We start from the raw sequence: 113,606 nt of genomic DNA, 5'->3' as shown, positions 1-113,606 counted from the left end.
GGCGCTTCGAGCGCCGTCTGCGTCTCGACAACGACTTCGCCCGTGCCGTCGGATCCCGTGCGGGCGGCACTGATCTCGTTGGTTGTTGCGGAGGTGAAGAACTGGCTCATGTCGAAGGTCGACACTCCCTTCACCGAGGTGAATGGGTACGAGTAAGCCTTGAGGTTCGGGTTGGTGTCCGGGGCCGGAAGGAGCAGGTCGGGCGAGTAGTTCTGTTTGGCGTCCTCGCCGTTGTTCAGGTCGCGCCCCGCGGCGCCGATGCCCATGAGGTTTCCGACGGTGTTGCTCGGCGCGCCCCACTGGCACTGCTGTTGCGTCGGGCCGTCGGCAGCGTCGCCCCAGCACTGCATGATCTGCAGGTAGTCGGTCGCGTACTCCCCGGGAGACGTCGTCTTTGCCCCGGTCCAGGAGACGGTGACACCCTGGTTCACGAGGTTCTTGGTCTGGCTGACCGACACCGTGAGGTCTTTGAAGGCGTCATAGTTCGGGTCGGTGGTGTCGGTGTGGGTTGCCGCCCACGCGACGGAGACGCTTGAGCTCGTGTCATCCGCCGCCTCAACCGGAGTGGTCACGAGGAGCGTTGCCGACACGGTGGTCACGACCAGTCCGAAGACCGCCGCGACGTTACCGAGTCGGATAAGGGAACGGTGGTTCATCCGCGCCTCCTACGGCGTGAGGTGAGCTGGGCGATGAGGGGCGGCACGACGACGAGTCCGATCAGCAGAACGACGGCGCCGGTCATGAGGGACTGGGGAACGCCCCAGCTGCTGGTGGCAGCAACCTCAACGGGAAGGGCCACGACATTGGCGCAGACTCCCGTGTCGGCCTCACAGGACACGGGGCCGGCGGTGAGGCCCGTCGTCGTTCCACCGGTGGCCGTGCCGACAGTTCCGGTGGAGGTACCGCCGGTGGCCGCATCGGGGGTGCCGGGGTTGACCGCAGAAGACCCGTCACTGGCCGTGGCTCCGCCCGTCGTGGTCGTGCCGCCGGTCGTCGTTCCTCCTGTGGTGGTGCCGCCGGTCGAGGTGCCGGGGGTGACGGCGGGGGTGGTGACCGGGGTGTCCGTCTTGCTGCCGCCCGTGCCATCCGTGCACTGCGTTGCGCCCTTTTTGTCACACTCGGACGGCTGCGGTGCCTTCGCAGCGAGGGTGTTCGTTCCGTCCTTGGAGAAGGTGGGGTTGTTGCACTTGGCAATGTTCACCGTCGACGTGCCGACACCGGGGATCTTGGCGATCTGCTCAAGACCCGCCTTGACCAGGTTGATGGGGAGCGGTGAGTATCCGAGCACCTCTGCCTGCTGCTGACCCTCGCACAGGAAATATGAGGCGAAGGCGCCGAGGGTCTTGCCCTTGTCTTCGGTGAAGTTGTTCTGCGTCGACGTCGGGATGATCATGTAGGAGTAGGACGACAGCGGGTAGGTGCGCTTATCTGGGTTGGCGTAGACGCCGTCCAGGATTTGCGTGAGGTAGCTGCTGGAGGTTGCCGTGGTGTTGATCTTCGCGCCCAGGAGTCCGACGGCGACGTTCGACGCGGTCGGCTCGACGTAGTAGCCGGCCGAGTTGAGAACCTTGGCGACCGGGTAGCCGGTCTTCAGCGCGTAGGAGTACTCGACGTAGGTGATGGTTCCGATGTTTGCCTTCTGGGCCACGTAGCCGGAGACGCCCTGCGAGTTGGGCTGGGCGATGAAGCCCGTGCCGGGAATTGTCGGATAGTTCGAGGTCACGCCGCAGGGGGCGGAGCGACCGGCGCGAACGCAGTACGCGTCCCAGTCCGCCTGGTACTGCTTGCTCATCCACGTGGTGAACTGTGCCGTCGAGCCGGAGCCGTCGGAGCGCACGATCGGGACGATCTTGCGCTTCGGGAGGGCAAGTCCGGGGTTGTCGGCGGCGATCGCCGGGTCATCCCAGCTCGTGATCTTCGCGGTGAAGATCTTGGTGATGACCGAACCCGACAGGCGGAGGTTGGTGATCTGCTTTCCGCCTGCCTGCAGGTTGTACATGAAGGCAGTACCACCGGCGACGATCGGGATGTACGAGTACGCGCGGCTCGGCGGGGTATCAACGACACCGCCGTCCTTGATGCCGTACGGGATCTCCGACACGGCGAAGTCGACGGTTCCGGCCTTGTACTGGTTGCGTCCGTCCGATGAGCCGGTGTTCGCGTAGTTGATCCGCATGCCGTACTGCTGCACGTTGCGACGCCACTGATCGATGGCGTTGGAGCTCCAGGATGACCCGGCTCCGCTGATGGGGACGTAGTCGACAGCTGCGGCCGACGTTGTCGGCACAATCACCAGAGCGGTGATGGCGAGCGCAAGTATCGCCGGAAGGAGGCGGCGGCGTGCACGGGTCATACTGTGTCGTCCTTGTTCGTCGGGGTGGAGTCGGATTTGCGGGCGGCATGCGCCGAGCCGGACCGGGTGGTCAGGCGGCGCGCAAGCCGGGCGGTGCGGGCGGGAAGAGTGGCGAGTCCGTGGGCGCGGGCGCGAAGGTCCGCCGCGAGTTCAATGCGCTGCTGGCGGGCGCGTTCCTTCTTTGCGATCGTCTGGCCGCCGATGAGGCGCGCGATCACGAAGAGGAGGAGCACAACGAGCATCAGCACCGCGGCGGTGCCGAACCCGCGCGCGATCATGGTCGGCTCTGGCGACTTCACGAACTGGAAGATGGCCAGCGGCAGCGAGACCATCGGTCCGTGCAGGGGGTCGACGTTGAGGGATGCGGTGAAGCCCGAGGTCAGGAGCACGGGCGATGTCTCGCCGATGCCACGCGCCGTTGCGAGGATGATCGCGGTGACGAGACCGGAACGCGAGGTCGGCAACACGACCCGCCACACGGTCGCCCACTGGCCGGCACCGAGGCCGGTCGAGGCTTCCTTGAGGGTGCTCGGCACGAGACGCAGCACCACGTCTGCCGACCGGATCATGATGGGCAGCATCATGACGCTGATGGCGAGAGAGGCGGCGAATCCCGACTTCTCAAAGCCGAGGAGCAGGATCAGGGACGCGTAGATGAACAGTCCGGCCACGATCGACGGCAACGCGGTCATCGCCTCGACGATGGTGCGCACGAACCTGGCGAATGGTCCGGGCACCTCGTTGAGGAAGACCGCGGTCGTCAGCCCCAGGGGAATCGTGATCGCGAGGGCGATCGCGATCTGGATGAGCGTTCCCACGATCGCGTGCAGCACTCCACCGTCAGACAGCGGGTCAAGGGGCCCCGCGAGCGACATGTCCTGCGTATAGAAGTTGAGGTGCGGCAGTGCCTGGGCGCCCCGGATCAGGCTGAACAGCACGACGAAGACAAGCGTGATGAAGATGGTGAACGCCAGCGAGTGCACGATGACCAGCACGATGCGGTCCCGAACGACGGGTCCCGTCTCGTCCGCGGCGACGAGGATGCTGTAGAACACCACGAACAGGATGTAGGCGATGACGCCGAACGCCACCGGTCCCTGAATGGGTGCCAGCTGGGTCACGAGGAAGGTGGTGGCCGCGAGGGAGGCGATGGCGGCGCCGATCGCCGAGAGCAGGTCACTGATGCGCAGGGCGGATGTCCGTCGCGGCTGCTGCTCCGTCACCAACTCGGGCGGCAATTCGGACAGCACGTTGCGCGGCAGCGTGGTGCCCGCCGGAACAGCCTGGACGATGGATGTCTCACCCGTCGCGGCATCCAGACGCTCATGAATCGCGCGTACATCGATGGTCGAACTCATCAGCTGCTAGCTCCCGACCGCGAGCGGGCGACAATGGCCGACGCTGCGAAGTTGATGATCAGCGTCATGATGAACAGCGCGAGTCCCGCCGCCATCAGAGCCGAGGTTCCGAATTCGGTGGCCTCGCCGTACTTGAGGGCGATGAGCGACGACACCGAGCTGGCCCCCGCCTGCAGGATGTGCGGCTGAATGACGAACACGGGCGAGATGATCATGTACACGGCGATGGTCTCGCCGAGCGCGCGGCCGAGACCGAGCATGGTGCCACCGATCATGCCACCGAGGCCGAACGGGATGACCACCGAGCGGATCATCCCCCATTTGGTCGATCCCAGGGCAAGCGCGCCCTCGCGCTCCCCCACCGGTGCCTGCGAAAACACTTCGCGCATGATGGAGGTGATGATGGGGGCGATCATCAACGCGACAACGATGCCGGCGATGAACGTGGACGAGGTATAGACGGTGGAGCTGGCGAGCGGGTCGTTGGGATCCGCTCCGTCCACCGCGAAGATCGGGATCCAGCCGAACGTGTGGGAGATCCACCGCGAAATGTCAGTGATGTTGCCCTGCAGGAAGAAGAAGCCCCAGAGGCCATACACGACACTGGGGATGGCCGCCATGAGGTCGACGAGACCGATCAGCGTCTGCTTGATGCGACGCGGTGCGTAGTCCGTGATGTAGAGGGCAGTGCCGGTGGCGAGCGGCACCGCGATGACGATGGCGACAAGCGCAATGAGGATGGTGCCCACAAGCACAGCCGCGATGCCGAATTTGCCAGCGTCGGGCTCCCACGACTGTTCGGTGAAGAAGCTCCAGCCGGCCACCTGCAGTGCCTGTGTGGCGCGGTAGGCGAGGAACAGTCCCACCAGCGACATGATGGCGAGAACCGTGATGCCGGCGGTGCGGGCGACCCCCCGAAAAAGAAGGTCGACGGGGTCGCGGAGCAGGGAAAGCTTGCGCGGGGTGTCGAGCGTCACGGCGTCCTTTTCGGCAGGGCGGATCTGGGGAACGGCTTAGAGTGACAGCGCGCGGAGTCCAGCCGGCGTCCGAAAGGTGTCTTGCAGGTGTCCAGTAGGTAGCTCAACGGAAATGCTGGCGAGCGCTCTCGCGGGTACGCAAAAACCCCCGGATGCAGGGCGCATCCGGGGGTGTCTGTGTCTCTGCTGCGGCTAGGAGGCCAGAATGTCCCTGACCATCGGGATCACCTTCGTGCCGTACAACTCGATGCTGTGCATCGACTTCTCGTGGGCGAGGGGTCCTGCGCTGTACTTGAGATCGAAGCGGTCGAGCCCGAGGGTCTTCGCGGTAGCGGCGATCTTGCGCGCGACCGTCTCGGGCGATCCGACGTACAGAGATCCGAAGTCGGCTTCCTGATCGAACTCACCACGCTGCATGGGGCTCCAGCCACGCTCCGCGCCAATACGGTCACGGTTCGCCTTGAAGTGGGGCCAGAGTTCTTCGCGAGCCTGCTCGTCCGTGTCGGCGATGTAACCGGGCGAGTGGACACCGATCGGCCGCGTCGGCATCTCGAACTGAGCGAGCGCACGGTGGTAGAGGTCGACGTACGGCGCAAATCGCGACGGGTCTCCCCCGATGATGGCGAGCATCATCGGCAGTCCGTAGCGCGCGGCACGCACCACAGACTCGGGGCTTCCACCCACGCCGATCCAGGCCTTGAGCGCGCCGGACTCCGTCTTGGGGTACACCTGCTGGTTCGTCAGGGCGGCACGGGTGGTCCCGGCCCACGTGATGGGCCCCTCCTTCAGCACCTCGGAAAAGAGATCGAGCTTCTCTTCGAAGAGTTCCTCGTACTGGGCGAGGTCGAACCCAAAGAGAGGGAACGATTCGGTGAAGGAGCCACGGCCGAGGATGACCTCGGCGCGCCCGTTCGACACCGCATCGACTGTCGCGAAGCGCTGGAACACGCGAATCGGGTCGTCGGAGCTCAACACGGTGACCGCGGAGCCAAGGCGAATCCGCGACGTGCGCGCGGCAATGGCGGCGAGAACAACCTCGGGCGCCGACACGGCAAAGTCGTCGCGATGATGCTCACCGACGCCGATGAAGTCGACTCCGACCTCGTCCGCCAGCACCGCTTCGTCGACCAGGTTACGGATTACCTGGGCGTAGGGCAGGCTCACGCCGTCGGCACCCGCTGTCACGTCGCCAAATGTGTCGAGACCCAGCTCGAGTTCCTGTGTCATGTCGTGCTCCTAATCTCCATGCAAATGCATCGTTCTCTGCAACAACGCATCCGCCACCAGCATTCCACGCTGTCAACGGGGTTTCCCCGGATTTGCGCGCGGGCGTATCCTCTGGCGCACGGGGACCGGAACACCCGGAACCGCCCAGTCCGTATTCCGTGGGGTGCCCCGAGGATCACACCGTCGTGATCCGCGAAGGGACACGACAATGCTCCTCTCCGCAGCGCTGATAACCGCCGGTGGTCTCCCGCGGGCGGATGACCCGATCGAACCCGCCAGCAGCGAGGCGCAACTTATCATTGCGGCGGTCATCGGCGTGGCCGTCATCATCGCTCTGATCACCTGGCTCAAGGTGCATCCATTCCTCGCCCTCGCCGTCGGCGGTATCGGCGTGGGTATCGGCGCCGGTCTCGCACCCGGGGCATCGGTGCTGAGCTTCGGCGCAGGCTTCGGCGCCACGATGACGAGCGTCGGAATCCTCGTGGGATTCGGGGCAATGTTCGGCAAACTGCTGGCAGATTCGGGCGGCGCCGACCGCATCGTGGACACCCTCGTCTCCCGGTCGAGCGCCCGCACACTGCCATGGACCATGGCCTTGATCGGGGCTCTCATCGGATTGCCCATGTTCTTCGAGGTGGGCTTGGTTCTGCTCATCCCGGTGATCATCCTCGTGGCGCGACGGTCGAAGGTGCCGCTGCTGGCGATCGCCATTCCCGCGCTCGCCGGCCTTTCCGTTATGCACGGACTCGTGCCGCCTCACCCCGGCCCCCTAGTGGCGGTTGCCGCCCTGAACGCGAACCTGGGTCTCACCCTCGGACTCGGGGTGATCGTGGCCATCCCGACGGTCATCATTGCCGGGCCGGTGTTCGGCCGCATCGCCGCGCGGTGGGTGGACCTGCCCGTCCCCAATATGTTCCTCACGTCAGAGGACGAGGGAGACAGCCCCAGCGATCGCAAGCGTCCCAGCTTTGTCGCCTCGATCATCGGCATCCTGCTCCCCGTTGTCCTCATGCTTGCCCGCACCGTCGCAGAGGCAACGGCCCCGGGATCGACGGCGCCACTGAACGCGCTGCTGGTCTTCCTCGGTACTCCCATGGTGGCGCTGGGCATCGCCGTGATTTACGCGATGATCGTCTTCGGCCGCGGCGGCGGGATGACCCGCAATGACGTGTCGACCTCCCTGACCAATGCGCTCCCCCCGATCGCGGGCATCCTGCTCATCGTTGGCGCCGGGGGTGGATTCAAGCAGGTGCTCATCGACACGGGGATCGGCACCGTCATCGCAAACGCGGTCAACGGCAGCAACCTGTCCGTGCTGTTTCTCGCGTGGTTCGTCGCCGCGCTCATCCGGGTCGCGACCGGTTCGGCGACGGTCGCGACGGTGACTGCCTCCGGAATCCTCGCACCGGTGGCGGCCGACCTCTCGATGCCGCACGTGTCGCTCATGGTGCTGGCCATCGGGGCCGGCTCCCTCTTCCTCTCCCATGTGAACGACGCTGGGTTCTGGCTGGTAAAGGAGTATCTGGGTGCATCGGTGGGGCAAAACCTCAAGACGTGGACCATCATGGAATGCATCATCTCCGTCGTCGGCCTCGGCGGCGTCCTCGCACTCAGTTTGGTGATTTAGATGTTCCCCACAAGTCAGCCCGTCCTCGTGATCATGGGCGTTTCAGGCTCCGGCAAGTCCACCGTCGCCGGCATTCTCGCCGGGCAGCTCGGCTGGGACCTGGAGGAAGGGGACGATCTGCACCCCGATGAGAACGTGGCCAAGATGGCGGACGGAATCCCTCTGGGCGACGAGGACCGGCAGCCGTGGCTCGAGACAATCTCGTCGTGGATCGTCGAGCACACGATGGCCGATGTGCCGGGCATCATCACGTGTTCAGCCCTCAAGCGCCGCTACCGCAACACGCTCCGCGAGCAAAACGTCGTCTTCGTCTTCCTCAGTGGGTCGAAGGAACTCATTGGCCGGCGGCTGACCCAACGTCTTGATCACTTTATGCCTGCATCGCTCCTCGACTCTCAGCTCGACGCGCTGGAGCCACCGGAAGAGGATGAACGGGCCATCACCATCGCCGCCGGGCGCACACCGGCCGAGCAGGCGTCGGAGATCGTCACCCGCCTCGGGCTCAGTCCGCGCCCCGGCTCGTCCAGCCTCGGTGCCGTCAATCCGGGTAAGTCGAGTGTTCCCACCGATCGGTAATAGCCGCCCGCTGCCCGCCTGGGGCTAGGCGGGAAGAAGGCTCGGCAGCGCCTGCACCAGGGGAGCAAGTTCGGGAAGTTCCCGCGCATCGGCGAGTGCCCGTTCCAGCGTTGCGTCGTGCACCGGCCGCGCCCGCGTGAGCAGTTCCTGCCCGGCCGCGGTCAACTCCGTGTAGATGCCCCTGCGATCGTCGAGACACAGAATGCGGGTCAGCAGGGCGCGATCCTCCAGCCGGTTCACCAGCCGGGTCGTCGCGCTGGGCGAAAGCGCGGTGGCGCGCCCGAGTTGCTGCATCCGCATGTGCCAGCCGTCCTGACGGCTGAGGACGTCGAGCACTGTGTACTCGACCACGGACAGACGATGCTCGGACTGCAGAGACTTCTCCAGCTCGGACTCGATCAATCCGTGCAGCGCGGCCAACGTGCGCCACCCCTGGGCGCGCACTTCGACGGCGTCATCTTCGATGCTCATCGCTCTTCTCCTCGTTTCCCAAAAGTAGTTGCTTGCGCGGGATAGTTGCGTGTGCAATCATTTATCCCGCGCTTGCAAGTAATAGTTTACGTGGCTTGTGCGCGCGTTCATGGATTTTTTGAGGAGACACAGCCAATGCCCATCGGATTACTCGCCCTCGCCCTTGGTGGCTTCGGCATCGGCCTCACCGAGTTCGTCATTGTCGGGTTGTTGCCCGAGGTTGCTGCCGACTTCTCGGTGGACGAGGCGGCTGCGGGATGGCTCGTGACGGGGTACGCACTGAGCGTCGCCGTGGGTGCACTGCTCATCACCGCCGCTGTCACACGACTCCCGCGCAAGCGCGTCCTCCTCGGGCTCCTCGTGCTGTTCATCATCGGCAACGTGTTGTCCGCGTTCTCCACGGAGTACTCCGTCATGCTTCTCGGCCGGATCATCGCCGCCCTGTGCCACGGCGCCTTCTTCGGCATCGGCTCCGTGCTCGCCGCGAGCATGGTCGCACCCGACAAGAAAGCGGGTGCCATCGCGATCATGTTTACGGGACTCACCCTTGCCAATGTTCTGGGCGTGCCCTTCGGAACCCTGATCGGACAGAGCCTCGGCTGGCGCGCAACCTTCTGGGCCATCAGCATCATCGGCGTTCTCGCGTTTCTCGGCATCGTGCTTCTCGTTCCGGCCGTCGCCTCGACTACCGCGGCCGGCGCACTGCGCAACGAGTTGCGGGCATTCAGATCCGGTCAGGTCTGGCTCTCACTTGTCGTGACGATTCTCGGCTTCGGCGGCATGTTCGGGGCCTTCACCTACATGGCCTACACGCTCACCGAGGTCGGCGGTTTCGCCAGCAGTGCCGTGCCGTGGCTCCTCATCCTGTTCGGCGCTGGCCTCTTCGTCGGAAACATCGTCGGCGGCAAGGCAGCCGACAAGTCGCTCGATGCAACGCTCATCACCCTGTTGCTCGCCCTCGCCGTGGTGCTGGTGATCTTCGCGCTCACCGCACAAAACCAGATCGCGACGATGATCCTGCTGGTACTCATGGGCGGCTTCGGGTTCGCCACGGTTCCCGGACTGCAGATGCGGGTGCTTCTGTACGCGGGCGACAACTCAACGCTGGTCTCGGGTGCGAACATCGGGGCGTTCAACGTGGGAAACGCTCTGGGAGCATGGATCGGCGGCCTGACCATTTCGGCGGGGCTCGGGTACACCTCTCCCCTGTGGGCGGGTGCCGCCATCACCGTCGCTGCGCTCGCTGTCATGGTCGCCGCGGCGACCACAGCCCACCGTCGCCCCCGCTCCGCCCCGCCCGTGCGCCCGGGTGCCGCGGAGCCCGTCGCCGCCCAGGTCAACTAACGCCCGGGCACCCGCCCATATCACCGGTTCTCACTCGCGGAAAGCCCCCGGCCCCGACCAACGCCGTAACTTATCGTGGCGCGTAGTGATAAACCACCAACTCCGACCGATACCGCTGTCGCCCCAGGCAGCGGTATTCGGCGTGTCCGGGGAGCAGAACGCCACGACACTGCCCACCCCCGGAGATATTGGCGCTGCGCTTCGTCTTGCAGCCTCGCTTGGTGCCACTCTCCCCACCCCGGGCAGCGGCAACACCGCACTGCTCTGGGAGACCCTTGCATCCATCGCCGCGGTGGACCTCGGCATCGTGCGGGCCGTCGAGCCCCATCTGGACGCCATCGCCATTCTTGGTCAGTGGCGGGACAGCGACTCCTCTTCGCAAAATCTCGGGATCGGGGCATCCGCAAGCTGGGGCGTTTTTGCCGCCGAGGGAAGCGCTCCGCTGACGGCCATCCCGCCGACGGACGCGTCGGAGACCGGATGGACCCTCACCGGCACGAAACCGTGGTGCTCCCTCGCCGGAGTTCTGGACGCAGCGCTGGTGTCCGCCACCCTTCCAGACGGCAGTCGCCGGCTGTTCGCCGTCAATCTCGCACTCCCGGGCGTGCGAGTGGCGGAGAGCGGATGGCTCGCGCGCGGCCTCACCGAAATTCCGAGCGGTCCCGTGACCTTTGATAACGTGCCCGCCGTCGCCATCGGCGATGCCGGGTGGTATCTCGACCGTCCCGGCTTCTCGTGGGGCGCGATCGGCGTCGCGGCCTGCTGGTTCGGGGGCGCCGTTGGCATCGGACGCACCCTGTTCGAGGCCGCACGCGCCAAACCCGGCGACCCCTTCCTCCTCATGCACCTCGGCGCGGTCGACGAACTCCTGCAGTCGTCGCGCCGTGCACTGCGCGAAGCCGCGGAACTCGTGGACGCGGGCGAGGCGACGGGACCGGCGGGCAAGCTGCTGTCCCGCCGGGTGCGCGCCACCGTCGTGCGGGCAAGCGAGGAAATCCTCGATCGCGCCGCCCACGCGCTTGGCCCCGCCCCACTGGCGATGGACGCGGCCCACGCCAAGCGCGTCGCCGACCTGCAGCTGTACCTACGCCAGGACCACGCCGAAAAGGATCTCGCAGCCCTGGGCGGAAAGCTTCTCGATGCGGGGGTCGTCCCGTGGTGAGTTTCGATGCCCGCGAGCCGGGTACGCCCGCGCAGCTGTGGTCGGCCGACCCCCGCATGACCACGCTGCCCTCCCTCGGGCTCGACGGGGTGGGCGAACTCCTGGTCATCGCGGCGCACCCCGATGACGAGACCCTCGGAGCCGGTGGCCTCATCGCCGAGGCCGCGGCCCGGGACATCCGCGTCCATATCGTCATCGTCACCGATGGCGCGGCCTCGCACCCCGGATCCTCCGGGGTAGAAGGCGAGAGCATGGCGCTGCGTCGCCGCATCGAGGCGCAGGTCGCAGCGCGGGAGCTCGCGCCGGGCAGCCGGGTCACGTTCCTCAACCTCCCCGACGGTCAGGTGCGCGAGCACCGGGAGCACCTGACGGACCTGCTGACCCCGATCATCACGGCAACCGGGCCGTCGGCGCTTATCGCGGCTCCGTGGCGGGGCGATGGACATCGTGATCACCGGGTGGTGGGAGAGGTCTGTGCGGATGTCTCGGACCGCAGCCACCGCACCCTCATCGAGTACCCCATCTGGATGTGGCACTGGGCCTCCCCCGACGACGCGACAACACCGTGGCCACGGTTACTCGCGTTGCCCCTCCAGACGGAATCCCTCGACGCCAAGCGTCGCGCGATGCTCGAGTACCAGTCCCAGGTCGCACCCCTGTCACAAGCACCCGGCGACGAAGCCCTGCTGCACCCGCTCTTTTTGCTCAACTTCCTTCGAGACATCGAGGTGTTTGTCATGCCGACCGCCGACAATTCGGTGCCCGCCGAACGCATCGCCGAGAACTACTTCGACGCGACGTACGAGCGACACGATGACCCGTGGGGCTTCCAGACCCGCTGGTACGAGGCACGCAAGCGCGCGCTGACCATGGCAGCGCTCCCGGCAGAACGCTATGGAGCGGCGCTGGAGGTCGGATGCTCCATCGGCGTACTCACCCGTGAGCTGGCCGCACGCACCGACCGGCTGCTCGCGGTCGACATCTCCCAGGCGGCCGTCGACCGGGCGACCGCGCGCAACGCGGACCTGCCCCAGGTGACGGTGCGCAAGACCGACGTCGTCGATCACTTTCCCGCGGGGGAATTCGATCTCGTGGTGCTCAGCGAGGTCGGGTACTACTTCGACCTCCCGTCGCTGACGGTCGTGCTCGGCCAGATCGAGCGGTCGCTCGGCGCGACGGGCACTCTCGTGGCATGCCACTGGCGCCATCCCGTCGAGGACTACCTGCTCACCGGTGATGCAGTCCACGCCGCCATCGCGGAGTTCACGGGCCTCACCCGCCTGTCGACCGTGTCGGAGAAGGATTTCATTCTCGAGGTCTTCTCTGCCGATCCACGCTCCGTCGCCGAACGAACGGGGCTCGCGTGACTCCCCCGGAGGTCGCCAAGGCCAAGCGCGCTGCCCGGCCGGTGAGAACCGTCTCCCCCACCGCCATCCGGGCCATTGCCGTCGTGATCCCCGCCCGGGACGAAGAGGAACTGATCGGCCAGTGCCTGCGCTCCGTGCAGGTTGCCGTGCAGTACCTCCAGACGGCACGCGGCACGCTGGCGCCACCGGTCACGATCATTGTGGTGGCAGACGGATGCCTCGACCGCACGGCATCCGTCGCGCGGGCGTTCCCGGGCGTGCGTGTCGTCGAGCTCGAGTCTGCCAACGTGGGCGCCGCCCGTGCCTCCGGTGTCGACGCCGCACTCGCGACGCGCCACGTGCCGGAGAAACGCCTGTGGATCGCCAACACCGACGCGGACTCCGTCGTTCCCCGCCACTGGCTCTCGCACCAGCTCGAGCTGGCCGATGCCGGTCACGACGTGATGATCGGCACCGTTCGCCCCGACTTCAAGGACCTCACCGCGGCGCAGATTCGCGCGTGGCGGGCAACCCACAAGCCCGGCGCGGCAAACGGGCACGTGCACGGCGCCAACCTCGGGGTGCGGGCGTCGGCCTATACGCGGGCCGGCGGATACCTCTCCCGCGCCGAGCACGAGGACAACGATCTCGTCGACCGGCTGAGGGAAACAGCGGCCGATCTCCTCGCCACCGACCGCTGCGAGGTCGTCACCTCCGGCCGCCAGGTCGGACGCACCCCCGGCGGCTACGCCGGTTACCTGCGATCCCAACTGCTGGAACTTGCCTCCCACACGGCCGCCCAGCAGGTGACCGACGCACAATAGTTTCTGGACTCGTACACCGAGGCTTCAGAATCCGAAAGATCCATCATCACCACACAAGGAAAGGCAATTCTGATGACAACAACTGTCGAACGCGATGTTCACGTCCCCGCCGATGGTGGGGCAAAGCCCACGAGGCGTCAGAACGCCGAGCGCGGTTTCAAGGCATCGAAGCAGCTCACGGACAACCTGCAGAAGGTACTCGTCGACCTGGTCGAGCTCCACATCCAGGGCAAGCAGGCGCACTGGAACGTCGTCGGAAAGAACTTCCGCGACCTGCACCTGCAGCTCGACGAGATCATCGACTTCGCCCGCGAGTCCAGCGATGAGGTAGCCGAGCGCCTGCGCGCCCTGCACGCCGTGCCGGACGGACGCAGCGACACCGTCGCCGCCACCACGACCCTTCCGGAGTACCCGAACGGCGAGATCGACACCGCCGTCACGGTCGACCTCATCACGACACGTCTGGAAGCCGCCGTCGGAACCATGCGCGACGTGCACGACGATGTCGACGACGAGGACCCGACCAGCGCGGACATCCTGCACGCGATCATCTCGCAGCTCGAGCAGTACGCCTGGATGGTCTCCGCGGAGAACCGCACCGCCGCCAAGCGTTCCTAGTCAGTCTGGCTACTCCTCCGGGCGCGAACCCTCGCGCTCGGAGGCCCAGGCGGTCATCCACCGCGGAACCGGAACCGTGTGCTCCGAGGCGCGAGCAACGACGTCGACCGACACGAGCCGCTTCGCCGCTTCTGCTTCCGTCGTCAGGAACCACGACCCCACCATCTTCTCCCCCGTGTAGGGAGCGAGCACGCAGATACCCGTGATGGTGAACGTGCCGTAGGGTTCCTGCACAAACGTCGCCTCCACGACATCGCCGTGTGCGAGAGAGGCCACCGTGCTCGCCACGTGGGCGAGGTGCAGCGGCTCCGCGTCATCCGCTTCCGTGTCCCGCGGTTCGAGCGTCATCAGTTCGCGCACCGGCTTACCGTTGTTGCCGACTTCGATTCCGCCGAGGTGCATGGACGATCCGATCGCGACGCGACCGACGACCGAGTAGGCGCCGTACGGCTCCGAGTTGAACCGTGCCTCCACCAGCTCTCCCTGCGGCAGCGCCGCGAGCATCGCGCCGAGTTCCGCGGCCTTGCGGCGGGGCGGAATCTGAAGAGCTTGCAATCGATCCACGCGGGTCCCCCTTGGTGTGTGGCAGGGGCCCAGTTTAGTCGCGCCGGGCGGGGGCCTTTCTGGACGCCTGCGTCAGCGGGACTGGATCAGGCGACGGGATGCCTCGACCGCGGCAGCCCTGTGCGCGGCGATCACGGCCGGCGCTTCGGCCGATCCCGTGGTGCCGGGCGCCTGCGTCCACGCGAGGCCGATCCCGAAGAGCAGCGGGATGAGCTCGTCCGGTTTCCACGACGCATCGACGAGTCCTGCCGCCTGCGCTTCACGGATCGAGTCGGACTTCGCCCGCTCGCTCTCCATGACGGCGGAGTGGAGATCGAAGTTGAAGCCCTCCAGCCGCGCCCAGGTCATCATCCGCAGGTGCTCGGGATGGCTGAGCGAGTGATCGAACACCCGGCCCACGAAGTCGGGGATATCGGCGGGGCTCAGAGAAACCGCCTCGAAGAACTCCATGCCGTTGAGGTTGAGCACCGCCTGGAACAGGGCGACCTTGTCGGCAAAGTGGGCGTACAGGCGCTCCTTACTCGAGTTCGCGCCCTTGGCGATGCGATCGACGCGTGCCCCGGCGAGACCATGTTCGGCAAACTCGGCGCGAGCGGACAGCAGTATCCGATGCTCGACGTTCATCTCCTGGTTAGCCATGACTCCACTATAGTAATACTAACCGGTTGGTTAGGTCACGGAATCCGTCGTGACCAACAGGCCGGCACCACTCTCACCTGGAGCTTCTCATTTCTTTGCCTGATGTACGTCGTGACGCCCGCGCGTCCGCCGCTGAACACCCCAACCGTCGCTGGATCATCCTCGGCGTCGCCGCACTTTCCCAGCTCATGGTCGTCCTCGACGGCACGATCGTGAACATTGCCCTTCCCGATGCCCAGCTCGAACTCGGCATGTCCGACGGCACGCGTGGATGGGTGGTCACTCTCTACGCGCTCGCGTTCGGCTCCCTGCTCCTCCTCGGCGGACGCATCGCCGACTTCTGGGGCCGCAAGCGCTCCTTCATCGTCGGTATGGCCGGCTTCGCCATCGCCTCCGGCATCGGTGGCCTGGCCACGAGCGGCGGAATGCTGCTGCTCGCCCGCGGCTTCCAGGGTGTGTTCGCCGCGCTGCTCGCCCCCGCGGCACTGGCGGTCCTCACGGTGACCTTCCCCTCCGGACCGGACCGCACCCGCGCGTTTGCCATCTTCGGCACCATCGCCGGAGCGGGAGCCGCCATTGGGCTGCTTCTCGGAGGCGTACTCACTGAATACCTCACGTGGAACTGGTGCCTCCTGGTCAACGTGCCAATCGCCGTCATTGCGATCATCGCCGCACTGTTCATCCTGAAGGAGAGTCGGGCCGACGGAGATACCCGGTACGACGTTCCCGGCACCCTGATGATCACGCTCGGCCTCGGCTCGATCGTCTACGGCTTCTCCCGCGCCGAGCTTGGTTGGGGACGTGCGGACACCATCGGATTCCTCGCACTGGGCGCCGTCGGCGTCGCGCTCTTCCTCTGGTGGCAGACACGTGCGGCCAACCCGCTCCTGCCGCTCCGCATCATCGCCGACAAGGTCCGCGGCGGCACGTTCCTCATCGCGATCCTGCAGGGTGCCGCGATGCTCGGAGCGCTGCTCTACCTGACGCTGCACTTCCAGATCGTCATGGGCATGTCACCGCTGGCATCCGGCGTTGCATCGCTGCCCTTCGCGGGGAGCATCATCGTGACGGCCGCGATTCTGTCGAACGTTATCGGCAAGGTCGGCCCGCGCATCCTCATCACCATCGGCCCCGTTCTGTCCGCGGCAGGGCTGTTGCTGCTCAGCCGAGTGACGCCCGACGGAACCTACCTCGCGCAGATCCTCCCTGGACAGATCCTGTTCGGTATCGGAGCGGCGTTCGTGTTCGTTCCCATGCAGAACCTCGCGCTGGCGGGCATTCAGCCGCGTGACTCCGGCGTAGCCGGTGCCGCGCTCACGGCCGCCCAGCAGGTGGGTGGGTCGATCGGTATCGCCGTCTTCACCGCGCTGTACACCTCGGCCGTGGCATCCTCCACCTCCGCCAGCACGGCGAACCCGTTTGGAGGCCTGGTGGACGGCTATTCCATCGTCTTCATCGCCGCGGCGATCGCGATGATCGTCGCCATTCCCATCGGTTGGTTCATGGTGCGGGTCTCCAAGGAGGACTTCACCGCCGGAGAAGGCGCCGTCCACCTCGGATAACGCCCACTCCGCCAGCACCAATGACACTGGGCCAGTTCCTCACCGGAAGCTGGCCCAGTGTCGTTGTGTCGTTAGGGCACCCGCACTGGCCCCGAGGAAACGGCTACTGACTGCGTGGGAATCGCCGAAGTGGGGCTGTCGTTGCCCTCTACCGCGAATTCGCTGTGGTTGTTGCGGTGACGGAACACGATCCACGCTATGGCCAGCCCGACGAATGTCACCGCGGACAGCAGCGTGTACAGCACGGTAGGACCCACGGCGATGAGACCTGGCGTGAGTGCCGCGAGAATTGCCGCGGCCACCCGGGCAACGGCGATGATCGAGCCCTGAGCCGTTGAGCGGATGAGAGTGGGGAATGACTCCTGCGCCCAGACCTTCATGATCGTTTCAAAGGCGAATGAGCTGCCGAGTGCAAACAGGACGCCCATCACGAGATAGCTCGTCACACTGAAACCAAAGACCGCCGGCACCAGCAGACCGACGACCCAGACGATGCCGCCGGCGGTGAAGTACGAGAAACGGTAGGGCCCGTCGGCGATGCGCATGAACCAGAGGTAGCCGGCAATGAGCACCGGGATGGACACCAGGCCGAGGAGCGCCGCGGTGGAGACATCGACCTTTGCCACATTGACCAGCAAATACGTGCCGAACTGTCCGTTGGTGTTCGCAGCAAGATTGACGAGCGTATAGAAACCGATCAGGGCGAGCACCGGCACCAGGTAAGGCCGACGCAGGAGCCGCGTGGGAGCCGCTCGCTGTGCCCGGATCGTCGGGACGCCCGCGTGACGGTCGGCCCGGGCTGCGAGCCACGTCGCCGACTCGGGAATGCGCAGTCGGGCGACGAGCACGATTGCGGCGACCAGCCCGATGTGGGCGAAGAGAATCTGTCCGCCGATTCTGCCGGCGTTGCCCACGAGGGCCGCGCCGATGCTTGCGGCGATGATGCCGGCGACCCAGAGAAGGTTCGAGAATCCCAGAAATTTACCGCGGTTGCTGTCATCTGCGGCTTCGGCGATTGTCGCCAGCGACACGGGCAGATCGGCGCCCGTTCCCACCCCGATCAGAATGGCACCCACCAGCAACATCGGGAAGGCTGTGGCGAGAACTGCCGACACGGCGCCAAGAGCGATGAGGATCATCGTGACGGTGAAGACCGGGCGACGCCCATAACGGTCGCCAAGTCTCCCTCCCACCACAGCACCGATGGCAATCGAGAATGTCAGCACTCCCGAGGCGATCCCCACCTGCGCTGGCGTGAGCCCGAGCGCCGTCTGGTAGATGACGACGGCCGTGCCGAAGCTTATTATCGAGGCCGAATCGATGTACGACGCCATGCCAGAAACGGTTGCGATGTACCAGGATCCTGGCTCACGGGATGCGGAAATTGTACTCACAAACTTCTCCTTTGAAGTGGGATTTCCCCCACGGCAACGTGCGGTCGGTGTCATCCATTGAAAGGATTCAACCGTGCCGCCACGCTAGCGGGCGGCCGTGTGCGTCGCAAGCAATGGGCAGAAAATATATTGTCTTGAGGACATTGCATTTATTCTGATAGACAGTACTTCGACGGAGAGATTTCCCGTGCGCCACCCCGTTCAAAGGAGAACATCGCATGACGCTTGACGACATCGCCCGCAACATCGCGACACCGGCAATCGAGTTTCGACCGGAATTGCGCTGGTGGCTCGCCGAGGGACTCCACACCGACGAGACCCTCCGGTACGAGGTCGAGACCGCCCACCGGCTCGGTTTTGGCGGGATGGAATTTCTCGCGATGGACGAGGGCGAAATCGACCACGCCCGCTACGGGTGGGGTTCGGAGGAGTGGGTTCACGACTCGCAGATCGTCGTGGAAGAAACGACGAGCCGCAACATGTCGGTGAGCTTCACATCAGGCACCAATTGGTCCAACGCGAACCTGCCGACCATCGATGCCGATCATCCCGCGGCGGCCAAGGAGCTGGATGTGGTGAGCGAGGAATTGGCTGCGGGCACCTCCCGCAGCGGACCGCTCCCCCGCATCGACCTGTCAGTGGCGTCATCCGAAAATACCGTTCCGGGAGAACGCGGCGAAATCCGCACTCAGCAGTTCGTCGCCGTGGTTGCCATCCGGGCAGTACCGGGAGAGGACAGCGCTACGGTGCTCGACGCGGAGTCGGTGATCTACCTGACCGGCGACGTCACAGACGGAAGCCTGGACTGGACCGCGCCTGGCACGGGAACCTGGCGCCTCTTCGTCTACTGGATGCATGGCACAGGGCAGACAGCGTCACCGTCGGCGACCATCAACTGGACTGTCAATTACCTCGAACGGGCAGGAGTCGACGCCGTCATCGAATACTGGGACACCGTGGTTCTCACTCCGGCGCTGCGGGAGCAGATTGCCCGCAACCCGCGCGCACAGATGTACATGGACTCTCTGGAGCTGGCAACCTACGGCGCAGGCGGATTGTTCTGGGGCGAACACATCGCGGAGGAGTTTCGCACCCGCCGGGGATACGACATCACGACCTGGCTACCCTTTCTCAGTCGTAACGCCCCGTTCATGGCCTCAAGCACCGTGTACCACCACGACCCGCTGACGAACCAGCGGGTAACGGTGGAGAAAGTTCGCTTCGACTACGTGCGAACGCTCACCGATCTCTACATCGAGAACATGCTTCGTCCGTTCGCGGAATTCCTCCACGCCAACGGAATGACCTTGCGTTCAGAGATTAGCTATGGGCTGCCATTCGAACTCACCCGACCAGGGCCCGAGGTTGACGGAATCGAAACAGAGTCCCTGGAGTTCGGATCCCAGATTGACGGCTACCGCCTTCTGGCTGGACCGGCACACCTGTTCGGCAAGCAGTACTCGTCAGAGACCGGCGCCACCACGCGGAACCACATTCTCGATCATCGGTTCTACGACCAGATCATCGCAACGCAACTTGCGGCGGGGGTGACAAAGACTGTTCTGCACGGCTGGGCAAGCATGGCGGGGGCAGAAGGCGTAACCGAATGGCCGGGCCACGAGGGTATGTGGAGCATGTTCTCGGAGCGATTCGACACCAGGCAGCCTGCGTCGGAGTTCTATCCGCTGTGGAATGCAGCGATCGGTCGTTACCAGTTCCTGTTACGTCAGGGACTCCCCAGAATCGACGTTGGAATCCTGCACACCGATCACTTCACCGACAACGTGTCCGGAATCGCGCTCGTCGACGAGGCGGGGCGCCGTGTGCCCGATGAGGATGCGTACGGCTCCTCTTGGATGCGCGATCGCGAGAACCACTGGTGGCAGGACCTCGGCATGCAGGACGCAGGATGGAGCTACGAGTTCTTCGACGGAACGCTCCTGCTCCGCGACGATGTCACGATTGGCGACGGTCTCATCCAGCCCGGCGGACCGGGGTACCAAGCGCTCATCGTTTTCCAAAACGCCCTCGATCCCGACGCCGCGGCCAAGTTGCTCGACTGGGCGCGCGAGGGCACGAAAGTACTGCTCGTCCACGGAACGCGCGAGCTGAAATCGCTCGTCAACCGCACCTACACCTCCCACGAGCGCGCAGCAGAACTGACACCAGGTCTGGACGGGCGCGACGCAGAACTGGCCGCAACGATCGCTGAGCTGCTCGCCCTCCCGACAGTGTCAGAGATCGACGACGCTGCGCACACGGTCGTGGCGCTGCGTGCTCTCGGAGTCATGGGGCGCGCCGAGTTCGTCGGGGACAACCCGAACGTGTTGTCTCACCTCCGCGAGGACGGTGAACTGTTGCACTTGTACCTCTACCACTTTCTCTACGAGACGGGCGAGGAAACAACCGTCGACGTGACGCTGCCAGGTAATGGCGCCGTCTACCGCATCAACGGCTGGTCGGGCGAGGTGCGGCCGCAGCAGGGAGTGCGGCACCGTGACGGGCGCACCATTGTCACCGTCACCCTTGCGCCGGGCGAGACCGCGCTGCTGACCCTCGACCGGTCGGCGGATGGTAAGGATTCGGCTGCCGAAACGCATGGGACCGTCGCCGACATTGCCGAGTGGCAAATCGCTGTGGACAGCTGGGACGCGGGAGAGAATCAGCTCATCACCGAGGACCGGGGACGGGGATATGAATCCCGCGAGGTGCGCCCCCTCACGGCCGTGACACGGCTGGATGCCGGCACCGGCGCATTGCGCCCGTGGAAGGACATTGCCGGGATAGGTCCGGAGGTGTCGGGCGTTGGCAGCTACCGTTCAACATTCACGCTGAATGGGGATCCGGTCGACGGTGCACGCTACACGGTGGACCTCGGCTCCACCGGCGGGGGTCTTGGGTCCGTGCGGATCAACGGTGGCGACGAGGTGGGTTTCGACACGTCCTCCCCCGTCGTGGACGTGACCGGGTTGGTGCACGCGGGCGAAAACACCATCGAGGTCCGGGTCGCGAGTTCGCTCAATAACCGGTTGCTCGCGCGGGGTTACTACGCCAAGTTGCCCGACGTCGTCGCGGAGATGTTGTTGGGTGAGCCGAGGATGCAGCAGACCGAGGTGCACGATCACGGCCTGCTCGGCCCGGTTCGGGTCATCCGCTCTAGCCAATCGAATTGATCACGGGCTGCCCGGAGCGGGCAATAGACTCCCTCCGGGCAGTCCCCAGGGAAGGATCATCGTGGCGAGACCGCACAAGGACCAGTTGGCCACCAGCACCTCCGTGGACCTCACTCCCGTGATCGAACGGGACCTCCTTGACATCCGCGTCTCCCTGTCGACCCTCGTGCACTGGGCAGACAGCCAGGAAGTGCGCCGCGAGGTGATGGCCGCCATCGATTTTCCCGTGGATGAGCTCTCGATGTTTCTCGTCGTCAATCAGCTGACGTTGCGCGGTGCGATGCGTCCACGAGACCTCGCAACCGTGCTCGGCACGGGGCAGGCGAACATGACCAAGATCGCTCACAGGCTCCAGGATCACAACCTGATCGTGCGGGTGCCATCGCCCAGTGACGACCGGGGAATTCTGTTGGCGCTCACCGCGGAAGGCAGGGCGATGGGCGAGCGAATCGTGGCGTTCTCCTCGTCGAAACTCGAAGCGACGCTCGCCCACTGGAGCGCGAAGGACAGGGATGCCCTCAACCTCACACTCGCCCGCCTCGCGCGCGACATGGCAGCGCCAGGCTTTCACTAGCGCAACCAGCGTGGTGGGCTACCGGGCGAGCGAGCCGTATCGGTTGGCCGCCGCCGCAATGTCGTTCACGTACTTCTCCAGGTGGTTGTAGGAGAAGACGGCGGCCCGCCAGGTCTTCGGTGCCGACAGGTCGCCCGAGGCGCACAGGTAATTGGCCGCGGCCAACGCCGCGTCATCGATCTGGTTCGGATCGGCGAGCCCATCACCGTTGCCGTCGGCACCCCAGGCCGACCAGGTCTGCGGGATGAACTGCAGCGGCCCTACCGCGTGGTCCCACTCCGTATCGCCATCCCATGCGCCACGATCACTGTCGTGCACCTGGGCGAAGTCTCCTCCGTCCAGGCGCGGGCCGAGGATGCGGGTCTTGGTGAATCCGCTGGCCAGCAGCGTTGTTCCCCCGTGGGTGCCGTGGCCGGACTCGATGAAGCCGAGGGCCGCAAGGGTCGTCCATCCCAGGTGACATTCGGGTTGCGACTCTGCAAGCACCACCGACGCCCCACCGTAGGCCTCCAGCGCACGTCGGGGAATCCCCGTTTCTTTCGCGACCCGGGTCACCCAGGTGGCCGCGACCCTCGACGAGATTCCCACGGGAACGGATGCCGCGGGCGCGGCGTCCGTGATGGCGACGGGGGCCGACGCGGGCGCCTGTCCCGTGGCATCCGCCAGCGGAGCGACCATGTCTGCATCGACGCCGGATGCGCGGCTTTCCGGAGCGAAGGCGGCGGAGGAATTCCAGAGCGCCCAGCCACACAGGCCGAGGACGGCGATGATCGCCAGGATGGACACCCACTCGAACCGGCCGCGCACGTGACGAGACGCAGACTTCTTTGTGCGTTTCTTGGCGGCGGGCGTCACTGTCTCAACCCTAGGCGCTCGGGGACTCGCCACCGGCTACCCCGAGGTTATCGCCGTCGTCGTTTACGCATTATTCATCGCGCAAGGGGCTCGACGCCGACGCACCGGCGTGGAATAGTCGTGCTCGAAATCCTCATGGTGCCTTTGACACGGGCAAACGACAAGCGAATTGGGTGGGAAATCTCGTGGTAGCTAATGCTCGGTTGTTCTGGATCCTGAGTGGATTCTTTCTCCTCGCCGATATTGCATACACCGTGTGGAACGTGATCTACGACGCACAGGGGCTTGCCACCCAGTCCGTGAGCGGTGCATACGCTCTCCCCATCGAATGGGTCGGCACCATCGGGCTCTTCCTCACCGCGGTTCTGGCGGCCCTCATCGCCTTCTACCTGCGCCGCACCCACCGCGCGCAGGGAGCAGAACTCCCCGAAGACATCGTGAGCGCCAACATCGATGACGGCGATGCCGAGCAGGGTTTCTTCAGCCCGTGGAGCTGGTGGCCCGTGGTGCTCGCCGGATGTGCGGCGCTGATGTTCCTGGGTCTCGCGGTGGGCGTCTGGATCGCCATCATCGGCGGCACCATCGGCGCCGTCGCGCTGGTGGGGTGGACGTTCGAGTACCACCGCAGGTACTTCGGGCACTGAACCACCCACGTCGTCACCGTGATTTAACGCGCTCGTAACAGATAACTGGACAAATGCCCAGTTATCGCACCTAGTCTGGGGGAATGTCCCCCGACGCCTGCATCACCAGGAACCCGGCCAGTGCCGCGCGAAGCCCGCGCCGCAGCGCCGAGTAGTCCTCGGGGTCCGGGTGAGCGAGACGATGCAGGGCAAAGCCGTCGATCATGGCGATGACTGCTGCGCTCGCGCCCACCGCGTCGCGCACTCCGTACCGTCGCAGTGCCGCCTCCGCCGTGCGCCTGGTCGCGGCAATGATCTCCACGGTGCGGGCCTGCAGGGCGGGCTTGCGGGACGCGAACAGGTACACCTCGAACTGAGCCGTGTAGTCGGCGTCGGATGCCCCGGCCACGAGATCAACGAACGCGTCGATGGTTTGCTCGGGCGTGAGGTCATCCGCTTCCACCTGCTGTTGCAGCTCGTCCAGGCGCTGAATCTCCCGGAGCATCACTCCGGAGAGCGCCTCACCGATCAGGTCGTCGATCGTGTCGAAGAAGTAGGTCGTCGACGACGCCGGAACTCCCGCGTGCGCGGCAATCGCGCGGTGCGTTGCCCCGGACACCCCGCGCTCATAAATGACCTGGATCGCGGCATCCAGCAACTGTTGGCGACGCAACTCCCCGCGCGCGCGCCGGGGACGTTCGCTGATCACCATGCAACGCCACCTCATTCACTTGTGTGGTTACCCGCGCCATTACGGGCAGCCGCTTCCATCTTGGCATCTAAACGCGTACTACCTACCCCGAGCAGGAGAGCTTCATGACCCTTTTGAGCCTGGACACCCCCGAGATCCGCGGCGATGGCGACATCATCGACGTCGTCGTCGTCGGAGCGGGACTCGCGGGGCTGTCTGCCGCCCGCAATCTGGTTGCCCTCGGACGCTCCGTCGTCGTGTTCGAGGCGGCAGATCGCGTGGGCGGTCGCACCAAGGCCGCATCCGTCGCCGGCGTGCACGTCGATCTCGGCGGCACCTTCGTCGGTCCGACCCAGGACCGCATCATCGCGCTGGCCGAGGAGGTCGGCGTCGGCAGGTTCGACACCTGGGAGCACGGGTCGAACGTTGTCAGCTGGCGTGGCGCGGTCAAGCACTACCGCGGAACCATTCCCCCGATCGGCGCGATCGGGCTCCTCGACATCGCCCGGGTTCAGGCGAGCATCGACCGCATCGGCAAGAGCATCGACACCGCGCGCCCGTGGCTCTCGCCCAACGCCGCCAAGTGGGACTCCCACTCCCTGAAGACGTGGCTGCAGTCGATCCACGCCCTGCAGAGCTCGCACGACCTGATGAGCATCGTGACGGGCACGACCTGGGGCTGCGAACCCAGCGAAATCTCGTTCCTGCAGGTACTTCGCTACATCAAGATGGCCGGCGGCATCTCGATGATGCTCGACACCCGCGGAGGCGCCCAGGAGGAGCACTTCACCGAGGGCTCGTGGCAGATCTCCGCCCGGGTCGCGGAGGCGCTCGGAGACCGCGTGCACCTCGACTCCCCCGTGACCAGCATCGAATGGGATGACACGGGCGCCACCGTTACCGCGGGAGAACACACTGTTCGCGCGCGCCGCGTCATCGTCGCCGTCCCCCCGGCGCTGCGCACGCGCATCACGTTCTCTCCGGCCCTCCCCTACAACTACGCCGCGCTCTCCCAGCGATGGCCGCAGGGGGTGCTTTCCAAGGCGTACGCCGTCTACGAAACTCCGTTCTGGCGGGAGGCCGGGCTGAGCGGCCAGGCGTTGTCCGACCGCGGGCCAGTCTTCATCACGTTTGACGCGAGCCCGCAGGACGCCAGCGCCGGCGTGCTGCTCGGTTTCATCGGAGGCGACATGGCGCGCGGCTGGGACAACCTGCCCGAGGAGGAGCGCCGTGTTCGCGCGCTGTCCTCGTTCGCCGAGATGTTCGGACCGCGGGCGCTCGAACCCACCGGATTCGTCGACCAGCGGTGGGCGACCGAGCAGTGGACGGGCGGAGGACCCACCGCCGCTCCCGGGGTGGGGACTGTCGCGGCATCCGCCCCCTATCTGACCGCCCCTGTCGGCCCGATCAACTGGGCAGGCACCGAGACCGCCGAACGCTGGTCCGGCTTCATGGATGGCGCCGTCCGCTCGGGCGAACGCGCGGCCCGTGACGCCTCGGCCGCGCTCTCTGCAGCATCCGTTTCCACAACAGCAAAGGCACTGTAATGACCTGGACCGCCCAGCACACCCAACTGACCACGGCAACCGCAGACGGCGTCTGGCGCCGCTGGATCACGCCCGAATTCTGGGGACCGGATGACCCGGACACCGCGTGGGCTACCTTCGACGCGCCCGCAGCGCCCGGCGTTCGCGGACGCGTGAAGGCTCTCGGTTCCCCGGTGCAGCGCTTCACGTTCACCAGTGTGGAGCCGGGCCACGGCATGAACTTCGTGATTTCGCTGCCGCTGGCGAAGCTGTCATTTCCCCACAGCATGCGGGAGACGCCGGCCGGACTGGAGGTCACGCACGGCGTGCGCCTCGATGGGCCGCTCGCGGGTCTCTACGCGATCATCATCGGGCGTTCACTCGCCCGGGGACTGCCCGAGGTCGTCCGACTCGTGACGGCGGCCGCGCTGTAGTCGACGGCACTGTGCTCCCGCCCGACGTGGCGGGAGATAAAAGCGGATGGCGGGAGTTATAACTCCCGCCATCCGCTTTTTTCTCCGTCCGCCGCCTGCGTTATCCCCCGCCAACGGCGGGAGGGCGGCCCGGGTCAGTCGAGCGAGCGCACCCGCAGGATGGCCAGGCCACCAGCGACAAGCGCAAGGGCGCTCAACACGAACAGCCAGACGAATCCACCCGTCAGCGCCACGATGATGGCCCCGAGCAGTGGTCCGACGTTCTGCGGCACCGCGACGGCGATGTTCATCACGCCCAGGTACTTGCCGCGCGATTCGGCGTCGGGGAGCACCTGGGTGGACACGGCCTGGTCCACGGACAGGAACGCGCCCCACCCGAACCCCAGCAGCGCCGCGGCGACGAGCGCCATCGGCGGCGACGGCACGAACGCGAGCAACGCCGCCGCAAGACCCTGGGCAACTCCACCGACCAGAACGAACGCCTTGCGCTTGCCCAGGCGGTCCGAGAGGTTGCCCCCGAAGACGGCGACGAGCAGCGTCACCGCGACATAGATCAGGATCGTGTTCACGAGGAAGTCCTCGGCATCGGCGATCTTCAGCGCGAACCCGAAGTAGTAGAGCAGCAGTGCGGTCCCGAGGGCATTGCCGAGGTACACGAGAATCCGCGACGCGAGTGCCCAGGTGTAGTCCGGGTGGGCCCGCAGGTTGACACCGATGCGCGCGCCGTCGGTGACGGATTCGGATGCCACGAGCCGCGCCTGACCCGCAGTGAGCGGCTCATCCCTCATCCGCACCAGGAACGGCGTCGTACAGACGACGAGCAGCACGGCGATGACGAGATAGCCCAGTTCCTGCTGCGTGATGATCAGACCGACGAGCGCGACCCCCAGCACCGTGCCGATGGCGTTGGCGCCGGCGACACCGGACGAGATGACTCCCCGCTGCGATACCGGCACCTGATCGCTGACCACCGCGGTGAGGGCGGCGGATGCGACACAGAACCCGACGACAGCCAATGCCCAGGTGATGGCCATCCCCACGAGTGTCGTCTGGATGCCGGTCAGCGCGAGCCCCACGGCAAACAGCAGCACGCCGCCGGCGATCCAGGGGCGTCGGCGCCCAAAGCGGGACACCGTACGATCCGACAGCGCACCCGCGACCGGGTACACCACTATCGCGAGCACGCCACCGACGCCGGCGACGATGCCGAACGCCATAACCGTGCGGATCCACTCGCTGTCGGCGGCAATGATTCCTACCTGGTTGGGAAGCAAAATCTGCAGCGGTGCGATTTGCGCCATCCACAGGCCGAGCCAGACCACCGAGAACCCGGTCATCCACCGTCCTCGCACCCGCACGACGGGTTCGGCGAAGGCGCCCGTGGGCGATGGCGGGACTGTGATGGCGGGATGAGGTGTCGTCATGTCTCGACGCTAGCCTTCGTAATTGCACAAATGTCCCGTTAAGTGTTTCGGGCATGTAAAACCCCGGCGTCACGGGCGAGACCGGCAATCCTGAGCCAAATTTCACCCCCCGTTAACGTCACACTCCTAACGTCGTGTCGGTCAGGGCGCTGTGTCGCATCCGCGGCACGTCGAAAACCCCTTGGCGAAGGGACGAGCGAATATGGACGTCTTTGCCACCGTTGTTCTGGTCATCGGGATAGCCCTCGTGTTCGATTTCACGAACGGTTTCCACGACACCGCCAACGCAATGGCCACCTCCGTGGTCACTGGGGCTCTGAAACCCCGGGTCGCCGTCACCATCTCGGCCGTGCTCAATCTCGCCGGGGCGTTCCTGTCCACCGAGGTTGCCAGCACGATCTCCAACGGAATCATCCGGGAGGGCGACGGGGTTTCCGTCACCCCCGTAATGATCTTCGCCGGGCTTGTCGGTGCGGTCCTGTGGAACCTCACCACCTGGTACCTCGGCCTCCCGTCGAGTTCCTCCCACGCGCTGTTCGGCGGGCTCATCGGCGCGGCGGTCATCGGAGCCGGATTCGGCTCCGTCGATTTCTCCGTCCTCCTGGCTAAAGTGGTGCTGCCGGCACTCGTGTCCCCGTTCGTCGCCTGCGTCGTGGCCCTCGTCGCCACGTACGCGGCCTATCGCATCACCAGGAACGCCACGGCCCGGGGATCGGTGGCGGGCTTCCGGCACGGGCAAACCATCTCGGCCTCACTCGTCTCCCTCGCGCACGGCACCAATGACGCGCAAAAGACGATGGGTGTCATCACCCTCACCCTCGTCGCCGCCGGTTACCAGAACTCGGGCACTGCCCCACAGATTTGGGTCACCATCGCCTGCGGGCTGGCGATCGCCCTTGGCACCTACGTGGGCGGCTGGCGCATCATCCGCACGGTAGGCAAACGCATCACCGACGTGCAATCCCCCCAGGGGTTTGCGGCCGAAACAAGCTCCGCAGCAACGATCCTCATTTCCTCCCACCTCGGCTTCGCGCTCTCTACCACGCAGGTGACCTCCGGATCCATCGTCGGTGCCGGGCTCGGCAAGCGTCTGGCGACAGTGCACTGGGGCGTCGTCGGCAAGATCGCGACCGCCTGGGTCGTAACACTGCCGGCGGCCGCGCTCGTGGGCGGCCTCGCTGCCTGGCTGGCAAGTTCTGGGTCCATCGGCCTCATCATCGTCGCCGTCCTGGCGGTTGTTGGCGGAGGAACGCTCTACGTCCTCGCCCGCCGCCACCCCGTCAACCACGAAAACGTCAATGACTCGGACGAGGCTCCCGCGAGCGAGTCCGCCGACAAGGAAGGAAGCGTTGCACGATGATGGCCACTCTCACGCCGACCGTCTCCGCGGCGGCAAGCGGTCAGTTCCTCGGCGTTGACTGGGGCAACTTCGTAGTTGTTTTCATCGTCGCCCTGCTGGCGACTGTCGTCGCCGTGGTGTTCTACGCGGCGGGACTGCGGTTGCTCTCCCATGGTGAACTCGAGCCCTCTCCCGACGCCGCAGGATCACCCCCTGCGGGCCCCCGCACACCCCGCCCGGCGCTCGTGACGACCGGTGCATTCGCCTGCTTTGCAGTCGCGGCGGCCGCCATTCTGTATGGGCTGTACCTGGCTATCCCGCAGTTCCACTAACTCTCTGCCCGGCCCGGATGGTGCGCCGATCCTCGCATCGTCCGGCGCTGGAGAGGAGAATGGATGTCCCGACGAAGCGAGCATCCCGTGAGCACAGGCACCCCTCCCGACGCATCTCCCGCGGACGCCGCCGCGTTCACCGCCCGTGATTTTCGGCCGGGCGCCATCCGGCACATCGTGCTCTTTCGCTTCCGGGACGGCACATCCGACACCCAGATGGACGACGTCGAGCGACGCTTTCGGGCGCTGGCCTACACTCCGCGTGACGACGGCCTTCCGTACATCCTCAGCATCGACGCGGGCCCGCAGATGAGCCTCGAGGGCGCCGGGAGCGGCTTCGATCGCGGCTTCATCGTCACGTTTGCATCGGTGGGAGATCGCAACTTCTACGTCGGCACTCCCGTCGTGAGCGATCCCCGCCACGTCGACGCGGAGCACGACGCGTTCAAGCGCTGGGTGGCGCCGTTGCTTGCTCCGGACGGCGTTGTGGTCTTCGATCTTACCGTGTGAGCCGTAAGGCAACTATTGCTCACCTCGTGCAATCTGTTTACCAAATCGAAACACAAGACCCTTTCCCACCCGAATGGGGGGTAGTTACGATAATCGCCATCGGGACGGTACCTAGCCGTCCCGAAATGGTTCCGATGACGCGACCAGATAACGAATCGTCGCCTTCGAACCGATTTTCGTAGGCGGTTACATCCCTTTTTCGCACGCGATTTTCCTGATCGCGTGCGATCCCGTGAAAGGCATGTCGTGATCGAAAATACTGCTGTGCGCCCACCCGCCGAACCCCAGGCGACAATCGAAGAGCAACCCAAGCATCTTCCTTCTCCCCCATCGGACGCCGAGGTCTACACCTACCTCGGATCCCAGAACCGACTCGTTCAACTCGCGATGACGGGGGCCTTCGTCCTCGCCGCTGTGAGCCTCACGCGGTTCAGTCTCATGTCGCCGTGGCTGTATCCACTCCTCGCGATTCTGGCGGTGAGCGTCATCGGTTCCGTCCTGTCGATGATCTCCGGACTCAACAAGCGGCGGGTGTCCAAGAAGAGCCACCAGGAGCTCATCACCCACTGGGCGGCCACACATCCACCCCAGGAATTCCCCACCGTCGACGTCTATCTGCCGTGCTGCGGTGAAGACCTCGACATCCTGAGGAACACCTACACCCACGTCAGCAAGATGGAGTGGGGCGGCGAACTGAACGTCTGGGTTCTCGACGACGGTGACATGCCTGCCGTGGCCGAGCTCGCCCGTGAGTTTGGATTCCACTACATCGTCCGGGCCAACCGCGGTGTGCTCAAAAAGGCTGGCAACCTGCGCAACGCATATGACACCACGTGGGGTGAGTTCATCGTCATCTTTGACGCCGATTTCAGTCCCCGCCACGATTTCCTGCTGCACTCCATGCCGTACATGGACGATCGTCGCATCGGCATCGTGCAGACCCCGCAGTACTTCGACTCGAAGCCCGCCATGTCCTGGCTGGAGCGAACGGCCGGGGCAACGCAGGAGCTGTTCTATCGCTGGGTTCAGCCGTCGCGGGACCGCGCCGGTGCACCCATCTGCGTCGGCACCTGCGCCGTGTACCGCCGCAAGGCGCTCGAGCGTGCCGGCGGATTCGCCCAGATCGAGCACAGCGAAGACGTGCACACCGGCATCGCCCTCATCCGGGCCGGATTCGTGACCCGGTACGTGCCCGTGGTGGTCTCGCGCGGCCTGTGCCCGTCGGACCTCCGCGGGTTCCTCAACCAGCAGTACCGCTGGTGCAACGGGTCCATCACTCTCATGCGCAGCGGCGAGGCCCAGCAACGCCCACTCACGCTCTGGCAGCGCATCTGCTTCTGGGCGGGGTTCATGTACTACGTCAGCACGGCCCTCAACGTTTTTGCTGTGCACATCCCCGGTCTCGTCATGGCCGTGTTCTTCGCCTCGGAGATCCGCGCAGTCCACTATGTTCCGTTCCTCGCCGGCGCCTGGGTGTACTTCGTACTGTTGCCGGTGGTATCGAGATCGACCTGGCGATTCGAAGTGCTGCGCGTGCAAATGGCCTACAGTTTCTGCCACGCAGTTGCGCTTGCCCACAAGCTCACCGGGCGCACCGCGGGATGGGTCCCCACCGGCGCAGTCGGCAAGAAGAACAACCTCGCACGCACCATCGCGATAGTCGGATCCGTCACGCTGACGCTGCTCATCGGAGCCTCGTGGACGGCCTTCGTTGTGGACGTCCGACAGTTCGGGTGGCAGAACTTCTGGCCGATGGCCGTGTTCCTCGCCGGCTACACCTACCTGGCCGCTCCGCTCGTCTGGGGTTTCATCCAGGTGATGTTCCCGTCGTACTTCGCGTCGACCCGCCTGCGCCTGTCGTCCCGTGCCATCATGAGCGCGGTCGAGACCTCCGGTTTGGCTCCCCAGCGCGAACTGCGGGGATCCGGCGCATGAAAGACGACAAGATCCGTCCGTCGTCCGCCCGGCCCGATGATGTCGGCGGACCCATCACCGCCCTCCAGGCGGTGTCCTACACCGCGCTGCTTGGCCTCATCGCCGCAGTCGCTTCCGGTTGGTTCGACGCGATGATTCCCTGGGGGACCCCATGACCGCAACCCTGCTTCCCACCCATCGACGATCCCGCACGATCGCCGCGCCCAATCCCCCGCGTTTCCAGACCGATGTCGAGGGCCTGCGCGCGGTGGCGGTCTTCGTTGTCGTCGCGTTCCACGCCTCCGTGCCGGGATTCACCGGCGGATTCGTAGGAGTCGACGTCTTCTTCGTCATCTCCGGCTACCTCATCACCCGGCTCCTTATCCGTGAAGCGCTGAGCACCGGTCGCATCAGCTTCCAGGGGTTCTACGCCCGGCGCGCGAGAAGGATCCTGCCCGCGGCATCCGTCGTCCTCGTCGCCACCGCGATCGGGTCCTGGCTGATCCTCCCGTCGCTGGCGGCGTACCGTACAGCGAGCGATCTGGTGTCGGCCGCGCTGTACTTCGCCAACTGGCACTTCATCGGGCTCGGAACGAACTACCTGGCGCAATCCACGGAGCACAGCGTGGTTCTGCACTTCTGGTCCCTCGCCGTCGAAGAACAGTTCTACATCGTCTGGCCGCTGCTCGTGCTCGTGGCTGTCGGGTTGTCCCGACGGTTCCCGCTCGCTGGCACCCGCGTGTTGTGCCTTGTGCTCGGGTCCGTGACGGTCATCTCGTTCGTGGCGTCGTACGTTCTGACGACGACCGATCCGGGGCTTGCCTACATGGCGACCACCACCCGCGCCTGGCAGTTTGGCGCCGGCGGTCTGCTCGCGGTCATCAGCCACTGGTTGCTCGCCCAGCGCACCGATCGACCGGGCCTCGCCCGCGTCGGCTGGTTCGTCGGCTGGGCCGGGCTCGCTGCGATCATTGCCGGGGTCGTGGGATTCGACGAGAGCACTCCGTTCCCGGGAACGGCGGCGCTGCTGCCGACCCTGGGGACCGTCGCGGTGATTGCAGGTGGCCTGCTCTGGGGCACGACGGCCGGAGCCGCCGGAGGACTGCTCTCTCTGGCTCCGATTCGCTTCATCGGCAAGGTGTCGTTCTCCTGGTACCTGTGGCACTGGCCGGTGTTGATCCTCACGGAGTCCATCACCGGAACGCTGTCGTGGCAGATCCGTTCGCTGCTCATGCTCGGGGCGCTCGGCCTCGCCATCCTCACCTACTACGGCGTGGAGAAGGCGGCGGCCAACTGGCCCACCGTCAAGAAGCGGGTGAGCTCGGCGCTCGCACTGGGAGTGCTGTGCATGGTCGTGTCGACGTCGGTGGCGCTCGGCACGGGCTCGGCCGCCGTGGCCAAGCTCGTCGGCACCGAGGGCGGAACGGTGACCGCGGCGAGCTACGCCAGTGTCTTCGGTTCGGACTCGGGAGCGAATTCCGGCCCCGTGGTGCCCAGCGCGCTCAAGGCGGCAAAGGACATCCCCCAGCCCGACGTCTGCCTTCTCGACCACAGCATCGCTCAGCCGAAACAGTGTGTGGTGGGAGACCCCAACGGTGCCGATGTCGTGCTCTTCGGCGACAGTCACGCGCACCAGTGGGTGCCCGCGCTCACGAAGATCGCGATCGAACGCCATTGGCGCATGACGATCATGGCGAAGTCCGGATGTCCCGTGCCCGCCATCGCACCCCGCGCGGACGGCAGCCGGATGTCCGAGCCCGAGTGTGCACAGTGGCGACAGCAGTCCATCAACACGATCCTCGGCAGCATGAAGCCGACCATGGTGATCGTGTCGTCACTGAGTACCTACATCCCGGACTCCGGTGAAACTCTCACCGCCTGGAACGCGACGCTCGACCAGCTCCGCAAGGTCGGTGCCCCGATCGTCTACATCCGCGACACCCCGGTACCCACACAGGACATCCCGACCTGCATCTCGGGTGCCCTGGATGACTGGTCGAAGTGTGCGTTCAACCTGAAAGACAAGCCGCGCGTTGAACCTGTCGTACTCGAAGCGGTGAAGGGCACGGAGGACGCCGTCCATGTCGTCGACCTCACGGGCTTCTTCTGTGACACGAGCGGTGAATGTCCGGCGGTACGCAACGGCACGCTCCTCTACCGCGACGACTCGCACATCACCGCGACGGCCGCGAGCCTCCTGGCCCCGGCGATGGACGCGGCACTGGTGGACGCGGGGGTGGTGAAGAAGATCCCCAAGTAGGCACGTCTCTGCCGCATCACACACACCACGAGCCCCAGCCGAAGGATCGGCTGGGGCTCGTGGTGTGTCGCGCTGCGGGTGTTGTTAGCCCACTGCCTTGTCGATCAACGGCACGAGGGTGTCGATGGCGTACTTGGTCGCGAGGGTCGTTCCGAGGGAGTAGGCGGATGACACGTCGCCGGAGATCACCACGGAGTGTCCGGCGGCAACCGCGGGGATGGCCTTCCAGAGTGCATCGCCCGTGATCTCCGTCTCGTCGATGAAGATCGGGAATGCCACGACGAGGTCAGCGTCGAGCAGGTCGAGCTTCTCCGACGAGATGTCCACGGAGAATCCGCTCGCATTGGGCTTCAGGGCCGCGATCGTCGGGCTCTGCACGAAGCCGAGCTTCTCGAGGAAGGTCACTCGATCGCTGCCCTCGATGTAGGCACCCCAGCCCTCGCTGGTCTTGGTCGCGGCGGCGACGGTCTTGCCGGCCCACTCGGGGTGAGCCGCCTTCGCGTCGGCGTATTCCTTCTCGACGGCAGCGAGGAGAGTCTCGCCCTCCGCCTTCTTACCGAGTGCGGTGGAGATCATGGTCATCTGCTCGGTCGGCGTGGTCAGGTAGCTGTCGCCATCTTTGGGAACGCCGATGGTCGGTGCGATCGACGAGAGACGATCGTAGCGTGCCTGGTCGCCCGAGCTCTTGGTGTCGAGGATGAGGTCGGGCTTGAGAGCCGCGATTGCCTCGTAGGAGGGCTCGAGGGTCTCGATGATCTTCGGGGCCGTGGTGTACAGACCCTTTGCCCACGGGCCGACGCCCTCTCCGCCGAAACCGAGCCAGTCGGAGGCGCCAACCGGCTGCGCGCCGAGCGCGAGGGCCGTCTCAGCATCGCCCCAGCCGAGGGCGACGATGCGCTCGGGCGCCTTGTCGATCGTGACATCGCCGAACTTCGTCGAGACGGTCGCCGGGAACGCCGCGCTGGCGCTAGCCGAGGCGGACGCATCGGTCGCCGGCGTCGCCGAGGGGCTGGAACATGCCGTGAGGGCCAGTGCGGCGATTGCTACCGCGGCAAGCCCGAGACGGGAAAGCTTCATGGGGGATGGATCCTTTTGTCGTTGCCTCACACCGAGGCGATTCGCGTGCTGTGCCGACTGTCGGCCAGTTCCGGGGAACATGATCAGTAAGGCTAGCCTAAGCTAAGGCCTGTGACGAGCCGGATAACAGATCGTGCCCCCGAGGCGTCCCGGGCCGGTGTGGCTCAGAAACGGACCACGCGAACCCTTGGCTGGGTGCTCGCGCTCGGGCTTCTCGGACTCTCCGTGATCGCGAGCCTTGCCATCGGATCACGCACGATCGACCCGTCCGTTGTGCTCGGAGCGCTGCTCGGGACATCCACTCATTCCACCGACGCCATCGTCGTGATTGACTCGCGCCTGCCGCGCACCATCGTCGGCCTGGCGGCGGGGCTGTCACTGGGCCTCGCCGGCGGCCTCATCCAGGCGGTCACCCGCAATCCGCTCGCGGACCCGGGAATTCTCGGTGTGACCTCGGGTGCCGCGTTTGCCGTGGCGATCGCCGTCGGGGTGCTGGGCATCACGTCGGCGCAGAATTACGTGTGGTTCGCCTTCGGCGGGGCGCTTGTTGCGACGGTCTTTGTCTACATCGTCGGATCCGCGGGGCGCAGCGGTGGGAGTCCCGTGCGGCTCACGCTGACGGGTGTCGCCCTTGGTGCTGTGCTGGCCGGCATCACGTCGGGCATGCTGCTTGCCGATCCCCGGGGGTTCGCCGCCATGCAGGCCTGGCAGTCCGGCTCGCTGCAGGATCGGGGGTGGGAAAGCCTCGCACCCGTCGCCCCGTTCCTCGTCGTGGGAGTCGTGCTCGCCTTCGTGATCGCCCGTCCGCTCAACGCCGTGGCACTCGGTGACGACCTCGCCGCCTCGCTCGGAGCCAATGTCGCGGTGGTGCGGGTCGTCGCGGTGATCGCGGTGACCCTGCTCGCCGGCGGCAGCACTGCCATCGCCGGTCCGATCGCGTTTGTCGGGCTCGCCGTTCCGCACATCGCGCGCTGGATCGTCGGCCCGGACCAACGCTGGATACTTGCCTACACTCTCGTGCTTGCGCCAGTTTTGCTGCTGCTCGCCGATATCGTCGGACGGGTGATCATGCCACCGGGTGAAGTGCAGGCTGGCATCATCACCGCGGCTCTGGGGGCGCCGGTGCTGATCTACCTGGTCCGCCGGTCGAAAGCGATCAGCCTGTGACCGCCCCGGCGACGGTGCCCCCGACGATATCGGAGGCCCGCCGGCTTCATCGTGCATCCACCATCCGGATACCGGTGCTCGGGATGCGCGTGCGCCGCAGGGTCGTCCTTGTGAGCGCAGCTCTCGCCGTGGCATCCATCGTCCTCGCCCTCGTCGCGCTGGGTACCGGCGACTTCCCGCTCAGCATCCCCGAGGTCGTGCGCGCAATGTTCGCAACCGACGGCGGATTCGCCACCACCGTCGTGCTCGAATGGCGACTGCCGCGGGTGTTGGTCGCCCTGCTCTTTGGAGCGGCGCTCTCGGTTTCGGGCGCGATCTTCCAATCGCTCACCCGTAACCCGCTCGGCTCCCCCGACATCATCGGCTTCGCCACCGGCTCGTACACCGGGGCACTGATCGCCATCACGGTCGTCGGCAGCGCCTACCTATCCACCGCCGTCGGTGCACTCGTCGGCGGGCTGCTGACGGCACTGGTGGTCTACTTTCTCGCCTACAAGGGCGGGATGCAGGGCTTCCGGCTCATCATCGTCGGCATTGGCGTCACGGCCATCCTTCACTCGGTCAACACGTTCCTGCTACTGCGAGCACAGACCGAGGTTGCCATGGCGGCGTCCATCTGGGGTGCGGGGTCTATCTCTCTGGTGGGCTGGAACCAGCTTGCCCCCGCCACCATCGCCCTTGTCGTTCTGGGGATCATCATCGCGCTGCTGGCGCGCTCTCTCGGACAGCTGGAGATCGGTGACGATGCCGCCCGGTCCCACGGGCTTCGCCTGGAACCGACGCGCCTCGCCCTGCTCGTCACGGGCGTCGCGCTGACCGCGGTGGTCACTGCCAGTGCCGGCCCCATCGCCTTCGTCGCCCTCGCGACCCCGCAGATTGCGCGGCGACTTACCGGGACGGCCGGCATTTCCCTGGTGCCCGCCGCGCTGACCGGTGCCTTTCTCCTGCTGGGAGCCGACTTCGTGGCCCAGCACCTCCTGCCCGGATCACTTCCGGTCGGCATCGTGACGGTGGTGGCGGGCGGCGCCTACCTCATCGTTCTTCTCATCAGCGAGGCGCGCAAACGACTATGACAACTCCCGACACCGACACCGACTCCGCCGCCCGGCTCGCGGCACGGAACGCCACCCTCGCCTACGACAAGCGCGTGATCTCCGAGAAGCTGTCGGTGGAGATCCCCGACGGTTCATTTACGGCGATCGTCGGCCCCAACGCCTGCGGTAAGTCGACCCTGCTGCGCGCGCTGTCGCGCCTGCTGACGCCGGACAGTGGCGACGTCGTGCTCGACGGCACTGCCCTGTCGAAGTACCGCCCCAAAGAAGTTGCCCGCACCATTGGCCTCCTCCCCCAGTCGTCGATCGCTCCGGAGGGCATCTCCGTCGCCGACCTGGTGGGCCGTGGACGGTATCCCCACCAGAAGATGATCCGGCAGTGGACGGAAACCGATGAGGAAGCGGTGTGGACGGCCATGCAGGCGACGGATGTCGCGTCCATCGCAGATCGCCCCGTTTCCGAGCTTTCCGGCGGTCAGCGCCAGCGTGTCTGGGCCGCCATGGTGTTGGCCCAGCAGACGCCGATCATGCTGCTGGACGAGCCGACCACCTTCCTTGACATCGCCCACCAGATCGAGCTCCTCGACCTGTTCGCGGGACTCCACCGCGAGGGCAACACGATCGTCGCGGTGCTGCACGACCTCAACCATGCTGCCCGGTACGCGACCCACCTAATCGTGATGAAGGCTGGGTCCATCGTCGCGACAGGGGTACCCTCGGAGATCCTCACCGCGGAGCTTGTCGAGGACGTGTTCGGGCTGCCCTGCATGGTGATCGAGGACCCCGTGTCGGGAACGCCGCTGATCGTGCCCAAGGGCGGCCGCTTTAAGGACTGACCAACGAAAAAGTCCCGGCCAGCCGAAGCTGAGCGGGACTTTTCGTATGTGTCCTGATTGAGGACTCGGGTGGATCCAAGGGGATTCGAACCCCTGACCCCCTGCATGCCATGCAGGTGCGCTACCGGGCTGCGCCATGGACCCTCGTTTTGTTACCCGCGAAGGCAACTAGAAAAGGTTACTACAGAGTTGGACCTTGTCTGACACACCAGCCGCAACTTTCGGCGCCGATCCGGGAATCCGTGCGGGAGTAGTCAGAAAAATTGGTGGGAGCTGTCGGAAAAAACGATGCTGCCCCCGTGAGTCCGGCGCGAGGCATCCGGAACCCACAGGGGCAGCGATGTGACGAGGTCAGTCCCTACGAGACGGGAATGACGAGGCCACCCCAGGTCTTCTCGATGAAGGCCTTCGTTTTGGGGTCGAGCAGCAGCTTCTTGAGCTCCACGATGCGCGGGTCGCTCTCGAGCTTCGCGGTGGTCGCCAGCACGTTGTAGTACGGGGCGTCCTTGTCCTCGATGAGGATCGAGTCCTTGGCCGTCAGTCCCGCGGGAAGAGCAAACGAGATGGTGACGAAGGCGGCATCGACGTCGGGCAGCGACTGCGCGAGCGTGGCGTTCTCAATCTCGACAAAGTCGAAGTTGTGAGTGTTCGCGGTGATGTCCTTGAGCGTCGTCGGGTTCTCCGTCGTCGTGATCAGGTCCTGTGCCGCGAGGATCTTCAGCGCACGGCCCTCGTTGGTCGGGTCATTCGGGATGGCGATCTTCGCGCCGTCCTTGAGGTCGTCGAGGCTCTTCACCTTGGTGCTGTAGAACGCAGCGGACGGCAGGTAAATCTCGCCGGCGCTGACGAGCGTGTCGTTGGACGCCTCGTTGTACGTCTTCAGGAACGTGCTGTTCTGGAAGAGGTTGGCGTCGATCGAGCCGTCGCTGAGGGCAAGGTTCGGGGTGTTGTAGTCAGTGAAGTCTGTGACCTGGATGTCCAGTCCGGCATCCTTCGCCAGGTTGTCCTGGACGAACTTCAGGATGTCACCGGCCGGGGTCGCGAGAGCCCCCACCTTGATGGTGCCGAGGCTCGCGCTACCCGAATCGGACGACGTGGTCGAGGAGCAAGCGCTGAGGCCGAGGGCAAGGATCGCTGCAACGGCGGCACCAGCAAGGCGCGCGCTGCGAGGGGTGAATCGCATTATGGTGACTCTTCTCTTGGGTTGGGTGATGTGTTGCGGCCGTGATGCTGACTTCGGCCGCGGGGTGGAAAGCTGTGGGGCGAAGCGGGAGCTAGATGCCGCCGGTGAGCGTGTCGGCGGCGAGGCGGCGAGATGCCCTGCCGCCTTTCTCGTCGAACGAGTTCCGAGCGAATCGCTTCGCGAAGTACGTCAGGACTGCCTGCAGGATCATGACGATCACAAAGATGACGATGACAACAACGACGATGTGGATGGTACTGAACCGCTGGTATCCGTAGCGGAACGCGACATCCCCCAGCCCACCTCCGGCGACCGTGCCGACCATTGCGGAGAAGTTGATGATGGAGGTGATCGTCGTGGCCAGGCCGAGGAACATGCTCGGCAGCGCCTCGGGAACCAGGATCTTGGTGACGATCTGCCAGCGGGTGGCCCCCAGGGAATGGGCGGCCTCGGTCAGGCCCGGGTCGACCTCCTTGATGCCGATCTCGACCATGCGGGCAAAGAACGGGATCGCGACGAGCGCCAGCGGCACGATCGCTGCGGTTGATCCGATGAAGGTGCCCACGACGAAGCGGGTGAAGGGAATCACGGCGATCATCAGAATGATGAACGGCACCGAACGCCCCAGGTTGACGACAAATTCAAGGACGGTGTGGATGACCCGGCCGACGCGCGTGGAACCGAAGAGTCGCTCGAACAGCCCCCCGCGCTCCGTACCCACCAGCAGGATGCCAAGCGGCAGCCCGATGATGATGGTGAAGAGCAGGGCGAAGCCGACCATGTAGAGGGTCTGACCGAGGCCGACGAGGACGACCTGAATGAGCTCGGGCCAGAACGTTGGGCTGTTGACGTCGATCATGCTGCTTCTCCTCCGACGACCTCGACCAGAAGCCCCTGGGCACGCAGGTCGGAAATGATGGCCGAGTGTGCCTGAGCGGTGCCGGGCAGCTCGAGACGGGTGCGGCCCGCCTGGTTGCCGGCGATCGTCTCGATGGCGGCACCGAGGATGCTGATGTCCAGCGAGTGATCCCGCGCGAGCTGGGCGATGACCGGACGATCGGCGTTACCGCCGCTGAAAGTAATGTCGATGACCGTTGTGCCGGGACGGACCGTCACGGCACCGAGCGGGAACAGGTCGCGCGCCAGGCGCGACCCCGGTGTGGAGATGAGCTCGACAAGCTTGCCATGTTCGAGGATGCGCCCGCCCTCGAGCAGGGCTGCAGAGTCGCACACCGTCTTGACGACGTCCATTTCGTGGGTGATAAGCAGCACCGTCAGGCCAAGCTCGGTGTTGATGGTGCGCAGCAGCTCGAGGATCGACCGGGTGGTCTCGGGGTCGAGCGCGCTAGTCGCCTCATCGGACAGCAACACCGAAGGGTTGGCCGCCAGCGCGCGGGCGATGCCCACGCGCTGCTTCTGTCCGCCGGAGAGCTGCGCGGGATAGGAACCGGCCTTGGCCGTGAGGCCGACGAGATCCAGAATTTCCGCGGCGCGACGCTTGCGCTCACGCGGGTCGCGTCCGATCACCTCGAGGGCGAGCTCGACGTTGCCCTGGACCGTACGGCTCGACAGCAGGTTGAAGTGCTGGAAGATCATGCCGATGCCCTGGCGGGCGATACGCAGCTCCTGGGCCCGCAGCGCCGTCAGGTTCACACCATCGACGGTAATTGTGCCGCTGTCGGGCCGCTCAAGCAGGTTCACCGTGCGAATGAGGGTGCTTTTACCTGCACCGCTCTGCCCGACGACACCAAACATTTCGCCCCGCGCCACCTCGAGACTGACATTGTCGAGTGCAACGGTGCGGCGTTCGCCCGCTCCGAAGGACTTGCTGACGGAACTGATGGAAATCATGGGCTACCCGTGCGTCGGAGTGAGGGATCGAAGAAAGACTCTCGTGTGGCAGACGCGGACGTCGGACACACGAGTTTCGCGGCGCGACGGTGAGCGGCTAGACCACTAATACTGGCGGGCAGTGGGGATCCCGGCAAAATCCGTTACCCCGTGTGACGGAAACACGCCGTGCTTTCGACGCGCCGCCGTCCGCGGGCGGATTACTCGGCGGTCGTGGAGACCGGGACGCCCAGGTCAAGCGGGATCGCCGGGCAGTCCTTCCACAGGCGCTCGAGGGCGTAGTAGAGGCGGTCTTCCTCGTGGAAGACGTGGACGATGACGTCGCCGAAGTCGAGCAGGATCCAGCGACCCTCCTGGCGGCCTTCGCGACGGAGGAGCTTGGCTCCAGATTCGAGGAGCTTGTCTTCGATTTCACCGGCGATGGCGACGACGTTGCGCTCGTTACGCCCGGTGGCGATCAGAAAGATGTCCGTGAGCGGCAGCGGGCCGGACACGTCCAACGCGACGAGATCCTCGGCTTGCTTCGAGTCGGCGGCGATGGCCGCGATCTTGACGAGGTCAATGGCGTGGGATGTAGCGGTCACGAGGTCCTTACAGAGAATGGGGAGTGAAACATGGAGTTAGAAAATCTTCAGCGCGAAGCCGGCGATGAGAAGGCCAACGACGCCGACGGCCATGCTGGACGCCGAGATCACCATGACGGTGAGCATGCGGTTGCCCTGCGGCTTGCGGTTCGAGATGATGCCCTGGCTTGATGTGTGGGTGCTGACGGCCCGGATGGCACGAACCGGTGCCGAGTTGGTCGACGGTGCTTCGCGGTCCAGCGGGTCAAGCTCAAAGTCGGAGTTGTCGAGACGATCGGGGTGAACACCCGTGGAGCCGAGGCTGCGGGGCAGATCGATCGATCCGGTGATCATGATTTCACCGGTCGCCAGGTACGGCATGGTCATGTCCGACGACTGGGGAATCGACGGCAAAACCAGTGCGCTGGTGGTGACGGTTCCACTGCTGGAACCGACTGTACGCGTGAAGGTGCTTTCGAGTGCTTCGAGCGCCTCGGCTTCGTCGTCCTTGTCGATGTCGACGGACCAGTGACCCGGCTCACGCGCGGAGGCGGGAGCGGCCTGGGGCTCGATGAATACGGGCTGAACGGGCGCCGCGGAGTCGGCTGCGGGCTCCGCCTCGATCAGGGCGGGAAGCTCTTCGTTCTCCACCACGCTGACCGCGGATCGGGGAGCAGTGTCGGGGCCGGCCTCGATCACGATCTCGGCGTCGTCGTCATCGTCATCGACACCGGACGTGGTGTCGTCGGCGTCGATGGCGCTGTCGACAGGCGTTTCGGGGACAGCCTCCACGAATACGACGGGTTCCGGCTTCGCGGGCTCGCTCGCGACGGGGATCGGGTGCGGTTCGGGCTGCTCGGCCTCGGCGACCTGCTGTGCCTCGTCGTCGTCCGTGTCGTCGGCGGCGTCGGCCACATCGGCAGCCGCGGCTTCCTGGGCTGCTTCGGCGGCGGCGGCGCGGTCAGCACGGCTCTTGCGGCGGCCCCATCCCCATCCGGACGACTCTTTGGCGGGAGCAGCCTCGGCGGCAATTTCTTCCGCCTCGACGGCGGAGGTGGCCTCGGCGATGATGGCGTCGACTGACGCCGCACCATCAACCGGGGCGCTGGATTCGGCGACGGGCTCCACAGGCGCGACGGGCGGCGCGATGATGCTCTGCTCGCGGGTCAGTGCCTCGTACTCGGCGCGGGCCGCGGCTTCACGCTCGTCGGTGCTGACGATGTCAATCGTCGACGTGCCGTCGCGCTCGGCGGCGGCCTTTTCGGCGGCGTTGCGCAATTCGCGCAATTCACGGCGCGTCATGGTGAACCCGGTCGCGGGCGACTGGTCGTCGACGTAGGCGGGGGGCGCATCCACGACGACTACAGGCTCAACGGGCGTACTGGCCGGAGCAAAGTCAGGGATGCTCGACACCGGAGCGACGGTGTCCGTCTCCTCCTGTGCCTTCTTGGACGAAGGAATGCTGGACGTGAGGGATGCCTCGACGTCGCCTCCCGCGGCGAGGGTCGCGCGCCGGCCCTGGGGGCTGAAGTCGCGCGGCCGGGATGCGGCGGACGGGGCATCCGCCTGCGAATCGGCCGACGGGGCCTCGACCGCGGTCTCGCCCGTCGCGGGAGCAACGATGTCGCGGAACGCGGGAGTGGCGTAGGTGGGGATCTGCGGACGATTGAGCGTCACGTAGGTCGAGGGTTCCGGGGCGACCTCGTCGGCCGGCGACGCGGTCGTAGAGTCGACAACGGCAGCGTCATCGGCGGTCGTCGACTCGTCGCTCGTGGACTCGGCGGGCACGCCGGATGTCTCGCCATCGGCGGGAACAACTTCTTCGCGCCACTCGGTCGACGACGCCAATTGGGCGCGACGACCCGTGGGAGCAGCCGTCGGTGTGGCCGACGAATCTCCCTCAGTGCGCTCGCTGTTGCGAAGCGCACGCCGACTATGCGGTGGCGGATCCTGGAAAGTGGTCATGCATTACTCCGATACAAGTGGTGTTTGGAGATGTACTGAACGACACCATCGGGAACCAAATACCAGACCGGAAAACCCCGGCTAACCCTGCTGCGACAGTCCGTTGAGGATATCGACAGCGCAGGCACTTCTAATGAGCTTACGCCCTGCTCGGGTAATGCGCCAATGGTGAGGTCGTGGCCCGGTCGCGAGACCGCGATGAAGTGGGCGAGCGACCACAGCTCGGTGACGTCTTTCCACTCGAGGATCTGCGCGATGGCGTCAGCTCCCGAGATAAAGAACAGGTCGGCGTCGGGACGTTGCTTGCGGATGTCCCGGAGCGTATCAATCGTGTAGGTGGGGCCATCCCGGTCGATGTCGACCCGGCTCACCTCGAACCGCGGGTTTGCAGCGGTGGCAATGACGGTCATCAGATACCGGTGCTCGCCGTCGGTAACCTTCGGCTTCATCCAGGGTTGACCCGTCGGAACGAACAGAACCTCATCGAGGTCAAAGAACTGCTGCACTTCGCTTGCCGCAACGAGGTGACCGTTGTGGATCGGGTCGAAGGTGCCACCCATCACGCCGACGCGGGCTCGCCGCTTCGGGCTCTCAGCCATGAAGGCTACTCGCTAGTGGCCAGCGCCATGGGAGTCGTCGTGACCGTGACCACCCGTGGTGAATTTCTCGCTGTGACGGTAGGCAACGTTGCGGTAGCTCCACGCGGTGACGCCGAGAACCAGGAAGAACGCGAACGCGAGCAGGGGAAACACGAACACGGGCAGGATCGTGGGGTAGTGCTTTTCAGCCTCGGCGAGGGTGATTGCCAGTAGTGTCATGAAATTCTCCGATCGGGACTACTGAATTCTAGCCACGCACCTGGCCCGTACCGCGCACAACCCACTTGGTGCTGGTCAATTCGGACAGTCCCATCGGTCCTCGCGTGTGCAGTTTCTGCGTCGAAATCCCCACTTCTGCGCCGAATCCGAACTCTCCCCCGTCGGTGAACCGGGTGGAGGCGTTGACCATAACGACCGCAGAATCGACCTCCGCGAGAAAGCGTTCGGCCCGCGCGAAGTCATTGGTGATGATCGACTCGGTGTGGTGGGTCGAGTACTGCCGGATGTGCGCCAGCGCGGCATCCAGATCGTCCACCACCCGCACCGACACGTCCAGTGACATGTACTCGGTGCTCCAGTCGTCCTCCGTGGCCGGCACCACGTCGACGAACAGCGCGGCCGTGCGCTCATCGGCGTGAATGGTGACACCGGCCTCCCTCAGGCGTCCGAGAACAGACGGAAGAAGACGGGCGGCGGATGACTCGTGCACCAGCAGCGTCTCGAGCGCGTTACACACACTCGGGCGCTGCACCTTGGCGTTGTGCACGATATTGACGGAAATCTGTTCGTCGGCGGACTCGTCGAGGTAGACGTGCACCACCCCGGCTCCCGTTTCGATGACGGGGACCTTGGATTCGGCGACCACCGTGTTGATGAGGTCTGCGCTGCCGCGGGGAATGAGAACGTCGATGTACCCGCGGGCGGCCATCAGATCGCGGGCACCCTCGCGCCCAAACTCGTCGATCGTCTGCACGGAGAGCGCGGGAAGCCCGACGCTGGCGATCGCCTCCTGCAGCAGCTCGACGAGCACGCGGTTGGTGTTGAGAGCGGCAGAGCCTCCGCGGAGAACCGCGGCGTTGCCGCTCTTCAACGCGAGGGCGGCGATGTCGATGGTCACATTGGGCCGGGCCTCGTAGATCACACCGACGACGCCGAATGGCACCCGCACCTGCGAGATCTTGAGCCCATTGGGCAGCGTCGATCCGCGCACCGACTCCCCCACCGGGTCAACGAGTGACGCAATCTGGGTGACGGCGGACGCCAGGCCCGCAAGACGCTGCTCATCGAGGCGCAGGCGGTCCTGTAGTCCGACGCTCAGACCGTTGTCGCGGGCGTTGGCGAGATCGAGGTCGTTCGCTGGAAGGATCCGGTCGGCTCCGGAGGTGACCGCCGCGGCGATGGCGAGCAGCGCGGCGTTCTTGCGCTCGGCGGTCGCCGTGGCGAGCGTGATCGATGCGTCGCGGGCCGCGTCGAGCTTTTCGAGGAACGAGGGTGCGAGGAGTGTCTCCGACATGCCCAGAGTTTACGGCAGACCGCGCCTGGAGCGGGCGGAATGGTGCTTCCGGATCAGGCGGACACGACGGGCAGCGTGCCCGTCGTGGGCGCGATGGCGGCCGCGTCGAACCACGTGCCGATTTCCACGCCCGCCAGGGCATCGGAAACACGCCCGGTTGCCGTGAGCAACACCGCGGTGCCGTGCGCGGCGGCCAGCTTGGCCGCGGCCACCTTGGTGCCAGCTCCCCCGGTTCCGACACCGGCGGAGCCGATATCACCGAAGGTGACACCATCGAGGTCGTCGTGAATGCCCACGTGGTCGATGCGCACGGCGCCCGGCTCGTGGGGAGGACGGGAGTAAAGCGCGTCGACATCGGACAGCAGCACCAGCAGGTCCGCCTTGACGAGGATTGACACGAGAGCGGCGAGGCGATCGTTGTCGCCGAAGCGGATCTCCTGCGTGGCCACCGTATCGTTCTCATTGACGATGGGAAGGATGCGCAGTCCGAGCAGCCGCTCCATTGCCCGCTGGGCGTTGCTGCGGTGCGTCGGGTTCTCCAGGTCACCTGCGGTGAGCAGCACCTGACCGGCGACAATCTCGTACCGGTCGAGGCTCTCCTGGTACCGGTAGATCAGGACGTTCTGGCCCACGGCGGCAGCTGCCTGCTGGGTGGCGAGGTCCGTCGGACGCGAGTCGAGCTTGAGATACGGGATGCCGGTGGCGATTGCTCCGGATGACACGAGGATGACCTCGGCCCCGCGTCCGTGAGCCTCGGCGAGGGCGTCCACCAGGTGCGGGATCTGCCCGGCGTTGGGCCCACTGATCGACGACGAGCCGACCTTGACGACAATGCGCTTGGCGCGCGGCACGTCGGAGCGTGTGAGAACCGGGGCCTCACCGCTCACCGGACGTGTCGCGGCGTCAGTCACGATCGGCCGAGTCGAGCGCCTGCTGCTGAGCTTCCCGGGCTGCTTCTTCTTCCGAAGCAATCTCATCGTCGACGTTCCACATGCCGGAGCGACGCTCGACGAGGTCCGCGGCGCGGGCGGCTGCCTTGGCATCCATCCGCTCCGTGTAGGTCTCGCGGCGCTTGTTGCTCGTCTGGCGGTTGTTGCTGTCCAGACGCGAGTCGGTTCCACGCGGCGCGGTGACGAGCTCCGCGGTTGAGGTGAGCGTGGGCTCCCAGTCAAAGATGATGCCGTTGCCGGGCCCGATGATGACAGTGGAGCCCGCGACGGCACCGGACTTGAACAGTCCCTCTTCGACGCCCAGCTTGGCGAGGCGGTCGGCGAGGAAGCCGATTGCTTCGTCGTTGGTGAAGTCGGTCTGCTGAACCCAGCGTTCCGGCTTCTCACCGATGATGCGGTAGATGTTGCCGTCAGATCCGCCCTCGACCTTGATGACGAAGTCGGTCTCGTTGACGGCGCGCGGACGAATCACGATGCGCTCAACGGCGGGCTCGAGGGCCTTCGTGGCGCGATCCTCGTCGACGAGGCCGGCGAGGGCGAAGCTCAGCTCGCGCAGTCCCTCACGGGACACGGCGGAAATCTCGAAGACGCGGTATCCGCGGCCCTCGAGCTCTGCACGCACGAAGTCGGCGAGCTCGCGACCCTCGGGGACGTCAACCTTGTTCAGGGCGACGAGCTGGGGGCGCTCAAGCAGCGGGAGCTGGCCCTCGGGCACCGGGTAGGCGGCCAGTTCACCGAGGATGACGTCGAGGTCGCTGATGGGGTCGCGCCCGGGCTCGAGGGTGGCGCAGTCGAGAACGTGCAGGAGAGCCGTGCACCGCTCGACGTGACGGAGGAACTCGAGACCGAGTCCCTTGCCCTCGCTGGCTCCCTCGATGAGGCCGGGAACATCCGCGATCGTGTACCGGGTCTCCCCCGCCTGCACGACACCGAGGTTCGGGTGCAATGTGGTGAAGGGGTAGTCGGCGATCTTCGGCTTGGCCGCGGACATGGCCGCGATCAGGCTGGACTTGCCGGCCGACGGGTAACCCACCAGGGCAACATCGGCGACGGTCTTCAGTTCGAGGCGAATGTCGCCTTCCCAGCCGGTGGTGCCGAGGAGGGCGAATCCGGGCGCCTTGCGCTTGGTCGTGGCGAGAGCCGCGTTGCCGAGGCCGCCCTGACCTCCCGCAGCGACGACAAAGCGCAGCCCCGGGACATCCATGTCAATCAGTTCATTGCCGTCGGCGTCCTTGACAACCGTGCCGACCGGTACGGCCAGCTCGATGTCCTCTGCCGTTGCGCCCGCGCGGTGGTCGCCCATTCCGGGGCCGCCGTTGCCGGAGCTGCGGTGGGGAGCGCGGTGGTGGCCGAGCAGGGTGGTGGTGCCGGTGTCGCTGACGAGCCAGATGGTTCCGCCGTTGCCGCCGTTACCGCCGTCGGGACCCGCGAGGGGCTTGAACTTTTCACGCTTGACGGACACGCAACCGTTGCCACCGCTACCGGCTCGCAGGTGCAGTGTCACTTGGTCAACAAACGTTGCCATGACGAGTGCTCCTTAGATGGGTGATGCGGATGGTACGGATGTAGCTACAAACAACAAAAGCGAGCCGAAGCTCGCCTCTGCTGGTGAAGAAGAAAAACTATGCTGCGACCGGAGCGACGATGTTGACGACCTTGCGGCCGCCCTTCGCACCGAACTCGACCGAACCAGCGGCGAGGGCGAACAGTGTGTCGTCGCGACCACGTCCCACGTTCACGCCGGGGTGGAAGTGCGTGCCGCGCTGGCGAACGATGATCTCGCCCGACTTGACGACCTGGCCACCGAAGCGCTTGACGCCGAGGTACTGCGCGTTGGAGTCGCGACCGTTACGAGAGGAGCTTGCGCCCTTTTTGTGTGCCATTTATTCTCAGCCCCTGTCGACTACTTGGTGATGCTGGTGATCTTGATGCGCGTGAGCTCCTGGCGGTGCCCCTGGCGCTTCTTGTAACCAGTCTTGTTCTTGAACTTCTGGATGACGATCTTGGGACCGCGCAGGTCGCCGACGACCTCGGCGGTGACCTTGACGTTCGCAAGCGCCTCAACGCCGTGCGTAATCGTCTCACCGTCGACGAGGAGGACCGGAGCCAACGAAACGTTGCCGTTCTCGTCAGCCTTGATGCGGTCGAGTACGACGATGGTGCCGACCTCTACCTTTTCCTGCCGACCACCGGCGCGCACAACTGCGTAAACCACTTGGAACCCTTTGTTAGAAAGACACTTGTCTTGGAGAGAAAGCTTCTGGTGTTAATAGCGGGCTTTGCCCAGCGGTGACACCAAGGGTCAACAATACGTGATTGGTGACCGTTTGGTCAAACGTGCGCACGCGTGTCGCTGCCCGTGTCGGCTGCCGCGCGGCGCCCCAGCCCGATCCACACGAGGATTCCCGCGAGCAGCGTCAGCGGAACGACCTCAATGAGCAGGGATATGGCGGATGCCACGGCACCCACCAGCCCGTAGATGACGTCCAGCCCGGGCGCGGAGATCCCGGGGAAAGCATGACCGAACAGCGAGCCATCCACCTGAAAATGATTGACGATGCCGTACAGACTGATCACCACGAACGCGGCCGCCACACCGATCAGCGCGGCGATAACGCTCCGGATCACGACGGTGCGGAGCCACAGGCCCGCGGACACGGGTGTAATCAGGCGGAGGGTCACGAAGATGCCGACGCCCACGGGAAGGATCCGCGTGCCGAACGTTTCCAGCCCCGCCTGGATGTATCCGAGAGCCTGATCTGAGATGCCGTCCGAGGGATCGCTCTGCACCTCGTACAGCACGGTGCCGATCTGGTTCGCAAGGATCTGGACGACGAACCCGGCGATCATGGCGGTGACCACACCGAGCGCGACGAGCAGCGGCACTCCCACTCCCCCGCGACGACCGCCGACCTGCTGGTTGGCCTGGGTGGCATTGTCTGACGTCATGTCGTCTCCTCGGCTGCATCCAGTGGTGCGTCTGCACCCAGAATAGGGGTCTGGCTGCGGCCCGGCCAGGGTGCACGGCTGGCTAGGATCGTGGAATGACAGCCAGCGCCGCCGATTCCCCGATGGGAGCAGCGTGATCCTCATCGATCAGCCGATCTGGCCGGCGCACGGAACACTCTGGGCGCACATCGTCAGTGACTCGAATCTCGACGAGCTGCACGCGTTTGCCGCGGTGGCGGGTATCCCCCGCCGCGCCTTCGATCAGGACCACTACGACGTGCCACGGGAGCGGTGGGACGAGCTCGTACGTCAGGGGGCAGAACCGGTCACCGTGCGGCAGCTGGTGGAGCGACTGCGGGCAAGCGGGCTGCGGGTATCGCAGCGCGAGAAGCGCGGTCTCTGAGCTCGGTGCGGCGCAGGGTCATCCTCTCGCCGCATGCGTGCCGTTACGTCGCACAGACGGCAAACCAGCCCCGCGGACGACGTCATGGCGAGACGTCCATACACACACGAACGGCGCGGGGAGCATTGCTCCCCGCGCCGTTTAGTCGGTCTCAGCCTGAGAATTACTCTTTGGCGGCGTCCGTCGTGATGATTCCGGCGCCGGTGCTTGAGGCACGGCGCGAGGTGCGCGAACGGCCCTGGCCGGGCTGCTTGGGCTCCGGCAGAGCGTCGAGCACCGAGTCAAGGATCTGCTCGGCATCGTGGGTGCTGATCCGACGCGAGGCCCGTGTCGACTTCGTGACCGGGATGTCGAGGATGGCGACGGGAACATCGACGGCGGGCGTCGACGGCTCCTCGGATGCCTCGACAGGGGTACGCTCGGCGCGCTGTCCGCGACCCGACTGGCGACCGGAGGTCGTGCGGCCGGTCGGTGCCGTCTCGGCGGGAGCAGCCTGGGCGGCTTCCTTCGCGACGACTTCCTCGACCGCCGCGGCGACGACCTCGGTGGACGGAGGGATGATCGCTACCTGCTCGGTGTGGACCGTGCTTGCGGCAATCTTCGAGAGTGCCTTGCGGGCGTCCTCGGTGATCGCGTGAGTTGCGGGCACGACGGGCGCAGCGGCTCCGACGGGCACGGTGGCGGCAGCGCCATTGTTGTTGCCGTTACCGTTCGAGTTGCCGTTTGAGTTGCCGTTTCCACGCTGGCCGTTCGACGGGGGTGTCGTTGCCGGACCCTTGCTCCCGCGTCCGCGGCGTCCCGTGCCCTCGGGCTGCTGCTGGGGCGTCTGGCGGTGCTTGGTCGTGGGGTCGTGGTGGATGATGATTCCGCGGCCGGCGCAGTGCTCGCAGGGCTCGCTGAAGGACTCGATCAGACCGAGGCCCAGCTTCTTTCGCGTCATCTGCACGAGTCCAAGACTCGTGACCTCGGCGACCTGGTGCTTGGTGCGGTCGCGGCTGAGGCACTCGACGAGCCGACGCAGTACGAGATCCCGGTTGGACTCGAGCACCATGTCGATGAAGTCGACGACGATGATTCCACCGATGTCGCGCAGTCGCAGTTGGCGCACGATCTCTTCGGCCGCCTCCAGGTTGTTCTTGGTGACGGTCTCCTCGAGGTTTCCCCCGGAGCCGACGAACTTGCCGGTGTTGACGTCAACGACGGTCATGGCCTCGGTGCGGTCGATGACGAGCGAACCACCGGAGGGCAGCCAGACCTTGCGGTCGAGAGCCTTCTCGATCTGCTCGGTGACGCGGTACGCGTCGAAGGAGTCGGTGTCGCCCTCGTAGGTCTCCACACGCTCGAGCAGGTCGGGTGCGACGGATCGCAGGTATGTCTCGATGGTTCCCTGTGCCTCGGGTCCGGCGATGACGAGCTTCTGGAAGTCCTCGTTGAAGACGTCCCGCACGATCTTCACGAGCAGGTCAGGCTCGCTGTGCAACAGCACGGGAGCCTGCGACGTTTCGACCAGGCGGCTGATCTCGGCCCACTGGCTCGTCAGGCGGTTGACGTCCAGCGTCAACTGCTCTTCGGTCGCACCCTCTGATGCCGTGCGCACGATGACGCCGACGTTCTCGGGCAGAACCTCCTTGAGGATCTTCTTCAGGCGCGCGCGCTCGGTGTCGGGCAGCTTGCGGCTGATTCCGTTCATGGAACCGTTCGGCACGTACACGAGGTAGCGACCCGGCAGGCTGACCTGGCTGGTGAGGCGGGCGCCCTTGTGACCGATCGGGTCCTTGGTGACCTGGACGAGCACGCGGTCGCCGGGCTTGAGCGCGAGCTCGATGCGGCGGGGCTGGTTCTTGGTGTCGCTGTCGGCGGCTGCGGCGTCCCAGTCGACCTCACCGGAGTACAGCACGGCGTTGCGGCCGCGCCCGATGTCGACGAAGGCTGCTTCCATGCTGGGGAGAACATTCTGAACGCGACCGAGGTAGACGTTCCCAATCAGGCTCGCCTCGGCGGCCTTGGCCACGTAGTGCTCGACGAGGACACCGTCTTCGAGGACGGCGATCTGGGTCTTGTCGAACTTGGAGCGGACGACCATGACGCGGTCGACGCTCTCGCGGCGCGCAAGGAACTCGGCTTCTGTGATGACCGGACGACGACGACCGGCGTCTCGACCGTCACGACGGCGCTGCTTCTTGGCTTCCAGACGCGTCGAACCCTTAATGCGCTGAGGTTCCGTGATGAGTTCGGGCTCGGGCTGCTGACGCGGCTGGCGCACCTTGACGACGGTGTTCGGGTCGGTGTCGCCGGCGCGCGGCTCCTCACCCGGACGGCGACGTGAGCGACGGCGGACGCCCTGCGGCTCGTCGTCCTGCAGGTCGTCACGACGGAAGTCGGAACGCGCGTCATCGCCACGCTGGCTGTCGGCACGCTGGTTATCGCGACGATTGTCACCGCGGCGCGGCGCGTCGAGGTTCTGGTCGTCCCGCGACCAATCGCGACGGTCGTCCCGGGCGGTCTCGCGCATGGGCGGCAGATCCGGTGCCTGGAAGAGAAGCGACGTGCTGGGGCGCGGCGGGGTGCGACGGGCGGGAGGCGCGTCGATGGAATCGTTGGTGGTCAAAGCGGGTGCGACCTCAGCCGTCTCGGTGGTCTTGCGCGGGGCGGAGCGGCGGACGGGAGCCTTTGTGGGCGCGTCTGCATCGGCGGGAGCCTCGGTGCTGGTCTGCTTTGCGGGTGCGCGGCGGCGGGGAGCTGTCGCGGCGGGCGCGTCCTGAACGGGAGCGGCCGGTTCGGGAGCGGATGCCTCGACGACGGGCGCCTCGATGGGAGCCTCCGCCACCGGGGCGGGTGTCTCCGCCACCTGAGCTGCGGCCGCTGCCTCAGCCGCGGCTGCTGCTGCCTTGCGGCCACCAAACAGACGACTGCGCTTTTTCGGTGCTTCGTTGTTTTCGTTTGTATTCACCATTGCTGGTGTACTCCTTGCCGGCTGGGCGACCGCGCCACCCACCGGGTACTCTCACGAGCGTTCTTCGCTCTTGCGAAAACGCTACTAATCCTTCATGTCCCGCAACCGCCGCCGAACCGAAGTGGTCTGGCGCTCACGGTTGCCCATGCTGTGTGTTCACACTGACTGTCACTTCAGTGCACGGAACTTGCTATCCGTCACCGCAACATCCTTGAGTTGCATATGGTGGCCCGGTTTCATGCCCGGTAAGCCTTCTTTGGCGCCAATTCGAGCGCGGCTCGAGTGACTACTCGAATTATCGCATGTATTGGCTCCAAACCGGCGCTTTGACCCGTGCAATAATCCGACTGTGATCGACAGCCCCGCAGCCAAGCGCCCCATAGCCCTCGCCATCTTCCTGATCATCAGCGGCGCGATCGGTCTTTACTCGGCTTTTGAACTGACCCTGGCAAAGTTCGAAGTTCTCGAGAACCCACAGGCAACGCTGAGCTGTAACTTCAGCCTCATCGTCCAGTGCGGCAAGAACCTCGAGTCGGCGCAGGGGGCAATCTTCGGGTTCCCCAACCCTGTGTTTGGACTCGGATGTTTCGTGGCGCCCATTGCGGTCGGCGTCGGCGTCCTCGCCGGCGCGCAGTTCGCCCGGTGGTTCTGGATCGCCTTCAACGTTGGCGTGGCCCTTGCCCTGACGTTGGTCATCTGGCTGTTGTCGCAGAGCATTTTTGTTCTCGGAACCCTGTGCCCCTGGTGCATGGTCGTCTGGGCCGTCGTCATCCCCATGTTCTGGGCCGTCACGCTGTACACGTTGTCGACCGGGATCATCCCCACGTCGCGATCGGCGCGGGCCTTCTTCGAGCGGGCCTACGGATGGATCCCGATCATCACCCTCCTGTCTTACGTGGTCGTTGCCGTCATCGCTCAGCTGCGTTTGGACGTGCTGGCGCACCTGTAACCGCACTCAGGTCGCGATCAGCATCGTCATAGGATCTCCATACATCCGATTCCTAACGTCTCCGGTGGGCAACACGGCCCACTGAACGACTGAGGGTGCATGTCTATCCAGGGATCCGGCGATCGGCTGACAAAGAACGAGAAGCGGGAGCACGCGCGGGAACTCGCCCGGGCGACCCGCGAGGCCGATGCAAAGCGCAAACGTCGCCGGAGGTGGATCACCCAGGGTGGTATCGGCGTTGGTGTCATTGCCATCGCCGCGATCGTCGCTCTCGTCGTCACCATGGGTGGCAAGGGCAGTGCCGGGCCACTGAACATGCTGAGCGATGGAATAGTTCTTCAAGGCGACGGCACGACGACGACCGCCGTGCAGACAGCTGCGCTGGCCGCCGATGCCACGCCGGTTCCCACCGACGTCACGGCCAAGACCACCACTGCGAACATCGTCATGTACGTCGACTACCTCTGCCCCTATTGCAATCAGTTCGAGACTGCCAACTCGGCGCAGATCGAAAGCTGGGTGAAGGCCGGCACCGCGACCCTCGAGATCCATCCGATTGCCATTCTGGACAGCTCGTCGCTCGGCACCAAGTATTCGACCCGCGCCGCGAATGCCGCGGCCTGCGTTGCGAATTATGATCCCAACAACTTCCTGGCTGTCAGCGATGCGCTGTACGCGAGCCAACCCGACGAGGGCACTGCTGGCCTGACCAACGACGAGCTGATTTCGCTCGTGCAGGGCGCCGGCGTCACGAACACGGACGTTCCCGCCTGCATCACCAAGGGGACCTTCGGCGGCTGGGTCACCGATGAGACCGCGCGAGCACTCAAGGGACCGCTTCCCAACAGCACCGTCGCCGCCGTGACGGGCACCCCCACGGTCATCGTCAACGGCACCCAGTACGACGGCTCGCTGACGGATGCAACCGTGTTCAGCGACTTCGTCACCGCGCAGATGACCGCCGCCGGCTAACCTCCGGAAACGACAAACGGGGAGCATGCCGTCACCGGCATGCTCCCCGTTTGGGTGTGCGGTCTTAGAACCAGAGAGCGAGTTCGCGGGCGGCAGACTCGGGCGAGTCGCTGCCGTGCACGAGGTTCTGCTGAACCTTCAGTCCCCAGTCGCGGCCGAGGTCGCCCCGGATCGTGCCTGCGGGCGCGGTGGTCGGGTCGGTGGTGCCGGCCAGGGCACGGAAGCCCTCGATGACACGGTTGCCAGCGACACGAATCGCGACGATGGGGCCGCTCTCCATGAAGTCGACGAGGGGCTCGTAGAACGGCTTTCCCTCGTGCTCGGCGTAGTGGGCTGCAAGCAGCTCACGGGATGCTTCGACCAGCTTGATGTCGACGAGGCTGTAGCCCTTTGCCTCGATGCGGCGCAGGATCTCGCCGGTGAGGTTGCGGGCGACACCGTCGGGCTTGACCAGTACCAGGGTTTCTTCGACGTTCATGGGTTCATCTTCCTTCGGTGTTAGGCGGTAGGAGGGGTGGTGGGATCTGTGTCGCGAAAGGATGCCGCGGCGGCGGCCTGAAAACGGTCGAGCTGTCTGCCCTTCCAGAAGCAGAACACCCAGATCGCGACAAACACAGCACCGACGACGTAGAGCGTCGGCAGAATGATGCCGGTGAGGATCAGGGCCAGCTGCAGTGCCCAGCCGAGCCACATGCCCCACGGAAACCGCAGGACGAGTGCGGTCAGCAGCAGCAGCACGCACAGCAGCGCTCCCCCGCCGAACGCCCAGAACGGATCGAGCGCCTTGAGGCCGAACACGGTCAGCGTGATGAAGAAACCGAGAACCGCCTCCAGCACCAGCACGATCGACAGCAACATCTCCGTCACGCTGCGTGCGCGACGGGGACGTGCTTGCCGGGGTTCGGTCACGGCTTCCAGCCCTGATCGGTGGCGATGGCCATGACGTCGGCGATAAGCGTGATCGAACCGGCGACGAGCACAGCGCCCTTTTCGGTTCGCTCAGCCTGATCGCGCGCGTACTCCATGGCTGACTCGATGGTCATTTCCACGATGACCCGATCGGCCCCGGCGATCGACACGACGATGGACGCGAGGTCATCGGCGGGAATGGCGCGGTCCGAGCTGGACTGCGTGACGACAAATTCGTCGACGACGTCATTCAGCGCGCGCACGATCCCTTCCGCGTCCTTGTCGGCGAGGACGCCGATCACCGCGGTGACGTGGTCGAACGTGAAGTACTGGCCAATCGAGGCGGCCAGGGCGGCGGCACCGTGCGGGTTGTGAGCCGCGTCGACGAGGACCGTCGGTTCGATGCCCACGACTTGCAGTCGTCCGGGAGAGGTGACGGTGGCGAAGCCCTCGGCGAGGATGTCAGGGTTCAGCGCCTGCGTTCCGCCGCCAATGAACGACTCGACCGCCGCGACGGCCAGGGCGGCGTTGCTCGCCTGATGATCGCCGAACAGCGGAAGGAAGAGGTCGGTGTACGTCCCGGCAAGACCCTTGATCGTCATGACCTGACCGCCGACCGCGACGGTGCTGGAGACGAGCGAGAACCCGTCCCCCTCGACGGCAATGGTGCCGTTCTTCTCTCCGGCGATCCGGCTGAGAACCTCGAGTGCTTCCGGAGTCTGCCGCGCGGAAACAACGGCGGCATCCTCCTTGATGATGCCGCCCTTGGTCAGCGCGATCTCGGCAATCGTGTTGCCGAGGCGGGCGGTGTGGTCGAGGGCGATGGGGGCGAAGACCGCGACCTGGCCGTCGGCGACGTTGGTGGAATCCCACTCGCCGCCCATTCCGACCTCGATGACGGCAACGTCGATGGGAGCATCGGCGAACGCGGCGTACGCCAGCACGGTGAGGGCCTCGAAGAAGCTCAGGGGCTGCTCCCCCGCGGCGACGAGCTCGGCATCCGCGATGTCGAGGAACGGTGTGATGTCGCGCCAGTTGTCCACCAGGGCGGTGTTGCTGATCGGCTCGCCGTCGATGACAATCCGCTCGTTGACGCGTTCCAGGTGGGGGCTCGTGAGCATGCCCGTGCGCAGGTCGTGCGCGCGCAGCAGGCTCTCGATCATCCGGCTCGTGGACGTCTTACCGTTCGTACCCGTGATGTGGATGATCGGGTATGCCTTCTGCGGGTCACCCAGCAGTTCGACGGCCCGGCGGGTCGCAGACAGTCGCGGCTGCGGCGTGCCCTCGCCGATGCGGGACAGCAGGGCCTCGTAGACCTCACGCGCCTCACGCTCGAAGAGAGAGTCGTCGTAGTCGCCGACTTCGCGTTCGTCGTCGTCGTTGTTGTTCTTAGACATCCACTGCTTCCGATTTCCAAAGGTCGATCACGAGTACGCCCGCGTTGGCGTATTGGCCGACTGCGAGCGTCGCGCGCTGTGTGCCGGCCACCGAGGTTAGCGCGGCCTGCGTCTCGGCGTCGGGCGCGTACGCCAGCCGCACGTCGCGAGCGAGCGTCTCTGTTCCAATCGTCTCACCGAACGCCGTGAGGGATTCGATGTCGGCAACGGAATCACCCGTGATGCTGACGGTGATGCGGTCGCTGACCTGCAGTCCGGCGGCCTTGCGCGTGTCCTGGATGGCTCGGATGACGTCGCGCGCGAAGCCCTCGGCCTCCAGTTCCGGGGTCATCACGGTATCCAGCAGCACGAAGCCACCGTCCGAGAGGAAGGCGATCGCATTTGCCGGGTCGGCCGACTGCAGCTCGAGGTCGAATTCTGCGGGCAAGAGCTCGATGCCGCCCACCACGACGGTATCTCCGGTCTGCGACCAGTCGCCGGCGCGGGCTGCCTGAATGACCGTCTGCACCTGCTTTCCGATACGCGGACCGGCGGCACGCGCGTTGACCGTCAGTTTCTTGGAGATTCCGAACCGTTCGAGGCTGTCGCCCTCGAAGACAACGAACTCGACATCCTTGACGTTGAGCTCTTCACGCAGGATTCCCGAGAACTCCGCAAGGGCGTCCGTCGCACCGCTGACCACTGTCAGGCGCGCGAGAGGGAGTCGGACGCGCAGGCTCTTCGCCTTGCGCAGCGCAAGACCCGAGGATGCAATCTCGCGCACCCGGTCCATCGTGGAAACCAACACGTCGTCGGCGGGGAACTGGCCGGCGTCGGGCCAGTCGGTCAGGTGGACGCTGCGGCCACCCGTCAGCCCGCGCCACATCTCTTCCCCGACGAGCGGGATGAGCGGAGCAGCGACGCGGGTGACGGTTTCGAGCACCGTGTACAGGGTGTCGAAGGCGTCCTCGTTGTCGCCGGACCAGAACCGGTCGCGACTGCGACGGACATACCAGTTGGTGAGAACGTCCGCGAAGTCCCGCAGGCGCAGCGCGGCTGTCGGGCTGTCGAGCGCGTCGAGCTCCGTTGTGACGTCTTCGATGAGCTGGCGCGTCTTGGCGAGCAGGTAGCGGTCGAGGACATCGGTGGAGTCGGTCCGCCACTTCGCCTCGTACCCGTCCGGGCTCGCCGCGTTGGCGTACAGGGAAAAGAAGTAGTAGGTGCTCCACAGCGGAAGCATGAACTGCCGCACCGCCTCTCGGATGCCCTCCTCGGTGACGATGAGGTTGCCCCCGCGGATCACCGACGACGACATGAGGAACCACCGCATCGCGTCGGCGCCGTCGCGATCGAAGACCTCCGAGACATCCGGGTAGTTGCGCAGGCTCTTGGACATCTTCTGGCCGTCGCTGCCGAGCACGATTCCGTGACTGATGACGTTCTTGAACGCGGGTCGGTCGAACAGCGCCGTCGAGAGCGTGTGGAGCATGTAGAACCAGCCACGCGTCTGTCCGATGTACTCGACGATGAAGTCCGCGGGGTTGTGGGACTCGAACCACTCGCGGTTCTCGAACGGGTAGTGCACCTGCGCGAACGGCATCGATCCGGAGTCGAACCACACGTCGAGCACGTCTTCGATGCGGCGCATCGTGGACTGACCGGTCGGGTCATCCGGGTTTGAACGCGTCAGCTCGTCGATGAACGGGCGGTGCAGGTCCGTCGGACGCACGCCGAAATCGGCCTCGAGTTCGTCGAGCGACCCGTACACATCAATGCGCGGGTACTCGGGGTTGTCGCTCTTCCACACCGGGATCGGTGATCCCCAGTACCGGTTGCGCGAGATCGACCAGTCGCGGGCGTTGCCGACCCACTTGCCGAACTGGCCGTCCTTGACGTTGGCCGGGACCCAGTTGATCTCCTGGTTGAGGTCGCTCATGCGGTCGCGGAATTCGGGAACGCGGATGAACCAGCTGGAGACAGCCTTGTAGATGAGCGGGTTCCGGCAGCGCCAGCAGTGCGGGTAGCTGTGCTCGTAGCTGGCAACCTTCAGCAGGCGTCCGTCGGCGCGGAGCTTCTGGATGAGCGGCTTGTTGGCCTCGAAGACCTGCAGCCCCGCGACATCCGCAATGATCGGAAGGAAGCGTGCTCCCTCGTCGACCGAGATGATGACGGGGATGCCTGCCTTGCCCGTGACGATCTGGTCGTCTTCACCGTAGGCGGGTGCCTGGTGGACGATTCCCGTTCCCTCTCCGGTGGCGACGTAATCGGCCACGAGAATCTGCCAGGCGTTCTCGGTTCCCCAGGTCTCGGTGTCGGCGTAGTAGTCCCACAGCATGTCGTAGGTGACGCCATCGAGTTCTGCTCCGAGCACGCTGCGGCTGACGGCGGCGACGGCTTCGGGAGCCGAGGCGTACCCGAGCTCCTTCGCGTAGGCCGCGATCGTGTCGGTGGCGAGCAGGTATTCGGACACGCCCTCCTCGGCACCATCACCGGCGCCGAGTGGACCGCTCGGCACCACCGAGTACGAGATGTCGGGGCCGACGGCGAGGGCAAAGTTCGTCGGAAGCGTCCACGGCGTCGTCGTCCACGCGAGAGCCTTCACGCCGGTAAGGCCAAGAGCCTCCGCCTTGATACCGTCCAGCGGGAAGGTCACGGTGACCGACTGGTCCTGGCGCATCTTGTAGACGTCGTCGTCCATGCGCAGTTCGTGGTTGGACAGCGGAGTTTCGTCGTGCCAGCAGTACGGGAGCACGCGGAAGCCCTCGTACGCGAGACCCTTCGTATGCAGCTGCTTGAAGGCCCAGATCACGGACTCCATGAACGTGACGTCAAGCGTCTTGTAATCGTTTTCGAAGTCGACCCAGCGTGCCTGACGGGTGACGTACTGCTCCCACTCCTCGGTGTAGTGCAGCACGGACTCGCGCGCCTTCGCGTTGAACGCGGCGATGCCCATTTCTTCAATCTGGTGCTTCTCGGTGATTCCGAGCTGGCGCATCGCCTCGAGCTCGGCGGGAAGACCGTGGGTGTCCCAGCCGAAGCGGCGATGCACCTGCTTGCCGCGCATCGTCTGGAACCGCGGGAAGAGGTCTTTGGCATAGCCGGTCAGCAGGTGACCGTAGTGAGGGAGACCGTTGGCGAAGGGCGGTCCGTCATAGAACACCCACTCGTCGGCGCCTTCGCGCTGGTCGATGGATGCCTGGAAGGTGCCGTCCTGCTTCCAGAAGGCGAGAACGCGCTGTTCGATCGCCGGGAAGTTGGGAGAGGCGGGGATGCCGAACGCGGCGCCAGTCTGCGCGCTGTTCTGGTCGGCGGTGCTGTCGCCGGTGCTGCGGGGGTATGCCATGGGGTCTCCGTCGTGTGTCAACACGAGGACGACGATTGCCGCGGTACCACCTCGCTTGCCATTACCGAGTTCACGATTCCCAGGGGAATCGGTCGTCCGACGATGACCGCTCTTACCGGCGATAACGGGCCGACCCGGTCGGTTCTACTGGGCGCTGGTGGGCGCTGTTCTTCCAACGACTCCCCGGTGATGGCCGGATCAATGTCTTTCACCATAATGCTAGCGGTTTCGTTCGGGCCGGCGGGCAATCTGCTGAGAATGCGTCCCCGGTGCCACCGCCGGGGCGACCGGCGCAGTTCGACAGGGCGGCGGCGCTGCAACAAAATGGGGCCATGGCAAAAGCTTCCGCGACCGTGATCATCGCCTTCGGCGCAAACCTTGCTGTCGCCGTCGCGAAGACGATCGCCGGCGTTCTGACCGGGTCCGCATCCATCGTGGCGGAGGCCGCGCACTCGTGGGCTGACACCGGCAACGAGATCTTCCTTCTGGTCGCGGACCGTCGCGGAGCCGGACAGCGCGATGCGGAGCATCCGCTCGGATATGGACGCGAGTCGTATTTCTGGTCGACCATCGCGGCGTTCGGGCTGTTCACCGCAGGCGCGGTCGTCGCCGTGTATCACGGCGTACAGGAACTGCTGAACCCGGAACCTGCCACCGACTTCTGGGTGGCTTACCTCGTGCTCGCGCTGTCGGCGGTGCTCGAGGGCATCTCGTTCCGGCAGGCGTTCCGGCAGGCCCGCGCGTCGGCGCGCGAGACAGGCGTGGGGACCATCGAGCATGTGCTCGGGAGTTCGAATTCCACGCTGCGCGTAGTCTTTGCCGAAGACTCGGCAGCACTCATCGGACTCGCGATCGCGTTCATCGGCGTGCTCCTGCACCAGCTCACCGGTGACTCCCTCTATGACGCGCTCGGCTCGATCCTCGTTGGCCTGCTGCTCGGCGTCGTTGCCATCGTTCTGATCGACCGGAACCGGCGTTTTCTCGTCGGACAGGAAGTCAGTGGTGACATCGACGTCGTCGTCCTGAAGATCCTGCTTGCCCGCTCCGATATCTCCCGCGTGACCTACCTGCACCTCGAGTACGTCGGTCCGGGCCGGGTGTACCTCGTCGCGGCGATCGACCTCACCGGGAACGAGGACGAGGAGCACGTTGCCGTCCGACTGCGCCGCATCGAGCGCGATCTCGAAACCAACGACCGGGTCGAGGAAGCCGTGCTCACTCTCTCCACCCCGGACGAGGCGTCGCTCACCGCCTGACCTGCCTCCTCGCGTGGACTTGATGAGAAATTTCTCATACTCGCCGACGCACACTCTCGCGCGGCGACAATTGAGTCATGCGACGAACAGCCCTCGGTCTTCTTGCGTCCGCCGTGCTCGCCGCCGTTCTTCTCGGTGGCGGGGCACTGGTCTATGCGTCGCTCCTGCCCGGCAAGGAACCCGCCGGGGTCGTCGACATCAGCGCCGTTGTGTCCACGGCTGTGCCCAGTGCCTCTCCCACGCTGCCTCCGGTCGGGGTACCGACGCCGACATCGACGAGCGGTCCGCAACCCGTGACCCCCGCCGCGCCGGTCACTGTCGACGACACTCCGCACGCGGAAGATCACGGCGGCGGCAGCGGGAGCGGCAAGGGCAACAGCAACCCGTCCACCTCTACCCCCTCCCCCGAGTCCGGCAAGGGCAAGGGCGGCGGCCACGGTTCGGACGACGACTCCAGCGACGACTGATCCGAAGATGAGAGGTCTCTCACAGCGGCCTCCTTCTCCTCTCATACGGCGTCCCAAGACTGTAGGAACAAGAGATTCCGCAGGAATCCCGCCTACAGAACGGATCACCCCATGACCACCGTGAAGAAATGGACCACCATCACCGCCGCATCCGTCATCGGCATCGGCCTCATGGTCGGAGGCGGAGTCGCCGCGGCCAACGCACACGGCACGCCCGGAGCGGATGACACGGCGCCGACCAGCTCGTCGACGACCTCCGACGACACCATTCGCCTCCAGCCGGGCACGCTCATTCCGGCTCCGTCCACCACCCCAGTTGCTGCGACTCCGACGGCGGCCCCCATCGCTCCGGCTCCGAGCGCGACACCGTCGGCCGTTCCCGCCGCCCCGTCAACGACGCCGGATGACTCCGGGCACCACGCGGCCGGCGACGACAAGGGCGGGCTCTCGACTCACGTCGAGCCGGGCGACGACAAGGGCGGACAGTCGGCTCACGTCGAACCCAGAGACGACAAGGGAGGCTCAAGCCACGCGGAGTCCGGTGACGACAAGGTGGCATCGACGTCGGCCACGACCGATGACAAGAACAACAACCGCCACGGCGGCTCGGGATCGCACGGCACGCACTCCGGCGGCCACAAGTAAGAACCGCCCGCGCACTGCCCGGCCCCCTGGGGTCGGGCATTGCGGCGTTAATGGCACCGCACAGAACAGCACCGCGCCGCACCGCGCACTACTTGAAGCGATACCCCATTCCGCGCACGGTCTCGATCCTGTCGGCACCGAGCTTGCCCCGCAGGTACCGGACGTACACGTCAACGACGTTCGAGCCGGGGTCGAAGTCGACGCCCCACACCCGGCTGAGTAGCTGCTCCCGGCTCAAGACCTGGTCGGGGTGGCGCAGGAACTCCTCGGCGAGCGCGAACTCCCGGGCCGACAGGTCGACGACGCGGTCGCCCACGGTCGCGCGTCGGGTGCGCAGATCGAGGCTGAGATCGTCGCTGTCCAGCGTCGCAACCGTCACCGACTCGGCCTCACGCAACCGCAGCCGCACACGGGCGAGGAGCTCATCGAACTTGAACGGCTTGGGCATGTAGTCGTTCGCCCCGCCGTCGAGTCCCGCGACGGTGTCGCTGACCGACGACCGGGCCGTGAGCATCACCACGGGAATCGTTGACCCCGACAGCCGCAGCTGCCGCAGCACCTCGAACCCATCAATCCCGGGCAGTCCGACGTCGAGCAGCACGAGATCGTACGACCCGCTCTGCGCGTGCGCGAGGGCGTCGGGACCCGTGGCAACCACCGTCGCCTGAAAACCCGCCGCCCGCAGGCCCTTCTCGACAAAACCGGAGATGCGGGGTTCATCTTCGGCGATCAGGATGCTGCTCACGATGATTCCTCTGCGTTGGCCGTCGGCGCGAAGCCAGCGGGCGTGGCCGTCATGGGGATGATGATTCCAAACCGCGATCCGGCCGGGGACGACGCAAGGCTGACAGTCCCTCCGTGCGCGGCGGCGATCGCCTTCACGATCGGAAGGCCGAGACCAGACCCGCGGATGCCACGGCCGGCGTCCACCCGTCCGAACCGCTCGAAGATCCGACCCTCGGCGCCCGCGGGAATCCCGCTACCCGCATCCGCGACCCAGAACTCGACCGACCGGCCGGCGGACGGATCAGCGGAGCCGCCGGCCGCGAGCTCGGTACTGCCAATCTCCACCCGCGAGCCCTCCGGCGAGTACTTGGACGCGTTGTCGACGAGTTGGAGCCACGCCTGGGTGATCCGCGCGGGGTCGAGCGCGACACTCGCCTGCGCAAACCTCGCCCAGCACCCAGTCGTGCCCGCCGATCCCCGACGCCTTCGCGAAGACCTCCTCCGTGAGATCGGCAATATCGGTGGGGCGCACCACCGGCGCGATGCGCTGCGAATCGGCGAGGGATTCGATGTCATCCACGAGGCCCGTCATGCGGTCCAGCTCGTCGAGAGCAAGCACCCGCGTCGCCTCGACCTCTGCCGGATCGTCCGCGTTGAGCAACTCGAGGTGCCCCCGAACGATCGTGATCGGTGTCTTCAGCTCGTGCCTCACGTCGTCGAGCAGCTGCCGCTGTCCGGTGAGGGCGGCGTCCAGCCGGTCGAGCATGCTGTTGACCGTCTCCGTCAACAGGGACACGTCGTCCCTCCCCACGACGGGAATCCGCTCGTTCCGCTCGCTCGCCGTGATGCGCGACGCCGCGGCGCTGAGCCGGCGAATGGGACGCAGCAGACGCCCGGCCACGAACCAGCCAACGAGGCCGATGGCCACGAGAGCGGCGGATGCCACGAGCTCATAGGTGCGGAACGACTCCGTCACTTCCGCGAGCCGGGCGTCGAGGTCAACGGCCGTGACGTACACGGCGCCCGTGTCCGCTCCCGCCACGCTGACCGGTGTGGCGATGTAGCGCAACCGGCCCACCGAGGTCACGGCGGTTCCCAGCCGAACCGTTCCGTCCGCGACATCCCGCGTCACCCGGGCAATGAAGGCCGGGTCGTCCTCCAGGTGAAAATCCGTCTGCACACCCGGGGTGTAGGTCGCCTCGCCCTGGTAGATCCCCAGAGCGCTCTCGCCACTGTCGGGGATGAGCTGTTGGAGAACGCCGTAGAGGGCCAGCTTCGAGCTGGCGAAGCCCGTCGTGGTGGTCGCGCCCGAGGCATCCGTCACCGCAGTGCCCTTGGACACGATCGCGCGGGCCGATTCGATCCGCGACTGCAGTCGGTCATCGATCTGGGACAGGGCGCGGTCGCGCTGCACGAGGAAGGTGATACCTCCGGCTCCGGTGAGCCCGAGCGCGGCGACCAGCAGGATCGACGCGAGGATGCGAGAGCGCACCGAAAATCGGGCACCCGCGAATCGACGTGGTTTCTGCCCGGACATGCCTTCAGTATGTCGAAACTGTGCCCACGGAAGGAGTTGATGAGAACTTCCTCACGAAGGGACCGACGAGGGGTCGGGAATGAATCGGCCCGTCACTATGCTCTACCTCCGTGACTACTACAACGAGTGGCAAAGCGCCAACCACTTCACCGTCCTCACCCAGAACAGTCCGCAAGGTTGTCTGGGCCTCCTTTGTAGGGACCGCGCTGGAGTCGTATGACTTCTACGTGTTCGCCTACTTTGCGGCATTTTTTGTCGGCCCCCTGTTCTTCGAACCCCTCGGCGCATTCGGCGGAGTCCTCGCCGGATTCCTCACCATCGCCGTCGGATTCATCATTCGCCCCATCGGCGCGATCATCTTCGGTCACCTGGGTGACCGCATCGGTCGCCGCAAAACCCTCATCGTGACCATCACGACCATGGGTGTCGCGACGAGCCTGATCGGTGTTCTTCCCCCGTACGCGGTTGCGGGATGGCTCGGAGCGATCCTCCTCGTCGTCCTCCGGCTCCTGCAGGGGATCTCCCTCGGAGGTGAGTGGGGAGGGGCAGTACTTCTGGCAACGGAGCACACGGACACGCGTCACCGCGGCTTCTTCTCCGCGCTTCCGCAACTGGGCTCACCCGTCGGCTCCATCCTGTCCGCCCTGCTGTTCATCGCCCTGACCGCGAGCATCTCGCCCGCGGCGATGTCGGAATGGGGATGGCGGATTCCGTTCCTCACCGCCATACCCCTGCTGCTCGTCTCCCTGTACCTTCGCTGGTCGATTGACGAGACGCCGCTGTTCAAGACGCTCGTCGCCACGGACCACCGGGAGCGCCTGCCCTTGCTGGCAGTCCTTCGGGCCCAGCCGGCGGCGCTCATCCTCGCGGTAGGAGCGGGACTGCTCGGCATCGGGTCGTACTCGCTGATGAACACCTACACGCTGAACTACGGTTCGACCGTGCTCGGCTTCAGCTATACGGACCTCCTGCTCGCCACCACCATCGGCGGGTTCCTGCAGCTCATCACCATTCCGTTGTTCGGGTTGTGGGCCGTGCGGATCGGGTCGGCGAGGGTCGTCGCGTGGGGTGCCCTCGGCACGCTCCTCGTTGCCTTCCCCCTGTACTGGGTACTCCAGGAAGCCACCTTCCCGATCCTGGTTGCCACGATGATCATCGGCGGAATCCTGCCGACCATGGCGTGGGCCGGACTCGGCGGCCTGATGAGTGACCTGTTTGCCACCCGCTGGCGCTACTCGGCTCTCGCTTTCGCGTACAGCATCGCCGCGGTCATCTCGGGATTCGTCCCGTCCATCACGCTGGCACTCGGTAACGCCACGAAATTCGCGTGGTGGCACCCCGGCATCGTCCTCGCGGTGATGTCCGCGATCACGCTGATTGCCGCCATAGTCGCCGCGCGACGGAAGCCACCGGTCGACGACGTCGTGCTCGCCTCCTAACCACCAGGAGGGAGTGTCGCTAGCTCGTGTTCAGGATCCCGTCTGCAAACCGCCTAGGGTAGGGCGCAGATAACTATGAGCAACGACACTCCCTCCGAACCAGACCAGCCGACGAGCGACGTTCCAACCGAGGCCTCTGGCCCGCTTGGTTTCGATGACCTCATCCGGGGAACACGACCCTCGGCGCCCCGCGCCCCGATCGTGCCGCCCGTCGAGCCGGCCACGAGCCCGGAGCCCGCTGCGCCCCAGGCCGCCGCCGCTCCCGAGCCGACCGGCGCCGACGTGCCCACCGTTGCCACCCCGGTGTCCGCTCCTTCCGACGAGCCCGTCGAGACCGAGGCCATCGGAACCGACATCTTCCGTTTCGACGACGATGAGCCCGACGAGCCCGCGACAGCGCCGACGAGCACCAACGACATTCCCTCCCACTGGTCCGCGGCCGACACCACCGAGACGAACGAGCCGACGGCCTACGTTCCGACCGCTCCCCCGCTGTACCCGGCGACGACCGTCATTCCCTCCTCGGGATTCACTCCTCCCACCCCCACGGCCAATGCCGACGACGACTTCGCCACGGAACTCTTTGGCGCGAGCGCCGCGGGTGCGGGTGCGGGTGCGGCAGCTGCTGCGCCCACGGCGGTATTTGGGCAGTCTGCCAACACGGCCCCGATTCCGGTCTCCACCGGAGCTGCTGGGACGGCGGGAGCCGGCGCCAGCGGCGTTCTTCCCGCGGGAGATTCACGCAGAACCGTGATTATTCTCGCCTCGGTCGGTGCGGCGCTCGTCGTTGCGATCATTATCGTGTTGCTGGTTCTCGGCAGCCGCGGGGCGACGGTCGTTCCGGCGATCACCGACTCTCCGACCCCGTCCGACACGGCAACGACCGAGCCGACCGCGACGGACACCCCGACTCCGACGGCCACCGAGACTTCGACGCCGACTCCGACGCAAACTCCAACAAAGACGGCGGCGCCCACCCCGACGAAGTCGGCAACTCCGAAGCCCACGAAGACGGCAACGCCGACCCCGACTCCCACGAAGTCGGCTACGCCCACCCCGACCGCCGTTCCGACAACGACGCCGAGCCCCACGACGACGCCCACGACTCCTGTCGTCACGCCTCCCGTGGTGATTCCGACGGTCCCGGCCGTCGACGCGCCCGTGACCCAGTAGCCCCGAGGCATCCGCCCCACCGCCTATAAGGCTTGACCTATATTCGCCCGCGTTCAACCATGGAAGCGTGCGCGCTTTCGACGTCCTCGGAGATCCCGTCCGCCGGCGTTTGCTCGAACTGCTCGGAACGCAGGAGCGAACGCCGGGAGACATGGCCGCGGTGATCCAGGAGGAGTTTGGCCTGTCGCAGCCTGCCGTCTCGCAGCACCTCAAGGTGTTGCGCGATGCCGGGTTCGCAACCGTCCGCGTTGAGGGCACCCGACGCATCTACGCGATCAACGCCGCACCGTTGCGGGACGTCGACGGGTGGGTCAGCGCATTCCGACATCTGTGGATACATGACGAAGGGACAGCCCGGCAATGATCACGATCGCCCTCACCAGCATCTTTGTGGAAGACCAGCAGCGCGCTCTCGACTTCTATACCTCGGTCGTTGGCTTCGAAAAAAAGCTCGATGAACCCGTCGGAGAGTTTCGCTGGCTGACCGTAACGACGGCGGGGGTGACCGATGGCGTGCAGCTGCTGCTGGAACCCAACGACAATCCGGTGTCACAGGCGTTTCAGAAGGGCATCCGTGAGCAGGGCATCCCCGCGACATCGTTCGTCGTCGATGACCTGGAGATGGAATTCGAGCGGATGACCCTGGCGGGCGCCGTCTTCGTACAGCCACCGACCGACCTTGGCGGGGTTCTCGGGGCGACGTTCGACGACACGGTCGGCAATCTCATCGGCCTGACGCAGGTCTGAGCGGCCCCACCGCGGCATGGTTTAAGCTGGGGGAAACCCCATACTCAGGCACCTTTACCTCTGACACGGTGCCGCACACATTGAACCGGAGAACCATGTCCTCGCTCGACGCGTCCACGCCCCCCACCACACCGGCCGCCGCCAGCGTGATTCCCGACAAGCCGGCCCTGGAGGGGCTCGAGAGCAAGTGGGCTCCGGTCTGGGAAAAGGACGGCACCTACCGCTTCGATCGCGAGAACGCGACCCGCAAGAACGTCTTCTCGGTCGACACTCCCCCGCCGACGGCCTCCGGCTCGCTGCACATCGGCCACGTCTTCAGCTACACCCACATGGATGTGGTGACGCGCTACCAGCGCATGCTGGGCAAGTCGATCTTCTACCCGATGGGTTGGGACGACAACGGCCTGCCGACCGAGCGCCGCGTGCAGAACTACTACGGCGTGCGCTGCGACCCGTCCCTCCCCTACGTGCACGACTTCGTGCCGCCGCTCGAGGGGGGCGACAATGCCTCGTCGAAGGCCGCCGACCAGCAGCCCGTCTCGCGCCGCAACTTCATCGAGCTGTGCGAGCGCCTCACCATCGAGGACGAGAAGCAGTTCGAAGACCTCTGGCGCACCCTCGGCCTCAGCGTCGACTGGGCACAGACCTACCGCACCATCGGCAACGAGGCGCAGACCGCCGCCCAGCGTGCGTTCCTGCGCAACCTCGACCGCGGCGAGGCTTACCAGGCCGATGCCCCCACGCTCTGGGACATCACCTTCCGTACCGCCGTCGCGCAGGCTGAGCTGGAAGACAAGGAAATGCCCGCGGCTTACCATCGCCTCGCCTTCCACCAGGCGAACGGCGAGGACATCTTCATCGAGACCACGCGTCCCGAGTTGCTCGCCGCCTGCGTCGCCCTTGTCGCCCACCCGGACGACGAGCGGTACCAGCACCTGTTCGGCACCAACGTCACGACCCCGCTGTTCGGCGTCGAGGTGCCGGTCGTCGCCCACCACCTCGCCCAGAAGGACAAGGGATCGGGCATCGCCATGATCTGTACCTTCGGCGACGTGACAGACGTCATCTGGTGGCGTGAACTCGACCTCCCCAACCGCACGATCATGGGCGCCGACGGACGCATCATCGCCGATGCCCCCGACGTGATCGTCACCGACGAGGCAGTGGCCGCCTACGCGGAGCTCGCGGGTAAGACCGTGTTCAGTGCCAAGGCCAAGATCATCGAGCTGCTGAAGAACACCGGCGAGATGGTCGGTGACCCGAAGCCGATCATGCACTCGGTGAAGTTCTTCGAGAAGGGCGACAAGCCCCTCGAGATCATCTCCACCCGCCAGTGGTACATCCGCAATGGATCACGGGATGCCGCGTTGCGCGACAAGCTCGTGGAGGACGGCCGTCAGATCAACTTCACCCCCGACCACATGCGCGTGCGGTACGAGAACTGGGTCGGTGGCCTGACCGGCGACTGGCTCGTGTCCCGCCAGCGCTTCTTCGGTGTGCCGATCCCGCTCTGGTATCACCTGGACGCCGAGGGAAACAAGACGACCCCGATCGCGCCGAGCGAGGACGCGCTGCCCGTTGACCCCGCCTCCGAGACGGCTCCCGGCTTCGACGAGTCGCAGCGTGGCGTTCCCGGCGGCTTTGCCGGCGAGGTGGACATCATGGACACCTGGGCCACTTCCTCCCTCACCCCGCAGATCGCCGGCGGCTGGGAGCGCGATCCCGAACTGTTCGACCTCGTCTTCCCCTACTCGCTGCGCAGCCAGGGCCAGGACATCATCCGCACCTGGCTCTTCACGACTGTGCTGCGGTCCGAGCTTGAGCACGGCCAGGTGCCGTGGAAGAACGCTGGCATCTCCGGCTTCATCGTCGACCCCGACCGCAAGAAGATGTCGAAGTCCAAGGGCAACGTGGTCACCCCCGCTGCCATGCTCGACGTGCACGGCTCCGACGCGGTCCGGTACTGGGCGGCCTCCAGCCGGCTGGGAACGGATGCCGCGTTCGACCCGCAGAACCCCAAGCAGATCAAGATCGGCCGCCGTCTGGCCATCAAGGTGCTCAACGCCGCGAAGTTCGTGTACGCGTTCCCGGTGGCGGAGGCCGAGGCATCCACCACCAACCCCCTCGACGCCGATCTGCTCGCCGAACTCGACCGCGTGATCACGGTCGCCACCGCCGCGTTCGACGAGTTCGATCACGCCAAGGCGCTGGAGACCGCGGAACAGTTCTTCTGGATCTTCTGCGATGACTACCTCGAGCTGGTCAAGGAGCGCGCCTACGGTGCCGGCTCCCCCGAGGGCCAGGCGTCCGCCGTCCGCACGCTGCGCGAGGCCGTCGACGTGCTGCTGCGCCTGTTTGCACCCTTCATTCCGTTCGCCACCGAAGAGGTGTGGAGCTGGACGCACGAGGGCTCCGTGCACACCGCCTCGTGGCCGACCGTGCGGGGCGCGGGCGAGCCCACCGGGCTGCTGCCGCTCGTGAGCGAAGCGCTCATCAGCATCCGCCGCGCGAAGACCGATGCAAAGGCGTCGCAGAAGACAGAGGTCGTCTCGGCGACCATTGCCGGCCCCGCACTGCTCGAACTCGCCATTGACGACCTGAGCGCCGTTGGCCGCATCGCGACCGTCGGCTTCGTTGAGGCGGCGGATGTCTCGGTCAGCGACATCGTCCTCGCCGAGCAGCCCGTGGTGGTCGACCCCGCATGACGCAGGTGCGGGATCTCGCGGCGGGCGACCGCGCGGCGTGGCAGGAGCTGTACGCCGGCTACGGGGACTTCTACGAGACCCCGCTGACGGAGGAGAAAGCCGAGCTCGTGTTCGGCTGGCTCCTCGCCGACGACAACGAGTCGTTTTGCCTCGTCGCCACCGACGACAACGCGCGGGTCATCGGAATCGCTCATTACCGCGAGTTCTCGCGCCCGCTCGCCGGTGGCCGCGGGCTGTACCTCGATGACCTGTTCACGGCCAGCGATGCGCGCGGAACGGGAACGGCATCGGCCCTGATCGCCCGGCTGCGAGAGATCGCCGTCGAACGCGGCATCCGCAAGATCCGATGGATCACCGCGGAGGACAACACCACCGCACAGCGCTTGTACGACACCCTCGCGACCCGCACGACGTGGGTCACGTACGACATGGATCTGGACGCCAACTAATGCAAATGGGAACACGCTGGAGCGTCGGAGCCACGGCCCCCGACCGCCTGCCCGAGAACGTGCGCGCGGCCGTCGCCGCCGAAGAGCTGGAGCTCGCCGGCACCGACACCAGCCAGTGGCGCTGGACGCTCACCTGGCTTGAGGGCCGTCCGGTCGTCGAACTGGACGACGGGACGACCATCCGGGTCGATCACGCGGGAGACGTCACCGTGGAGCACCCGGAAGACTGAGACGCCGCAACGGTCTGCCCGACAGCGGCCGAGCGCACTGCCCGCAGGCGGTTGCCAGGCAGTGCGCTCAGCGCTGGATCGGGACGACGAACGACCGACGATATTCCTCACGGAGCTGCGCGGCGTTGCGCCGCATGAGGTCGACCTCTTCGGCCGTCAGCACCGGGCGTTCCGCACGCCGGTGCGACCAGCGCAGCAGGAATAGCGCGAAACGCGCCACGACGATGTCGGACGCCGACCGATGCAGATGCCGGCGGGATGTGCTTGCGATTGTCATGATCTTCACCTCCTCAGCTGTGTCAAAACTAGAGGAGACCACCGACATTCCCGGGTAGTTTCACCGGAGTAAAACTATCGGCGGATCAGGGGTTTTAGTGATTAACCCCCGGAGGGTCAGCGGCCGAGGTAGACGAACGTTGCGAGAGTGGATGCCTCGCGCTGATCGCGCGCGTTGCTGCGCAGCAACTCGACCTCTGCCGGGGCCAGTCCGGGGCGGTCGGCCTCGCGGTCGGCCCAGCGGAGCATGCGCTGCGCGACGTGCGCAACGAGTGCGTCGACCGGCGAGCGATGAGCGTGCCGGGACGAAGAACTAGCTATTGCCATGATTGTCACCTCCCTGAGGGGTCGGGGTAGTGCCGGACGGAGCGGCACGCCGCGCGTCGAGAACGGGGAAAGCATTGAAGTGCACCTGCACCGGGCGGGCATCGGGGTCGGTACGGCCTCGGTACCGGGCGACGTAGGTGTCCAGCACTGCCATGACATCGCCCGCCATGCTCGCGAGCTCGTCGGCCGTCAGGCGCACGTTGACGGTGGATACCTCGCTGGCGTCTGTCCACTTCGGGGGCAGCTGATCGAGGCCGTGCTCCTCGTAGTCACGCAAGAGCGCCTCGCGGGAGCGTGACCACTCGCGGGAGATCATGTCACCCACCGCACGAGCGCTCGGGCTCTCCCGCAGCGTCTGCGGGCGGATCGCGATGCCGCCGGGGACCCGCTCCCACCAGCGTTCGCGGCCGGTTCCCCTGCCTGTCACCTCACGCACGAAACCCTGCTTCTCCAGCTGGCGCAGGTGGTAGCTGGTTGCCCCACTGGACTCGCCCAGCCGTTCGGCCAGCCCGCTTGCCGTAAACGGTCCCCAGATGGAGAGGGTGTCGACGATCTGCACACGGAGGGGATGCGCGAGGGCCTTCAGCCCATCGAGATCGATGGACCGTTCGGGTGGCAGCGCCGCCTCGCCCCCGGTGGGTTCGCTCTGGTCGGTATCCATAGTGCAAAGATACCTCTGCAAAGAAGTCTTTGCAACAGTTTCTTTGCAAACTTAACTTTGCAATGTTTTCTTTGCGGTAGGCCCACCGCTCGGTGTCCTCCGCCCACGCCCCGGCGGGTGCCGCCCTAGGCTGGAACAATGTCGAACCCGTTCTTTGCCCCGAGCACCCTCCCGTACGGACTGCCTCCCTTCGCCGACATCCGCGACGAGCACTACCGTCCCGCCTTCGAGAAGGGCTTCGCCGATCACCTCGCCGAAATTCAGGACGTGGTCGACTCCCCCGAGGCGCCGACATTCGAGAACACCATGCTCCCCCTTGAGCGCGCGGGCTCGGTGTTGGAACGCGTCGCCGTTGTGTTCTTCAACAAGAGCTCGGCCGACAGCACGGACTTCACCAACGAGCTCGAGGAGGAGATCGCCCCGCAGCTCGCCGCGCATTCCGACGCCATCCGTCTGAACTCCGCCCTGTACGCCCGCATCGCCCGGTTGCACGAGAGCCGCCACGAGCTCGGGATCGAGCCCGAGGGCATCTACCTGATCGAACGCTACTTCGCCGAGTTCACCCAGGCAGGCGCGGGACTGGATGACACGGACAAGGAGCAAGTGCGGGAACTGAACCGTAAGCTCTCCACCCTCACCACCCGGTTTGAGAAGAACCTCCTCGCCGACACCAACGATCTTGCCGTGGTCATCGACGACGCGGCGGAGCTGGATGGCCTCAGCGACGGGGAAATCTCGGCCGCGGCCGCTGCGGCAGCCGAGCGCGGGCTCGAGGGCAAGTTCCTCATCACGCTTGTGCTGCCCACGGGGCATCCATACCTCGCTTCCCTCACCAACCGCACCACCCGCGAACGCATCATGACCGCGTCCCGCTCGCGTGGAATCCGGGGCGGCGACTGGGACAACCGGGAACTCGTCACCGAGATCACCGCGCTGCGCGCCGAGCGCGCGGCCCTGCTCGGATTCCCGACGCACGCCGCCTTTGTCACGTCCGACGAGACGGCGAAGACGCCCGAGGCCGTCGACGCGATGCTCCGCAAGCTTGCCCCCGCCGCTGCCCGCAATGCCATCGCCGAGCAGGCCGACCTGCAGGCGCAAATCGACGAACTCGCCGCGGCTGGCCACGGCGACGCATTCACCCTTGCCTCGTGGGACTGGGCGTTCTACAGCGAGAAGGTTCGCAAGGCCACCTACGACGTGGACACGGCAGAGATGCGGCCGTACTTCGAGGCGGAGCGCGTGCTGCACGACGGAGTCTTCTTCGCGGCAACCCAGCTCTACGGCGTCACCTTCACCGAGCGGCCGGACCTGATCTCCTACCACCCCGAGGCCCGCGTCTTCGAGGTGTTCGACGGCGACGGATCGCCCGTTGGCCTCTACGTGTACGACCTGTACACGCGGGATTCCAAGCGGGGCGGCGCGTGGATGAACTCGCTCATCTCACAGTCGACACTGCTCGACCACGCGGTCATCGTCACGAACAACCTGAATGTGCCCAAGCCCGCCACGGGCTCCCCCACGCTGCTGACGTATGACGAGGTGACCACGCTGTTCCACGAGTTCGGGCACGCGCTGCACGGGCTGTTTGCGCGGGTGACGTATCCCAAGTTCGCGGGAACGAACGTGTTCCGCGACTTCGTGGAGTTCCCCAGCCAGGTGAACGAGATGTGGATGCTCTGGCCCGAGGTGCTGGCGAACTACGCCGTGCATCACGAGACGGGCGAGCCGATGCCGCAGGACTTCGTCGACAAGCTGCAGGCATCCTCCGCGTTCAACGAGGGCTTCTCGACGTCGGAGTACTTGACAGCCGCGTTGCTCGACCAAGCGTGGCACACGATCACCGCCGAGGACGACGTCACGGATGTCGCCGAGTTCGAGCAGCACGCGATCGCCAGCTTCGGCCTCGACAACCCCGCGGTGCCCACGCGCTACTCCAGCACCTACTTCGCCCACACGTTCTCGGGCGGCTACGACGCCGGGTACTACTCCTACATCTGGAGCGAAGTGCTCGATGCCGACACCGTGGTCTGGTTTAAGGACAACGGGGGGATGACCCGGGCCAACGGTGATCGCTTCCGTGCGCGCCTTCTCGGCGTTGGTGGGTCCAAGGATCCCCTGGAGGCATTCCGCGACTTCCGCGGGCGCGACGCTACCATCCAGCCGTTGCTCGACCGCCGCGGCCTGAACTAACAGCCGCGGCGCGCCGGGCGCTACGCCACGATGTCGCGCAGGGTGCGGAGCTTGGACTCCTGGCCCGCACTCTGCGGAACAACGATGACCTCGTCCGCGCCCGTGCTCGCCACGAGCTCGGTGATGCGGGTACGCACGAAGTCGGCGTCTCCGACGGCTTGGTGGGCGTTGCGCTCGGCGACAAACGCCTTCTCGGCGAAGGTCCAGTCATGGGCCTCGGATTCCTCCAGCGAGGGCACCTGCCCGGGACGTCCCGTGCGCAACCGGGTGGAGAACAACCCGTACGGGCCGGCGAGACGCTCGGCCTCGGCCGCGTCATCCCCGACAACGGCGCCCACGGCGACCATGGAGTGCGGCTTCGCGAGCACAGCGCCCGGCGTGAAGTGGTTGCGGTAGATCTCGAACGCGACGGGCGTGTTGTCGCCGCCGGCAAAGTGGTGGGCGAACGCGAAGGGCAGGCCCATCATGCCAGCGAGCTGGGCGCTGTATCCACTGGATCCGAGCAGCCACATCTCGGGCGAATCGCCGAGTCCCGGCATGGCGACGATGCGGGAGCCGATTCCGTTTTCCAGGGGATCGATGGTGCCGAACCACGCGAGCAGCTCGATGACCTGCTGGGGGAAGTCGTCGACGGTCTCGGTTCCAACATTGCGGCGAAGCACGGCCGAGGTCAGCTGGTCGGTGCCGGGCGCGCGCCCGAGCCCCAGGTCGATGCGGTCCCCGTGCAGCGCGACGAGCGTGCCGAACTGCTCGGCGATGACGAGGGACGAGTGGTTCGGAAGCATGACGCCGCCGGATCCGACGCGGATGGTCGATGTGGCGGCGGCGATCGCACCGATGAGCACCGCCGGCGCGGAGCTGGCCACGGCCACCATGCCGTGGTGCTCTGCTACCCAGAAACGGTTATACCCGAGCGATTCCGCCTGGACGGCGGTATCGATCGTCTGCGCGAGGGCGGTCGAGGGCGCCATCCCCGAGTAGACGGTAGCGAGGTCGAGCACGGACAGCGGGAGGCCAGCGAGAGATGTCATCACTTCATCAACCGGCACGGGCGCACAGACATTCCGTCGGCCGCGCACCGGCCCGCCGCGCTGTGTCTGCGGTGTCAGACGCTTGCCCCGCGGGATGCCTTGTTGCGCGTGGTTCGGGTCAGTTGACTGTGCATATGGAATCGTCACGGCGCGTGTCATCCGCTTCCCCGTCCGGTCGTGCCGATGGGCGAATGATGCGCCTCGGCTATTTCGTCAACTACGGCGGTCCCGGAGCCTGGCGCCTTCCGGGGAGCGGCATCGAGCGGCAGAGCGAGCACGCCTACTACGCAGACATCGCACGGGCACTCGAGGCGGCGCGCTTCGACTTCCTGTTTCGCGGGGACCTGCTGTCGTTCTCGGTTCCCCAGGCGGAGACGAGTGTCGCCAGCTATTTCGAACCGCTCACGTTTCTCGCGTCCCTCATCCCCGTCACCGAGCGCCTGGGGCTCGTCGCGACAGTGTCGACATCGTTCAGCGAGCCGTTCAACGTCGCCCGGGCATTTGCGACTCTCGATCACCTCAGCGGCGGGCGCATCGGCTGGAACATCGTGACGTCGGGCCTCGGCGCCGAGCAATTTGGCGAAGCGGCTCTTCCCGATGAGTCCGCGCGCTATGCCCGGGCCCGCGAGTACGTGGACGTCGTGACCGCACTGTGGCAGAGCTGGGACCGGGACGCGATGGTGCTGGACCGCGCGAGCGGACAATATGCGGATGCCTCGAAGATCGGTACCATCGACCACCGCGGTGACCACTTCACTGTCGCCGGGCCCCTCAACATCGAGCGGTCACCCCAGACGCATCCGGTTTTCGTGCAGGCCGGCGGCTCCGATCTCGGGCGGGCGTTTGGTGCCGACGTCGCGGAAATCCTGTTCTCCGCCTCCCCCACCATCGACGTCGCTCGTCAGTACTACACAGACATGCGGCACCGCATTGCCGCCGCCGGACGCGTGGCGGATGACGTGGCCGTGATGACAGGAGTGAGTCTCATCATCGGCACGACCCGGGCAGAGGCGCGGGAACTGCAGCAGTACTTCCGGGATCAGATCGACCTGGTCGCCGGGGTGCGCAGTGTCGAGTCACAACTCGGGGTGTCCCTCGCCGACCTGGAGCTCGACGAGCCCATCCCGGCTGAGCGACTCGTCGGTGCGGGAGCGGGAGCAGCCCGCAAGGGCCGTGCCTCCCTGATGGTGGGCCTCGCCGCCGACCCCACGAAGACCCTCCGCGACGTAATCGTGGACATGAACACCAACGGGGTGTACTGGCAGCCGGTCGGATCCCCCGTCGACATTGCCGACGCCCTGGAGACCTGGTTCACCACCGGCGCCGCCGACGGCTTCATGCTGACGCCCGCACACTACCCGGACGGGCTCGGACTGTTTCTCGAGGAGGTCGTGCCGATCCTGCAGGAGCGAGGGTTGGCCCGCACCGAGTACGAGGACGGGACGTTCCGCGAAAATCTCGGCCTGGTTCCCATCCCCTGACGCCGTCCGCGCGTTATCGAACCAGGGCCTCCGCCGCCGCGGAAACCAGCGATTCGGGGCTCACGCCTCGCGAGGTCGCCAGCGCGGCGAGCTTCACGGCGATGTCGGGACTGACCGTCACGGTGAGAGTGGTGGGCGCTGTGTCGGCCGTGACGGTGCCTGGCACCGACGGGATCGCGACCTGCGGGACATCCCGCACAAAAATTCCGACGACCGGCACAACGATGGTGCCAAGCACATCGAGAATGGCGATGACTCCGACGAAGCGCCAGTAGCCGTCGCCTCCGTCGAACCCGGAGATGAGTATCGGAAGGCAGATGAGAATGGCAAGAAGGGCGATCATGACGAGCGTCGCGTACAGCGCCGCCCGGAACGGCCGGTTGCGGCGTGCGGCCAGAAGAAGAAGCAGATTGGCGTGGGCGAGGCTGAAGGCGATCGTCGCCAGCACTCCCAGTGCACGCAGCCAGCCCTCGATCCAGTCGCCGACGTTGCTCCAGTCGGTCCACACGAGGACGAGCCCCACCACGGCTGCGGCGGCGCTGACGGCGATGCCGACAAATCCGACGAGTTGAATGCGACGACCCACCACCGCGAGATGGCAGAGCGAGGTGACGGCAAAGCCCGCGACGACGAGCGTGGTCAGGAGTGTCTTCCCCTGCACCTCGCCGAAACCGCTGAAGAGGGCGACGATGCCGACGAGCGCCGTCAGGGACAGCGACACGATGATGGTGATGATCGCGATCCTGCGGGCGCCGCGCACAGCGGACGGTGCTGGTGTGGTGGTCATGCGCCCCACCCTAGGGCCAACGAGCAGTTAGGTTCGGGGGACGCTCCGACGCCGCTCCCAGCCGAGCCAGGCCATCACGATCCCGCCGACGAGGAGTCCCCAGAACGCCGACCCGACGTTGAGCACCACAATCCCGGATGCGACAACGAGGAAGGTGGCAATGGCGGCGACCCGGTGGGCCGGCTGCTCGAGGGCCGTGGTGATCGCGCCGATCAGGGCCCCGAGGACCGCAAGGCCCGCCACGGCGGTGATGAGGATCGGTGGAGCCGCCGACACGAGAGCCGTGGCGAACCCCGCCACCAGGCCGAGCACCAGGTAGAAGACTCCCGCGGAGAAGGATGACACCCACCGGCGTTCCTTGTCGGGGTGCGCCTCCGGACTCGCCATGATGGCCGCGGTGATCGCGGCGAGGTTGATGACGTGACCGCCGAAGAGTGCCGCGGCTCCCGACACCGCTCCGGAGCCAACGAGGGCAGCGCGCGGGGGAACCGTGTACCCGAACGAGGACATCACCACGATGCCGGGCACGTTCTGTCCGGCCATGGTGACGACGAACAGTGGGAGGCCGAGGCTCAGGACAACCACCGGGTCGAAATGCGGCACGACAAAACTCAGCTGAGGCGAGAGGTGCGCGTTCTCTGTCCACGAACCTCCCGCGGACACGAGGATCATCACGATGGCGACGACCATCGCCGCCGGTACCGCCCAGCGCGGGGCCAGCCGGAACAGGACCAGCCAGGTCAGCACGATCGGGATCGCGTACTGCGGCAGTGTGACGACGGCGGTGACCGGAGCCAGACAGATGGGAAAGAGAATGCCGGCAAGCATCGCACTGGCCAGGGGTTTGGGGATGCGCGTAATCGCCCGACCCAGAGCCGGCCATAGTCCGCACAACACGATGAGAATCGCGCAGACGAGGAAGGCACCGACGGCGGAGGCGAAGTCAACGTGACCGGTTGCACCGGCGGCAATGAGAAGCGCAGCTCCCGGTGTCGACCACGCGAAGGAGATCGGAATGCGCAGCCACAGGGTCAGCGTGATGCTGATGGCCGCGACCGCGAGACACAGCGCAAACAGACCGGACGATGCCTGCGCCTGGGTGGCGCCGACGGCCTGAAGCCCGGCGATCACCAGGGCAAACGAGGTGGCAAAGCCGGTGATCGCCGCGACGATCCCGGCCGAGATCGGCTGGAAAATGGCCGTGCGTTACTAGGCGGACTTTTCCGTACGAAGTACCTCGCGAGGCACGATCGTCGGAGCGGCGTTGTCGAGCACTGTCTGCTTCGTCACGATCACGCGGGCAACATCGTCGTTCGACGGGATGTCGAACATGATCGGCCCGAGCACTTCTTCCATGATGGCGCGCAGTCCGCGGGCACCCGTCTTGCGCAGGACCGCGAGGTCGGCGATGGCCTCGAGCGCGTCGAGGTCGAAGTCGAGTTCCACCCCGTCGATCTCGAACATGCGCTGGTACTGACGCACGAGCGCGTTCTTCGGAACCGTGAGGATCTCCATGAGCGCGACCTGGTCGAGAGGCGTCACCGTGGTGACGACGGGAAGCCGGCCAATGAATTCGGGAATGAGTCCAAACTTGTGCAGGTCTTCGGGAAGAACCTCGCCGAACAGGTTAACGTCGTCGCCCTTGCTGTGCAGAGGAGCGCCGAAGCCGATGCCCTTCTTACCCGCACGCTGCGAAATGATCTCCTCGAGGCCGGCGAACGCGCCCGCAACGATGAAGAGCACGTTCGTCGTGTCGACCTGGATGAATTCCTGGTGGGGGTGCTTGCGGCCGCCCTGCGGCGGAACCGATGCGACGGTGCCCTCGAGAATCTTCAGCAGCGCCTGCTGAACTCCCTCGCCGGACACATCCCGCGTGATGGAGGGGTTTTCGGCCTTGCGCGCGATCTTGTCGATCTCGTCGATGTAGATGATGCCGGTCTCTGCGCGCTTGACGTCATAGTCGGCGGCCTGAATGAGCTTGAGGAGAATGTTCTCCACGTCTTCGCCGACGTAGCCGGCCTCGGTCAGCGCCGTGGCATCCGCTACAGCAAAGGGAACGTTGAGGCGTTTGGCGAGGGTCTGGGCGAGGTAGGTCTTGCCGCACCCGGTCGGCCCGATGAGGAGGATGTTCGACTTGGCAATCTCGACATCGTCGAGGAGGGCGTCGGCGGCACTCAGCGTGCTGTGCGCGCGAATGCGCTTGTAGTGGTTGTAGACGGCGACGGACAGGGCGCGCTTGGCGGCATCCTGCCCAATGACGTATTCCTCGAGGAACGCGTAAATCTCGCGGGGCTTGGGCAGGTCGAACTCGCTCGACGCCTCTTCGCCGGCCTCGGCCAGGCGTTCCTCAATGATCTCGTTGCACAACTCGACGCATTCGTCGCAGATGTACACACCAGGCCCAGCAATGAGCTGCTGCACCTGCTTCTGGCTCTTTCCGCAGAAAGAACATTTGAGCAGATCGGCGCTTTCCCCGATTCGAGCCACGGTCGCTCTCCCTCAATTCAACGTGCTACGTCTACCGAGCCTAACCCGTGCCGCCGACACGAGGCTCCCCGGCGACATAATCGGTCTTCGGCGAGCCGCAATGTGACGGTCGCGCCGCCTCTCCAATCCATTCTTGCCTCGCCTCCGAACTCTTAGCGTTGTGGCACGATACTTACTGGGAAGGTCGGGTTCGACATGACAACGAGATGGATGCGCGTGCTTCGCGGCACCCTCGCGTCGGTCGTTGCGACCTTTGTCGCCGCCTTCTCCCACGTTCTCGCGGGGGGCGCGATGCCGAACCTCTGGGCGATTTCGCTGTCCTTCGCGCTGTCCACCCTCGCGTGCATCGCCCTTGCCGGTCGGGGGTTGTCGCTGTGGCGCACCATCGCGTCGGTCGGGTTCAGCCAGGTTCTCTTCCACGGACTGTTCAGTTCAATGGGGGCTGCCAGCACCGGGACATCCGCGTCCATGACGATGACGATGTCCGGGCACGCCGGCCATGCCGATTCGGTTCTCACCGTCACCGGTGATGCACTCGGATCCGCGACCATTCACACGCCGGCCATGTGGGCAGCTCATGCGATAGCTGCCGTCATCACGGTGGTTGCCCTCCGGCACGGCGAGCGTGCGTTCTGGACCCTGCGCTCCACCGCGTCCCTCTACTTTTCCCGTCTGCTGCGGGCCGCGCACGCGGCGCACATTGCCCGGGATGACTCGCCCGCCCGCATCGGTTGCACCGGGTCAGTTCTCCCCCGCGACCTCCGCGTGCTGTTTTCCGCCCTGCACCACCGCGGCCCGCCGTCCCTCGTCGTCGCCTACATTCGCCGCCCACCTCGGGCATGCCCATCTCGGGCTGGGGCACTCGCCCCGCCGCACCCGCGGCACATTCGCTCCACCGGCGGCAGCATGCCCACGCGCCATGCGCCGCCCTCCCCTTCGGTCGTTACCACGACCCGCACACCAAGGACCACCATGAAGAAAAGCACCATCACCAAGTCCGCCACCGCAGTGATCGCCGGCGCGTTCCTGGCGATCGCCGTTCCGCTGGCCGCCAGCGCTCACGTGTCGATCAGCCCAAACACCGCCGCCGCCGACAGCTACTCGGTCATCACGTTCAAGGTGCCGAACGAGTCGGCGACCACGACCACCACGAAGCTGGAGGTGACGCTACCCACGGATCATCCGTTCCTCAGCGTCAGCTACGTCCCGGTTCCCGGGTGGACAACGCAGCTCGTCACCACGAAGCTTGATACCCCGGTGAAGGCCGACGACGACGAGATCACGGAAGCCACGACGAAGGTGATCTGGACGGCCGCAGCCGGATCAGAGATCACGGCAGGACAGCTGCAGCAGTTCAGCCTGTCCCTCGGCCCGGTGCCGGATACCGGCAGCGTCACCTTCACCGCCGACCAGACCTACAGCGACGGAAAGGTCGTCAGCTGGAGCGAGACCGGAGACGACGCCGAAAACCCGGCTCCCGTGCTGTACATCAACGACGAAGCTCCGGCCGGACAACATGGTGCCGCGACGGCCACCCACACGGAAGCGGATGCCTCGACAGCGTCGGCATCCTCTGACGACCTGGTGGCCCGGGTGCTCAGCATCATCGCGCTGGTCCTCGGTGCCGTCGGCCTCGTCCTCGGCATCACCGCCCGACGCAAGAACGCCGCGTAGTCGCGATGTCACGGTCACGACTCACCTGGGCGACCAGGTTCCCGGCCCTGCTTGCCTTCGGTGGGCTCGTGGCCGCTGCCACCGTGCTCGGCACCGCCACGGCGGCCCAGGCGCACAACTACCTGGTCTCCTCGTCGCCCGCGGCGAACCAAACCCTGACGGAGTTGCCAGCCACGTTCGAGATCACCACCAATGAGGACCTGCTGAACCTCGATGGCAAGGGCGCGGGATTCGCGCTCCGCATCGTCGACGCGAAGGGTCTGTACTACGGCGACGGTTGCGTGACGGTAAAGAACGCCACCATGAGCGTTGCACCGCAGATTGGGGCCGCCGGCAGCTATACCGTCATCTGGCAGGTGGTCTCGGCCGACGGACACACGGTCTCTGACGAGTTCCCCTTCACGTGGGCACCCGCGGATGCGTCAGCGCCGGTTTCCACGGGTACGACCACCCCGCAGACCTGCGGTGGTACCTCGGGCGGGGCGGCTCCCGCCGTTCCCGAGTCGACAGCGCCCGCGGCATCCGCTGCTCCCGCAAATGCCGACCTCGGTGACGTGTTGTGGATCGGAGGCGCCGTTGTGGCCGTGGGTCTCGCGATCGGCGTGACGATCTTCGTTGTCGGACGCCGCAAGAAGGATGAGCCGGCGAAGAAATAACCTCCGGCGCATACAACAACGGAAGGGCCGCTCCCCGTGGGGAACGGCCCTTCCGTTGTTTGTGGTGACGCTCGTTACTTGACGAGCATCGGGAGGTTCTTGCGGCTGGTCAGCACCTGGTCGATCAGACCGTACTCGAGAGCCTCTGCTGCGCTGAGGATCTTGTCGCGGTCGATGTCCTTGTTGACCTGCTCGACCGAACGGTTCGAGTGACGCGACAGCGTCTCCTCGAGCCACTCGCGCATGCGAAGGATCTCGCGGGCCTGGATCTCGATGTCCGACGCCTGTCCGCGGCCGGCGTCACCGGTCGAGGGCTGGTGGATGAGGATGCGGGCGTTCGGCAGCGCGAGGCGCTTGCCGGGGGTTCCCGCGGCCATGAGCACGGAGGCCGCGGAGGCAGCCTGGCCGAGCACAACCGTCTGAATCTGCGGACGGATGTACTGCATCGTGTCGTAGATCGCCGTCATCGCGGTGAACGAGCCACCGGGAGAGTTGATGTACATGATGATGTCGCGGTCGGGGTCCTGGCTCTCGAGAACGAGAAGCTGGGCCATGACGTCATCGGCCGACGCGTCATCGATCTGCACGCCGAGGAAGACGATGCGGTCTTCGAACAGCTTGGCGTACGGGTCCTGACGCTTGTAGCCGTAAGCCGTGCGCTCCTCGAACGTGGGGAGGATGTAGCGCGACTCGGGCAGGTTGCCCGCCATGCCGGAGGCACCAGCGGTGCCGAGGTTGAAGTTATCCATCGTCTTTCCTACTTGTCTGACGCAATGTCGTCGGAGGTTACGGACTCGTCGGTTCCGCCGCCACCAATGACGTCGGATGCGAATGCACGCATGTGGTCGACAAAGCCGTAGTCCAGTGCGCCCTGTGCGTCGAACCAGTTGTCACGGTCGTTGTCGATGAGAATCTGCTCGACGGACTTGCCCGTCTGCTCGGCGGTGAGCTCAGCCATACGCTTCTTCATGTCGAGAATGACATGCGCCTGCGTCTGGATGTCGGCGGAAGTTCCACCGAATCCACCCGACGGCTGGTGGAGAAGCACTCGCGCGTTCGGCGTGATGTACCGCTTGCCCTTGGTACCCGAGGACAGCAGGAACTGGCCCATGGATGCCGCGAGGCCAATGCCAACGGTCACGATGTCGTTGGGGACGAACTGCATGGTGTCGTAAATCGCCATGCCCGCGGTGATGGATCCACCGGGAGAGTTGATGTAGAGGAAGATGTCCTTCTCGGAGTCTTCGGCGGCGAGAAGCAGCAGCTTGGCTGCGATCTCGTTAGCGTTTTCGTCGCGAACCTCTGAACCAAGCCAGATGATGCGATCCTTCAGCAGCCGATCGAAAATACTGCTTACAAGTGCCGGTTCGGCCATTGTTGCGCTCCCATTCAGTTATTGCGTTGAGACGAATCTACTGGAGCCAACGTCGCCGTACGGCTGTGTTCGCCGTGGGCAGATCGGAGGGTCACTACGGGTGCGTCCTAAGCTCGTCGGATGAGCACATCAGCAGACGAAGACTGGGAGCGCGCGGTCGCCGACCTCTGGAGCATGGCGGCACGCATCTCTCCCGCCATCCTCATGGAAACGATGACGGATCTCGCATCGCACCGGCCGCACGACGACGCCGCGGCCCTATTCGAGCTCGCGAGCGCCTGCGATTTTGCCGATCACGAAACAGAGGCCGAACCGCTCTACCGCCGAGCCCTCGATGCCGGGCTGACGGAGCCACGCCGGGGCCGTGCCCTCATCCAACTGGCAAGCACGTTGCGCAACCTCGGGCGACCGACCGAGGCGATAGATCTCCTGCAGGACGGGTTTGCCGCGACCCCGGGGCATCCGCTCTCCGATGCCGCCCGGGCATTTCTCGCGCTGTGCCTCGCCGACACGGGGCAACAGAACCTCGCCATTGCCGTCGCGCTCGACGCGCTGTCCGGGCACCTCCCCGAGTACGCGAACGCCGTGCGGCGCTACGCGAACGATCTCACGCGGTAGGCGCCTCCGTCGGGAACAGGGGAATGGTGCCGAGCGATCGCACCAGGGCGGCCCGCTCCCCCAGTACGTCGCGCCAGTCGTCGCCCTCTTCGAGCAGCACGCCGATACCGACAACGATTGCGCCAGCCCGGTCGAGCAGTCGAAGAGCGGCGGCGACGGATGACCCGCTGGAAAGCACATCGTCAACGAACACCACGCGCTTGCCGGCGATCGCCGGGATCCGGGCCTGGTCGAGCAGGAATTCCGAGCCGCTGTCGCTGGTGATCGCCCGCACCGATTCGCGCAGGGCGTCGCGCAGGTGCACCTTCTGGGACTTCTGCAGGATGAGGTAGTCGTCGAGTCCCAGGTGGCGGGTGACCTCGATCGCCACGGGGATGCCGAGCGTTGCGGCGGACACGACTATCTCCGGCTCAAGCGGTCGCAGTTGCTCGGCAAGTTCGCGGCCGGCGACGTCGAGGAAGGCAACGCCGTGGTCGATCGTCATGAACAGCGCGATCGTCAGGGTATCGCTGACCGGCACGAGGGGAAGGGTGGCGGTCTGGCTGCCGATGCGGGCGTCGTAGGTGGCGGCGGTCATGCGGGTGCTCCTTGGTGTGGGTGAAAAAAGGACCCGCCACCGAAGTGACGGGTCCTTTCATCAGGACGCGCTGCCCGCCGAAGCGTGCGGCGCTATCCGACTAGCTGTGGTCGTGTCCGTAGTGCTCGTTGGTCGACTTGCGTCCGTGAGCGTCGCGCTGGGATGACCCGTGCGAGTGGCCCTCGTGCGAACCCTCGTTGGCCTGGGCGAGCATGCTCGCGGCGTCGGAGGTGTCGAAGCCGTCGTCGCCGGCGCCACCCTCGTCACCACTGGACATGGTGGCGGTGAACTCGGAAACGTCCACCTTCTTGCCCTTGGAGTCGACGACGTCGGCCTTGTCGAGGATGACGGCGAGTGCCTTGGCGCGGGCGACCTCACCGATCATGGCGGGGATCTGGCCGTTCTTGTCCAGAACCTGGATGAACTCGCCGGGCTCCATGCCGTACTGCGCTGCGCCCTGGATGAGGTACTGGGTGAGCTCGTCCTGGCTGACCTTGATCTCTTCCTTCTCCGCAATCGCGTCGAGGAGGATCTGGCTGCGGAACGTCTTCTCGCTGGACTCGGCGACCTCTGCGCGGTGCACGTCGTCTTCGAGGCGGTTCTCGTTCTCAAGGTGACGCTGCACCTCTGCCTCGATGAGCGCGGCGGGAACGGGGATCTCGACGAGCTCAACGAGCTTGTCGACGATCTGGTCGCGAGCCTCGGCGCCCTGGCCGAAGACCTTGGACTTCTCGATCTGGACCTTCAGGTCGGCCTTCAGTTCCTTGATGGTGTCGAACTGGCTGGCGATCTGGGCGAAGTCGTCGTCGGCCTCAGGAAGCTCGCGCTCCTTGACGGCGAGCAGGGTGACGGAGATCAGGGCGGTCTCGCCTTCCTTGTCGCCACCGAGCAGGGTGGACTCGAAGGTCGTGCTCTCACCGGCGGTGAGGGAGTCGAGGGCCTCGTCGATGCCCTCGATCAGCTCGCCGGAGCCGATCTCGTAGCTGATGTTGTTGGCCGTGTCGACCTCTTCGTCACCGATCGTGGCAACGAGGTCGAGCTGGGCGAAGTCGCCGGTCTTGGCCGGGCGGTCGACGGTCACGAGCGTGCCGAAGCGGCTGCGCAGGTTGTCGAGCTCGGTCTTGATGTCGTCGGCGGAGACGGTGGTCGCCTCGACCTCGAGCTTGAGTCCGTCGTAGTTCGGGATCTCGAACTCGGGGCGGATGTCGACCTCGATGGCCAGCAGCAGGTCGCCGCTGTAGTCCTTGACGCTGGGCCACTCGGCGATGTCTGCCTCGGGGCGTCCGAGAACGCGGATCTTCTCTTCCTCGACCGCCTGACGGTAGAACTTGTCCATTCCGTCGCTAACCGCGTGGTTAAGCACCTCTTCGCGACCGACGCGCTGGTCGATCAGCTGCGGCGGAACCTTGCCCTTGCGGAAGCCGGGAATGTTTACCGACTCGGCAATGTGGGTGTAGGCGTGATCGATGCTCGGGCGCAGCTCTTCCGGCGTCACAGCAATGTTCAGCTTGATGCGGGTGGGGCTCAGCTTCTCAACCGTGGTCTTCACGTTGTCGTTCTCCTGATGTTCTTCGTAACTGGTTAGCAATCCATTTATGTCGGGATGACAGGAGTCGAACCTGCGACATCTCGGCCCCAAACCGAGCACTCTACCAAGCTGAGCTACATCCCGTTCCCGTGTCACACACGGAAATCTCCGACACAACCACACGGTGACAAAGCATGCATCCCCGAAATGGCCTCGCCAAGTCTAGCTGAGTTGGGATGACACTCGGCTTGCGGTGATTTTGAAGCCGCGCGGTATGCATTAGGGTTGTACCGCACCAATGATCCTTACCGGATCAGGCGCGGGAATGTAGCTCAATGGTAGAGCCTCAGTCTTCCAAACTGATGACGCCAGTTCGATCCTGGTCATTCCCTCCACATTGCATGATCAGCAAGAAATAGGGCCAGAAGCGGATGTCGCTTCTGGCCTTTTTCCTGTCAACGCCCATCTACGACGCCTCGGGTACCGACTCCGTCGATGAGCACCGGGGCGACCCGCCGAATCAAGAGGCGCCCCGTCGTCGCTGCTCGCGGCGACAGCGCTACGCCGGTCGTCCGCGGTCGAGCCCGCTCCTACGCGGTAGGCGCCGAGGGATCGATCTGCGTCAGGTGCTGGACCGCAGGAATTCCTGTTGACAGCGCCCGGGCTTTGTCCAGTTCCTCCCGGTCAAATCCCGTCGTACGCTCCTCGTGCTGGCTCAGATGCTCCCGCCACGATCCCACCGAAAAAGCCTCGACGATCACGGCCGGGGTCTCGCGATCGTCGTACAGCTCCCACTGGCGGGCGCCGGTGCGCAGTCGTGTGCGCCGCACCCGTTGCATCTGAGCCACGAAGGCGACCCGGTCGTCGGTGCTCACCGTGTATCTGACGAGCACGAGAGTCTGGGCGTCATCGCTGATCGACAGTGGCGGCAGGTCGTCGACCGGTGGCACATCAGTGAGGGGAATAGTGACGACGCCGCGTTCCTTGCCCGCCGTGGACAACAGCGGCCAGAGCAGCTGGCTGGCAGCGACAGCCATGACTACCACTCCTGCCCCCACGCTGGTCGGAATCACCCCTGTGCTCTGGGCTGCCGCACCGGCGATAGCCGACCCTGCGGCCGTAGCGCCGAACAGCACCAGTTGATACACCGACAGCCCCCGGGACCGAACCCAGGCCGGCAGAAACGCCTGAACGGAACCATTCAGCGACGCGATCACTGCGATCCACCCGATGCCGCCGACGACCAGAACCAGCAGGGTGAGGATGATCGATGTCGAGATCGCCGATATAACCATGACGGCGCCGAAAGCGGCGGAGGCGATCAACACCGTGATGTTCGCGCCGAGTTTTGCCCGTGCCCGTGGCACGACGAACGCACCTCCAACCGACCCAACCCCCAGTGCGCCGAGGAGCAGACCATAGCCGTTGGAGTCCAGCCACAGCTGCGCGGAGGCGACGAGGGGCAGCAACGCCCAGAGCGCCGACGCCGGGACGATGAACAGAGCGAGCCTGCCGAGCACGCGACGAACCACGCCCGAGTTCCAGACGTAGCGCACCCCCGCCCGGGTTGCTTCGATGAACGGCTCCGGCCTGTGTGCCGGCGGCGAGTACCCCCTCCACGCGAGGAGTACCACGAGAAATACCGCAAATGACAGGGCGTTCAGCGCGAACACGAAAGGAATACCAAATCCCGCGATGACGATCCCGGCGAGTGCCGGTCCGATGGACCGCGCGATATTCACACCGATCGAGCTGAGCGCCGCAGCGCTGGGGATCACGTCACGAGGCACTATTTCCGGCACCAGCGCCTGATACGCCGGGCCCTGGATGGCGGATCCGGCACCGAGCAGGAATGTGAAGGCGAGCAGGAGGTTCGGCGTCATGCCCCCGGTCCACGTCATCACGCTGAGGACCACGCCGACCGCTACGAGGCTTGCCTGCACCGCGATGAGGAGGGAGCGTCGGTTGACGAATTCCCCCAGCACTCCAGCGGGCAGCCCGAGAAGGAGAAACGGAGCGGCCGACGCCGTCTGGATGAGAGCAACCACCGCCGTGTCGCTGTGATGCTCGACCAGAAACCATTGAGCGCCAACGGTCTGCATCCATCCGCCAATGCTGCTGACGAGTGATGCGATCCACAGCGCTCGAAAGAGCTTGATGCGCAGTGGGCCCAGAGCGGATGTCGTGGACGGAGCCGGATGGCTCGTCGTCGGCGTGGTCATGGCAGGTCCTCAGTGGTGGTTGCGGAGCCGGGTCAGGAGTCGGTCGTCGTGCCCGGGGAAAGTCGCAAGAGGTATCGATGCTCACCCCGCAAGACAATCTCGCCGCGCTGGTTGTGCACCGTAACCGCGGTGGTCACAACTCCATTGCCCGCCTGTTCCTCCAGCGAAGAGATCACGAGCTGGGAGTACAGCGTGTCGCCGCTGTGCACCTCTCCAGTGAACTCACAGGACAAACCGGTGAACGCTATGAAGACTTCCCCGATCACATGAGGGAACAGGGTGGCCCCGGGGGCGGTGAACGCGAGCACCTGCAGCCCGTGAACAACCGGCGCGCTATGGCCGTGGGCTGCCGCCCAGACCGCGTCGTAGTGCACCGGGTGGTTGTCCGCCGACACGGTCTGAAATGCCGAGCTGTGGGCGTCCGTGAGGGTGCGGCTCGGCGCCCGAAAGACATCGCCGACCACGAGTTCTTCAAAGGTCTTGGCTTGAACGATCGCGAAGTTCAGAGGGTCAAACGCGGTGTCGTGTGGGGGCAGGTCAAGTGCGGTCATAGAGAACCTCCAGTCGTGGCAAGACTGTCGCCCGCCGGCGCCGGATGCACGTCTCTTTGCTCTCGGTGCAGACGGATGCGCTCAGAGTATGAGCACAGCGCCGCCGCCGCAGCAGACCCTCGTCAAGGCGATGCCAGACAGATGTCGAGTGTTGCTGGGCAGTCGACAATGCCGGGATTTGCTGTACGCGCACAGCGGAAATGCGCCGCGATGGGTGGATAAACGCGACCGGGCGGTGAACATTGGGTGAGCCATCCGCCCCCACAGGCGATTGCATGATTCTGTCTGCTGATTCCCAAGAAGTTCCCAATACTGTGGATCTGCGTCACTGGCGCCGACCCGCAAGCGAAAGAAGATCCAATGACGTACCTCCCCGTGACACGATGAGCGAATTGCACTCGCGCACCGGGGACTCGCACTTTCCGGACACCAAGGACCACCTGGGCGCCCGCGACGACGTCAGCCGCTTCCTCATGGCGTACAAGTTCGGTCTCGACGAAGTAATGACGAAGGTGAACATCCTCAAGGAGGAGTTCAGCTACGTACACGAGTACAACCCGATCGAACACGTGCGGTCGCGCCTGAAGTCGCCCGAGAGCATCCTGCGCAAGGCGGAGCGGAAGAACTGCCCGCTCAACCCTGACGACATCAAGGCGCGCATCTCGGACATTGCCGGCGTTCGCATCACCTGCAGCTTCATCGCCGACACCTACGTGATCCAGGAGATGTTGAGCCGTCAGGACGACATCACCGTCATCGAGGTCAAGGACTACATCGCCTCCCCCAAGTCGAACGGGTACCAGAGCCTGCACATGATCGTCGAGGTGCCCGTCTTCATGTCGGATCACGTCGAGCCCGTGCGCGTGGAGATCCAGATTCGTACAGTCGCCATGGACTTCTGGGCGAGCGTCGAACACAAGATTTACTACAAGTACGACGGGGATGTCCCCGCAGAGCTGCTGGGCGAGCTCGCTGCGGCCGCGAACGCCGTGAACAGCCTCGACCTCAAGATGGAGCGCCTCTACGACGAGGTGGCCAAGCTCGACCACGGACGTGCCGCGGCCATGGAGGTCACGTCCATTGCCGAGATGGCCGTGTCCGACCCCGCGCTTGCCGCATTCAAACCCCGCGGCTCCGCGGCGTAGCGGCACACCGTACTCCCGCGATAACCTCGGCAGCACATCAGCTGCCTTGCACCACTTCACCCGTGGGAGTACATCGTGGATCTGCATCTTCAGGGCAAAACCGCCGTGGTTACCGGCGCAAGCAAAGGCATCGGCCTTGCGGTCGTGCAGGCGCTGGTCGCCGAGGGGGTGCGGGTCATCGCCGGCGCGCGAACCATCTCGCCGGCGCTGCGCGACCTTGAGTCTGCGGGGAGCGTGCTCCCGGTGAGCGTCGACCTCTCCACGGCCGACGGTCCCGCAGAGCTCGTCGGCCACGCGGCATCCGTCGGCGGTCTCGACATTGTTGTCAACAATGTGGGCGCGGTGACGCCCCGCACGGAGGGGTTTCTTGCGATCTCCGACGAGGAGTGGCTCAGCACCCTCACGTTGAGCTTTCTTGCGACCGTGCGCACCACGCGCGCGGCAATACCGCTGCTGATCGAACGCGGTGGGGGAAACGTCGTGACCATCGGTTCGGTCAATGCCTTCCTGCCCGACCCCGGGGTCATTGACTACTCCGCTGCGAAGGCCGCCGTGTGGAATGTGTCCAAATCCTGGTCGAAGGAGTTCGGACCCCAGAACCTGCGGTTCAACACCATCAGTCCCGGTCCCGTCGCCACCGATCTCTGGCTGGGCGAACATGGGGTCGCGGCAACCATTGCCGCGGCAACCGGGGTGGACTTCGAGACTGCGAAAGCTACCGTCGTCGCCAGCCAGGGTGGATTCTCGACGGGACGGTTCACCGAGCCGGCGGAAGTCGCCGACCTCGTCCTGCTCCTCGCGAGCAACCGAGCGGGCAATGTGACGGGCTCCGATTTCCTCATCGACGGCGGGCTGATCAAAACGCTGTAGGGCCCGGCATTCCGACCTGGTAACGGTGTGTGCACTAATGGCGGGCGGTAGACAGATCGGGCGATAAGGTGAGCAAATTACCGCTGTGCGCACGCCAGGTGGTGATCGCTACCTGAGGAGCCGCACCATCGTGGACGATTCATCGAAAGACTTCGCGCAGTTCGCCGGGCACGTGGTGTTCCCGGAATCCATCGCCGCGTTGAGTGACACCACCGTCTGCCCCGCCTGCCAGAACGTGTTGACCGACGTGGTGTGTTCGGTGTGCGGTCTCGATCTCACGAACCCCGCCGCGAAGGAGCTCGCTCTCGTCTCCATCGGAGCCGCCCGGCTCCTCAACAGACGGGTGAACCTCATCGGGCGCATCCGGCATGCGACCACAGAGCAGGCGGAGAGTGCTGCCCGCGCGGAATCCGACGCAGCCCTGCGAGCGTCTATCCCCGTCGAGTCCGTACTTCCCCTGCAGCCCCAGGATGAGTCACTCGCGGGGTTCGACGATCTCCTCGCCGCATCATCCGTCGCACCTCCCATCGTCCCACCTGCGCCGGCAACGCCCAAGTCCACGGCACCGGCAGCACCACGACGGTCCAGCGTGCAGGTCACCATCCTCGTGGTCGCGGCCGCACTTCTGTCGCTGGCCGCCATTTACTTCCTGATCTACGCGTTCGTCACCTACGGAATCGGCGTTCGCAGCGCGATCATCGGCGCAATCACCGTCGCCGCCTACGTCACGGCGTCCCTGGTGCGACGACGCGGCCTGGCCGCCACGGCCGAGTCGATCGGCGCCGTGGCCATCGTGCTCACCTACCTGGATGTGTACGCCGCGCGCGCCAACGACCTGGCAGGCCTCGCGGACACCCGCAGCTCGGTCTACTGGGGCTTGGCGCTAGTCATCTCGGCCATCGGCCTCGCGGCCTGGAGCCGATTCTCCGCGGTGCGCATGCCCGGCATCACCGCCTCCATCGCGTTCCCCTCCGGCATCGGGCTTCTCGTCTACGCCCTCTCCACACCGCTGGAATGGGACCTGCGCGTGGTCGCCAGCCTCATCGCAGTCGCCCTGGCCGGTCTGGTCCACCCGCTCGCTCCGCGGCTGCGCCCACCATCGTCGCCGTCACGCGACGCCGTCGCCGAGCGCGTGTCCATCCTCTCCGTCGCGGGGGTCAGCCTGGCGATCGCCGGCCTGATCTCCATCCTGTCGGGGTCCCTGGACAACTATCACTGGGCAATCTCCCTCGCTGCCGTCGCCGTGACGGCAGCGGCGCATCTTGTCGTGGCACTGCGGACGACGGATGCCCCGGCGGGCGACACCTCGTCGGTCCTTACCATCACGGCCGGCACCGCCGCCGTCTTCACGGCCGGACCTCTGGCGCTCCTCGGCGTTGCCGTGGCCGTCGCAACGGATAACACCAGCGTCGACATGATCGTGCCCGTCAGTGTCGCCGTCGTGGTGTTCGTGCTGGCGGATCTGTTCCGCCGCCGCATGCCCGCCGGCCCTCTTCGGGTGCCCGTCACGTCATCGGCGGTCGCGACAGCGGTCGTGATCTCCATCGGTACGGCGGTCGTCCCCGTTGGCACGGCGATCTACACCACCGGACGCGCGCTCTACACGGCTCTCGCCTTCGCCACCGATCGCAGCACTGGACTCGCTCTGCTACCCCCGTCGGAAGGCGCGGCCTCCGCGGTTGTCGCCCTGGCTATCGTGCTGCTGCTCGCTACGGCGTACCTGGCGACAACCCGCACCCTCGCAGCGCGAGCCGTGTGGCTGGCGTGGGCGACCGGGTTCCTGGTCATCGTGACGGTGCCCCTCCTCACGTCCGTCGTCGGCATAACGAGCGGATGGATGGCAGTGGCCGTCGCCGCTCTCGTCGCCGTGCTGTATGTCCGACCCGGAGCCCCGCTCGCCCTCCGCCTGCGGTGGCCGCTGCTCACCGTCGCCGCTGTCTCCATGGTCGCCGGATACCTCGAGAGCTGGGCAAGCACGGGAGCGTGGTGGTGGGCGTCCGTCGTGACCATCGCTCTGTTGCTCGCCGCGCGTCGCGTTGTCAGCGCCGGCTCCGTCGCCGTGCGCGCCAGTCTGCTGTCGCTCGCCACGATTGTCGCGCTGTTCGGGGTGAGTGTGCTCGCCACCCCCTGGGCGGGAATAGTCAGTGACGCTGCTTCTACCGGCGCCACCTACCAGAATTCGACCCGGTTTATCGGCATCCTCGCGACCGTCCTGTTCGTTCTCGCGGGGCTCCCACGCCTCTCCGACCCGACGAATCCGGCAGCCCTGAGCTTCTCCACCCTCGACCGTCGCGTGATCTTCTGGCTCACGGGCATCACCTGGGCCGCCTGCCTGTCTGCCGGTACGTCCGGTTCCGTTCAGGCACCCGGCCTCGTGTTCGCCGAACCCGCGACATCCGTCGTCCTGAGTCTTGTGCCGCTCGCGGCTCTGGCCCTGTGGATCCTGCCCACTACCGCGGAGCGGCTCCGGCCGGAACGCGCCGCTGCCGCGATTGCCGTTGCCCCTCTCGCCGCCGTCGCGTTCGACGCGGTTCTCTGGGCTGCCAACGTCCGGCCCGACGACTGGACAAGCCTGACCGCGGTGCCCACGCTGGTGATCGCTGCGGTGAGCCTGTGTCTGTCGATCGCTCGTCCCCAGAGCGTTCCGCGCTGGGCAATGGATGCCGGTGTCGCCGCCGTTGCGCTGGGACTGGTGGTCGCCGTGGCCGTAACCGCCGTGCTGCAGGACTCACCCGTGTGGCTGACGCTGCTGCTTATCGCCGCCACCGTTCTCCTTCTCGCGATCGACCGCACCGGGCTGTTCGCCTCGAAGTCGAACCGCCGGCACCTCGGATGGCTCGCCCTCGCCATCGGAACAGCCAGCCTGTGGAGCGCTCTTGGCTTTGCCGGCGATGACGACCACCCAGCCTCCGTCGAGGCGTACGTGCTGCCGGTCAGTGGAGCGCTGCTGATCATCGCCGCGCTCATGTGGCGCGCGGCGCGACTACAGGCCGGGACCTCCGAGCCCGAAACGCAGGAGGCACGTGTCACCGTGCTGAGCCGGATCGGCGCCGCGCCCCTCGTGCTCGTGATCGCGATTGTCGTGTCGCTCGTACCGATCGCCGTCGCCGGGCAAGAGGGCTCCCCCACGCGCGCGATCACGGTTGGGGCCGTCTCTGCCGCACTCCTGCTGATTCCCCTGTGGTGGCGGGTGTCCGCTGGCGCGCGTCCCTACACACTGGCCGTCGCCGTCGCGGGAGCGATCGGTGCTGTCGTCACCGTCGTCGCGCGGGTCGTGGGAACCTCCCACTGGTCCTCCGGCGTCGAAGCACCCCACCTCGATCTCTGGGTCGGTGTCGGCACCCTGGTGTTCATCGCGGCGGCATTCGGCTGGTCGCGTCTGAGTACCGAGCGGCGGATGATCCTGCCCTCGCGATCGGTCGTCATCGTGACGATGGTCGTTGCCGTGCTCCTCGAATTCCAGGGGCTGTTCTCGCCGGAGTTGGGCCTGGCGCGCGCACTGACGATCGTGATCGCCGGGTCTGCGGTGTACGTGCTCGGCTATGCGCTCAACCGCCTGCCCATTGATGTGCTGGTGGGCAAGTGCGCCATCGTGATTGCCACGCTCGTGGCCGTGACCGGCCTGGTCGTGGATACCGTCGACCCGATCGAGCAGGTCAGCGTTCCCCTGGCCCTCGGACTGCTCGGGGCGGGAGGCATCCGTCTGGCACGCGTCCCCGCGCTCCGCAGCTGGTCGACCATCGGCCTGGGAACCGTCGTCCTGTTGGTGCCTTCCCTCATCTCGACGTGGGTGGACCCCACGGCCTGGCGTCTTGTCGGGCTGGCCGTCGTCGCGGTCGCCGCGCTCGTCGTGGGAATCGTGTTGCGGCTGCAGGCACCGTTTGTCCTCGGCACCGTTGTGGTGCTGATCCACGCGATCGGTTCCTTCGCCGATGAAATTCGCGCGGTCTACGAGAACGTGCCGTTCTGGTGGTGGCTCGCCATCGGCGGCGTGCTGCTGTTGCTCCTCGGCGCGCGGTACGAGCGCCGAGTGCAGAACCTCAAGTCCGTGGTGTTGAAGGTGGGATCGCTGAGGTAAGCGGTCGGGCGTCGGCGCCGGTTAGCGCTGCAGCCAGGCGAGGACGGCGAGGACGCGGCGATGGTCGGTGCCCGAGTCATCCAGTCCCAGCTTCTGGAAGATGGCGGTGACGTTCTTCTCGACTGCTCCGGTTCCGATGACCAGGGCAGCCGCAATCGCTGCATTGGTGCGCCCCTCGCCCATGAGGGCAAGCACCTCGCGCTCGCGCGGGGTCAGGCGGGCAAGCGGGTCGTGGCGACGTCCGATGAGCTGTGCGACGACCTCGGGGTCGAGCACCGTACCGCCGGCCGCGATGCGGTCGATCGCGTCGACAAGCTGGTCAAGCGAAGCGACGCGATCCTTGAGCAGGTAGCCGACCCCACCCGTTCCGGATGACAGAAGCTCCTGGGCGTAGGCGACCTCGACGTACTGGGACAGCAGCAGGATGCCGACGTCGGGGAATCGACCCCGGGCAGTGATGGCGGCACGGACGCCCTCGTCGCGGAATGTGGGAGGCATTCGCACGTCGAGCACGATCAACTCGGGGCGGGTCTCCTCCAGCGCGTCGAGCAGCTGGTCGGCGTCGGGGTACGACCCCACCACCTGGACACCTGCCTCGACCAACACGCGAACGAGTCCCTCCCGCAGTAGGAGGGAATCGTCGGCGACCACAACGCGAATAGAACTCATTCCCCCCAGCCTAGGGTCGGCGGCCGTCACACGCTTCCGCGGAGTGCTGTCGTGACCGGCAGCTGCACGGTGACTTCGGTGGGACCGCCGATGGGGCTGGACAGCTGGAAGCTGCCGCCGAGGCCGTGCATGCGCTCCTCGAGACCGGCGAGCCCATGCCCCGCGATCGGTGACGCTCCCCCCCGACCGTTGTCGGCGACGCGGATCGCCAGCCACGTGTCATCCGTCTGCGGTACGCGGCGCAGACCGACCCGCACTTCGACGTCGGTGGCTCCCGAGTGCTTGGCGGCATTCATGATCGCCTCACTCGCGGCGAAGTAGGCGTTGCGTTCGATCTCCTGCGGCAGAACGACTCCGTCGGGCAGATCGCTGAGAATGCGGGTGGGAACCGTGCTGCGGATGGCGGCGGACTCGAGAGCCGCGACCAGGCCCCGGTCAAGCAGGATGGGCGGCGCGAACCCGCGGGACAGCGCCCGCAGCTCTTCGAGGGCATCCTTCGCCTGCACCATGGCTTCGGCGATGAGGGCGTGTGCCTTGGCGGGATCGACGTCGACCTGGCGGTCCGCAGACGACAGGTCCATTTGCAGCCGAACGAGACGCTGCTGCGGGCCATCGTGAATGTCGCGCTCGAGGCGGCGCAGGGAGTGCCCTTCGGCCGAGACTGCCGCGCCACGCGAGGCGCTGAGGGCGATGACTTCGCGCTGGAGGGCATCGGACTTGAACGGTCCGAGAGTGACCTTGGCGATCACATCGTGAAGCACCACGAGTCCGCGCGTGACGAAGGGCAGGAGGGCGGTGAAGATGGCGCCAAGCACGAAGTAGAGGACAGAGTCGGCGACGACGACGAACCCGGACGACGCGATCCCGAGCTGCGCGGCAAGCCAGTCGGACAGGTCCCAGTTCGAATCGTCCTGGGTGACAAAGAACTGCCAGAACCAGTACGTGAGCCCGGCCAGCGAAATGCTGGTCCACACGATGGTGATGGTCCAGGTCACCAGCGATACGACAAAGTTGATGACGCTGGTGTGAAGGAGGTACAACCAGTAGTGACCGTTACCGACGAGGCCCCGGAGCCACCCCCAGAAGCCCTGCCGCGCCCGTGCGTCCTGCCACTCGGGACGGGTCGTCGCCGGCCGTCCCGCCCACTCCAGCCGGGTGAGTTCGAGGGTTCCGAATGCGCGTGACGCGTACAACGCGGCGACGATCACGAACAGGCCGAGGAAGGTCACCAGCAACCCGGCGCCGGCGGTGAAGAGGGTGATGGCGGTGATGAAACCGGCAAGCGCGATGGGCAGGTTGATGATGAGAAAACCAAGTTCCCTCAGCACTCCCCGCCACAGTCGTCGATAGAGGGACGACGCACTGCGCGGCTCCGCGGGCGTCGGTGCTGGACCGCGCTGCGGCGTCTGGGTGTCGGGTGCGAAGTCGGTTGTCATGGTGTCTCCCTCGATTGTGCCAGCAGGGTGCGAGGTGCTGGGCATGTATCCAGACTCGCGACGGCAACCTCCTGCGAGTATCCGGCGGACGACCGGATTGGCCCGGGGGTTATCCCCCCGCACGGCCCACAGGGGGCGTAAATCCCCGCAGTTAGGCGTGCCTCAGCTTCCTTGCGGAATGTTTGAGGCTGAGTAGCGTTACACCAGACATAAGGAAAAGGGAGGTCTGAAATGACCAATGTTGTAGTAGTTCCAGAGAGTTCAGTTGACCCGGACATCACGTCGGGCGTCGCCCAGTTCCTCGGCCCCGTAGTGGTCGACCTCACCGCCCTCGCGGTGGATGGCAAGCAGGCGCACTGGCATGTTCGCGGCGCAAACTTCCAGGCCGTGCACGAGCTGCTCGACTCCGTCGTTGACCACGCCCACGACTACGCCGACACCGCCGCAGAGCGCGTCGTCGCCCTCGGCCTGCCGATCGACGCTCGCATCCAGACCGTTGGTACCAAGACCACGACCCCACAGATCAACGCCGGGTTCCAGCAGGCCGACGCCGTGATCGCTCAGGTCATCGCCTCGATCGATGCGACCCTCGTGACGGTGCGCACCGCCGTGGACGAGCTCGCCGAGCTGGACGCAGTGAGCCAGGACGTCGCGATCGAGATCGCCCGTGGCCTCGAAAAGGACCGCTGGTTCCTCTTCGCCCACATCAGCAACTAACTCCCTCTTCTCCATCCGGAAGCCGGCCCCGCCGCGTGCATCGCACGTGGTGGGCCGGCTTCCGGCGTTAACGGATCAGGGCAGTGCGTTGTAGGTGAAGCGCCCTCCGAGGAGGGTAGCGACCACCGGCATGGTGCTGAGCTTCTCACCCGGGGCGGCAAAGGGGTCGGCGTCGAGGACGACGAGGTCCGCGGGCTGGCCCACGCGGATGCTGCTGCGGGTCGAGGCGGACAGCGCCTCGCCGAGACTGATCGACTGCTCGGGATGCCACGGCTGCCGTCCTCCGCGGGTGCGCGTCACCGCGGCCGAGATGCTCACCCACGGGTCGAGCGGCGACACGGGTGCGTCCGACCCCAGGCGGATCGTGGCGCCCGAGTCCAGCAGTGATCGCAGCGGGAACGAGTGTCCGGTGCGCCCGGCCCAGTGTCGCTCGGCAACATCACGGTCGTCCATCGCGTGGTCGGGCTGGACACTCGCGATGACCCCGAGCTTCTCAAACCGGGGCAGGTCGGCGTCGGACAGCAGCTGTGCGTGCTCGATGACTCCGTGGCATCCGACCTCTTCGAACGCATCGAGGGCGACGGTGTTCGCGTGATCGCCGATGGCGTGCACGGCGGGCACGATCCCGGCGTCCCAGGCGCGACGCATCAGCGGCACGAGCTGCTCGGGAGCGACAACAAGCATGCCGTGCGAGCCCTCCTGCCCCTCACGCCCCGGGTACTCGTCGTAGCAGTAGGCGGTGCGCGTGTTAAGCGAGCCGTCGGTGAGCACCTTGAACGGGCCGACCGAGATGAGCTCGTCGATCTGCTGCCCGGTGTGCAGCCCCTCGGCGATCGCGCGGTCGAGGTGCTCGGAGTAGATGCCGAAGTTCACCCGCAGCGAGTCGAATCCGGCGGCGCGGCGACGCGTCCACGTGCCGAGGCTCCAGGTCATCTCCAGATCCACGATTCCCACGACCCCGCGGCTCGCGGCCTGGCGCCCCGCGGCGATCGCCCACTCGTCGAGCAGGGCCTCCGGCACGCTGTCGATGCGGCGGGTGATCTCGAAGGCCTCGTCCTCGCGCAGCAGACCGGTGGGGTGGTCCCCGTGGCCGTAGAGCTCGAGGGCAGCGGAGTTCAGCCACACGGCGTGGAGGTCTCCGCTGACCAGCACCACGGGGAAACCACCGGAGGCTGCATCGAGGTCGATCCTGTTCGGGGCATCCGCCCACAGGCCGTCCCGGAAGCCGACCGCGACAAACGGAATTGTCACGTCCCGCGGCACCGTGCTCAGCTCGAGGGCCGCAGCGACCGCCGCCGCCGCGTCCGCCGCCGATTCCGCGGTCGAAATATCGAGGCGCTGACTGCCGAGGGTCCACTGGCTGAAGTGCACGTGGTTGTCCCAGAGCCCCGGGATCAGCCAGCGGCCCTGCAGATCGACCTCCGTTGGTGCCGCCGCGTCGTCCGGCGTCGCGGCAGTGCCGGGAGAGGTGGATGCCACGGCAGCCGCCCCCGGATGCTCGAGCGTGCCCGACTCTCCCATCGCAACGATCGTGCCGTCGACGATGAGCACGTCCATGGCGATGGCCGCGGGGTCCCCCGCGAAGCGCACGTTACGAAGCAGCATCGCCGGCCTCCCCTGCACGCGCCGCCGTATCGTCGCTGGCATCGAGGGTGCGTTGCGCAGCCTCACCTGCGCGGCGGCCAACCTCGCGACGCATTTCTGCCGCGAGGGCCGGCGAGATGTAGGGGCCTTCGCCCTCCAGCTCGGTGATGATCCTCTCAACGACCTCGGGCGCCTTGTTTTGGCTCAGCTTCAGTCGCGCGTCGAAGCGGGTCACCCGCAACCGGATGCCGACAGTGCCGCGGGCGATGTTGCGGGCGGCGCGCTCATCGATCTCGAGACTCATCGGATCCGGCATCCGCTGCTCAAAATGGTCGACGAGGTCGCCAAGCACCTCAAAGTTTTCTTCGTCGCTGAGAATCTCGGGCACGCCGTAGAGGTGGGCGGTCACGTGATTCCAGGTGGGAACGAAGTCGCCCTCGGCGTACCAGGCGGGCGAGATGTAGCCGTGCGGCCCCTGGATGATCACGAGAATTTCGTGCTGACCGAGCTCGTGCAGCTTCTCATCGGGGCGTCCGACGTGGCTGACGATGCTGATGCCCTCGGTGGTCTCCTCGAGGACGACGGGATAGTGCGAGGCGACAAGCCCGGTGGCGGTGTTCGACACGATCGTGGCCCACGGGTTCTCCCGGATCAGGCGTTTGACTTCGTCGGGATCGGTCAGAACATAGGTCGGGGTATGCCGCATGCGACCAGCTTGCCACGACCTGTGGTTACGCCTGATCCTTCGGGCAGTAGTAGAGCTTGCGGCCGGCCGCGACCTCCATCACGATGGGCGTTCCGCACACGCGACACGGCTTTCCTGTGCGGTGGTACACCCAGTGTCGGTCATCGCGGTGTGCGAGTGCGGCCACGTACGCGTCGCCGGTGAGTCCGTCCATGGTGAGCATCTGCCCGGTACGAACGCCGATTTCGAGCAGGTGCGTCCAGTCGCGCCAGAGCTCGCGCAGCAGTTCCTTCGGCACAAGCTTGCCGGGCGTGTGCGGGTTCAGACGTGCACGAAAGAGCATCTCCGCGCGGTAGACGTTGCCGATGCCGCTGATGATGTTCTGGTCCATGAGGATGAGCCCGATCGGAGTGGGCTTCTTCGAGGCGCGGTCGACGAAGCGTTCCTCGCCCTCCGCCGGGTCATCGACCAGCGGATCGGGTCCGAGCTTGTCGATCACGGCCTGCACCTGCTCCGGCTGCAACACCTCGCAGGCGGTCGGCCCGCGCAGGTCGGCGACGGCGACATCCGTCAGCAGTCGTACCCGCACGGCGCCAATCGGCTCCGGCGGGAACGATTCGATCTCCTCGCCGAGCTTCTCGGATTCCGCCATGCGCAAGCGGGTGCGGCGCGGTGCGCCGATGCTGTGCAGGGATGCCTCGTTCTGGCCGTTCTGGCCGGCGCCCGGGTCATCCGCCCCGCCGTCGTCCGTCTCCAGGACCGTGCCGCGCTGATTGGTCTGCCCCATGCGGCCGTTCGCCGACGTCGTGGTGGCATCGGCTGTGATGTCACCGGCGAAGTCCCACGCCCCGTACATGCCCAGGTGCACCCGCAACCAGCGATCGCCGTTGAACTCCAGGAACATCTGTTTGCCGACCGCTTTGGCGTCGGTCATTTCGAGACCGTTGATCTCACTCGCTCCCCCAGCGAAACGCCCCTGGGGAGAGGATGCCTCGACCCGGTGCCCCACGAAGTGCAGGGCGAACTGGCGGGCGATGCGATGGACGGAGTGACCCTCTGGCATGCGCTACGAGATCTCGTGACCCGTGATGGAGCCCGTCGTCTCGTACTCGGCGAGCTGGGCGATGCGGCGAACATGACGTTCTTCGTGCGTGAAGGGCGTCGCAATGAACGTGTCGATGAATTCGATGACGTCCTCGACGGGGTGCTGGCGAGCGCCGATGGCAATCAGGTTTGCGTCGTTGTGTTCGCGGCCGAGCTTCGCGGTCGCGATGTTCCAGACGAGGGCGGCGCGCGCGCCGGTCACCTTGTTGGCGGCGATGGCCTCGCCGTTGCCTGAGCCGCCGAACACGATTCCGAGCGCCTCGATGCCTGCGGTCTGGTCGGCGACAACGGCACGGGCCGCGTTGATGCAGAAACTCGGGTAGTCGTCCAGCGGCTCGTAGGTCTTCGGTCCGTGGTCGATGACCTCGTGCCCCGCTTCCGCGAGGTGCTTCTGAAGATCCTGGCTGAATTCGAGACCCGCATGGTCGGTCGCGATGTGAATGCGCATTACCTCAGCTTAGAAGCCGAGGGACCCCCACGTGTGACCGCTTGGTGGAATCACCAAGATCGAGGTGAAATCACGGATTGCATCTGGATTAGATGCAAAACGAAGCGCACACTGGGAACCACCGGTTTCGAGTCTTTGGAGGCCCTCATGCAAGGGGTTAACACCGAACTACTGATGCCCGTCCTTTCACCGGGACGGCACCGCAGCCCTCGCCGTGGCGCGTGCTTCATGGAATACGCGTCCTATCTGGCCGGACTTCGCTGGAGCGATCATCCGTCCTGCACCCACCCCTCCGTTGCGGCCCTCGCCCGTCTCGTCAACGACGTGACGTCGGATCAGGCCCGTGCGCGGCTCCCCGAACTGATTCCATCGGTCGTCGGGCTGGTCGGCAACGATCCACGGGTTCCCCTGGTGGTCTCGTCCCTCGCCGCGGCGAGCGCGCTGCCGATCTGCAGCGAGAGTCGTCAGCGTGCGCTGGCGGCGGGACTGCTGCGCTGCGAGCGACTGCTGGCCGCGTACTCCGATCCGGTGTCGGAGCGCACGCTGAATACCGTGCGTGCCGCGCTTGTGAGCGCACCGGAAGCCGAGGCGTGGGCGAGAGCCTTCGAGGCCGACGACGCGGTCGACAGGCCGCGCCCGGTTGCCATCAACGAAGAGGCCATCCTGCGTGCATCGGTGATCGGTATCGCGGAAGCGTGTGTTGTCGACCGGGGCGACCGTCTCGTGCGCCTTCTCACGTCCGTGATTGAGGAGACCACCGAGATCCTTGAGCCCGCGGTCAGCGTGACGGAAATCCTCCCGTCACGGATTCCGACCAACGCCCGCTCGTAGACCTCGTCTCGTCACCCCGACGCGTCAGTCCATGGTGCTCGAATGGTGACCTGAGCTAGGCTCAGCCCACCATTCGGGCAGTGCCGCCCGGACGCGAAGGGAGACCCATCATGACCCGCACCTACGTTGTCACCGGAGCCGCTTCGGGAATCGGTAAGGCCACCGCCGAGCTGCTCACGAGCCGCGGAGAAACAGTCATCGGCGTCGATCTTCACGACGCTGACGTGACCGTCGATCTCAATTCCCCCGAGGGACGCGATGAGCTTGTCACCGAGGTCGCCCGCATCAGCGGGGGCACCATCGACGGAGTTCTCGCCATCGCGGGGTTGGCGGCGGAGAGCTGCGCCACCGTCGGCGTCAATTACTTCGGCATGATCGCGACGCTCGAGGGTCTGCGCCCACTGCTGGCAGGTTCTCCCGCTCCCCGTGCCGTCGGCGTCGCATCCATGGCCAGCCTTCATCCCGTCGACACCGAGCTCGTCGACGATATGCGGGAAATGGATGAACCGGCCGCCCTGCTGCGCGCCTCGGAGATCGAGAGCGACGTCACCGGCGGACGCATCTACGCCTCGACCAAGCGGGCGTTCGCGCAGTGGATCCGCAGGACGGCACCCACCGATGACTGGGCTGGCGCCGGAATCCCCCTCAACGCCATCGCCCCCGGTGTGATCATCACCCCCATGACCGCTGGTCTGCTCGCGACAGAGGAAGGTCGCGAGCAGACCCGCGCTGGCGTCCCGATGCCCCTCGGCGGGTTCGCCGACGCCATCGTGCCCGCCCGCCTGCTCGCCTGGCTCGCCGGAGAAGAGAACAGCCACCTGTGCGGGCAGGTCGTGTTCGTGGACGGCGGCAGCGATGCCGTGATCCGCGGCGACTCCACCTGGTAGCACCCGAGACGGCCGCATTTGGGCGGGCTGCGGGCGGTTTAGGCTGAACCCCGGACATAATCCCCGCTGCGAAGGAGCAAAACCCGTGCCAGGAGAAAACCTCACCCGTATCGAGGCCCAGGAACGCAAGGCAATCGTCACCGTGACGAGCTATAGCGTCAACCTCGACCTCACGACCGGAGATGAGACGTTCGCCGCGACGACGACGGTGAACTTTGCAGCGACCCCCGGGGCATCCACCTTTATCGATGCCATTACCCGTACCGTGCACTCGGTCAGCCTCAACGGCGTTTCGCTTGACCCGAGCGTCGTGAGCGACGGCGTGCGCATCCAGCTCGACAACCTTGCCGAGCAGAACGTGCTCACCGTCGTCGCCGACGCCGAATACACCAACACCGGTGAGGGCCTGCACCGCTTCGTCGACCCGGTGGATAACGAGGTCTACCTCTACACGCAGTTCGAAGTGCCGGACTCCCGCCGCGTCTTCGCGGTGTTTGAGCAGCCCGACCTGAAGGCGACGTTCCAGTTCACGGTCACCGCGCCGAGCGCCTGGGCCGTCGTCAGCAACTCGCCGACTCCCGCGCCGGAGATGCTGGACGCGACCCGCTCCGTCTGGTCGTTCTCCCCCACCCCCGTGCTCTCCAGCTACATCACGGCACTCGTTGCCGGCCCCTACGCCAAGGTCGAGAGCGAGCTCACGAGCCGCGACGGCCGGGTCATCCCCCTCGGCCTGTACGCCCGCAAGTCACTCAGCCAGTACCTCGACGCCGACTACATCTTCGAGAAGACCCGCCAGGGCTTTGGCTACTTCGAGGAGAAGTTCGACTACGCCTACCCGTTTGAGAAGTACGACCAGCTCTTCGTTCCCGAGTTCAACGCGGGCGCCATGGAGAACGCGGGCATCGTCACGTTCACCGAGACCTACGTCTTCCGCTCGAAGGTGACCGACGCCATCAAGGAGCGCCGCGTCGTCACGATCCTGCACGAGCTCGCCCACATGTGGTTCGGCGACCTCGTCACCATGAAGTGGTGGAACGACCTCTGGCTGAACGAGTCTTTCGCCGAGTGGGCATCGACCATCGCCACCGCCGAGGCCACCGAGTGGACCGAAGCCTGGACCACGTTCCAGGCCATGGAAAAGAGCTGGGCGTACCGCCAGGACCAGCTGCCGTCCACCCACCCGGTCGTCGCCACCATCAACGACCTCGAAGACGTGCAGGTCAACTTCGATGGCATCACCTACGCGAAGGGCGGCTCGGTCATCAAGCAGCTCGTCGCCTGGGTGGGTATCGACGCGTTCTTCGCCGGTGTCGCCGCGTACTTCAAGAAGCACGCGTACGGCAACACCGAGCTGTCCGACCTTCTCGCCGAGCTCGAGATCACCAGCGGACGTGACCTGAGCGGTTGGTCGGCACAGTGGCTCGAAACGGCCGGCGTCAACACGCTTCGTCCATCGATCCAGACGGATGCCTCGGGCACGATCACCGCGTTCGCTGTCGAGCAGTCCGCGGTCGCCGACTACCCCACGATCCGCCCGCACCGCCTTGCCATCGGGTTCTACACGCTGGCCGACGGCGTGCTCAGCCGCAGTCACCGCCTCGAGCTGGATATCGACGGCGAGCGCACCGAGGTTCCCGAGCTGGTGGGACTCACCAAGCCCGACCTCGTGCTGCTCAACGACGACGACCTCGCCTACGCGAAGATTCGCCTCGATGACGCATCGCTCGAGACGGCCATCGAGCACCTCGCCGGCATCGAGAACGCGCTCGCCCGCTCGATCGTCTGGGGTGCCGTCTGGGATGCCACCCGCGACGGCGAGGCATCGCCCAGCGACTACGTGCGCCTCGTGCTCAGCAACATCGCGACCGAGACCGAGAGCACGACGCTGCGCACCACGCTCGGACAGCTCGGCACCGTCGCCCGCATGTACGTGGCCCCCGCGCAGCGTGCCAACACGATCCGCCTCATCGGTGACACCCTCTGGGAGCTCGCGCAGAACGCCGAGGCCGGCTCCGACGCGCAGTTCCAGTTCGTGAAGTTCTTCGCGTCGCTCGCCTCCATGCCGGAGCACGCGGAGACGCTCGCCCACCTGCGCGATGGTTCCATCACGCTGCCGGGACTGGAGATCGACACGGACCTCAGCTGGGAGCTGCTCGAGGGCCTGGTGCTCACGGGCGCCGCTGGCACGGCGGAGATCGAGGCAGCCCTGGCGAAGGACACCACCGCAAACGGCCAGCAGGCCGCCGCCCGCGCGAGCGCGACCATCACGACGACCGAGGGCAAGCTTGCGGCGTTCGACTCGATGGCGGACAGCGACAAGCTGCCCAACGCCATCGTGCGCAACATCACGCTCGGCTACGGTCACGTGAACGACCCGGCGCCCCTCGCCGACATGGTTGCCCCGTACTTTGCTGCCATTGATGGCATCTGGAAGTCGCGTAGCTACGCCATCGCCCAGACGTTCATCGTCGGCCTCTACCCTGCTGCGCTCGCGTCGCAGGACCTGGTGGATGCCACGCGCGCCTGGCTCGACGCAAACCCCGAGGTGCCCGCGCTGCGCCGCCTCGTGATCGAGAACCTCGCCGGCGTCGAGCGCGCCCTTCTCGCGCAGGCGCGGGACGCGAAGTAACGACACACCGGTACCACAGCACCACGGATCACCTCCATCGGGGATGTCCCGCACTCGCGGACATCCCCGGTGGGGGTTAACCCCCCAATAACGAGTCACGTCGTTCCACACCGTGACACGGCAATATCGCTCCCCCTAGGCTCGGGCGCATGAGGAATCTTTCATGATTGAAGCCCAGGGTCTCACCAAGCGCTACGGCGCCAAGACCGCCGTCGACGGAATCACCTTCTCGGTCAAACCCGGCATGGTGACCGGATTCCTCGGTCCCAACGGGGCCGGCAAGTCCACCACCATGCGCATGATCGTGGGGCTCGACCGTCCCACGGCCGGCAGCGTCACCGTCAACGGCAAGCCATACGCCGAGCACCGCTCTCCCCTGCGCGAGGTCGGGGTGCTGCTCGACGCGAAGGCCGTCCACACGGGCCGCAGTGCGCTCGGACACCTGCTCGCCATCGGGGCTACCCACAACATCAAGCGTTCCCGCGTGGACGAGGTCATCGCCCTCACCGGCCTCGACAGCGTCGCCCGCAAGCGCGTCGGTGGCTTCTCGCTGGGAATGGGCCAGCGCCTCGGCATCGCCACCGCGCTGCTCGGCGACCCCGCCACCCTCATCCTCGACGAACCCGTCAACGGTCTCGACCCGGAAGGTGTCATCTGGGTGCGCCAGCTGGCCCGTCACCTCGCGTCCGAGGGCCGCACCGTCTTTCTCTCCTCCCATCTCATGAGCGAGATGGCCCAGACCGCCGACCACATCATCGTTCTCGGCAAGGGCAAGGTGATCGCCGACTCCCCCGTCGCCGACATCATCGCCCTGGCCACCGGTACGTCGGTGCGCGTCCGCACTCCCGACGCGTCCCGACTGACCGAGCTCATGCGCACCGACGCCGTGACAGTCACCAGCGCGGAACCGTCGCTGCTCGAGGTCAACGGCCTCACGGCGCCGCAGATCGGCGAACTCGCCGCTCGTTCCGGCATCGTGCTGCACGAGCTCACCCCCGCCGTTGGTTCCCTCGAGGACGCCTACCTCTCCCTGACCCAGGACGTGGTGGAGTACCACGCCGGCGGTACCCCCGCCGGGGCATCCGCTTCGCCCACCCCTTCCACTCCGACGGAGGACGTCCGATGACCACCGTTACCGCCCGCGACTCGGCCACGCTGTCCACCCTGACCTTCGGCGGCGTTCTGCGCTCCGAATGGATCAAGTTGCGCACCCTGCGCTCCACCGTCTGGTGCTTCCAGATCCTCGCCTTCCTCACCCTTGCCGTCGGCGTTCTCGTGGCGCTCAACACCGGAGAGGAAGGCGCCCCGCAGGCGGTCCAGCAGAACATCGTGCTGCAGGCGTCCACGGCGGCGATTAGCTTCAGCCAGCTCGTCGCCTGCGTGCTCGGGGTACTGGTCATCTCCGGCGAATATGGAACGGGGATGATCCGGTCGACCCTCACCGCGGTCCCCCGCCGTCTCCCCGCCCTCTACGCCAAGGTGATCGTCTTCGGTGTCGTGACCTTCGTGGTCGCCGCCGTGTCGATCCTCGTCACCTCGCTCCTCGCCGCCGCACTGCTCGCACCGTCGGGGGTCTATCCGGACCTCGGCGACGGAGATTACTGGCTCGCGTTGGTCGGCGGCGCCACGTACCTGGCGCTTCTGGGAGTGATGGCGCTGGCCATCGGGGCGATCATCCGCAACAGCGCCGGCGGTATCGCGGCAGCGCTCGGGCTCGTCCTCGTGCTGCCCGGCGTGATCCAGCTCATTGGTGTCCTCATCGATGCGAAGTGGCTCCAGAACGTTGCCTTCTTCCTGCCCGATCAGGCGGGCCGGAAGATGTTCTCCTACGGCGCCCCCAACTCGGTGACCGATGGCATCGTGAGCCTCGGCAACTGGCAGGGTGGGCTCGTCCTGGTTGGCTGGGTCGTGGTCTTGCTCGTTCTGGCGAGCGTGCTCCTCAAGCGCAGGGACGTGTAACGCCCGCCCCTTGCGGAGGCCGTTCTGAGCCCGCTCAGAGGTGCCCGAATAGACTGGTGCGAATATGACTGCAACAGACTGGGCGCACTTCTGGGCGGGCTTCACCGCGTTCATGAACATCTGGGGAAAGCCGATCAAGATCATCGGCACCGTCCTCATCGCCATCGCGATTCGATGGGTTCTGCGATTCGTGATCGACCGGGTCGTCTCCCGCGTGGTGAACGGAGTGAAGAAGCGTCAGAGCATTGATGACACGCAGGCGCTGCTGACCTCGTCCCCCATGAACGCCGTGCGCACCGTGCAGCGCACCCGAACTCTCGGCAGCGTTCTCAACAACATCGTCACGTCCGTGATCGTCATCGTCGCTACCCTGTCGATCGTCACCACTATCGACTCGGGCATCACCAGCTCGTTCGCCCTCGTGACCGCGGCCCTCGGGGCCGGGCTCGGTTTCGGCGCCCAGAACATCGTCAAGGACGTTCTCAACGGCCTGTTCATGGTGGCGGAGGACCAGCTGGGCGTCGGTGATGTTGTCGACCTCGGGCCGGCAACGGGAGTTGTCGAGGCCGTGGGCATCCGGATCACGCAGATCCGGGACGTCAACGGCACCGTGTGGTTCGTCCGCAACGGCGAAATCCTGCGGGTCGGCAACATGTCGCAGGGGTGGTCGCGCGTGATCATCGATCTCGCCGTACCGTACGACGCCGACGTTGTCGCGGTGCAGGAGCGGATGCTCTCCACGGCGATGGACCTTGCCACCAATACGAAGTGGCGCTCGCGAATCCTCGAGCGCCCGGAGGTCTGGGGCATCGAGTCGATCTCCGATTCGAACGTGGTCATCCGGCTCGTGGTGAAGACGCGTCCCGGCACGAAGGACGACGTTGCGCGTGTCCTGCGGGCGGCGCTGAAGACCGCCCTGGACGAGATGGACATCAAGCTGCCGTCGCTGTCCGCCGTCGTTCTCGCCGGGTTTGACGGCGCGGACAGCATCAAGGGCGCCCGGCCGCCACGGACGCGCCCCAACCCCACCGTCACGACAGAAGATCCGAAGTCGCCGCGGGCGCCCCGCGCCCCGCGCGCTCCCCGGGCACCGAAAGGCACCGACCAATGAGCGAGCCGAACCCCGTCACACTCCGCATGAGCCAGAGCGGCGAATCAGTGCAGGGCAATTTCTGGGAGCAGGTGGGCGGTCGCCCCACGTTTGAGCGACTCGTTCGCTCCTTCTACGAGGGCATCAAGAGTGATCCCGTGCTGCTGCCGATGTACCCGGCGGAAGACCTCGAGGGTGCCATCCAGCGCCTCACCGGGTTTCTTGAGCAGTACTGGGGCGGCCCCGGAACCTACAGCGAGGAACGCGGCCATCCACGGCTGCGTCAGCGGCACATGCCGTTCAAGGTCAACCCGGACGCCCGCGACAGATGGCTGCTGCACATGCGCGCCGCCCTCGACGAGCTGAAACTGTCGCCGCTGCACGACGCCACGATGTGGGCGTACCTTGACCGCGCCGCGCACGCGATGGTGAACACCTTCGACGAGTAGCGGGTACCGCTGGGGCTAGACCTGAATGCCTGCCCGTTCCATCTCGCCGCGCTCAACGCAGAACTCGTTTCCCTCCGGATCCTGCATGACGACCCACCCGCGACCGTCCGGCAGCCGCCGGTCATCCATCATGGTGGCACCGAGTTCGTACAGCCGCTCCACTTCCGCGTCACGGGTGCCTTCCACCGGGGCGACGTCCAGGTGCACCCGGTTCTTCACGGACTTGCCCTCGGGCACGCGAATGAACAGCAGCGTAGTGACGCCATCGGGAGAGGTCAGCGCGGTCTCGTCGTTGTCGGGGAGATTCGGGTCATCCGGGTCCTCGGCGAAGCCGCTGGCGGCTGCCCAGAACTGCGCCTGACCGTAGGGATCGGCCGCGTCGAACGTGATGTGATTGATTTTCAGCGTCATAACGCTCCATCAGACACCCTCGGGCACCTGGGCTCAAGTGCCTTCCGTGCGGCGCGGCCGTCGGCTACTACAGCGCGGCGGCGAGGCCGTCCTTGAGGGAGGTCGTCGGGCGGCCGATGAGCTCGCGCAGCTCGCCGGTGGTGACAGCCAGGAGGCCGTCGCGGATGTTCGTGTCGAGCCCGGCGACAAAACCGGCCGTGCCCTCGTCGAGTCCCGCGCCGATCATTCCGGCGACGTGGTCGTCGGTGCTCACGGACACGAAGGCGACGTCACGACCGAGCAGCTCGGCGGCGGTGGAGGCGAGTTCGGTGAAGTCCCAGGCAGTGTCTCCGGAGAGCTCGTAGGTCTTGCCGATCTGTCCGTCGGTCGTGAGGACCGCGGCAACGGCATCCGCGTAGTCCGCACGGGCGGCGCTGGCGACCCTGCCCTCGCCGACGCTGGCGACGATGGTTCCGGTCTGGGCAGCCTGCTGCACGGTGCCCACGTAGTTTTCGGTGTACCACCCGTTGCGCAGGATGGTGAAGGGAACACCGGACGCCCGCAGGTACTGCTCGGTCGCCTTGTGGTCGGGGGCGAGAATCAGCGCGCTCGTGTCGGCGGCGGGTGCGCTCGTGTACACGAGCTGGGAAACTCCGGCTGCCGCGGCAGCATCGATGACGGCGGTGTGCTGCGGGAAACGCTGGCCCACCTCGCTGCTGGAGACCAGGGCTACTTTCTCGGCGCCCGCGAATGCGGCGTCGAGGGTCGCGGGGTCGGAGTAGTCGATGGTCGCGACGCGCACGCCGCGCTCGGCCAGATCGCTCAGCTTCGCGAGGTTGCGGCCTCCGGCGACGATGTCCGACGGGGCAACGCCATCGCGCAGCAGACCTTCGACGATGAGGCGACCGAGGTGGCCGGTGGCACCGGTGACGACAATAGACATGGAGATGTTCCTTTCGTGGATGTACTCCAGCTGTAACCGGGCCCGCGCCGCGTAACTTCCCATCACGCAGTACCCACTTTTAGGTAAGGTACCCACATGAAGGTTAGTTACGTGACACAGCGCCAGGGTTTCGGGTTCACCGACGGAATATTGCCATCGCAGTGTCCCTCCCGCACCGTGCTCGACCACGTGACCAGCAAGTGGGGCGTGCTCGTGCTCGTCGCACTGTCGGAAGAGACGCTCCGCTGGGGAGAGCTGCGGCGCGTTGTGGAGGGCATCAGCGAGAAGATGCTGGCCCAGACGCTTAAGACGCTGGAAGCGGATGGTTTCATCAACCGCGAGGCACAGCCGTCCATCCCACCGCGGGTCGATTACTCCCTCACCGATCGGGGGCACGACGTCGTCGAGCGCCTCCTCCCGCTCATGGAGTGGATCGCCGACAACGCGGCCGACATCGTCACCGGATCCTCAGGCTCGCGCGCGGCCGTAGCGAGCTGACGGCGGCGCATCCGTCCAGCCGCGCCGAGTCCTCCGCTTCCGGTCGCCCTTCTCTCCGTGGCATCCGCTCGGTTATTCTCTGAGCAGTCGTCACGAAGGACAAGGGAGTCCGGATGTCACCCACCACTGCACCCACCGTCATCATCGGTTCCGGTCTCGCGGGCCTCGTTGCCGCCGCGGAGATCATTGACGCGGGCAAACCCGTCGTCATCCTCGAACAGGAACCGGAATCCGGCCTCGGCGGACAGGCGTGGTGGTCGTTCGGGGGAATCTTTCTCGTTGACTCAGCGGAACAGCGCCGACTTGGCGTGCGGGACAGCATCGAACTGGCCCGCCAGGACTGGTTCGGGAGCGCCGGATTTGACCGGGACGACGACGAATGGCCGCGTCGCTGGGCCGAGGCGTACCTGCAATTTGCCGCCGGTGAGAAGCGCCAGTGGCTGCGCGACCGCGGGGTGAAATTCTTTCCCATCGTGGGGTGGGCGGAGCGCGGCGGATCGACAGCAACGGGGCACGGTAACTCCGTGCCGCGATTCCACATTGTGTGGGGCACCGGGCCCGGCGTAGTGGGGCCCTTCATCGAGCGGGTACTCGAGGGCGTCGCCACTGGACTCGTGGACCTCCGGTTCCGCCACCGCGTCGACGAGCTCGTCACCGAGGGTGGCACCGTCGTGGGTGTGCGCGGCGCCATCCTGGCTCCGGATGACGCGGAGCGCGGCGCCCCAAGCAACAGGGATGTCGCCGGCGACTTCGAGCTGCGTGGCGCGGCGGTGATCATGGCGAGCGGCGGCATCGGGGGCAACCACGACCTGGTGCGCTCGGTGTGGCCCGAGCGTCTCGGAACTCCGCCAGCCCACATGCTCAGTGGGGTCCCCGCACACGTCGACGGGCGCATGCTCGCCATCGCGGAGGCCGCCGGCGCCCGGCTCATCAATCAGGACCGCATGTGGCACTACGTGGAGGGCATCACCAATTACGACCCCGTGTGGGCGAGGCACGGCATCCGCATTCTGCCCGGGCCGTCGAGCCTGTGGCTGGATGCAACGGGTGCGCGCCTCCCCGCACCCCTGTT

At 65.9% G+C, this 113,606-nt stretch carries 108 protein-coding genes and 3 tRNA genes (2 of these 111 cut by a window edge); 54 read left to right on the top strand and 57 right to left on the bottom strand.

Features of this window, described 5'->3' with window-relative positions:
* The 5 genes from HB677_RS07965 to HB677_RS07945 form a co-directional block, all read right to left on the bottom strand.
* Positions 1–656, bottom strand: partial view of a hypothetical protein gene (locus tag HB677_RS07965; protein ID WP_213815144.1) — the beginning only. 1,864 nt of this gene lie to the left of the window's left edge; only the first 656 of its 2,520 coding nucleotides appear in the window; it begins with the start codon at positions 654–656; its stop codon lies off the left edge, out of view.
* Entirely contained in the window at positions 653–2,353 is a 1,701-nt protein-coding gene (gene pstS, locus HB677_RS07960) for a phosphate ABC transporter substrate-binding protein PstS (RefSeq protein WP_213815143.1), read from the bottom strand. The genes HB677_RS07965 and pstS overlap by 4 nt, the downstream gene beginning before the upstream one ends.
* Positions 2,350–3,711 (bottom strand): phosphate ABC transporter permease PstA, encoded by a 1,362-nt coding sequence (gene pstA / locus HB677_RS07955; protein WP_213815142.1) that lies wholly within the window; start codon positions 3,709–3,711, stop codon positions 2,350–2,352. Before pstA ends, pstS begins: the two co-directional genes overlap by 4 nt.
* Positions 3,711–4,688, bottom strand: a complete 978-nt coding sequence (gene pstC / locus HB677_RS07950; protein WP_307852519.1) for a phosphate ABC transporter permease subunit PstC — start codon at positions 4,686–4,688, stop codon at positions 3,711–3,713. The genes pstA and pstC overlap by 1 nt, the downstream gene beginning before the upstream one ends.
* 192 nt (positions 4,689–4,880) lie before the next feature.
* Positions 4,881–5,915: an LLM class flavin-dependent oxidoreductase gene (locus HB677_RS07945; protein WP_213815141.1), complete on the bottom strand. Its 1,035-nt coding sequence runs from the start codon at positions 5,913–5,915 to the stop codon at positions 4,881–4,883.
* Positions 5,916–6,123: 208 nt separating this feature from the next.
* Here HB677_RS07945 and HB677_RS07940 point away from each other — a divergent pair, with 208 nt between their 5' ends.
* Together HB677_RS07940 and HB677_RS07935 are read left to right on the top strand one after the other, a co-directional pair.
* Positions 6,124–7,542, top strand: a complete 1,419-nt coding sequence (locus HB677_RS07940) for a GntP family permease (protein WP_213815140.1) — start codon at positions 6,124–6,126, stop codon at positions 7,540–7,542.
* Positions 7,543–8,118, top strand: coding sequence for a gluconokinase (locus tag HB677_RS07935; protein ID WP_213815139.1), 576 nt, complete (start codon positions 7,543–7,545; stop codon positions 8,116–8,118).
* Between the two features lie 24 nt (positions 8,119–8,142).
* Here HB677_RS07935 and HB677_RS07930 read toward each other — a convergent pair whose 3' ends face one another.
* Positions 8,143–8,589 (bottom strand): MarR family winged helix-turn-helix transcriptional regulator, encoded by a 447-nt coding sequence (locus tag HB677_RS07930; protein ID WP_213815138.1) that lies wholly within the window; start codon positions 8,587–8,589, stop codon positions 8,143–8,145.
* 135 nt (positions 8,590–8,724) lie between these two features.
* Between HB677_RS07930 and HB677_RS07925 the strand changes: the two genes are divergently transcribed.
* From HB677_RS07925 to HB677_RS07905, 5 genes are all read left to right on the top strand, one after another.
* Positions 8,725–9,933, top strand: a complete 1,209-nt coding sequence (locus HB677_RS07925) for an MFS transporter (RefSeq protein WP_213815137.1) — start codon at positions 8,725–8,727, stop codon at positions 9,931–9,933.
* Between the two features lie 85 nt (positions 9,934–10,018).
* A complete protein-coding gene (locus HB677_RS07920; protein WP_213815136.1) occupies positions 10,019–11,095 on the top strand; it encodes an acyl-CoA dehydrogenase in 1,077 nt (358 codons plus the stop codon).
* The gene (locus tag HB677_RS07915; RefSeq protein WP_213815135.1) at positions 11,089–12,462 is read left to right on the top strand and encodes a bifunctional PIG-L family deacetylase/class I SAM-dependent methyltransferase; all 1,374 of its coding nucleotides are present in this window, start codon (positions 11,089–11,091) and stop codon (positions 12,460–12,462) included. Before HB677_RS07920 ends, HB677_RS07915 begins: the two co-directional genes overlap by 7 nt.
* On the top strand, positions 12,459–13,265 hold the full coding sequence (locus HB677_RS07910; protein WP_307852518.1) for a glycosyltransferase family A protein: 807 nt from the start codon (positions 12,459–12,461) through the stop codon (positions 13,263–13,265). Before HB677_RS07915 ends, HB677_RS07910 begins: the two co-directional genes overlap by 4 nt.
* Positions 13,266–13,337: 72 nt before the next feature.
* A complete protein-coding gene (locus HB677_RS07905) occupies positions 13,338–13,883 on the top strand; it encodes a Dps family protein (RefSeq protein WP_213815134.1) in 546 nt (181 codons plus the stop codon).
* A 9-nt stretch (positions 13,884–13,892) separates the two neighbouring features.
* Here HB677_RS07905 and HB677_RS07900 read toward each other — a convergent pair whose 3' ends face one another.
* Together HB677_RS07900 and HB677_RS07895 are read right to left on the bottom strand one after the other, a co-directional pair.
* Positions 13,893–14,447, bottom strand: a complete 555-nt coding sequence (locus tag HB677_RS07900; protein WP_213815133.1) for a hypothetical protein — start codon at positions 14,445–14,447, stop codon at positions 13,893–13,895.
* Between the two features lie 72 nt (positions 14,448–14,519).
* Positions 14,520–15,086: a TetR family transcriptional regulator gene (locus tag HB677_RS07895; RefSeq protein WP_213815132.1), complete on the bottom strand. Its 567-nt coding sequence runs from the start codon at positions 15,084–15,086 to the stop codon at positions 14,520–14,522.
* Between the two features lie 95 nt (positions 15,087–15,181).
* Between HB677_RS07895 and HB677_RS07890 the strand changes: the two genes are divergently transcribed.
* Entirely contained in the window at positions 15,182–16,648 is a 1,467-nt protein-coding gene (locus tag HB677_RS07890; RefSeq protein ID WP_255546355.1) for an MFS transporter, read from the top strand.
* Between the two features lie 71 nt (positions 16,649–16,719).
* On the opposite strand, the gene HB677_RS07885 is transcribed toward HB677_RS07890, so the two are convergent.
* Positions 16,720–18,042 carry an MFS transporter gene (locus HB677_RS07885; protein ID WP_213815131.1) on the bottom strand — a complete coding sequence of 441 codons (1,323 nt, stop codon included), beginning with the start codon at positions 18,040–18,042 and terminating at the stop codon, positions 16,720–16,722.
* 218 nt (positions 18,043–18,260) lie between these two features.
* Between HB677_RS07885 and HB677_RS07880 the strand changes: the two genes are divergently transcribed.
* Positions 18,261–21,215: a glycosyl hydrolase gene (locus tag HB677_RS07880; RefSeq protein WP_213815130.1), complete on the top strand. Its 2,955-nt coding sequence runs from the start codon at positions 18,261–18,263 to the stop codon at positions 21,213–21,215.
* Between the two features lie 61 nt (positions 21,216–21,276).
* Entirely contained in the window at positions 21,277–21,789 is a 513-nt protein-coding gene (locus tag HB677_RS18820; protein ID WP_213815129.1) for a MarR family transcriptional regulator, read from the top strand.
* A gap of 18 nt (positions 21,790–21,807) precedes the next feature.
* On the opposite strand, the gene HB677_RS07870 is transcribed toward HB677_RS18820, so the two are convergent.
* Positions 21,808–22,644: a lytic murein transglycosylase gene (locus HB677_RS07870; RefSeq protein ID WP_307852517.1), complete on the bottom strand. Its 837-nt coding sequence runs from the start codon at positions 22,642–22,644 to the stop codon at positions 21,808–21,810.
* Between the two features lie 185 nt (positions 22,645–22,829).
* On the opposite strand from HB677_RS07870, the gene HB677_RS07865 reads away from it, so the two are divergent.
* Positions 22,830–23,288 carry a cytochrome c oxidase subunit 4 gene (locus HB677_RS07865; protein ID WP_213815128.1) on the top strand — a complete coding sequence of 153 codons (459 nt, stop codon included), beginning with the start codon at positions 22,830–22,832 and terminating at the stop codon, positions 23,286–23,288.
* A 70-nt stretch (positions 23,289–23,358) separates the two neighbouring features.
* On the opposite strand, the gene HB677_RS07860 is transcribed toward HB677_RS07865, so the two are convergent.
* The gene (locus tag HB677_RS07860; RefSeq protein WP_213815127.1) at positions 23,359–23,979 is read right to left on the bottom strand and encodes a TetR/AcrR family transcriptional regulator; all 621 of its coding nucleotides are present in this window, start codon (positions 23,977–23,979) and stop codon (positions 23,359–23,361) included.
* 104 nt (positions 23,980–24,083) lie between these two features.
* On the opposite strand from HB677_RS07860, the gene HB677_RS07855 reads away from it, so the two are divergent.
* Together HB677_RS07855 and HB677_RS07850 are read left to right on the top strand one after the other, a co-directional pair.
* Complete coding sequence (locus tag HB677_RS07855; RefSeq protein ID WP_213815126.1) at positions 24,084–25,505, top strand: flavin monoamine oxidase family protein; 1,422 nt, start codon at positions 24,084–24,086, stop codon at positions 25,503–25,505.
* The gene (locus HB677_RS07850; RefSeq protein ID WP_213815125.1) at positions 25,505–25,918 is read left to right on the top strand and encodes a hypothetical protein; all 414 of its coding nucleotides are present in this window, start codon (positions 25,505–25,507) and stop codon (positions 25,916–25,918) included. The genes HB677_RS07855 and HB677_RS07850 overlap by 1 nt, the downstream gene beginning before the upstream one ends.
* 134 nt (positions 25,919–26,052) lie before the next feature.
* Here the strand turns inward: HB677_RS07850 and HB677_RS07845 are convergent, their stop codons facing one another.
* Positions 26,053–27,342 (bottom strand): MFS transporter, encoded by a 1,290-nt coding sequence (locus HB677_RS07845; RefSeq protein ID WP_213815124.1) that lies wholly within the window; start codon positions 27,340–27,342, stop codon positions 26,053–26,055.
* Between the two features lie 202 nt (positions 27,343–27,544).
* Between HB677_RS07845 and HB677_RS07840 the strand changes: the two genes are divergently transcribed.
* From HB677_RS07840 to HB677_RS07815, 6 genes are all read left to right on the top strand, one after another.
* Positions 27,545–28,702 (top strand): inorganic phosphate transporter, encoded by a 1,158-nt coding sequence (locus HB677_RS07840; RefSeq protein WP_213815123.1) that lies wholly within the window; start codon positions 27,545–27,547, stop codon positions 28,700–28,702.
* On the top strand, positions 28,699–29,013 hold the full coding sequence (locus HB677_RS07835) for a hypothetical protein (protein ID WP_255546354.1): 315 nt from the start codon (positions 28,699–28,701) through the stop codon (positions 29,011–29,013). The genes HB677_RS07840 and HB677_RS07835 overlap by 4 nt, the downstream gene beginning before the upstream one ends.
* 87 nt (positions 29,014–29,100) lie before the next feature.
* On the top strand, positions 29,101–29,523 hold the full coding sequence (locus HB677_RS07830) for a Dabb family protein (RefSeq protein WP_307852516.1): 423 nt from the start codon (positions 29,101–29,103) through the stop codon (positions 29,521–29,523).
* Between the two features lie 264 nt (positions 29,524–29,787).
* A complete protein-coding gene (locus HB677_RS07825) occupies positions 29,788–31,458 on the top strand; it encodes a glycosyltransferase family 2 protein (protein WP_213815121.1) in 1,671 nt (556 codons plus the stop codon).
* The gene (locus HB677_RS07820; protein ID WP_213815120.1) at positions 31,455–31,613 is read left to right on the top strand and encodes a hypothetical protein; all 159 of its coding nucleotides are present in this window, start codon (positions 31,455–31,457) and stop codon (positions 31,611–31,613) included. Before HB677_RS07825 ends, HB677_RS07820 begins: the two co-directional genes overlap by 4 nt.
* A complete protein-coding gene (locus tag HB677_RS07815; RefSeq protein ID WP_213815119.1) occupies positions 31,610–33,697 on the top strand; it encodes an acyltransferase family protein in 2,088 nt (695 codons plus the stop codon). Before HB677_RS07820 ends, HB677_RS07815 begins: the two co-directional genes overlap by 4 nt.
* Positions 33,698–33,781: 84 nt before the next feature.
* Here HB677_RS07815 and HB677_RS07810 read toward each other — a convergent pair whose 3' ends face one another.
* On the bottom strand, positions 33,782–34,774 hold the full coding sequence (locus HB677_RS07810) for an iron-siderophore ABC transporter substrate-binding protein (RefSeq protein ID WP_213815118.1): 993 nt from the start codon (positions 34,772–34,774) through the stop codon (positions 33,782–33,784).
* Between the two features lie 159 nt (positions 34,775–34,933).
* Here HB677_RS07810 and HB677_RS07805 point away from each other — a divergent pair, with 159 nt between their 5' ends.
* From HB677_RS07805 to HB677_RS07795, 3 genes are all read left to right on the top strand, one after another.
* Entirely contained in the window at positions 34,934–35,941 is a 1,008-nt protein-coding gene (locus HB677_RS07805) for an iron chelate uptake ABC transporter family permease subunit (protein WP_307852515.1), read from the top strand.
* Positions 35,942–36,051: 110 nt separating this feature from the next.
* A complete protein-coding gene (locus HB677_RS07800; RefSeq protein ID WP_307852514.1) occupies positions 36,052–37,014 on the top strand; it encodes an iron chelate uptake ABC transporter family permease subunit in 963 nt (320 codons plus the stop codon).
* Entirely contained in the window at positions 37,011–37,829 is an 819-nt protein-coding gene (locus HB677_RS07795) for an ABC transporter ATP-binding protein (RefSeq protein ID WP_213815116.1), read from the top strand. Before HB677_RS07800 ends, HB677_RS07795 begins: the two co-directional genes overlap by 4 nt.
* 70 nt (positions 37,830–37,899) lie before the next feature.
* Here HB677_RS07795 and HB677_RS07790 read toward each other — a convergent pair.
* The 14 genes from HB677_RS07790 to HB677_RS07725 form a co-directional block, all read right to left on the bottom strand.
* A tRNA-Ala gene (locus HB677_RS07790) sits at positions 37,900–37,973 on the bottom strand.
* Between the two features lie 214 nt (positions 37,974–38,187).
* A complete protein-coding gene (locus HB677_RS07785) occupies positions 38,188–39,012 on the bottom strand; it encodes a MetQ/NlpA family ABC transporter substrate-binding protein (RefSeq protein ID WP_213815115.1) in 825 nt (274 codons plus the stop codon).
* A gap of 91 nt (positions 39,013–39,103) precedes the next feature.
* Positions 39,104–39,871, bottom strand: coding sequence for a methionine ABC transporter permease (locus HB677_RS07780; RefSeq protein ID WP_213815114.1), 768 nt, complete (start codon positions 39,869–39,871; stop codon positions 39,104–39,106).
* On the bottom strand, positions 39,868–40,863 hold the full coding sequence (locus HB677_RS07775) for a methionine ABC transporter ATP-binding protein (protein ID WP_213815113.1): 996 nt from the start codon (positions 40,861–40,863) through the stop codon (positions 39,868–39,870). Before HB677_RS07775 ends, HB677_RS07780 begins: the two co-directional genes overlap by 4 nt.
* Positions 40,864–41,063: 200 nt before the next feature.
* The gene (gene rsfS, locus HB677_RS07770) at positions 41,064–41,447 is read right to left on the bottom strand and encodes a ribosome silencing factor (RefSeq protein WP_213815112.1); all 384 of its coding nucleotides are present in this window, start codon (positions 41,445–41,447) and stop codon (positions 41,064–41,066) included.
* Between the two features lie 36 nt (positions 41,448–41,483).
* Positions 41,484–43,391, bottom strand: a complete 1,908-nt coding sequence (locus HB677_RS07765; protein WP_213815111.1) for a hypothetical protein — start codon at positions 43,389–43,391, stop codon at positions 41,484–41,486.
* A complete protein-coding gene (gene nadD / locus HB677_RS07760) occupies positions 43,388–43,990 on the bottom strand; it encodes a nicotinate-nucleotide adenylyltransferase (RefSeq protein WP_213815110.1) in 603 nt (200 codons plus the stop codon). The genes HB677_RS07765 and nadD overlap by 4 nt, the downstream gene beginning before the upstream one ends.
* A 12-nt stretch (positions 43,991–44,002) precedes the next feature.
* The gene (locus HB677_RS07755; RefSeq protein ID WP_213815109.1) at positions 44,003–44,209 is read right to left on the bottom strand and encodes a hypothetical protein; all 207 of its coding nucleotides are present in this window, start codon (positions 44,207–44,209) and stop codon (positions 44,003–44,005) included.
* A 28-nt stretch (positions 44,210–44,237) separates the two neighbouring features.
* The gene (locus HB677_RS07750; RefSeq protein WP_213815108.1) at positions 44,238–45,503 is read right to left on the bottom strand and encodes a glutamate-5-semialdehyde dehydrogenase; all 1,266 of its coding nucleotides are present in this window, start codon (positions 45,501–45,503) and stop codon (positions 44,238–44,240) included.
* A 53-nt stretch (positions 45,504–45,556) separates the two neighbouring features.
* The gene (gene proB / locus HB677_RS07745) at positions 45,557–46,354 is read right to left on the bottom strand and encodes a glutamate 5-kinase (RefSeq protein WP_374193806.1); all 798 of its coding nucleotides are present in this window, start codon (positions 46,352–46,354) and stop codon (positions 45,557–45,559) included.
* A gap of 52 nt (positions 46,355–46,406) precedes the next feature.
* A complete protein-coding gene (obgE, locus tag HB677_RS07740) occupies positions 46,407–47,978 on the bottom strand; it encodes a GTPase ObgE (protein WP_213815106.1) in 1,572 nt (523 codons plus the stop codon).
* Between the two features lie 97 nt (positions 47,979–48,075).
* Complete coding sequence (gene rpmA, locus HB677_RS07735; RefSeq protein ID WP_213815105.1) at positions 48,076–48,336, bottom strand: 50S ribosomal protein L27; 261 nt, start codon at positions 48,334–48,336, stop codon at positions 48,076–48,078.
* A 20-nt stretch (positions 48,337–48,356) separates the two neighbouring features.
* On the bottom strand, positions 48,357–48,668 hold the full coding sequence (gene rplU / locus HB677_RS07730; RefSeq protein ID WP_213815104.1) for a 50S ribosomal protein L21: 312 nt from the start codon (positions 48,666–48,668) through the stop codon (positions 48,357–48,359).
* A 116-nt stretch (positions 48,669–48,784) separates the two neighbouring features.
* Positions 48,785–49,402, bottom strand: coding sequence for a hypothetical protein (locus tag HB677_RS07725; RefSeq protein WP_213815103.1), 618 nt, complete (start codon positions 49,400–49,402; stop codon positions 48,785–48,787).
* A 133-nt stretch (positions 49,403–49,535) separates the two neighbouring features.
* Between HB677_RS07725 and HB677_RS07720 the strand changes: the two genes are divergently transcribed.
* On the top strand, positions 49,536–49,805 hold the full coding sequence (locus HB677_RS07720; protein WP_307852513.1) for a DUF4031 domain-containing protein: 270 nt from the start codon (positions 49,536–49,538) through the stop codon (positions 49,803–49,805).
* A 163-nt stretch (positions 49,806–49,968) separates the two neighbouring features.
* Here HB677_RS07720 and HB677_RS07715 read toward each other — a convergent pair whose 3' ends face one another.
* Positions 49,969–52,758, bottom strand: coding sequence for an Rne/Rng family ribonuclease (locus HB677_RS07715; RefSeq protein ID WP_213815102.1), 2,790 nt, complete (start codon positions 52,756–52,758; stop codon positions 49,969–49,971).
* A gap of 349 nt (positions 52,759–53,107) precedes the next feature.
* Here HB677_RS07715 and HB677_RS07710 point away from each other — a divergent pair, with 349 nt between their 5' ends.
* Both HB677_RS07710 and HB677_RS07705 read left to right on the top strand, forming a co-directional pair.
* On the top strand, positions 53,108–53,707 hold the full coding sequence (locus HB677_RS07710; RefSeq protein WP_213815101.1) for a vitamin K epoxide reductase family protein: 600 nt from the start codon (positions 53,108–53,110) through the stop codon (positions 53,705–53,707).
* 99 nt (positions 53,708–53,806) lie between these two features.
* Positions 53,807–54,679 (top strand): thioredoxin domain-containing protein, encoded by an 873-nt coding sequence (locus tag HB677_RS07705; protein WP_213815100.1) that lies wholly within the window; start codon positions 53,807–53,809, stop codon positions 54,677–54,679.
* Positions 54,680–54,743: 64 nt separating this feature from the next.
* Here the strand turns inward: HB677_RS07705 and ndk are convergent, their stop codons facing one another.
* The 4 genes from ndk to ileS are packed head-to-tail and all read right to left on the bottom strand — an operon-like array spanning position 54,744 to position 60,307.
* Positions 54,744–55,157: a nucleoside-diphosphate kinase gene (gene ndk / locus HB677_RS07700; protein WP_213815099.1), complete on the bottom strand. Its 414-nt coding sequence runs from the start codon at positions 55,155–55,157 to the stop codon at positions 54,744–54,746.
* A gap of 20 nt (positions 55,158–55,177) precedes the next feature.
* A complete protein-coding gene (locus HB677_RS07695; protein ID WP_213815098.1) occupies positions 55,178–55,588 on the bottom strand; it encodes a DUF4233 domain-containing protein in 411 nt (136 codons plus the stop codon).
* Positions 55,585–56,985 carry a folylpolyglutamate synthase/dihydrofolate synthase family protein gene (locus tag HB677_RS07690; RefSeq protein WP_213815097.1) on the bottom strand — a complete coding sequence of 467 codons (1,401 nt, stop codon included), beginning with the start codon at positions 56,983–56,985 and terminating at the stop codon, positions 55,585–55,587. The genes HB677_RS07695 and HB677_RS07690 overlap by 4 nt, the downstream gene beginning before the upstream one ends.
* Complete coding sequence (ileS, locus tag HB677_RS07685; protein ID WP_213815096.1) at positions 56,978–60,307, bottom strand: isoleucine--tRNA ligase; 3,330 nt, start codon at positions 60,305–60,307, stop codon at positions 56,978–56,980. Before ileS ends, HB677_RS07690 begins: the two co-directional genes overlap by 8 nt.
* 332 nt (positions 60,308–60,639) lie before the next feature.
* On the opposite strand from ileS, the gene HB677_RS07680 reads away from it, so the two are divergent.
* The 3 genes from HB677_RS07680 (at position 60,640) to HB677_RS07670 (ending at position 62,675) form a co-directional block, all read left to right on the top strand.
* On the top strand, positions 60,640–61,563 hold the full coding sequence (locus HB677_RS07680) for a cation diffusion facilitator family transporter (RefSeq protein WP_213815095.1): 924 nt from the start codon (positions 60,640–60,642) through the stop codon (positions 61,561–61,563).
* A 77-nt stretch (positions 61,564–61,640) separates the two neighbouring features.
* Positions 61,641–62,030, top strand: a complete 390-nt coding sequence (locus HB677_RS07675; protein ID WP_213815094.1) for a hypothetical protein — start codon at positions 61,641–61,643, stop codon at positions 62,028–62,030.
* A gap of 111 nt (positions 62,031–62,141) precedes the next feature.
* Entirely contained in the window at positions 62,142–62,675 is a 534-nt protein-coding gene (locus tag HB677_RS07670; protein WP_213815093.1) for a hypothetical protein, read from the top strand.
* Between the two features lie 88 nt (positions 62,676–62,763).
* Here the strand turns inward: HB677_RS07670 and HB677_RS07665 are convergent, their stop codons facing one another.
* From HB677_RS07665 to HB677_RS07655, 3 genes are read right to left on the bottom strand one after another with little or no spacing between them, the layout of a single operon-like run.
* Positions 62,764–63,420 carry a response regulator transcription factor gene (locus tag HB677_RS07665; protein WP_213815092.1) on the bottom strand — a complete coding sequence of 219 codons (657 nt, stop codon included), beginning with the start codon at positions 63,418–63,420 and terminating at the stop codon, positions 62,764–62,766.
* Positions 63,417–63,809 (bottom strand): sensor histidine kinase, encoded by a 393-nt coding sequence (locus HB677_RS18395; RefSeq protein ID WP_307852534.1) that lies wholly within the window; start codon positions 63,807–63,809, stop codon positions 63,417–63,419. The genes HB677_RS07665 and HB677_RS18395 overlap by 4 nt, the downstream gene beginning before the upstream one ends.
* Positions 63,703–64,938, bottom strand: coding sequence for a HAMP domain-containing protein (locus tag HB677_RS07655; protein ID WP_213815091.1), 1,236 nt, complete (start codon positions 64,936–64,938; stop codon positions 63,703–63,705). The genes HB677_RS18395 and HB677_RS07655 overlap by 107 nt, the downstream gene beginning before the upstream one ends.
* A gap of 110 nt (positions 64,939–65,048) precedes the next feature.
* On the opposite strand from HB677_RS07655, the gene HB677_RS07650 reads away from it, so the two are divergent.
* The 7 genes from HB677_RS07650 (at position 65,049) to HB677_RS07620 (ending at position 71,681) form a co-directional block, all read left to right on the top strand.
* Entirely contained in the window at positions 65,049–66,377 is a 1,329-nt protein-coding gene (locus tag HB677_RS07650) for an MFS transporter (protein WP_213815090.1), read from the top strand.
* A 75-nt stretch (positions 66,378–66,452) separates the two neighbouring features.
* Positions 66,453–67,550 carry a hypothetical protein gene (locus tag HB677_RS07645; protein WP_213815089.1) on the top strand — a complete coding sequence of 366 codons (1,098 nt, stop codon included), beginning with the start codon at positions 66,453–66,455 and terminating at the stop codon, positions 67,548–67,550.
* A gap of 67 nt (positions 67,551–67,617) precedes the next feature.
* Complete coding sequence (locus HB677_RS07640) at positions 67,618–67,914, top strand: helix-turn-helix transcriptional regulator (protein ID WP_213815088.1); 297 nt, start codon at positions 67,618–67,620, stop codon at positions 67,912–67,914.
* The gene (locus tag HB677_RS07635) at positions 67,911–68,297 is read left to right on the top strand and encodes a VOC family protein (protein ID WP_213815087.1); all 387 of its coding nucleotides are present in this window, start codon (positions 67,911–67,913) and stop codon (positions 68,295–68,297) included. Before HB677_RS07640 ends, HB677_RS07635 begins: the two co-directional genes overlap by 4 nt.
* A gap of 95 nt (positions 68,298–68,392) precedes the next feature.
* Entirely contained in the window at positions 68,393–71,002 is a 2,610-nt protein-coding gene (gene valS / locus HB677_RS07630) for a valine--tRNA ligase (RefSeq protein ID WP_213815086.1), read from the top strand.
* Positions 70,999–71,451: a GNAT family N-acetyltransferase gene (locus HB677_RS07625; RefSeq protein WP_213815085.1), complete on the top strand. Its 453-nt coding sequence runs from the start codon at positions 70,999–71,001 to the stop codon at positions 71,449–71,451. The genes valS and HB677_RS07625 overlap by 4 nt, the downstream gene beginning before the upstream one ends.
* Before the next feature lie 5 nt (positions 71,452–71,456).
* Complete coding sequence (locus tag HB677_RS07620) at positions 71,457–71,681, top strand: hypothetical protein (protein WP_255546350.1); 225 nt, start codon at positions 71,457–71,459, stop codon at positions 71,679–71,681.
* Positions 71,682–71,748: 67 nt separating this feature from the next.
* Here the strand turns inward: HB677_RS07620 and HB677_RS07615 are convergent, their stop codons facing one another.
* The 3 genes from HB677_RS07615 to HB677_RS07605 all read right to left on the bottom strand — a co-directional run bounded on the left by HB677_RS07615 (position 71,749) and on the right by HB677_RS07605 (position 72,945).
* Positions 71,749–71,958 carry a hypothetical protein gene (locus HB677_RS07615; RefSeq protein ID WP_213815083.1) on the bottom strand — a complete coding sequence of 70 codons (210 nt, stop codon included), beginning with the start codon at positions 71,956–71,958 and terminating at the stop codon, positions 71,749–71,751.
* Between the two features lie 116 nt (positions 71,959–72,074).
* Positions 72,075–72,284: a hypothetical protein gene (locus HB677_RS07610; protein ID WP_213815082.1), complete on the bottom strand. Its 210-nt coding sequence runs from the start codon at positions 72,282–72,284 to the stop codon at positions 72,075–72,077.
* Positions 72,271–72,945, bottom strand: a complete 675-nt coding sequence (locus HB677_RS07605) for a transcriptional regulator (protein ID WP_213815081.1) — start codon at positions 72,943–72,945, stop codon at positions 72,271–72,273. The genes HB677_RS07610 and HB677_RS07605 overlap by 14 nt, the downstream gene beginning before the upstream one ends.
* Positions 72,946–73,083: 138 nt before the next feature.
* On the opposite strand from HB677_RS07605, the gene HB677_RS07600 reads away from it, so the two are divergent.
* Complete coding sequence (locus HB677_RS07600) at positions 73,084–75,135, top strand: M3 family metallopeptidase (RefSeq protein ID WP_213815080.1); 2,052 nt, start codon at positions 73,084–73,086, stop codon at positions 75,133–75,135.
* Positions 75,136–75,155: 20 nt separating this feature from the next.
* Here the strand turns inward: HB677_RS07600 and HB677_RS07595 are convergent, their stop codons facing one another.
* Positions 75,156–76,166: an LLM class flavin-dependent oxidoreductase gene (locus tag HB677_RS07595; protein ID WP_213815079.1), complete on the bottom strand. Its 1,011-nt coding sequence runs from the start codon at positions 76,164–76,166 to the stop codon at positions 75,156–75,158.
* Positions 76,167–76,300: 134 nt separating this feature from the next.
* Between HB677_RS07595 and HB677_RS07590 the strand changes: the two genes are divergently transcribed.
* The gene (locus HB677_RS07590; RefSeq protein ID WP_213815078.1) at positions 76,301–77,647 is read left to right on the top strand and encodes an NtaA/DmoA family FMN-dependent monooxygenase; all 1,347 of its coding nucleotides are present in this window, start codon (positions 76,301–76,303) and stop codon (positions 77,645–77,647) included.
* Between the two features lie 13 nt (positions 77,648–77,660).
* On the opposite strand, the gene HB677_RS07585 is transcribed toward HB677_RS07590, so the two are convergent.
* From HB677_RS07585 to clpX, 3 genes are read right to left on the bottom strand one after another with little or no spacing between them, the layout of a single operon-like run.
* Positions 77,661–78,434, bottom strand: a complete 774-nt coding sequence (locus HB677_RS07585; RefSeq protein ID WP_213815077.1) for a hypothetical protein — start codon at positions 78,432–78,434, stop codon at positions 77,661–77,663.
* A 27-nt stretch (positions 78,435–78,461) separates the two neighbouring features.
* Positions 78,462–79,607: a benzoate/H(+) symporter BenE family transporter gene (locus tag HB677_RS07580; protein ID WP_307852533.1), complete on the bottom strand. Its 1,146-nt coding sequence runs from the start codon at positions 79,605–79,607 to the stop codon at positions 78,462–78,464.
* A gap of 36 nt (positions 79,608–79,643) precedes the next feature.
* Positions 79,644–80,921 (bottom strand): ATP-dependent Clp protease ATP-binding subunit ClpX, encoded by a 1,278-nt coding sequence (gene clpX, locus HB677_RS07575; RefSeq protein ID WP_213815076.1) that lies wholly within the window; start codon positions 80,919–80,921, stop codon positions 79,644–79,646.
* Between the two features lie 195 nt (positions 80,922–81,116).
* On the opposite strand from clpX, the gene HB677_RS18390 reads away from it, so the two are divergent.
* Together HB677_RS18390 and HB677_RS07565 are read left to right on the top strand one after the other, a co-directional pair.
* Positions 81,117–82,595, top strand: a complete 1,479-nt coding sequence (locus HB677_RS18390) for a YcnI family protein (RefSeq protein WP_255546346.1) — start codon at positions 81,117–81,119, stop codon at positions 82,593–82,595.
* Positions 82,596–82,600: 5 nt separating this feature from the next.
* Positions 82,601–83,251: a copper resistance CopC family protein gene (locus HB677_RS07565; RefSeq protein ID WP_213815075.1), complete on the top strand. Its 651-nt coding sequence runs from the start codon at positions 82,601–82,603 to the stop codon at positions 83,249–83,251.
* 74 nt (positions 83,252–83,325) lie between these two features.
* Here HB677_RS07565 and HB677_RS07560 read toward each other — a convergent pair whose 3' ends face one another.
* Complete coding sequence (locus HB677_RS07560) at positions 83,326–84,000, bottom strand: ATP-dependent Clp protease proteolytic subunit (protein WP_275950898.1); 675 nt, start codon at positions 83,998–84,000, stop codon at positions 83,326–83,328.
* Positions 84,001–84,008: 8 nt separating this feature from the next.
* Positions 84,009–84,626 carry an ATP-dependent Clp protease proteolytic subunit gene (locus tag HB677_RS07555; protein ID WP_213815074.1) on the bottom strand — a complete coding sequence of 206 codons (618 nt, stop codon included), beginning with the start codon at positions 84,624–84,626 and terminating at the stop codon, positions 84,009–84,011.
* A 120-nt stretch (positions 84,627–84,746) separates the two neighbouring features.
* On the opposite strand from HB677_RS07555, the gene HB677_RS07550 reads away from it, so the two are divergent.
* Positions 84,747–85,244, top strand: coding sequence for a tetratricopeptide repeat protein (locus HB677_RS07550; RefSeq protein WP_255546344.1), 498 nt, complete (start codon positions 84,747–84,749; stop codon positions 85,242–85,244).
* Here the strand turns inward: HB677_RS07550 and HB677_RS07545 are convergent.
* The 3 genes from HB677_RS07545 to HB677_RS07535 form a co-directional block, all read right to left on the bottom strand.
* On the bottom strand, positions 85,234–85,821 hold the full coding sequence (locus HB677_RS07545; RefSeq protein WP_213815073.1) for a phosphoribosyltransferase family protein: 588 nt from the start codon (positions 85,819–85,821) through the stop codon (positions 85,234–85,236). The two genes, HB677_RS07550 and HB677_RS07545, sit on opposite strands and share 11 nt — an antisense overlap.
* A 100-nt stretch (positions 85,822–85,921) precedes the next feature.
* Positions 85,922–87,370 (bottom strand): trigger factor, encoded by a 1,449-nt coding sequence (gene tig / locus HB677_RS07540; protein WP_213815072.1) that lies wholly within the window; start codon positions 87,368–87,370, stop codon positions 85,922–85,924.
* Positions 87,371–87,419: 49 nt separating this feature from the next.
* Positions 87,420–87,493, bottom strand: a tRNA-Pro gene (locus tag HB677_RS07535).
* Positions 87,494–87,670: 177 nt separating this feature from the next.
* Between HB677_RS07535 and HB677_RS07530 the strand changes: the two genes are divergently transcribed.
* Positions 87,671–87,744: transfer RNA gene (locus HB677_RS07530), tRNA-Gly, on the top strand.
* 195 nt (positions 87,745–87,939) lie between these two features.
* Here the strand turns inward: HB677_RS07530 and HB677_RS07525 are convergent.
* Positions 87,940–89,571, bottom strand: a complete 1,632-nt coding sequence (locus tag HB677_RS07525; RefSeq protein ID WP_213815071.1) for an MFS transporter — start codon at positions 89,569–89,571, stop codon at positions 87,940–87,942.
* 32 nt (positions 89,572–89,603) lie between these two features.
* The gene (locus tag HB677_RS07520) at positions 89,604–90,122 is read right to left on the bottom strand and encodes a MaoC family dehydratase (protein WP_213815070.1); all 519 of its coding nucleotides are present in this window, start codon (positions 90,120–90,122) and stop codon (positions 89,604–89,606) included.
* A gap of 383 nt (positions 90,123–90,505) precedes the next feature.
* Here HB677_RS07520 and HB677_RS07515 point away from each other — a divergent pair, with 383 nt between their 5' ends.
* The 3 genes from HB677_RS07515 (at position 90,506) to HB677_RS07505 (ending at position 96,215) form a co-directional block, all read left to right on the top strand.
* Positions 90,506–91,267 carry a GTP pyrophosphokinase family protein gene (locus HB677_RS07515; protein ID WP_213815069.1) on the top strand — a complete coding sequence of 254 codons (762 nt, stop codon included), beginning with the start codon at positions 90,506–90,508 and terminating at the stop codon, positions 91,265–91,267.
* A 75-nt stretch (positions 91,268–91,342) separates the two neighbouring features.
* The gene (locus tag HB677_RS07510; RefSeq protein ID WP_213815068.1) at positions 91,343–92,137 is read left to right on the top strand and encodes an oxidoreductase; all 795 of its coding nucleotides are present in this window, start codon (positions 91,343–91,345) and stop codon (positions 92,135–92,137) included.
* A 130-nt stretch (positions 92,138–92,267) separates the two neighbouring features.
* On the top strand, positions 92,268–96,215 hold the full coding sequence (locus HB677_RS07505; RefSeq protein ID WP_213815067.1) for an SCO7613 C-terminal domain-containing membrane protein: 3,948 nt from the start codon (positions 92,268–92,270) through the stop codon (positions 96,213–96,215).
* Positions 96,216–96,236: 21 nt separating this feature from the next.
* Here HB677_RS07505 and HB677_RS07500 read toward each other — a convergent pair whose 3' ends face one another.
* Both HB677_RS07500 and HB677_RS07495 read right to left on the bottom strand, forming a co-directional pair.
* Positions 96,237–96,884 (bottom strand): response regulator transcription factor, encoded by a 648-nt coding sequence (locus HB677_RS07500; protein WP_213815066.1) that lies wholly within the window; start codon positions 96,882–96,884, stop codon positions 96,237–96,239.
* Between the two features lie 26 nt (positions 96,885–96,910).
* Positions 96,911–98,320 (bottom strand): sensor domain-containing protein, encoded by a 1,410-nt coding sequence (locus tag HB677_RS07495; protein ID WP_213815065.1) that lies wholly within the window; start codon positions 98,318–98,320, stop codon positions 96,911–96,913.
* Between the two features lie 231 nt (positions 98,321–98,551).
* Between HB677_RS07495 and HB677_RS07490 the strand changes: the two genes are divergently transcribed.
* Positions 98,552–99,037 carry a Dps family protein gene (locus tag HB677_RS07490; protein ID WP_213815064.1) on the top strand — a complete coding sequence of 162 codons (486 nt, stop codon included), beginning with the start codon at positions 98,552–98,554 and terminating at the stop codon, positions 99,035–99,037.
* A 75-nt stretch (positions 99,038–99,112) separates the two neighbouring features.
* Here HB677_RS07490 and HB677_RS07485 read toward each other — a convergent pair whose 3' ends face one another.
* Genes HB677_RS07485 through HB677_RS07470 form a run of 4 tightly spaced genes read right to left on the bottom strand, consistent with a single transcriptional unit; the run spans position 99,113 to position 102,858 of the window.
* The gene (locus tag HB677_RS07485) at positions 99,113–100,642 is read right to left on the bottom strand and encodes an amidohydrolase (protein ID WP_213815063.1); all 1,530 of its coding nucleotides are present in this window, start codon (positions 100,640–100,642) and stop codon (positions 99,113–99,115) included.
* Positions 100,629–101,327 carry an FMN-binding negative transcriptional regulator gene (locus HB677_RS07480; RefSeq protein WP_213815062.1) on the bottom strand — a complete coding sequence of 233 codons (699 nt, stop codon included), beginning with the start codon at positions 101,325–101,327 and terminating at the stop codon, positions 100,629–100,631. The genes HB677_RS07485 and HB677_RS07480 overlap by 14 nt, the downstream gene beginning before the upstream one ends.
* Before the next feature lie 25 nt (positions 101,328–101,352).
* The gene (locus HB677_RS07475) at positions 101,353–102,369 is read right to left on the bottom strand and encodes an Fpg/Nei family DNA glycosylase (protein ID WP_213815061.1); all 1,017 of its coding nucleotides are present in this window, start codon (positions 102,367–102,369) and stop codon (positions 101,353–101,355) included.
* Positions 102,370–102,372: 3 nt separating this feature from the next.
* Positions 102,373–102,858 (bottom strand): ribose-5-phosphate isomerase, encoded by a 486-nt coding sequence (locus tag HB677_RS07470; RefSeq protein WP_213815060.1) that lies wholly within the window; start codon positions 102,856–102,858, stop codon positions 102,373–102,375.
* Between the two features lie 228 nt (positions 102,859–103,086).
* Between HB677_RS07470 and HB677_RS07465 the strand changes: the two genes are divergently transcribed.
* From HB677_RS07465 to HB677_RS07435, 7 genes are all read left to right on the top strand, one after another.
* The gene (locus HB677_RS07465) at positions 103,087–103,689 is read left to right on the top strand and encodes a hypothetical protein (protein WP_213815059.1); all 603 of its coding nucleotides are present in this window, start codon (positions 103,087–103,089) and stop codon (positions 103,687–103,689) included.
* A 110-nt stretch (positions 103,690–103,799) separates the two neighbouring features.
* Positions 103,800–104,576 carry an SDR family oxidoreductase gene (locus HB677_RS07460; protein ID WP_213815058.1) on the top strand — a complete coding sequence of 259 codons (777 nt, stop codon included), beginning with the start codon at positions 103,800–103,802 and terminating at the stop codon, positions 104,574–104,576.
* A gap of 85 nt (positions 104,577–104,661) precedes the next feature.
* Positions 104,662–107,205 carry an aminopeptidase N gene (gene pepN / locus HB677_RS07455; RefSeq protein WP_213815057.1) on the top strand — a complete coding sequence of 848 codons (2,544 nt, stop codon included), beginning with the start codon at positions 104,662–104,664 and terminating at the stop codon, positions 107,203–107,205.
* 163 nt (positions 107,206–107,368) lie between these two features.
* The gene (locus HB677_RS07450; protein WP_213815056.1) at positions 107,369–108,331 is read left to right on the top strand and encodes an ABC transporter ATP-binding protein; all 963 of its coding nucleotides are present in this window, start codon (positions 107,369–107,371) and stop codon (positions 108,329–108,331) included.
* Positions 108,328–109,164, top strand: a complete 837-nt coding sequence (locus HB677_RS07445; protein WP_213815055.1) for an ABC transporter permease subunit — start codon at positions 108,328–108,330, stop codon at positions 109,162–109,164. The genes HB677_RS07450 and HB677_RS07445 overlap by 4 nt, the downstream gene beginning before the upstream one ends.
* A 64-nt stretch (positions 109,165–109,228) precedes the next feature.
* Positions 109,229–110,275 (top strand): mechanosensitive ion channel family protein, encoded by a 1,047-nt coding sequence (locus HB677_RS07440; RefSeq protein WP_213815054.1) that lies wholly within the window; start codon positions 109,229–109,231, stop codon positions 110,273–110,275.
* Positions 110,276–110,301: 26 nt separating this feature from the next.
* On the top strand, positions 110,302–110,703 hold the full coding sequence (locus HB677_RS07435) for a globin (protein WP_374193805.1): 402 nt from the start codon (positions 110,302–110,304) through the stop codon (positions 110,701–110,703).
* Between the two features lie 15 nt (positions 110,704–110,718).
* Here HB677_RS07435 and HB677_RS07430 read toward each other — a convergent pair whose 3' ends face one another.
* Positions 110,719–111,114 carry a VOC family protein gene (locus HB677_RS07430; protein ID WP_213815052.1) on the bottom strand — a complete coding sequence of 132 codons (396 nt, stop codon included), beginning with the start codon at positions 111,112–111,114 and terminating at the stop codon, positions 110,719–110,721.
* A 67-nt stretch (positions 111,115–111,181) separates the two neighbouring features.
* Positions 111,182–112,036: an SDR family oxidoreductase gene (locus HB677_RS07425; RefSeq protein WP_213815051.1), complete on the bottom strand. Its 855-nt coding sequence runs from the start codon at positions 112,034–112,036 to the stop codon at positions 111,182–111,184.
* A gap of 96 nt (positions 112,037–112,132) precedes the next feature.
* Here HB677_RS07425 and HB677_RS07420 point away from each other — a divergent pair, with 96 nt between their 5' ends.
* The gene (locus HB677_RS07420; RefSeq protein WP_213815050.1) at positions 112,133–112,534 is read left to right on the top strand and encodes a helix-turn-helix domain-containing protein; all 402 of its coding nucleotides are present in this window, start codon (positions 112,133–112,135) and stop codon (positions 112,532–112,534) included.
* Positions 112,535–112,647: 113 nt separating this feature from the next.
* A protein-coding gene (locus HB677_RS07415; RefSeq protein ID WP_213815049.1) for an FAD-binding dehydrogenase crosses the window boundary here: on the top strand, positions 112,648–113,606 show its 5' portion. It continues 700 nt past the right edge of the window; only the first 959 of its 1,659 coding nucleotides appear in the window; the start codon lies at positions 112,648–112,650; its stop codon lies beyond the right edge, outside the window.

This window comes from Glaciihabitans sp. dw_435, from assembly GCF_018449675.1.
In the GTDB taxonomy this organism is placed as follows: domain Bacteria; phylum Actinomycetota; class Actinomycetes; order Actinomycetales; family Microbacteriaceae; genus Glaciihabitans.
This window is presented reverse-complemented; position numbering and strand designations above follow the sequence as displayed.

What these genes read in the sequence shown, in the direction of transcription:
- pstS (WP_213815143.1), bottom strand. Translation starts at nt 2,353, where the DNA reads ATGACCCGTGCACGCCGCCGCCTCCTTCCGGCGATACTTGCGCTCGCC.
- pstA (WP_213815142.1), bottom strand. Translation starts at nt 3,711, where the DNA reads ATGAGTTCGACCATCGATGTACGCGCGATTCATGAGCGTCTGGATGCC.
- HB677_RS07945 (WP_213815141.1), bottom strand. Translation starts at nt 5,915, where the DNA reads ATGACACAGGAACTCGAGCTGGGTCTCGACACATTTGGCGACGTGACA.
- HB677_RS07940 (WP_213815140.1), top strand. Translation starts at nt 6,124, where the DNA reads ATGCTCCTCTCCGCAGCGCTGATAACCGCCGGTGGTCTCCCGCGGGCG.
- HB677_RS07935 (WP_213815139.1), top strand. Translation starts at nt 7,543, where the DNA reads ATGTTCCCCACAAGTCAGCCCGTCCTCGTGATCATGGGCGTTTCAGGC.
- HB677_RS07930 (WP_213815138.1), bottom strand. Translation starts at nt 8,589, where the DNA reads ATGAGCATCGAAGATGACGCCGTCGAAGTGCGCGCCCAGGGGTGGCGC.
- HB677_RS07925 (WP_213815137.1), top strand. Translation starts at nt 8,725, where the DNA reads ATGCCCATCGGATTACTCGCCCTCGCCCTTGGTGGCTTCGGCATCGGC.
- HB677_RS07905 (WP_213815134.1), top strand. Translation starts at nt 13,338, where the DNA reads ATGACAACAACTGTCGAACGCGATGTTCACGTCCCCGCCGATGGTGGG.
- HB677_RS07895 (WP_213815132.1), bottom strand. Translation starts at nt 15,086, where the DNA reads ATGGCTAACCAGGAGATGAACGTCGAGCATCGGATACTGCTGTCCGCT.
- HB677_RS07880 (WP_213815130.1), top strand. Translation starts at nt 18,261, where the DNA reads ATGACGCTTGACGACATCGCCCGCAACATCGCGACACCGGCAATCGAG.
- HB677_RS07860 (WP_213815127.1), bottom strand. Translation starts at nt 23,979, where the DNA reads ATGGTGATCAGCGAACGTCCCCGGCGCGCGCGCGGGGAGTTGCGTCGC.
- HB677_RS07855 (WP_213815126.1), top strand. Translation starts at nt 24,084, where the DNA reads ATGACCCTTTTGAGCCTGGACACCCCCGAGATCCGCGGCGATGGCGAC.
- HB677_RS07850 (WP_213815125.1), top strand. Translation starts at nt 25,505, where the DNA reads ATGACCTGGACCGCCCAGCACACCCAACTGACCACGGCAACCGCAGAC.
- HB677_RS07845 (WP_213815124.1), bottom strand. Translation starts at nt 27,342, where the DNA reads ATGACGACACCTCATCCCGCCATCACAGTCCCGCCATCGCCCACGGGC.
- HB677_RS07840 (WP_213815123.1), top strand. Translation starts at nt 27,545, where the DNA reads ATGGACGTCTTTGCCACCGTTGTTCTGGTCATCGGGATAGCCCTCGTG.
- HB677_RS07835 (WP_255546354.1), top strand. Translation starts at nt 28,699, where the DNA reads ATGATGGCCACTCTCACGCCGACCGTCTCCGCGGCGGCAAGCGGTCAG.
- HB677_RS07820 (WP_213815120.1), top strand. Translation starts at nt 31,455, where the DNA reads ATGAAAGACGACAAGATCCGTCCGTCGTCCGCCCGGCCCGATGATGTC.
- HB677_RS07815 (WP_213815119.1), top strand. Translation starts at nt 31,610, where the DNA reads ATGACCGCAACCCTGCTTCCCACCCATCGACGATCCCGCACGATCGCC.
- HB677_RS07810 (WP_213815118.1), bottom strand. Translation starts at nt 34,774, where the DNA reads ATGAAGCTTTCCCGTCTCGGGCTTGCCGCGGTAGCAATCGCCGCACTG.
- HB677_RS07795 (WP_213815116.1), top strand. Translation starts at nt 37,011, where the DNA reads ATGACAACTCCCGACACCGACACCGACTCCGCCGCCCGGCTCGCGGCA.
- HB677_RS07785 (WP_213815115.1), bottom strand. Translation starts at nt 39,012, where the DNA reads ATGCGATTCACCCCTCGCAGCGCGCGCCTTGCTGGTGCCGCCGTTGCA.
- HB677_RS07780 (WP_213815114.1), bottom strand. Translation starts at nt 39,871, where the DNA reads ATGATCGACGTCAACAGCCCAACGTTCTGGCCCGAGCTCATTCAGGTC.
- HB677_RS07775 (WP_213815113.1), bottom strand. Translation starts at nt 40,863, where the DNA reads ATGATTTCCATCAGTTCCGTCAGCAAGTCCTTCGGAGCGGGCGAACGC.
- HB677_RS07765 (WP_213815111.1), bottom strand. Translation starts at nt 43,391, where the DNA reads ATGACCACTTTCCAGGATCCGCCACCGCATAGTCGGCGTGCGCTTCGC.
- nadD (WP_213815110.1), bottom strand. Translation starts at nt 43,990, where the DNA reads ATGGCTGAGAGCCCGAAGCGGCGAGCCCGCGTCGGCGTGATGGGTGGC.
- HB677_RS07755 (WP_213815109.1), bottom strand. Translation starts at nt 44,209, where the DNA reads ATGACACTACTGGCAATCACCCTCGCCGAGGCTGAAAAGCACTACCCC.
- HB677_RS07750 (WP_213815108.1), bottom strand. Translation starts at nt 45,503, where the DNA reads ATGTCGGAGACACTCCTCGCACCCTCGTTCCTCGAAAAGCTCGACGCG.
- obgE (WP_213815106.1), bottom strand. Translation starts at nt 47,978, where the DNA reads ATGGCAACGTTTGTTGACCAAGTGACACTGCACCTGCGAGCCGGTAGC.
- rpmA (WP_213815105.1), bottom strand. Translation starts at nt 48,336, where the DNA reads ATGGCACACAAAAAGGGCGCAAGCTCCTCTCGTAACGGTCGCGACTCC.
- HB677_RS07725 (WP_213815103.1), bottom strand. Translation starts at nt 49,402, where the DNA reads ATGACGTCAGACAATGCCACCCAGGCCAACCAGCAGGTCGGCGGTCGT.
- HB677_RS07715 (WP_213815102.1), bottom strand. Translation starts at nt 52,758, where the DNA reads ATGGTGAATACAAACGAAAACAACGAAGCACCGAAAAAGCGCAGTCGT.
- HB677_RS07705 (WP_213815100.1), top strand. Translation starts at nt 53,807, where the DNA reads ATGTCTATCCAGGGATCCGGCGATCGGCTGACAAAGAACGAGAAGCGG.
- ndk (WP_213815099.1), bottom strand. Translation starts at nt 55,157, where the DNA reads ATGAACGTCGAAGAAACCCTGGTACTGGTCAAGCCCGACGGTGTCGCC.
- HB677_RS07690 (WP_213815097.1), bottom strand. Translation starts at nt 56,985, where the DNA reads ATGTCTAAGAACAACAACGACGACGACGAACGCGAAGTCGGCGACTAC.
- ileS (WP_213815096.1), bottom strand. Translation starts at nt 60,307, where the DNA reads ATGGCATACCCCCGCAGCACCGGCGACAGCACCGCCGACCAGAACAGC.
- HB677_RS07680 (WP_213815095.1), top strand. Translation starts at nt 60,640, where the DNA reads ATGGCAAAAGCTTCCGCGACCGTGATCATCGCCTTCGGCGCAAACCTT.
- HB677_RS07675 (WP_213815094.1), top strand. Translation starts at nt 61,641, where the DNA reads ATGCGACGAACAGCCCTCGGTCTTCTTGCGTCCGCCGTGCTCGCCGCC.
- HB677_RS07670 (WP_213815093.1), top strand. Translation starts at nt 62,142, where the DNA reads ATGACCACCGTGAAGAAATGGACCACCATCACCGCCGCATCCGTCATC.
- HB677_RS07655 (WP_213815091.1), bottom strand. Translation starts at nt 64,938, where the DNA reads ATGTCCGGGCAGAAACCACGTCGATTCGCGGGTGCCCGATTTTCGGTG.
- HB677_RS07645 (WP_213815089.1), top strand. Translation starts at nt 66,453, where the DNA reads ATGAGCAACGACACTCCCTCCGAACCAGACCAGCCGACGAGCGACGTT.
- HB677_RS07635 (WP_213815087.1), top strand. Translation starts at nt 67,911, where the DNA reads ATGATCACGATCGCCCTCACCAGCATCTTTGTGGAAGACCAGCAGCGC.
- valS (WP_213815086.1), top strand. Translation starts at nt 68,393, where the DNA reads ATGTCCTCGCTCGACGCGTCCACGCCCCCCACCACACCGGCCGCCGCC.
- HB677_RS07625 (WP_213815085.1), top strand. Translation starts at nt 70,999, where the DNA reads ATGACGCAGGTGCGGGATCTCGCGGCGGGCGACCGCGCGGCGTGGCAG.
- HB677_RS07620 (WP_255546350.1), top strand. Translation starts at nt 71,457, where the DNA reads ATGGGAACACGCTGGAGCGTCGGAGCCACGGCCCCCGACCGCCTGCCC.
- HB677_RS07615 (WP_213815083.1), bottom strand. Translation starts at nt 71,958, where the DNA reads ATGACAATCGCAAGCACATCCCGCCGGCATCTGCATCGGTCGGCGTCC.
- HB677_RS07610 (WP_213815082.1), bottom strand. Translation starts at nt 72,284, where the DNA reads ATGGCAATAGCTAGTTCTTCGTCCCGGCACGCTCATCGCTCGCCGGTC.
- HB677_RS07605 (WP_213815081.1), bottom strand. Translation starts at nt 72,945, where the DNA reads ATGGATACCGACCAGAGCGAACCCACCGGGGGCGAGGCGGCGCTGCCA.
- HB677_RS07600 (WP_213815080.1), top strand. Translation starts at nt 73,084, where the DNA reads ATGTCGAACCCGTTCTTTGCCCCGAGCACCCTCCCGTACGGACTGCCT.
- HB677_RS07595 (WP_213815079.1), bottom strand. Translation starts at nt 76,166, where the DNA reads ATGACATCTCTCGCTGGCCTCCCGCTGTCCGTGCTCGACCTCGCTACC.
- HB677_RS07590 (WP_213815078.1), top strand. Translation starts at nt 76,301, where the DNA reads ATGGAATCGTCACGGCGCGTGTCATCCGCTTCCCCGTCCGGTCGTGCC.
- HB677_RS07585 (WP_213815077.1), bottom strand. Translation starts at nt 78,434, where the DNA reads ATGACCACCACACCAGCACCGTCCGCTGTGCGCGGCGCCCGCAGGATC.
- HB677_RS18390 (WP_255546346.1), top strand. Translation starts at nt 81,117, where the DNA reads ATGACAACGAGATGGATGCGCGTGCTTCGCGGCACCCTCGCGTCGGTC.
- HB677_RS07565 (WP_213815075.1), top strand. Translation starts at nt 82,601, where the DNA reads ATGTCACGGTCACGACTCACCTGGGCGACCAGGTTCCCGGCCCTGCTT.
- HB677_RS07560 (WP_275950898.1), bottom strand. Translation starts at nt 84,000, where the DNA reads ATGGATAACTTCAACCTCGGCACCGCTGGTGCCTCCGGCATGGCGGGC.
- HB677_RS07555 (WP_213815074.1), bottom strand. Translation starts at nt 84,626, where the DNA reads ATGGCCGAACCGGCACTTGTAAGCAGTATTTTCGATCGGCTGCTGAAG.
- HB677_RS07550 (WP_255546344.1), top strand. Translation starts at nt 84,747, where the DNA reads ATGAGCACATCAGCAGACGAAGACTGGGAGCGCGCGGTCGCCGACCTC.
- HB677_RS07545 (WP_213815073.1), bottom strand. Translation starts at nt 85,821, where the DNA reads ATGACCGCCGCCACCTACGACGCCCGCATCGGCAGCCAGACCGCCACC.
- HB677_RS07525 (WP_213815071.1), bottom strand. Translation starts at nt 89,571, where the DNA reads ATGACCACGCCGACGACGAGCCATCCGGCTCCGTCCACGACATCCGCT.
- HB677_RS07520 (WP_213815070.1), bottom strand. Translation starts at nt 90,122, where the DNA reads ATGACCGCACTTGACCTGCCCCCACACGACACCGCGTTTGACCCTCTG.
- HB677_RS07515 (WP_213815069.1), top strand. Translation starts at nt 90,506, where the DNA reads ATGAGCGAATTGCACTCGCGCACCGGGGACTCGCACTTTCCGGACACC.
- HB677_RS07500 (WP_213815066.1), bottom strand. Translation starts at nt 96,884, where the DNA reads ATGAGTTCTATTCGCGTTGTGGTCGCCGACGATTCCCTCCTACTGCGG.
- HB677_RS07495 (WP_213815065.1), bottom strand. Translation starts at nt 98,320, where the DNA reads ATGACAACCGACTTCGCACCCGACACCCAGACGCCGCAGCGCGGTCCA.
- HB677_RS07490 (WP_213815064.1), top strand. Translation starts at nt 98,552, where the DNA reads ATGACCAATGTTGTAGTAGTTCCAGAGAGTTCAGTTGACCCGGACATC.
- HB677_RS07485 (WP_213815063.1), bottom strand. Translation starts at nt 100,642, where the DNA reads ATGCTGCTTCGTAACGTGCGCTTCGCGGGGGACCCCGCGGCCATCGCC.
- HB677_RS07480 (WP_213815062.1), bottom strand. Translation starts at nt 101,327, where the DNA reads ATGCGGCATACCCCGACCTATGTTCTGACCGATCCCGACGAAGTCAAA.
- HB677_RS07475 (WP_213815061.1), bottom strand. Translation starts at nt 102,369, where the DNA reads ATGCCAGAGGGTCACTCCGTCCATCGCATCGCCCGCCAGTTCGCCCTG.
- HB677_RS07470 (WP_213815060.1), bottom strand. Translation starts at nt 102,858, where the DNA reads ATGCGCATTCACATCGCGACCGACCATGCGGGTCTCGAATTCAGCCAG.
- HB677_RS07465 (WP_213815059.1), top strand. Translation starts at nt 103,087, where the DNA reads ATGGAATACGCGTCCTATCTGGCCGGACTTCGCTGGAGCGATCATCCG.
- HB677_RS07460 (WP_213815058.1), top strand. Translation starts at nt 103,800, where the DNA reads ATGACCCGCACCTACGTTGTCACCGGAGCCGCTTCGGGAATCGGTAAG.
- HB677_RS07450 (WP_213815056.1), top strand. Translation starts at nt 107,369, where the DNA reads ATGATTGAAGCCCAGGGTCTCACCAAGCGCTACGGCGCCAAGACCGCC.
- HB677_RS07445 (WP_213815055.1), top strand. Translation starts at nt 108,328, where the DNA reads ATGACCACCGTTACCGCCCGCGACTCGGCCACGCTGTCCACCCTGACC.
- HB677_RS07440 (WP_213815054.1), top strand. Translation starts at nt 109,229, where the DNA reads ATGACTGCAACAGACTGGGCGCACTTCTGGGCGGGCTTCACCGCGTTC.
- HB677_RS07435 (WP_374193805.1), top strand. Translation starts at nt 110,302, where the DNA reads ATGAGCCAGAGCGGCGAATCAGTGCAGGGCAATTTCTGGGAGCAGGTG.
- HB677_RS07430 (WP_213815052.1), bottom strand. Translation starts at nt 111,114, where the DNA reads ATGACGCTGAAAATCAATCACATCACGTTCGACGCGGCCGATCCCTAC.
- HB677_RS07425 (WP_213815051.1), bottom strand. Translation starts at nt 112,036, where the DNA reads ATGTCTATTGTCGTCACCGGTGCCACCGGCCACCTCGGTCGCCTCATC.
- HB677_RS07420 (WP_213815050.1), top strand. Translation starts at nt 112,133, where the DNA reads ATGAAGGTTAGTTACGTGACACAGCGCCAGGGTTTCGGGTTCACCGAC.